The organism is Ruania suaedae (assembly GCF_021049265.1).
Taxonomy (GTDB): Bacteria; Actinomycetota; Actinomycetes; order Actinomycetales; family Beutenbergiaceae; genus Ruania; species Ruania suaedae.
On the sequence record NZ_CP088018.1, the window covers coordinates 797,617 to 912,959 of the forward strand.

The following is a 115,343-nucleotide window of genomic DNA, read 5'->3' on the forward strand; positions in this document are numbered from 1 at the left end:
CCTCGACGACATCCTCGGCCGGTGGGGCGTGCAGGTGGACTACGTGAACGCCCACCGGATCGAGGAGTGGGAGGCGGCGCTGGCCACCCCGGCCGACGTGGTGCTGTTCGAGACGCCCTCGAACCCGATGCAGGACATCGTGGACGTGCAGGCGGTGTGCGAGCTGGCCCATCGGGCGGGGGCCACCGTGATCCTCGACAACGTCTTCGCCACCCCGATCCTGCAGCGCCCGCACGAGCTGGGCGTGGACGTGGTGGTGTACTCGGCCACCAAGCACATCGACGGCCAGGGCCGGGTGCTGGGCGGGGCCATCCTCGGCAGCCGGGACTACATCGAGGGGCCCGTCAAGCAGATGATCCGCAACACCGGTCCGAGCCTGAGCCCGTTCAACGCCTGGGTGCTGCTCAAGGGACTGGAGACGCTTGCCGTACGGGTGCGGGCGCAGACCGCCGCGGCGCTGGAGATCGCGGGATGGCTGGAGTCCCAGCCGGGGGTGCGTGCGGTGCGCTACCCCTTCCTGGACTCCCATCCGCAGGCCGAGCTGGCGAGAGCCCAGATGAGCGGCGGAGGCACGGTGGTGACGATCGACCTGGACGTCGATGGCGAGCAGGAGCAGATCAAGGAGCGCACGTTCGCTTTCCTCGACGCCCTGCAGCTGGTGGACATCTCCAACAACCTCGGGGATGCCAAGTCGCTGATCACCCACCCGGCCACCACGACGCATTCGAAGATCGCGCGGGAGAAGCGCTACGCCGTCGGGATCACCGACTCCACGGTGCGGCTCTCGGTCGGGCTGGAGGATGTGGTGGACCTGCAGGCGGACCTGAGTCGGGCGCTGCGGGCGCTGTAGCAGCCGGGTCAGGTGGTCGGCAGCCACACCCGCATCGAGGACGGGCCACGGTTGCCCCAGGAGTGATAGGGCACCAAGCGGACCGGACGCACATCTGTCAGTTCGGGATGCTGAGGTGCCGACGTGTAGGGCCAGGCCACGTCCGGGTGCGTGGCGGTCCTGACATTGACCGTCACGTCTCCCGGCCCACCTTGCGGTGGACGTGAGGAATCGACCAGGACGTCGCCGATCTCTCCTGCCAGATCGATGCCCTCGAGGCAGTAGACCCGCGGTCCGCACTGCACCGCGACCTGCCCGCGCACCGCGTCGATCCGGTCATCCGGCCAGATCCAGCGGGGCGCGACGGGCAACGTGAGGACAACCTCGGCCCCTGCCGGCGGGGCTTCGACCTGTGCATACCCCGGCTCGACCTCCTGTACGTGGCCATCGATCTCGACGGTGGTACCCGCGGCCCACTGCGGCACCCGCAGGGAGAGGGTCCACTCGCCGTCGGGACTGCGCTCGACCCGAATCCGGATGGCCCCGGACTCGGGGTAGTCGGTTTCGACGTGCACCGCCACCGTGCCGGTTGCCAGCTCAGCGGTGACCGTTCCCGACGCGTATTGGTTCAGCTGCAGTCCGTTCTCGCTCGCTGTGGCGACGTAGGCATCCAGCGAGGCGATAGTGCGGGCGACGTTCGTGGGGCAGCAGGAGACGTCGTACCACGGGGCCCGCATGCTCGACTCCGCCCGTGGACTCGGCACGTCAACCGCAGGGGGCTCGCCGGCCTCACGGCGGTAGAGGGTGTTGGAGTAGAAGAAGCTACGCCCGTCCTCCGCCGGGGACGTGGCGACGACGTTGAACAGGATCCGCTCGATCTGGTCCGCCCATTCCGGGTCGCCGGTCGCGAGCAGCAGTCGCTGAAAGTACTGGATGGCGCCGATACCGGCGCAGGTCTCGGAGTAGGAGCGGTCCGGGGGCAGGGAGTAGTCCTCGCCGAAGGCCTCTCCGGTGTGCCGGGCTCCCATCCCGCCGGTCAGATAGGTGCGCCGCGCCAGTGTGGTGCGCGCCTGTTCGAGCAACGCCTCGAGCAGCTCGTCATCGCCGGTGTCCACGGCCACGTCGGTGGCGCCTGCGGCCAGGTACAACGCCCGCACGGCGTGACCGCGCGCGACCGTGGCCTCACGGACCGGCACGTCGTCCTGGTAGTAGGAACGCCCGAGCTCGATGTCGGCGAGAGTGCCACCTCCGCGGCGTTGCACGAACAGGGCCGCCTGGTCCAGGTACCGCTGCTCGCCGGTGGCGCGGGCGAGCTCGGCCAGCGCGGTCTCGACCTCGGGATGCCCACCGACCTGGGCTCGGCCGTCCGGGCCGAACTCTGTGCACACGTGGTCGGCCGCGCGCAGTGCGAGCCGCACGAAGTCGTCCTCGCCGGTGGTCCGTAGCCGCGCGACCGCGGCCTGGAACAGGTGCCCGTAGCAGTACAGTTCGTGCCCCCACTCGAGGTTGGAATACCGGGGGCGCTGCCCGGGACGGCCGAACTTCGTGTTGAGGTAGCCGTCGCCGGTCTGAACCGGGGCGATCCGTGCAGTGAGCGCACGGAAGCGCTCGTCGAGGGTGGTGCTGCCGGTACGGCCGATCTCCCAGGCCATCGCTTCCATCAGCTTGTACACGTCGGAGTCGGAGAATTCCCGGCCTCGCCGGACCTCGGTGATCGTGCCCGCCACGGCAGCGTCAAAGTTGCCGATCCATCCCACCCGCTCCATCCAATCCTGGGCATGGTCGATGATCGTGGTGGCATTCAACTCCTGCAGGCGAGCCCAGAAGCCTCCTTCGATGGCGACTTGGGGCCCTCCGAGTGGCCGGACGGCGCCCTGAGCGGGCATCACGGGCAATCCAGCGGAGTGTGTGGTGGGTGTGACAGACATGGGCTTCCTTGGTCGAGGGGCCTACTTGACCGAGCCCGCGGCGAGACCGTCGCGGAGCTGGCCGTAGGCGAGCAGGTACACGATGAGGATGGGGATCGAGGTGAGCACCGAGAGTGCCATCAGTCCGGGCCAGTTGATGCCGAAGGCGGAAACCTGCTGCGCCAGTAGGGCACTGAGCGGGTACTGACCGGGCGAAAGGTAGAAGTTCACGGCGTAGAGAAACTCCCCCCAGGAGAGCAGGAACACCAGGGTGCCTACCGTGAACACCCCGTTCCGGGCGATCGGTAGCACCACGGTGGCGAAGATGCGCATCACCCCGGCACCGTCGATCGCGGCCGCCTCCTCCAGCTGGGGCGGGACGGCCCGGAAGAACGGCCGCAGCAGCATCACCGCGAACGGGGTCAGCAGTGCGGTATCGGCGACGATTACCCCTGCCGTGGAGTCGAGCATGCGCCACTCGCCGAAGATCTGGAACAGCGGGATCACGTTCGCCGTCTGCGGGCTCATCTGGAACACGATCAACAGTCCCAGCCCGATCATCGAGACCCATCCGCTCACGCGCGCCACGGCGTAGGCGGCGGGCACGGCGATGAGGAGTACGAAGGCGGTGGTTCCGACGGCGATCGCCACCGACTGCTGCAGGGAGCTCCACAGCTGTGGGCCGATCATGTCGCGGTAGGCGTCCAGGGTGGGGCTGAAGGAGAACGCAGGCCCGAACACCTCATCCGAGCCCTTGAAGGAGGTGAGCACGATCCAGAACAGGGGGACCCCGTACAAGAGTGTCATGAGCACTTTGATGAGGCCGGTCACGGGCCCTGTGCGCTCGTTCATCCTCGGGTCTCCTCTCGTCGGATCGAGCGGGCGTAGACCACCGCGAGCAGGAGCACCATCGCCACGGCGAGCACCGAGGTTGAGGCCCCGAGGCCGTAGTCGTAGCGGGTGAACGCCTGCAGATATCCGAGGAAGGGCAAGGTATTGGTGGCGGTGCCCGGGCCTCCGTAGGTCATCACGTAGATGAAGTCGAAGGACCGGAAGCCGTACACCACGGTCAGGATCAGCAGCACCAGGCTGGTGGGCCGCACCGCCGGGAGCATGATGTGCCGGACCTCCTGCCACCGGCTCGCTCCGTCCAGGGCGGCCGCCTCGAACTGCTCCCGGTCGATCTGCAGCAGCGCGGCCCGGAACACAAGTGTGTTGAACGGGATCACCGCCCATGCGTTCACCACGGCGACCGACCCGAGTGCCCAGTACTGGTCGTACAGGAACGGGCGCTCGGAGAACCCCAGACCGGTGACGATCGAGTTGGCCAGGCCGTCGCTCGCTAGCAGGAACTTCCACACCGATCCGTTCACCACCGGGGGCAGGGCCCAGGCGAAGACCATCAGGGAGAGCAGTACGGAGGACCACCAGCCCTTGGTGCGCAGTGCGGCTGCGGCAGCGAACCCCCCGATCATGCCAAGGATCGTCACCGCGAGGACGAAGATCGCCGTGCGTGCCAGGGCGTCCCCGGTCGCCCCGGAGGCGAAGCCATCGAGATAGTTCTGCAGACCGACGAATGCCCAGTCCTGGCCGAGGTTGCTGGTGGAGACGTCTGAGACGCTCATTCGCAGCAGCTGGATCAGCGGGTAGAGCGAGAACAGTCCCAGCACCACCACGGCGGGCAGGGCGAACGGCGCGTGCGGGGAGAGGCGCCGTCGGCGTTTCCTGGCCTGGCCTGGCCCTGGGCGCCGGGCGGGTGGTGTGGTGGTCGCCGTGGTCACGGCACGCCTCCCGCGCTCGCTGCGGTCACTGCTCGGCGAGTAGCGGCTCGAGGTCGGCGATCACCTGGGAGGCGGCCTCCTCGGGATCCTGCTGCCCGCCCAGGACGGCGCTCCAGGCCTGACCGACTGCGAGCTGCACGTCCGGCACGGACTCCGGCGGGATGGACTGCGCGGGATAGCTGGCTCCGTAGGCCGCCACGGTCTCGGTGAAGGCCGAGAGGAGCTCGTCGCTGGTGACCGCCTCGTCCTCGGCCGCATCGGAGCGGGACGGGATGTAGCCGACCGTCTCGGTGGCCGCCACCTGTCCTTCCACGGAGAGGTACGTCGTCGTGAGGTACTCCCAGGCGAGATCCGGGTCATCGGCATTGGCGGTGATGCCCTGGCCCTCGCCACCGAGGTAGACCTGGCCGGAGTCGTCGAGCGGGAGGGGGACGACTCCGTACTCGAAGGAGGCGTCCTCAGCGGCGCCCATCTGCCAGTTGCCGTTCTCGGCGAACGCGATGTCCCCCGCGGCGAACTCCTGGAAGGGCACGGTCTGATCCCAGTTGACGACCTCGGGGGAGAGGTAGCCGGACTCGACCCAGCCGCTGACGCGGCTGAACGCACTCTCGAGCGCGCCCGCATCCGGGGAGTCGTAGCTGAAACCGTCGTGGGAGAGCCACGGGTAGGCCTGCCACTCGCCCTGCCCCTGTGGGAGTCCGGTCATGGTGATGCCTTCGTAGCCGGCCTCGACTGCCGCCTGCATCGCCGCTTCCAGTTCGTCCATCGTCTGCGGTGGCTCGACGCCGATCTCGTCGAGAATGTCCTGGTTGTACCAAAGACCGAGCAGGTTCACGTACCCCTGAACGCCGTAGATCTGGTCGTTGACCGAGTGGAGGACTGACTCGGGAAGCTGGTCGGTGTCTTCCCAGTCGGCGAGGTAGTTGTCGAGTGGGACGAGAACATCGGCCAGGGCGAGCGTCGAGGTCTCGGCCCCGTTGAAGACCACGACGTCCGGACCCTCGCCGGCGCCCGTGGCCGAGACGACCTTCGACATGATCTGGTCGTACGGGACGTAGGCGTTCTCGACCGTGACGTCCGGATGGGCATCCTCGAACATCTCGGCGTAGGTGTCCATCACCTCCACCTGGTTCGGCTCTGAGAAGTAGTGCCAGACAGTGAGGGTCTGCTCGCCTTCGCCGGCAGCGCCGTCCGAGGCCTCCTCATCAGATCCGCCGAGTCCAGTGCCCGATCCACAGGCCGCGAGCCCGAGAGAGACGGCAAGGCCGCCTGAGGCGAGAAGCACCGCCCGACGCTGCCATGGGGTGTGAGTGCTGTAGGTCACGAGGATCTCCTTCGTTCCTGTGGGGCCGGCAACGCTCGAAAACGCTTTCGGCAGTTTCGAGCAGGTTAGCATCCGGTTCGTGTACGGTCAACGGGTGGACAAGTGCGCGGGGATGGCGAAGGCGGCTTAGATGACTGGAAATTCGGTGCGCGCGACCCTGCGCGACGTGGCGTCCGCTGCCGGTGTCTCCCTCGCCACAGCGTCGAAAGCGCTCAACGGACGGTCCGATGTGAAGGCCGACACCCGTGTCCGGGTGCTGGAGGCGGCCGAGGATTTGCAGTTCACCCCCAACTCGGTGGCCCAGCACCTGGTCTCGGGGCGCACGCGCTCGGTGGGACTGATCACCTCCGATCTGGTCGGGCGCTTCTCGCTCCCGATCCTGCGCGGTGTCGAGGGAGCGTTCGGGTCACAGCAGATGTCGGTTCTGCTGACCGATGCTCGCGAGGACTCGATCCGCGAGCAGCACCATGTGCGCACCCTGCTCGGACGTAAGGTGGACGGGCTGATCGTCGTCGGTTCCCGCACCGACCCGCGGCCCTCCCTCGGCCGCCATCTCCCGGTGCCAGTGGTCTACACCTACGCCCCCTCGGACGATCCCCAGGATCTCTCCTTGATCTGCGACAACGTCGGCGCCGGTGAGCTGGTGACGCGACACCTGCTCTCGTTGGGCAGGCGCCGTATCGCCCACATCCTCGGCGACGGGACGTATCAGGCGTCGCACGACCGGCTTGCTGGGATCACTGCGGCGTTGGCGGAGGCGGGTGTGGAGCTGGTGGGCGCTCACGACATGTTCGGGTCGTGGACCGAGTCATGGGGGCGCGCCGCGACCACGCAGATCATGGATGCCCATCCCCGAGTCGACGCCATCATCTGTTCCTCGGATCAGATCGCCCGCGGCTGCTTGGACTCGTTGCGAGAGCGTGGAGTCACGGTGCCAGGCGATGTGGCGGTGGCCAGTTTCGACAACTGGGAGATCCTGGCCACGGGATCCCGGCCGGAACTGACCTCGGTCGACATGAACTTTCAGGCGATGGGCAAGGCTGCGGCCGAACAGATTGTCGTAGCGCTCGACGGCGAGCCGCGAGCGGGTCTGCTCACCCAGGTGTGCCGACTCGCGATCCGCGGGTCGACGGTGGGTGAGTGAACCGGCGTAGTCGGCTCAGTCGACAACGCCGTACAGGCGGTCCCCGGCATCACCCAGCCCGGGGATGATGTACCCCTTCTCGTTCAGATGATCGTCGACGGCGGCCGTCACGATGGTCACGTCCGTGCGGTCGCCGATGGCCTCCTGCACCGTGCGCAGGCCCTCCGGGGCCGCGAGCAGGGTCACGCAGATGACATCGCGCGCGCCGCGCGCGAACAGGTACTCGATACTGGCCACGAGCGTACCGCCGGTGGCGAGCATGGGGTCGATCACGTAGCACTGCCGGCCGGTGAGATCGTCGGGGAGGCGGTTGGCGTAGGTGATCGCCTCGAGCGTCTCCTCGTTGCGCTGCAGGCCGAGGAAACCCACCTCGGCGGTGGGCAGCAGCCGCGTCATCCCCTCGAGCATGCCCAGTCCGGCACGCAGGATCGGCACCACGATCGGGCGCGGCTCGGCGATCCGCGTCCCGACGGTGCGCGCGACCGGGGTGTCGATCTCCTCGGTCTCGGTCCGGATGTCACGCGTGGCCTCGTAGGCCAGCAGCGTCACCAGCTCCTCGGTGAGCTGCCGGAAGATCGGGGAAGGGGTCCGCACATCCCGCAGCACGGTCAGCTTGTGGGCGATGAGCGGGTGATCGGCAACGTGCAGGCGCATGGGTGCCAATCTAACGCGGCGCGCTCGGCTGTGGACACAGGCTCCCGCGATCGACCTCGGCTCCCGGCGTCGACCGAGGTTGCACCCTCGGTCCGGTCCCGGAAGCTGTGTCGGACGCCAAGCAGGCACACTGGAGCCATGAACCCGCTCGGCACCGCCCGCCTCGAGGACGCGATGGGCCTGGCGCTCGAGGAGGCCCGGACGGCAGGGGAGGCGGGAGACGTGCCGGTGGGCGCCGTCGTGCTCTCGCCCGAAGGCCGGGTGCTCGGGGTGGGACGTAACCGCAGGGAGGCCGACGGCGACCCCACCGCCCATGCGGAGATCCTCGCCCTGCGGGCGGCGGGGGAGCAGCTGGGCGGGTGGCGCCTGACCGGTTGCACGCTCGTGGTGACGCTGGAGCCGTGCACGATGTGCGCCGGCGCGATCGTGCTGGCGCGGGTGCCGCACCTGGTGCTCGGGGCGTGGGATGAGAAAGCAGGCGCGTGCGGCTCCACCCGTGACGTCGTCCGGGACTCCCGGCTGAACCACCAGGTGCAGGTGACCGGTGGGGTGCGCGGTGAGGAGGCCGTGGTGATGCTGCGGGGGTTCTTCGACCAGCGGCGCTGACCGTCAGAGGGCGGCGTCGAGTGCCTGGAGCGTCTCGCTGGTGCCGGTGTGCAGATGCAGCGTGGCCAGCTCGTCACCGCGGGTGGTGCCACGATTGACGATCGCCACCGGCATCGCGCTCTTGTGGGCGCGCCGGACGAACCGCAGGCCCGACATCACCGCCAATGACGAGCCGGCCACCAGCAGTGCCTGGCCGGACTCGACCATCGCGAAGGCGCGCGCCACCCGCTCCTTGGGGACGTTCTCGCCGAAGTAGACGATGTTCGGCTTGAGCATGCCGCCGCAGACCGTGCAGGCGGGGACGCGGAAGTCGGCGGTGGAGTCGATGACGGCGTCGGCGTCCGGGGCGATTTCCACGTCGCCCACGTCGCGGCTGAAGTCGGGGTTGAGGGCCTGCAGGCGCTCGTGCATCTCGGTGCGGGTCACGACGGTGCCGCACTGCAGGCAGATCACCTCGTTGTAGTGCCCATGCAGGTCGATGACGTGCTGGGAGCCGGCCGCCTGGTGCAGCAGGTCCACGTTCTGGGTGATGACGCCGGTGACCAGCCCGCGCTGCTCCATCCGGGCAAGCGCGCGGTGACCGTCGTTGGGTTCGGTGCGGCGCATGTGGCTCCAGCCGACGTGGTTACGCGCCCAGTAGTGCCGGCGGAAGCCGTCGTCGCTCACGAACTGCTGATAGGTCATCGGGTTGCGCGGCGGGGAGTCGGGGCCGCGGTAGTCCGGGATGCCGGAGTCGGTGGAGACGCCGGCGCCGGTGAGAACCGTGAAGGTCCGGCCGCGGAGGAGATCGACGAGCTCGTCGATCCCGGACTCCGGGGAGGGTGCTGTGCTCACCGCACGAGCCTACGTCGGCTGCCGGTTTGGGCCTACCGGTGGTCTCCGGGTACTCTGGCTCGCCGAGGTAGCGTGTCCGAGCGGCCGAAGGTGCAGCACTCGAAATGCTGTGTGGTTCATAGCCACCGTGGGTTCAAATCCCACCGCTACCGCCATGTGATGTCGCAGGACATCGGAATAGCCCGAACCCACGGATTGTGGGTTCGGGCTAGTTCTTCGTGGGGGCTGGTCCTGGGGGGCGTCCGGTGGGTTGGTAGCGCTTGGTGGGGTCGAGGGTGAGCTCGCGCAGGATCTCGCCGGTGGCGGCATTGATGATGGTGATGTCGAGGTCGGCGATGAGGAGGATCACGGGGGTTCGGGCGTGGGTTCGTCCGATGCCGATGTGGTGGAGGGTGCCGCCGTGGCGGAGGGTGACTTTGCCGGCGGTATCGACGCGGTCGTGGCGCACGCGGTGGTGAGGTTCGCCGGGTGTGGTGGCGGGGGTGGCCTTGGGGCGGGTGGTGTAGGCGGTGGCCGGGGTTGCCCGGTGGGGTAGGGACCGGTGGGGGCGTCGGTGGTTGTACTCGGTGGTGAACTCATCGAGCAGCGCTTGCAGGGCGGTGATGGTGGTGGGCTGGTCGGGGCGGGCGCGTAGCCACTTCTTGAGGGTCTGCTGGAAGCGCTCGACTTTGCCCTGGGTGGTGGGGTGGCCAGGCTTGCCGTTCTTCTGGATGATGCCGCGGCGGTGCAGTTCGGTCTCCAGTGCGGTGCGTCCACCGCGGCGCTTCTTGCTGGCCAGGCGCACGGTGTAGACCAGGCCGTTGTCGGTCAGGGTGGAGGCGGGGTAGCCGTGTTCGCGGGCGGTCTGGGCGAAGGTGGCGGCCACGATGGTGGAGGTGATCGCTTTGTGGGCGCTCAGGTGCAGCACGGCGCGGGAGTGGTCATCGAGCCAGGTGATGATCTCGGTGTCGGCGCCGGCGCGTCCGCTGGGGCGGGTGAGGCGGTAGTGGGTGAAGTCCGATTGCCAGCACTCGTTCGGCTGCGCGGCTTCGAAACGCACGTAGGAGGACTTCGGTCGCTTCTTCGGCTCGGCGGTGATGAGCCCGGCGCGGGTCAGGATCCGGTGGATCGTGGCCCGGTGGACCTCGATGTGGTGGGTGTGGCCCAGGTGCCAGGCGATCGTTTCGGCGCCGCAGTCCAGGCCAGCACGCGACAGGCGGGCGCGGATGGCCACGATCAGCTCCACGACCTCGGCATCGGTGGCCCTCGGCGTGGTGTGGGGGCGCCGCGAGCGTGGGACGAATGCGGCCTCGCCCTCGAGCCGATAGCGGGCCATCAACTTGGAGATCCAACTCTGGGATACGCCGTAGCGGCGAGCGATGGCGGACTGAGACTGGCCCGAGTTCACCGCGGTCACCACCAGGCGTCGCTTGTTGTCCATAGACCACGAGCCTGGCCACAGCGGCTATACCGATCTCGTGCGACACCCCTATTCCCATGACCCGCGACACCCTATTCCGATGTCCTGCACCAGCACACCCCTAGCTCCACCCCGTGCTCAAGGCCCGGACCACTGTCGGCAGGATTGCCGGCGCAGGTCCGGGCCTTGTTGCTTTGCTGTGAGGACTTGACCTTGTCGCGACGACATGGTTTGGACTGCCGTCATGAAGACACTGAAGCAGCAGCCCTCGGGCGTGGAGTACCACCGGGTCCTGGCGGGGGAGGATCGACGCATCGGGCGCGGCATCCTCGCCATCGTCCTGCTCGTCGGAGGACTGTTCGCCGCCATCGCCGCGCTCTCCTACCTGGGGCAGTGGCTCGACGAGATGCTCTTCCCTGACGGCTGGGGCGAGGCGGTTGAGGCCTACAGCCCGGTGACCTTCGCCGCGGCTCTGATCGCCACGGCGCTGCTGATCCCGTGGAGCATGGTCATCCAACGCTGGTTGTACGGCGTGCCGGCCGCGTCCCTGCACTCGGTCGCCTCCCACTTCCGCTTCACCCTGTTCGGGCGGGCGCTGCTCGTCATCGTGCCGGCGTTCGTCGTCGCCCTCGCCACCACTGAGCTGCTGGCGCCCGGCGGGACCGCCATGTGGTCCCAGCGGGACACGGTCCTCATGCTCGTCGTGATGGTGCTGCTGGTGCCGCTGCAGTCGGCGGGTGAGGAGTACGGTCTGCGTGGCCTGGTCTTCCGCGTCGCCGGCAGCTGGGCGCGTGGCCGGTGGATCTCGCTGCTGCTGGGCGTCCTCGTCTCCTCCGCCGTGTTCGCCGTCATCCACACCGCGGCTGATCCGTGGTGGAACGTGTTCTACGTGGTGTTCTCCCTGACGACCTCGTTCGTCACCTGGCGCACGGGCGGGGTCGAGGTGGCGGTGGTCATGCATGCCGCCTACAACACGCTCACCTTCGTTTTCTGGATCGCTTTGAGCGCCGACCTCGCCGAGCGATTCGACCGCTCGGCCGGTGCCGTGACTGCCGCATTGATGGCCCCGACCAGTCTCGTGCTGATCGCCATCGCGGTGGTGGTGGGCCTGCGCACCCGACGCACCGGTCCGGTCAGGACGCCATGACGCCCCGCAGCGGGATGCGCTCCTCGCCGAGGTCACCACCATCGCGCTGGAGGCGCTGAACCGGGGCGGATGACCGGCTCCCGGCAGTCCCGATCAGAACGGCCGGTAGCGCGACGTCAGCGGGCACTCGAACGGGTCCGCCTCGCCGAGGCCGACCCGGTTGAGGTAGCGGATGACGATCCCGTAGGACTCCATCAGCCCGGCCTCGGTGTAGGGGATGTTCTTCTCGGCGCAGTACTCACGCACCATCGGCTGGACCAATCGCAGGTTCACGCTCGGCATCCGCGGGAACAGGTGGTGCTCGATCTGGTGGTTCAATCCGCCCATGGCCCAGAAGATCGGACGGCCCCCGCCGATGTTGCGCGAAGTCAGCACCTGCCGGCGCAGGAAGTCGATCGTGTCGCGCTCGGCCAGCAGCGGCATCCCCTTGTGGTTGGGGGCGAAGCTGGCCCCCATGTACACGCCGAAGACCATGACCTGGACGGCGAGGAACGCCAGACCCAGCCACGGGCCGAGTGTCGCGATCACCAGCACCGGCAGCCCGACCAGGCGGATGGTCAGCATTAGCGCCTCGATCCGCCGGTAGCTCAGGTCGCGGTCCTCGGCCAGCATGCGCACGGCGCTGACGTGCAGGTTCAGCCCCTCCAGGGTCAGCATCGGGAAGAACAGCCACCCCTGGCGCCGGGTGATCCATCCGATCACCCCGGTGCGTGCGGGAGCGTCCTGCGGATCGAAGACGAGTGCGCCGGTGGCGATGTCGCTGTCCTTGCCGACCGTGTTGGGGTTCGCGTGGTGCTTGCCGTGTTTGCGCGCCCACCATCCGTGGCTGAGCCCGACCACCAGGTTGGCGAGGATCCGGGAGAGCCACTCGTTGCGCGGGGCGGAATCGAAGACCTGCTGGTGCGCTGCGTCGTGGCCGAAGAAGGCGGCCTGGGTCAGCAGCACCCCGAAGAGCCCCGCCACGGCGAGCTGCCAGGGGCTCTGGCCCAGGGTGAGCAGCAACGCGATGGCCCCGGCGAAGGCGCACGCCAGCACCACGGCCCGGGCCAGATACCAGCCGGGACGGCGGCGCATCAGGCCGGCGGCCTTCACCCGGCGGGAGAGGACCAGGAAGTCCTTGGCGGGGTTCGGTCGAGCCGCCCGGGGCGGTGGCGTGACGTCCGCGGTGTGCTCGAGGGTGTTCGTCGTCATGGTCTGCACGCTAGGAACGTGGTCGGCCCCGGCGCGTCACCCGCACGAGCGATTCTCGCGCCTACTCAGGTAGGGGTGGGGCAGTCTGCTCGCCGCCGTCGATCGGGATCCGTGCGTACAGCCGGTACCCGCCCCCGGGCCGCGGGCCGGCCTCGACCGTGCCGCCCACTGTCGCGATGCGCTCGCGGACGCCGGCCAGGCCCAGACCGGAGCCCGGAGCGTGGTCGGCGTCGGAGACCGGCGCCGAGTTCAGCACCCGCACGGTGACGGCGTCGGCCTCGGCGACCACCGTCACTTCCACGGTGGACCCGGGGGAGTGACGCAAGGCGTTGCTCAGGCCCTCCTGGACCACGCGGAACGCCGTCAGGCCGACCGCCGGGGAGACGGTGGTGTCCGGGCCGGAGTACGTGATCTGGGCGCCGGAGGCGCGGGTGGCCTCGATCAGATCCGGGATGTCGGCCACGGTGGGCACCGGTGCGGTGGGAACCTCACCGGTGCGCAGCAGCGACAGCAGTGAGCGCATCTCGTTCAGCGCTTGGCGGGAGGATTCGGCGATGTCGTCGAATTCGTGCTGAATCTCTGGCGGGATGCCCGGTTTGCGGTACCGCGCTGTCGTGGACTGGACATTGATGACCGACATGCTGTGCGCGACCACGTCGTGCAGTTCGCGCGCGATCCGGTTGCGTTCCTCGAGATCACGGCGTCGCTGCAGTTCTTCGGCGCTGACACGTTCAGCCCGCTCGGCCCGGCCGAGGTTCTGCATCCACAAGCGGCCGAAAATCGCCAGCAGCCCCAGGCCCGCACTGATCGAGGCGAGCACGATGCCGTTGGCCAGTCCGCCGTCGGGTATCCGACCGGCGATCACCAGGTAGGCCCCGACCGTGATCATCGTCCCGGTGGACCACACCGCCGCAGCCCAAAGCCAGTGGTGACGCAGCGCGATCACGACGATCACCAGGCAATAGGCGACCAAGGTGGTCACCGGCCAGGGCCATGGGCCGTGCGGATCCGGATCCGATCCGGCGAGATTCGCAGCCGCGAGGATGGTCCCCAGTGTCGAGAGCAGGATCACCGCACCGCCGCCACCTGGCCAGCGCACCGCGAGCACGAGCGCGGCGCTCTGGGTGATCGCCAGCACCATCGCGATGGCCGGATTGATCTCGTACACACTCGCCAGGACGGGCCAGCCGACGGCGAGCAGGATCACGGCAGCGAAGCCGGCGCTCAACCACGTCCACCCGATCGCGGTCATTCTCAGCGCGGGTGTCGGGATTCTGGTGGTCCAGCCCGGTGCCGCTGGTGCGGGCCCCCTTCCCAGCAATGACCCGGTGACCAGGCCGTCCACCTGTGCAAGTCCGTGGACCACCCGTGGCAGGGTGATCAATGCGAGCGCGCCGACCACCAGATTGATCGCGGAATCGAGGACGTACATTCCGCGTGCGCTCTGCGGGGCGAGCTCGGGGGCGATGAGCTCCAGCAGTAGTGGCCAGCCGGTGCCAGCGCTCGATCCGGGGATGACAAGCTGCCAGAACCAGGAGGTGAGGCCGCCAAGAGCCAGCGCCGACCAGGTCACCGCGAGCACGAAGGTGACCAGGCGCAGCGGCAAGGCGATGATGGTGGCGAAGACCAGATCGAACCAGCGGCGCGGGTCTGTCATCACCCGCATCAGGCCCGTCACGGTCTTCTCGATCGGCCGGTAGTGGGGTGGCGGCACCGGCCGGCCCCAGGATCGCAGCCGGCTGCGCGCGAGGTCGGCCATGCTGGTGGCGAGCAGCAACGTCAAGGGCATGAGCAAGGCGCCCAGCCAGATCACGAAGGTGCCGATTGACAAGGCAGCCAGGGGTACCAGGAGGCCGAAGCTCACGGCGGCCAATGGCAGACCCAAGAGGATGTAGCGGTAATCGCGGGCAAGCCGTGCGAGCCGAGTCGAGGGTGCCTGCTCTTCCATATCCGGCACGCTATGGTCTCCCGCTCTCACGTCGCGTCCCTCCTGGGAGCCATCTCACCCTTACCCACGAGGGATATCTGCCTCTGCGCCGCGCGCGGTCGCCGAGCGCCGATAGTTTGGGTCCATGGTCCCTCATTCCACCCCTGTCACGCCGGCAGAGGAGCAGCGGGAGATCCGGGTGGCGATCGTCGACGACCAGTCGATGATCCGTGCCGGCTTCGCTGCGCTGCTCGACGCCCAGCCCGGAGTCACCGTGGTGGGCACCGCCGAGGACGGGCTCGGCGTGACCGACCTGGTGCGCCGTACCCAGCCCGATGTGGTGCTGATGGACATCCGGATGCCGAAGGTCAGCGGGCTCGACGCCACCCGTGCCATCGGTGCCATGCCGGGCACGCCGCCGCGTGTGGTCATCCTCACCACCTTCGATGCCGACGAGTACGTCTTCTCCGCGCTGCGCGCCGGGGCGAGCGGCTTCCTGCTCAAGGACTCCCCTCCCGAGGAGCTGATCCACGCCGTACGCGTGGTGGCGGCCGGCGAGGCGCTGCTCTCACCCCGGGTGACACGCTCGTTGATCGCCGACTACGCCGCCCGTCCGCACCGCCGGCCGGAGCCGGGCCCGGAGCTCAACGGCCTGACCGAACGCGAGCTCGACGTGATGGGCGCCGTGGCCCGCGGCTTCTCCAACGCCGAGATCTCCGGCGAGCTCTTCGTCTCGGAGCAGACCGTCAAGACCCATGTCAGCCGCATCCTGAGCAAGCTGGGGCTGCGCGATCGCACCCAGATGGTGATCGCCGCCTACGAGTCCGGTCTGGTCCGCCCGGAACGGTGACCTCCTGAGCCCCGCGTGCGCAACGGGGAGAGCTGGCGACCGTCGTCGTCGGCGTTGCCCGGGTCGAGCCACTCCTCGAAACCTGCGCGCACACCCGGCCACTCGCCGTCGGTGACGGCGAACCATGCCGTGTCCCGGTTACGTCCCTTCACCACGACCGCCTGCCGGAACGTGCCCTCGTGGACGAAGCCGAGGCGGGCGGCCGCCTGGCGCGAGGGAGCATTCAGGCTGTCGCACTTCCACTCGTAGCGGCGATAGCCGAGCTCGTCGAAGATGTACCGCATGAGGAGGTAGTGCGCCTCGGTGGACGCCCAGGTGCGCTGCAACGCACGGGAGAAGGTGACCCACCCCACCTCGATCACGCCGTGGGCGGGGTCCTGGCGCATCAGCGCCAGCGTGCCCACGGCACGCCTGGTGGCATTGACCACGACGGCGTAGTGCCGGGGGTCGGTGCCTCCCGCCGCGCCCTGCGCCCACTGGTGGTAGTCCTCCCGAGCGGTGAACGGGCCGACTCCGAGGTACGTCCAGTCCCGAGCGTCGGGGGCAGCGGCATAAGCGTCGTACAGATCGTCGGCGTGCCGGGCAGGCTCGAGGCGCTCCAGGGTGCAGTACCGGCCACGGAGGATCTCGGCCGCCGGGCGTGGCACCGGACTCCAGCCCCGGACCACCTCGCCGACCGGCTGGCCGAACTCGTTCACCTCGGTCACGCTGCTCCTCTCGTGCCTGCCGTGCGGGAGACCGATCATGTCAGAGTGGCGGCATGTACTCCGGGTCCTAGGCTGCAGGGATGGCCACCGTCATCCTCATCCGCCACGGCCGCTCGACTGCCAATGTCGACGGCGTCCTCGCCGGTCGCACGCCGGGCGTGCTGCTCGACGATCTCGGCCGGGAGCAGGCCGAGCGCACCGCGCAGCGACTCGCCGTCGTGCCCCTCGTGAGCGTGGTCTCGAGTCCGGTCGAGCGATGCGTGCAGACCGCCCGCCTCCTGCTCGAACAGCAGCCGGACGCCCCGCAGTTGCAGCTCGAGGAGGGAATCACCGAGTGCGACTACGGGCAGTGGCAGGGGCAGGCTCTGAGCGAGCTGGCGAAGGAGCCGCTGTGGTCGGTGGTCCAGAGCCAGCCCTCTGCCGTCACCTTCCCCGACGGTGAGTCGCTCGCGGGGATGCAGGCGCGCGCGGTGGCTGCCGTGCGCCGTCGCGATGCCGCCATCGAGGCCGAGCACGGCGCCGGAGCGGTGTGGGCCGCCGTCAGCCACGGGGACATCATCAAGTCCGTCCTGGCCGACGCGCTGGGCATGCACCTCGACCTGTTCCAGCGCATCAACGTCGGTCCGGCGTCCATCTCCCTGGTGCGCTACGGCGCCACCCGGCCGGACGTGGTCTCGACCAACACGGAGTTCGGCGACCTGACGTGGTTGGGCGCCGGCGGCGCGGTCGCCGACGCCCCGGTCGGCGGCGGACCCGGGAACGAGGGAGCCACCGCACGAGCCGAGCCGGGCCACGGCTCGTAGACTGGTTGCATGCCCACCCTCGTCCACGAGTACGACTGGCCCGACCGTGTCGTCGTCGGCACGGTCGGCCGCCCCGGAGAGCGCACCTTCTACCTGCAGGTGCGTGACGGCGCGCGCTGCATCAGCGTCGCGCTCGAGAAGGAGCAGTCGGTCCTGCTGGCCGAGAAGATGGACCAGCTCCTGGATGAGCTCTCCGCCGACGACGCCCACCCCGTGACCGCGCCGAAGGACGTCCCCGCCGAGCTGGTCGACGAGGATCCGCTCGAGCAGCCGGTGGAGGAGGAGTTCCGCTCCGGGGCGATGGGCCTGGGCTGGGATCCCCGGACCGCCCAGATCGTCATCGAGGCTTTTGCCCTCGACCTCTCCGGCGAGGACGAGGCCGCCGGCCCGGAGGACGATGCGGTCTACGAACCGAGTGAGGTGCTCCGGGTGCGGATCCCGGTCGGTGCTGCCCGTGCCTTCGCCCAGCGCACCCGGGAGGTCGCCTTCGCCGGGCGTCCCATCTGCCCGCTGTGCGCCCGCCCGATCGACCCCGACGGACACGTCTGCCAACTCACCGATGAGTGAGGGCCGGTGAGACCGCAGACCGGTCCCGGCGAGCTCGATCTCCACGAGGGTGAACTGGAGCTGAGGGGGCGGATCACCGTCGCCTCCAATGCGACGTTCCTCGGACAGATCGGCGACGTCGCCGTGGTCTACAAGCCCGTGGACGGCGAACGCCCGCTGTGGGACTTCCCGGATCGGACTCTCGCCTCCCGGGAGGTGGCCGCCTTCCTGGTCTCCGAAGCGCTCGGATGGCAGATCGTCCCGCGCACCTGGCTGCGGGACGGTCCGCTCGGGGCCGGCATGGTGCAGTGCTGGCAGGAGCCCGATCCTGAGCAGGACCCGGTGGACGTGGTCCCCACGGAGGCGGTCCCCACGGACGGGTGGCGCACCGTGCTCGAGGGCAGTGACGAGAGTGGGCGGCCACTGGCGGTTATCCACGAGGACTCGGCCGCGCTGCGGCGTATGGCCGTCTTCGATGTGCTCGTCAACAACGCCGATCGCAAGGGCAGCCACGTCCTGCCGGTGACCGGCGGCCACCGTTACGGCGTGGACCACGGAGTCACCTTCCACACCGAGCCGAAGCTGCGCACCGTGCTGTGGGGGTGGACCGGTGACGCCCTCGACCCGGACGAGATCGCCGGGGTGGACCGGGTGCGCTCGGGGTTGGGTGGTGAGGTGGGCGAGGCTCTCGCCGCGTTGCTGAGCGCGGCGGAGGTCGACGCCCTCACCGAGCGGTGCGAGCGGTTGCTCGCGACGGGTGTGTTCCCGCTGCCGGAGGGGGAGGCCCCGGCTGTTCCGTGGCCGTTGTTCTGAGGCGCTCCGGCATCGCCGGGCTATGACGGGAAGGTGATCCTCGCCAGCTCGGCCGAGACCTGCCAGATCCGGGCGGCGTCCTCCTCGCTGCGCAGCGGCGGGTAGAGCGGCTGCTGCGCCGGTGCGCCGCCGATGGTGCCGGGACCGTCGGGGCCGTAGAGCACCCCGCCCTCGGCCTCGGGGGAGGTGGCTGCGAGCAGTGCGGGCAGCCCCGCCGACGCCGGTGTGCCGGCCAGGATGCCGCGAGCCGACAGCCACCGGATCAGGCGCACCGCCGTGGTGTCGCTGCTGCGGCCGATCTCCGGCCGGGCGGCCAGCAGGTTCGTCGGCGCCACCCCCGGGTGCGAGAGAGTGCTCGTGATGCCCCACCCGCCGGCGAGGCTGCGACGGTGCAGCTCGAGGCCGAAGAGCCCGAACGCGATCTTCGACTGGCTGTAGGCCTTGTGACCGTCGTAGCCATGCGCGAACTGCAGATCGTCCCAGTTCACCCGCCCGCGCCGGGCCGCGATGCTCACCTGGGAGGTCACCCGGGCGCTGCCCGCCCGCAGCAGCGGAAGCAGGTGCGCGACCAGGGCGACGTGACCGAGGTGGTTGGTGCCGAACTGCAGCTCGAAGCCGTCGGCGGTGAGCTGGCGATCCGGAGGCGTCATCACACCGGCGTTGTTGATCAGCACGTGAATCGGCTCCCCCTCCGCGAGGAGGGCCCGGCCCAGTGCGGACACCGAGTCCAACGAAGACAGGTCCAGCGTGCGGAGCGAGACCGCGGCCCCCGGCACCTGCTCCCGGATCCGCGCGACGGCGGCCTCCCCCTTGCGGGGGTTGCGCACCGGCATGAGCACCTCCGCGCCCGCCGCGGCGAGCCGGGCGGCCATGATCAGGCCCATCCCGTCGCTCGCGCCGGTGATCAGGGCGCGCCGGCCGGTCAGGTCCGGGATCGTGATGTCGATGATTCGCCGTGCCATGGGGGTACTCCTCGTTAGTGGGTCGATGCCCTCGATCCTCGCTCGCCGGCGCGGCGGTAGCCACGGCCTGACAATCCCAGGCTCACCGGCCCTTCTCGCGGTAGAACAGAGGGATCCGCCCGAAGGAGACCCCATGATCGACCGCGCCGGACTCGCCGAGTTCCTCCGCCATCGCCGCGAGGCGCTGCAACCCGAGGACGTCGGACTGACGCGCGGCCCTCGACGGCGCACCGGCGGGCTCCGGCGCGAGGAGGTCGCGGCCCTGTGCCACATGTCCGCCGACTACTACTCGCGTCTGGAGCGGCAGCGCGGCCCGCACCCCTCACCGCAGATGCTGGCCTCGATCGCGCAGGGCCTGCACCTGTCGTTGACCGAACGCGACCACCTCTTCCGGCTCGCCGGCCAGCACGCGCCGGTGCGGGGCGCGGGCGAGCACGTGGCCCCGGGGATCCTGCGGATCCTCGATCGCCTCACCGACACCCCGGCCGAGGTGACCACCGAACTGGGGGAGACACTGCGCCAGACCCCGACCGGCGTCGCCCTCCTCGGCGACACCACCCGGTTCACCGGGCCGGAGCGGAGCCTGGGCTACCGGTGGTTCACCGATCTCACCTCGCGGGAGGTCTACGCCCCGGAGGATCATGAGTTCCTCACCCGGATGTACTGCTCGGGTCTGCGGGAGATCGCCACCCTGCGCGGGCCGGGCTCCCGGGCCGCGCACTTCGTGGATCTGCTCATGGCGGCGAGCGAGGAGTTCCGCAGCGTGTGGGACCGGCACGAGGTCGGCCTGCGCCCCCGCGAGGTCAAGCGATTCGTCCATCCGGAGGTCGGCCGTCTCGAGCTGACCTGTCAGCGGCTGCTAGATCCGGACCAGTCGCACGGGCTGCTCGTCTACACCGCCGTTCCCGGCAGCGAGAGCCAGGAGAAGCTGCGGCTGTTGTCGGTGATCGGGTCCCAGGCACTGCGCCCCTGAGGGCCTAGCGCAGGTACGGCTCCACCCAGGCTGCCGCGATGCGCGCCGCACGCTGGGCCTGGCCGGGCTCGGTGAGCAGATGGTCGGCGCCCTCCAGGGAGACGAAGCTGCGGGGGTGGCGAGCCATCCGGAAGATCTCGCTGGCGTTCTCGATGCCGACCGTCTGGTCGGTGGGGGAGTGCATGATCAGCAGCGGCCGGTCCAGGGAGCTGATCTTGTCCGTCAGATCCGCGCGCCGCACGTCCTCCACGAAGTCCCGCTTGAGGGTGAGCGCCCGCCCTCCGACCAGCCACTCGGCGCTGCCGTCCTGGCAGGCGCGGTCGACCACGGCGTCGTAGTGGCGTTCCACGTTGCTGGGGTCGGAAGGAGCCCCGATGCTGACGACGGCGCCGACGTCCGCGTCGCGGCCGGCGGCGATCGCTGCCGCACCGCCCCAGGAATGGCCGACCAGGATCGAGACCGGGGTGCCGCGTTCGGCCATGAAGTGCGTGGCGCTGACGGTGTCATGGACCTTCACGGTGAACGAACCGTCACCCCAGTCGCCGTCGGAGTCGGCCAGGCCCAGGGCGTCGAAGCGCAGCATGCCGATCCCCTCGGCCGCCAGCTGCTTGCAGATCCGCGCGGCGGCCGGGGAGTCCTTGCCGAGGGTGAAGCCGTGCACGAACACCCCCCACCCGCGCACCTCGCCCTCGGGCATGTCCAGCACCCCCGCGAGGTGGGGACCGGTCGAGCTGGGCACGTGCACCCGTTCGGGCATGGAGAGACCTTTCGTGGTGAGGACAGCCATCACGGTAGTTCGTTCTTGTGACAGCTGCGTATCGAGCAGCTCATTCCGCGTGCCCTCAGTCGTGCGGCCACTGCGCGAGTGCGGCATCGATGCGCGCCCGGGTGCGCGTGTCGACCTCCTCTACAAGCTCCAGGACGGCGCCGCCGGGCGTGCGGGGGCGTCGCCACGTCCCCACCACCACGCCGTCGACGAGCACTGCCGGCCGGAACACCCCGTTGCCTCCCGGGACGAGCGCCCGCAGCGCCTGTGAGCTCGCCACCAACGAGCGGTCGGCGTACCCCAGGATCCACTCGTCGAAGCCCGGGACCAGGTCGACCGGCGGGTCGTCGCCGTCGGGCACCTCCGTGACCGGATCGTCGGCGAGGTCCCAGCACCGGGTGCCCTCCACGCGCAGGTCGACCAGGTCCTCCATCGTGGCGGCTGCGCTGCGCAGCGGCGTCTTGGGCAGCTTGGTCCACCAGGCCAGGTCCTCCGGCGTCACCGGCCCGCGGGCGGCGACGAAACCACGGATGACCTGGGCGAGCGCCGCGTCCGGGTCCTCCGGCGCCGGGGCGGTGGACAGCTCGAGGAGCTGGCCGCCGGCCGATCCGAACCGGCCCCAGTGCATCAGCCCGCCTACGGCCAGGTGCATCAGCAGGTGGTAGCCGCGCCCGTTCGCCGTCGCCAGGCCCGCGGCCTCCCACAGCGCGAGGGCCTCGGCGCGCGAGCGGGGCCGTTCCTGCAGCGCCTCGGCGAGGACTTCGCGTGCCCGCCCGATCCCCCGATCGTCCAAGCCGAGCTGCTCCCGACGGCGGGTGGTCGCCCGGTGGGTGCGTTCCGCCGTCAGGGAGAGCAGGGTGGCGAGGTGACCCGGCGTGGTGGCGAACAGGGTGCCCCGCATCGGCCAGGACCGGACGAGGTGACCGGAGTCGAAAGCCTGCCGGACGTCGTCGACGGTGGTTCCCGGCCGGGAGCGGATCGCGATCGCCCGGAGCACGGCGGGCAGATCCTGGCCTTGCAGCGCGACCGCGCGCTGGACCACCTCGGTGGGGGAGAGGTGGGAGCCCGCGAGCAGCTGCCGGACCCGCCGCCGGTGGCGGGCCTGCGCCGGTGGGATCTCCTGGCTCATCGTCTGCCGCCTCCCTACTCGGCGTTCTGGCGCCGCACCATCTCGGCGATCCACGCGGGTGCGTACGGGGAGGTGCAGCCGCGCGGGGTCGGGTAGTCCTCCAGCACCCGCAGCCGCTCCCCGATGGCGATGGCGCGCTCCCGGTGGTCGGGGTCGGAGATTCCGATCTGCGCCAGGCAGGTGTTCATCGGCCACTGCAGGCGGTCCGGTGCGTGGCCCATCCCCGCCTCGATCGCGTCGAGCAAGCTGTCCAGATCTAGTCCATCGGGATCCTTCACCACGCGATCGGCGGTGAGCGACCACCCGGCACCGGCCACCACGGGATCGGTGTCGGTCAGCCAGGCCTGTCGCAGCCCCTCCGCGTGCGAGCTCTTCTTCACCACGTGGTTCACGAGCCAGTCCTGCACCTTGGGGGCACGGGCCTCCCGGAGCATCGCATCCAGCTGCTCAGGTGCGAAGGTTTTCGGACGGCAGGTCAGGAGTGCGAGCAACCGCGCGGCGGTGTCGCCGGTGGCCCACAGTGCGAGTGCGAGATCGTGCTGGGTCCGGAGCCGCTTGGCGAGGACCCGCAAGGCGCCGAGGTTGACCCCGTGGTCGTCCCCGCGGGCCTCGTTGGCTGCGCGGACCCGGGGGTCCTCGAGCGCGGTCAACTCGGCGAGAATCGAATCGAGGTGCTCGTGGCGCCGTGTGGTGGCGGGCTCTGTCATCTGTTCACCTCCGGGGTCGCTGCTCAGCCTAGGACGAATCCGGTGGCTCCGGCCCGGGATCTAGACTCCCGGGTATGAGCTCACGCCTCGCCGTCCACTCCTGGGGGCCGGCCGACCGTCCGCCGCTCGTGCTCCTGCACGGAATCACCGACTCGGGCCGGTGCTGGGCCGACGCCGTCACCCGGTGGGAGCAGCACTACCGGGTGATCGCCCCGGACGCTCTCGGGCACGGCGACTCCGATCGGTTCAGCGCCGAGGAACTCGACGGCACGCAGGTGGACCTCATGGTGGAGGAGATCATCGGCGTGCTCGAGGACCTGGCAGATCCGGCCGTGCTCCTCGGGCACTCGATGGGCGGGGCCACCGCCGCGGCCGTGGCCGTTCGCCGTCCGGACCTCGTGCGTGCCCTCGTGCTGGAGGACCCGGCCTGGCGCGACCTGACCGAGGAGCAGGAGCGCGAGCGTGCGCAGGCCTTCCTCGGCGGGCGCGGTGAGCCCGGCGCGTCCTGGCCGGCATCGGAGATCGCGCCCTGGCGTGCCTCCTACGAGCAGGTCGACCGTGACTTCCTGACCCTCGGGCGCGCCACGCCGTCGGAGCCGTGGCGAGAGATCGTGACGAGGCTGACGATGCCCACGCTGATCGTGACGGGCACCGAGGGCGTCATCATCGATCCGGCGCAGATCGCCGAGATCGAGGGTCTCGGCAACGACCTCGTCCACGTGGAGGTGGTCGAGGGTGCCGGGCACTGCGTGCGGCGGGACCGCACCGAGGCCTACCACGCGGTGGTCGACCCCTGGATCGCCGAGCGGCTCACCCCAGCTCGGCCCTGACCTCGGCGATCACCTGACCCAGGTAGGCGACGATCTCCGGATCGACGTCCTGACCGGGAAGATCCACCGCGATCTGCTCCCACACCTCGAGCGCCTCCGGCTGCCGGCCGTGCGCACGCAGCAGGCGAGCGACGTCGTCGCGGGCGTCGATCGTGCGCGGATCCACGGTGCCCCACAACGTGGTGGCGATCTGCGCACAGCCGCGCAACTCCTCCTCGGCACCGCCCGGATCGGCGTCGGCCCGGAGCCGCCCCAGGAGCTGGCGCGTGTGGAACATCGGCTCCGAGCAGGGATCGACGACCTCGCTCAGACCGGCGGCGGCGTCCTCGAGCAGCGCACGCGCCTCACCGGCTCGATCGGTGTGGGTGAGCGCAGCCGCCAGCTGTACCTGCGCCGTCCGGAACGGTAGCGAGTGAGCCCCGAAGATCCGCCCACAATCCCGCACGTGCCGCTCCAGCAGGCGCACCGCGGTCTCGGCGTCCCCGAGGCGGAGTGCGACCTCCGCCACCGATCGCCGGGTGGACTGGACGTCGGGGTGGTCCCAGCCGAGCACGTCCACCTCCCGGGCATGCACCGCCGTCAGCAGGTCGATGCCCTCCTGCGGGTCGGCGCCCTCGGTCAGAGCCAGGCCGAGCAGCCGACGTACCCGGAAGGTGTCCGGGTGGTCCGCCCCGAGTGCCCGGTCGTGGACGGCGAGCAGCGCACGCAGCATCTCGGCCGCCTCCTCGTGGCGTCCGGCCGCGTGCAGCCCGGCGCCACGGTTGCGTTGCACCGCCAGGGTCCGTGGGTGCTCCGGGCCCAGCCGCTGCAGGCACACCCGTTCCAGGTCGCCGAGCAGGACGAGCGCCTCATCGCCGTGTCCGTGGTTGCCCAGGAGCGCAGCGAGGTTGCCGCGCAGGCCGAGCAGCAGGACGTCGTCGGCTTCCAGGTGGCGCTCGGCACGGGCGAGCGTGCTCCGGATCAGGTCCAGCGCCGCCTCGCCCCGCCCGGCTTGCGACAGCACCCCGGCCAGGGTTGCCCGTGCGCCGAGGGTGTCCGGATGCTCGGCGCCACGTTCGGCCCGCATCCGGGTGGCCAGCTCCTGGTGCGCCTCGACCGCCTGCTCGGTGCGTTGCAGCGCGGTCAGCACGTGGGCGCGCAGGTTCAGCACCTCCAGCGCGAACAGCTCGGGAGCCTCCGACGCTTGGCCGGCGGCGTCCGCGTCCGCCAGCGCCTCGGTCAGGTGGCCGGCGAGCTGGAGGGCGTGCCCCCGCATCAGCAGGGCCCGGACCAGCCGGTCCGGTGAGGGCCGGCTCTCGATCACCCGGGTCAGATGTCGCAGGTACCGGGGCAGATCGCGCTGGTCGTCCCACAGGTACTCGGCGGCGGGCCGGATCGCGTCGGCGAGCACGTCCGGATCTCTCAGAAACCCCTCGGCGTGCAGCACCGCTGCGAGATCGGCCAGGTGGTGGCGCTCGGTTGCGTCCAGGCTGGGGAGACGATCGTGCAGGAAGGCGCCCAGCGCGGCGCCGATCGCGGTACGCACCTCGATGCGGTCCTCACCGACGAGGAAGGTGTCGTCATCGGCGGCGATCTCCCGCTGGTCGCGCTCGGTGAAGGTGCGCAGCATGGCGCTCACTGACCGGGCCCAGGAATAGGCGTCGCTGCCGGTGTGCAGCGCCTCGGTGATCTCCGGTAGCGATGGCCAGTCCAGGTCCCGCAGCGCCGACAGCAGCAGGTCGGTGTTCCACTCGGCGGCAGCCGTCGCCGGGTCGAGCACGGCCGGGATGCCCAGGGCAGCCAGGCTCAGCGCCTCCCGCACCGCCTCCGGCAACTCACGCCAGAGTTCGGCGTAGAGCCCGCGGATCTGGGCGGGAGCCTCGGCGATCGTCGCGGCGTCCAGGCGCAGCTCGCCCGAACGGGCTCGGCGCCGCACGCGGGGCAGCTGGCAGAACAACTCCAGCGCAAGCGGGTTCGGGTAACGCCTCGCGATCAGCGCGGCGGTCCCGTCGGCCACCTGCGGGTAGTGGCTGCGCACGATCGCCTCGAGCGACGCCTGCTCCAGCGCCCCGAGCGAGGCGTTGGGTCCGAACGGGTCCGGCGCTCGCGTGGTCCGGTGGTCCAGGCGCACCACCCGGTCGCCGGCCGTGGCCAGGGCGCGCCGGACCTCCTCGTTGTCCTCGGTGCGCCCGGGCCAGGAAGTGGAGATCACCAGCACCGACGCCGTGCCGCACACCAGCGACCCGAGCAGATCGGCCAGACCCTGGTCGGCATCGTGCAGGTCCTCGACGGCGATCACCACCGGCAGGCCAGGCACCGCCAGCCGGTTGAGCATGGCTGTGGTCTCGGCCACGAGGTCCGGCGCGGCGATCCGGTCGGTGGAGTCCAGTCGATCGCGACGCTCGGCCGCAGCCCGCGCCCCTGCCACCCCGCGTTCACCGAGCCAGCGCACCAGACCCAGGCCCGGGATCGCAGCGCCGACCACCGCCTCGACCGCCGTCCCCGCCACTTCCATCGCTGCCTCGTCCGCCGCCGCGATCCCGAGGTCTCGCAGCCCCGAGCGCCACCGTCCCTGCGAGGGGGCGACCTCGCGCCAGGCGTCCTCGAGATAGTCCGCGTGGGCCTGCACCTGCGCCAGGTCCTGGCGCAGCGAGGCGGAGGAGACCCCGCCGCGCAGGGAGCAGGCGATCCCCCACCAGAGGAAGCCGGGCAGGCTGCCGGGAGTGTGCTCGACCTCGGGGGCAACTCGCTTGCGCCGCGCACCCACCTCCTCGGGAACCTCCCCACCGAACAGGTCCGGCGGCCAGTACCGCGGCTCGGGCTGCCGCCCTGCCGCCAGCTGCCGGTAGAGCTCGCGCAGCAGGCGTGTCTTGCCCCAGCCCGAGGGTGCCTCCAGTGCGATCCACTGCGCCGGTCCGCCCGCCCGTATCCGGTCATAGGCCTCCAGCAGGCCCGTCACGACGGCGGAGCGTCCTTCCCCCACGAACGCCGGCTCGGCCACGGCTCACCTCTCGTCTCGCGCGGGCATGGTGGAGACCATCCTGGCCGGAACCGGCGTCGCTGTCACCGCTCGGCCTGGGCCAGGTCACCGATCAGATCAGCGCCTGCAACGCCAGGCTCGCCCCCGTCACCACCAGCCACAGCGCGCCGCCCAGGAGCAAGGGCGCCGGTCCGGTCCGGCGCAGTGCGGGCAGGTCGGTGGCGAGCCCGATCGCGGCGAGCGCGGCGGTGATGAGAAGGGTGGACACGTGCGCGCCCGCGCTCTGGGCCCCGGCGGGGATCAGGTCGAGCGTGTTCAGTGCCGCCACCGCCACGAATCCGACCAGGAACCACGGCACCAGCCGCCAGACTGGGCTCCGGGCTGCGTCGGCATCGCGGCGGGCGACCACCGCCGCCAGCACCAGGCAGATCGGGATGATCGCCAGCGTCCGACTGAGCTTGACCACCACCGCGGTGTGCGCGGCCTCGGGCGAGTAGCTGTCCGCGGCGGCCACCACCGAGGACATGTCGTTCACGGCGGTGCCCGCCAGCACCCCGAACGCCTCATCGCTCAGCCCCAGCGCGTGACCGAGCGCCGGGAACGCCAGCACGGCGGCGATGTTGAATACGAACACCGTGCTCAGCGCGTAGGCCACCGTGGTGCCGGCCGGGCGCAGTACGGGGGTGACCGCCGCGATCGCCGACGCTCCGCACACCGCTGTGCCCACGCCGATCAGCGTGCGCAGGTCACGCTCGACGCCCAGCAGGCGCCCCAGCCCGACGACGGCCCCCAGGCAGATCAGCAAGGTCCCGATGGTCACGGGCAGTGCCCCACCCCCGACGGCGGCCACCTCGCCCAGGGAGAGGTGCACCCCGAGCAGGACCACGGCGAGTTGCAACCCCCATCGGCTGGCGATCGGCAGCGCGGGAGCCCAGGCGTGGCGACGGCGGGAGCCGGCCACGGTGGCGACGACGGCGCCGGCGACCACGGCGATCACGGGCGGGCCGATCAGCGGGAGGGCGCGGCCGGTCAGGGTGGCAGCAGCGGTGAGTGCGGCGCAGAGAAGGAGGGCGGTGAGCGTCGGCCGCCACCCCGCCCGGGCCGCTCTCCCAGCGCTAGATGGTGGAGTGGGTGGTGCCATGCCCACGATGATGCCGGGCACGCCGCGCATCCACTACCTACCGGTTACCTGGATGGCTATAGGCTCTGGCTATGCCCGCGACCCGTGAAGTCACCCTCGACATGCTGCGTCTGCTCGTCGCGGTGGCCGACCGGGGCAGCATCTCGGCGGCGGCGCGGACCGCCGGCGTGAGCCAGCCCTCGGCCAGTGCCCGGATCAAGGACTTGGAGCGGCGGCTCGGACTGGAGCTGGTGGATCGTCGCAGCCGCGGAGCCGAACTCACCGCGGACGGGCGGGCCGTGACGGACTGGGCCAGGGCCGTCGTCGAGGCGGCGGACGTGCTCGTGACCGGGGCGCGCGCACTGGCCTCCCAGCACGACGCCCAACTGGTGGTGGCCGCCAGCCAGACGGTCGGGGAGTACCTCATGCCCGCCTGGCTCGCCGCATACCGGCGTCGCAGCGAGGGGCAGCCGGTGCGGCTGCGGGTGATGAACTCGGCGGACGTGGTGGCGGCGCTGCGGTCCCGGGAGGTCGACCTCGGGTTCATCGAGTCGCCCTCGGTGCCCTCGGACCTGGCCCGCCGGCGGGTGGGGACCGACAGGCTGGCGCTGGTGGTCGGCCCGGACCACCCGCTGGCCAGGCGCCGGCGCCCCCTCACCCGCCGGCAGCTCGTCGGGATGGCGCTGGCCTCGCGCGAGGACGGCTCGGGGACGCGGGATGCGCTCACCCGGGCCCTGGGGGAGCCGGTCCAGCCGGTACTCGAGCTCGACTCGAACGCCGCGGTGAAGGTGGAAGTCGCCTCGGGCGGGTATCCCGCGGTGCTCTCGGCGCTCGCGGTGGGGGCTGAGCTCAGCGACGGGCGACTGGTGGAGATCGACGTGCCCGAGGTGGATCTACGCCGGCAGCTCCACGTCGTCTGGCGGCGCAGCGCCCGCTTGCCTGCCGCGGCCGAGGACTTCCTGCGGAGCGTGCTCGGACGTTGAGTCAGCGAGCCATGCCGAGGAAAGCCATCAGGGCTCGTTCGATCTCGACCAGGCGTTCGGTGCACACGCTGCCCACGCGTGTACGGCAGAACGTGCAAGAACCATTGCGAAAGAGTTATTGCGCGTCTATCGTGGTCCCATGCGGATCGACGACCCCGGCGCCATGCGCGCGCTCGCCCACCCCCTGCGGATCGAGCTGTTCGAGCGTCTGGCCATCGAGGGCACCGCGACGGCGAGCGAACTCGCCGCGCTGGTCGGCTCGACTCCGGCGAACTGCTCCTTCCACTTGCGCACCCTCGCCAAGCACGGCTACATCGAGCGGGTCGAGGGCGCCACCGGTAGGGACCGCCCGTGGCGCGTGGTCGACATCGAGCAGTCCTGGTCGGCGGGGGAGCGGGACGGTTCCGAGCGCGACCTCGCCGCCCGGGCGCTGGAGTCCTCGTTCCTGGAGTGGGAGACCGAACGGCTGCGCCGGGCGGCCGGGCGAGCGGCGCCGTCGGGGTGGAAGAACGTGCTGAGCACCACCGGTGCCACCCTCCACCTGACCGCCGAGGAGGCCGCGAGTCTCTCCGAGCGGATCGGTGAGATCGTGCGCGAGTACGTGCCCCGCTGGGATCAGCCCGAACTGCGCCCCGAGGGCGGGCGTCCGGTCCGCCTGTTCGCCGCCACCTACCTGGTGGAACCGGCCGCGCCCGAGGCCGGCGGTGCCGGGGAGAAGAACCGATGAGGACGCTGCTGCGGCACCGCCTCTTCTGCCGCCTGCTCGGCGGCTGGACGGTCGGCAACCTGGCCGACAGCGCCCTGTTCCTGACCTTGGCGGTCTGGGCCAAGGACCTCACCGGCTCCTCCAGCGCGGCCGGACTGGTCTTCCTCGCCCTGGCGATCCCCTCGTTGCTGGCCCCGCTGCTCGGGCTGCTCGTGGATCGGGTCCGGCGCAAACCGCTCATCGTCACCGCGAACCTCGTGGCGGCCGGCGCCGCCGCCTCGCTGCTGCTCATCGACGGCGCCGGGATGCTGTGGCTGCTGTACACCGTCACGGTCCTCTACGGCGCGCTCGGGGTCCTCAACGGCGCCGCCCAGTCGGGGCTGCTGCGGGACCTGCTGCCCGACGACCAGCTCGACTCGGCGAACGCGATGCTCTCCACGGTCGACAACGGCCTGCGCATCCTCACTCCGGCCATCGGGGCCGGGCTCTACGTGCTCTGGGGCGGCCCGGCGCTCGGGCTCGGCGTGGCCGGCCTGCTGGTGGTGACCGCGGCGCTGATCGCGTCGGTGCCGGTGGTCGAGTCCGACCCCGACGGGGAGAGAAGCTCCTTCTGGACCGACGCCGTCGCGGGCTTCGCGCACCTGCGCTCGGTGCCGCTGCTGCTGCGGATGGTGGTCGTGGTCGCCGCCGCGTTCGGGGTGATCGGGCTGTTCGACACCGTGCTCTTCGAAGTGGTCGAGCACGGGCTCGGGATGGATCCGGCGTTCTTCGGGGTGCTGATGAGCCTGCAGGGTGCCGGAGCGATCGTTGGCGGACTGACCTCGGCGCTGGTGCTGCGCCGGTGGGGTCCGGCACGGACGGTGGGGACCTCGCTGGCCGTCATCGGCGTGGCTGCGCTCGCGTTCACCGTCGACGTGGTCGGCCTGCCCCTGCTCCCGGTGGCGATCGTCGCGATCTTCGTGGCGGGCGCGGTGATCCCGTGGATGATGGTCGCGATGATCACCACCCGGCAGCGCCTCACCCCGCCCCGGCTGCAGGGCCGCACGGCGGCGGCGACGAACATCTCGATGACGCTGCCCCAGATCCTGTCCATCGCGGCCGGCGCGTTGCTGGTGGCGGTGGTCGACTACCGGGTGCTGCTGGTGGTGGCAGCGCTGGTGCTCGGTGGCTGCGCGATGGTGTTGCTGATCTCGCGGTCGCAGGAACCCGCCGCCGAGGTACCCGCGGCCGATGCGATCGTCGAGTTGCCCTGATCCGTTGCCATCGCGACCGACGAAGCGACAGATCGAGGCAACGCGTGAGCGGAACCAGCCCCGCCTATCCCGCGATCCGCTCCGCCCCCGTGTAGACGGTCAGCCGGTCCCCGCGGGAGAAGCCGATCAGCGTCATCTGCGACTCCTCGGCCAGCTCCACGGCCAGGGCGCTCGGCGCGCTCACCGCCGCCAGCGTCCCGATCCCCGCCAGGTGCGCCTTCTGCACCAGTTCGAAGGAGGCGCGCCCGGAGACCTGCAGCACGGTGCCCAGCAGCGGCAACCGGCCCTCCATCAGGGCCCATCCCACGAGCTTGTCGACGGCGTTGTGCCGGCCCACGTCCTCGCGCAGGCACAGCAGCTCGCCGTCGGCGCTGAAAAGGCCCGCGGCGTGCGTGCCGCCGGTGCGCGCGAACTGCGCCTGCCCGGCGCGCAACCTCTCCGGCAGGGCGAGCAGCACCTCGGGTGAGAGCTGGGCGGGGGCGGGGCCGCCGTCGAGGGTGGGGAAGGCCGAGACCTTGGTGACGGCCTCGATCGAGGAGGTCCCGCAGATCCCGCACGAGGAGGAGGTGTAGACCGACCGCTCGGCGCTCGCCGGTGGCGGCGCCACCCCCGGGGCGAGCGTGACGTCGACGATGTTGTAGGTGGCGCGGCCCTGCTCGTCCACGCCCGGCCCGTACGAGAGCTGGGCGATCTGGCCGGGCTCGTGCACCACCGATTCGCTCACGCAGAACCCGGCCGCCAGCTCGAAGTCGTGACCCGGGGTGCGCATCGTCACCGCCAGCGAGCGCCCGCCCACCCGGACCTCCAGCGGTTCCTCGCCGGCGAGGTGCTCACTGCGTTCCCGACGGCGTCCGCCCGCCTCGATCCGCAGCGTCCGGCGCCGTGTGCTCACCCGTGGCACGACTACCTCCCTGTCCGGCCCTGAAGTTAGGCTCACGCCAACGGTACGGGAGGCACCATGGCACGAGCGCCCGAGCACGGGATCGACGAGTCCGAGCTCCAGGTCGGCACACCCCGGCGAGCTGCAGCCGGTGTGCCCGGGGTGCTGCATGCGATGGAGTCGGCGCTGGAGCAGATGGGTCCGGTCCGGACCGCGCGCACGTTGCTGGCCGTCAACCAGCGTGACGGCTTCGACTGCCCCGGCTGCGCCTGGCCCGAGCACGACAAGCGGCATGCGGCCGAGTTCTGTGAGAACGGCGCCAAGGCGGTGGCCGAGGAGGCCACGAGGCGACGGGTGCCGCCGTCGTTCTTCGCCGAGCACTCCCTCGCGGAGCTGGCCACCAGGGACGACTACTGGCTCGGTCAGCAGGGCCGCCTCACCCACCCGATGGTGCGCGAGGACGACGCCACCCACTACCGCCCGATCTCCTGGGAGGACGCCTTCGACCTCATCGCCTCCGAGTTGGGTGCCGCGGCGCCGGATGAGGCCATCTTCTACACCTCCGGCCGGACCTCCAACGAGGCGGCGTTCCTGTACCAGCTGATGGTGCGTGGCCTGGGCACGAACAACCTGCCCGACTGCTCGAACATGTGCCACGAGTCCTCCGGAGCGGCGCTGAACCAGACGATCGGCATCGGTAAGGGATCGGTGAGCCTGGCCGACGTCGAGACTGCCGAGCTGATCCTGGTGGCCGGGCAGAACCCCGGGACGAACCACCCGCGGATGCTCTCGGCACTGGAGAAGGCGAAGGCCCGCGGCGCGCAGATCGTCGCCATCAACCCGCTACCCGAGGCAGGTCTGGGCACCTTCCACAACCCGCAGACCATCCGGGGCCTGGTCGCCGGCACGCAGCTGGCCGATGACTTCCTGCAGATCCGCCTGGGCGGGGACCAGGCGCTCTTCCAGGCGCTCGGGGCGCTGCTCCTCGAGGCCGAGGGCCACCGCGGTGGCGTGCTCGACCACGATTTCCTCGCCTCCTCGGTCTCCGGCCTCGAGCAGTACGCCGCGCACGTGGCCGCACTCGACTGGGACGAGGTGGCCACGGCCACCGGGCTCGAGCGCCGGCAGATCGAGTCGCTCGCCGACCGCCTCATCGGCTCCTCGGCGACGGTGGTCTGCTGGGCGATGGGCCTCACCCAGCACCCGCATGCCGTGGCCACCCTGCGCGACCTGGTCAACGTGCTGCTCCTGCAGGGCAACATCGGCAGGCCGGGGGCCGGGGTGTGCCCGGTGCGCGGTCACTCGAACGTCCAGGGTGATCGCACCATGGGAATCTTCGAGCAGATGCCCGAGCCGTTCCTCGCGGCTCTGGATGCGGAGTTCGCCTTCACCGCTCCGCGCGAGCACGGCTACGACACGGTCGCCGCGATCGAGGCCATGCGTGATGGCCGGGCGAGGACCTTCATGGCGATGGGAGGGAACTTCCTGCGTGCCACCCCGGACACCGAGCTGACCGAGGCCGCCATGCAACGGATGGCGCTGACTGTGCAGGTCTCGACGAAGCTGAACCGCTCCCACGTGATCACCGGCCGCCGGGCGCTGATCCTGCCCGCCCTGGGACGCACCGACCGTGACCTGCAGGCCGGCGGTCCCCAGCGGGTCACCGTGGAGGACTCGATGAGTGCGGTGCACGCCTCCCAGGGCAGGCTGGAGCCGCCGTCGGAGCACGTGCTCTCCGAGGTGAGCATCGTGTGCCGGCTCGCCGAGCGGGTGTTCGCCGACGGCGAGGGTCCCGCGGGCAGTGGGCGCTTCCCGGGCGGGGCTCCGCAGGTGGACTGGCGGGCGCTCGAGGGCGACTACCGGCTGATCCGTGACCACATCTCCCGGGTGGTGCCCGGATTCGAGGACTACGAGCGGCGCATCGGCGACCCCGGAGGTTTCGTGCTGCCGCACCCGCCGCGGGACACCCGCTCGTTCGCGCTCCCCGGTGGCCGGGCGGTCATGACGGCCAACGAGCTGGAGTATCCGCGGGTGCCCGAGGGGCGGTTGCTCCTGCAGACCATCCGCTCCCACGATCAGTTCAACACCACCATCTACGGCAAGGACGACAGGTACCGGGGCGTGCGAGGAGGCCGGCGAGTGGTCTTCGTCCACGACGACGACCTGGCCGACCTGGGCCTGGCGGACGGGAACATGGTCGACCTGATCTCGGAGTTCAACGGCACCGAGCGCCGCGCGCAGGCGTTCCGGGCGGTTGCCTACCCGACCGCGCGCGGGTGCATCGCCGCGTACTTCCCGGAGACGAATGTGCTCGTACCTGTGGACTCCTACGCGAGGACGTCGCGGACACCGGCGTCGAAGTCGGTGGTGGTGCGGGTGGAGCGGGCCCAGACCAGCGTGTGAGGTTGTTCCGCGCACCAGTTCGCTGCCTCGTCTGCTCCACGCAGCGCCCTGATCGGCCCCGTTCGAGCGCCCTGGACATGCCGGTGTCCCCGTCGACGGTGGGTGTCGGCGGGGTCCGGGGCGGGGTGATCAGAAGGGTGGCGGGTCGGTGCTACCGGTGCTGCCGGGACCGCGCGCTGCTGGCGGCTGCCCGCGGGGAGGACGGGACGGCATCGCCTTGGCGGCGGTGCGCATCGAGTCCAAGGCTCGTTGGCGCACCCGTGCGGTCGAAGTCGCTGCGGTCCCCGGTGAGCCGGGCAGGTCGAAGGTGCCGGCGGGGGTGACCAGATAGGCCGCGCCGTCGGGACTGGCCCAGTGGTAAGTGCCGGGGGTGATCACCTGGTAGGTCCAGCCCGCATGCGTCTTGGCGCGGTGGTGGCGCCGGCACAGGGCGGCGAGGTTGGTGGAGTCGGTGGGCCCGCCGTGCTCGTACCGTTCGATGTGGTCCAGGTCGCCGGCCCGAGCGCTGCGGTGGCAGAACGGGAACCGGCACGTGCCATCGCGCAGGATCACCTGCTCACGCAGCCTGGGACTCGCCTCATACGTGCTCGCCGCGTACTCGGCGTTGAGGTCGACCACCGGCCGCACCAGCACCCGCCCGGCGGTGGCGCACCAGGTGCGGACCTGCTCGGGGGTGATCGGGGAGCGGGTGTTCTCACACCGCCCCACACCAAAAGACTGCTCGTCGAGGTCGGCGGCGGACAGGTGCAGATACAGCAATACCGTGCGCCCGTGGGGGTCGCCGGAGTCACTGGCGCTGTCATCCTCGCCGGTGGCCCGGGCCAGGGTGGCTTGGCCGCGGGCGAGGTCGCCGAGGGCGACCGAGCGGCGCACGTCCTCGCTGGCACCGGGCATGAGGGCTTTCAACGCTGCTGCGCGGGCGGAGATGGCTGTTTCCAGGTCCAGTGCATCGGCCACGTCGAGGCCGCCGTCGATGCCGATCACGCTCATCGACCCCGGGTCTTGACCGTCACCGGCGCGGCCGAGGTGGATGTTCACCCGCCGCCGCTCCAACGCCGCCTCGCGGTCCCGTTCTGCCTGGTCGGGGTCGAAGGTCGCCACCGCCGCAGCCACGGTGCGTTCGATCTGAGCCACCGAGCAGGTCCCGATCGTCCAGGCGACCTGGGCATCGACCCAGGCGGCACCAGCGGCGGGGAGCTTCTTGCTCAACCGGGCCACCGTCCTGGCCCGATGGACACTGACCTGCCCGGCCCTGACCCGGGACCACAGCACCGGCAGGCGGTAGGCCAGCTCGACCACCGCCCCGACGTAGTTCATGGCGGCCTCGTTGGATTGTCCCAGTGCCGTGGCCAGGCGAGTGAACCCCAGATCGGCCACCCACGGGGCCCCCTCCCCAGCCAGGCGCATCGGCTGCTCAGTCCCCGGCACCCCGACATGAACATCCGGGTCGAAGACCGCGTCCTGGGTCGTCTCCTCCGGGTCGATCGCCGACTCGCCCACCCACGCCAGCACCAGCTCAGCCCGCTCGACCTCCACCGCCCGAGCCGCCACCCCGTTGGCCCGCACCGCAGCCAACAGTTCCTTCTCGGCCGGAGCCGAGAACGAGGAAACAGTGGCTGTCGATGTCATGAAAGAAGCCTCCCACCGACCACCGACACCGCCCCATCACCCCAGGTCAGCGCCCACATCGCATCTGAATTGCGGACTCCCCATGGCGGTGCCGCTACGGTGGGGCTATCGTCACCTCACACGCAGCCGAGGGAGCCACGATGAAGCTCACGTTCCTCTTCCAGCCGGTCACCGACCTGGCGCTCGCTGTCGACCACTACACGCTTCTCGGCTGGGACGAGGCGTGGCGCGAGGGTGAGCACACCGTCGCCTTCCAGATGCCCGGCGCCGACGTCCAGCTGATGCTGGACGGCGCGCCGGACTGGGGCGGCCCGGGGCCGATGTATCTCGTGGACGATCTGACTGCCTGGCTCGAGGCGCACCCGGATGTGGCGGCGGGTCCGTTGAGTCAGATCCCGGGCGGGCACGTGGCCGAGATCACGGCACCGGGTCACTCCTACTACGTTTTCTCGATGGACTCGGTCGTGGTCTGAGCCTGCTCATCCCGCCGGACGGAACCTCGCTCCGGCCACCCCGAGGAACGCGATGACCACCGCCGACCCCGCCAGCGCGGCGTACATCGTGGCATCCACACCCAGGCCCGCGGCTCCGGAGATCGCCGACGAGGCCACGACCAGGCCCGGCAGCGCCGTCAGCGTGCCGATGGTCACCGCACCGAGGCCGACGAACGCCGCCTCGACGGCAAGCATCGCGCGCAGCTGGCGGCGGGTGGTCCCCAACCGACCCAGCAGGGCGAACTCACCCGAGCGAAAGCGGGTGGCGATCACGAGGGCGTTCGCAGCAGCGATCCCGATGAAGGCCAGCAGCACCATGAGCAACGTGGTCGACAGGCGGGTGTCCGCGTCGCTCGCCGCGGTTACCTCGCTGGCGAACTCCTCGGTCGGCACCAGCGCGAGACCGGCAGCGTCAGCACCAAGACGCACCTCCTCCTGCCGGCCGGGCTCGGGCTGCGCCAGCAGGCTCGGTGCCCCCGAGGCCTGGGCCATCGCGGCGAAGGCGTCCGGCCCCATCACCATGTCGCCGATCCCCAGGCCCCGGTCGTAGACCGCCACGACCGTGGCGGTGACGCTCTCGCCGCCGGGGCTGCGGACCTCGACCTGATCTCCCATCCCCTTGCCGAGCAGGGCATCCGAGCTCACGGCGATCGTGCCGGGGCGCTCGAGGGCGTCGAGGTCGCCCTCGACGACCCCGGGGTCGATGAGGCCCGAGGCGTCGTCCAGCATGCGCACCGGCAGGTGTTCCCAGGCCAGGACGTCGAGGAAGGGAAGGTCCTCGTCCTGCTCGTCGACCCTCACCTGCGCCACACCGGCATCAGTGGTGGCGACCGCCTGCACACCGGGCAGTGCGGCCAGCGACTCCCGCGCTCCGGCGAGCTCGCCGGCCGGCCCCTGCCAGACCAGGTCGCCCCCGCCGAGGGCATCGGTGAGCTGCTGCGTCCCGGCGTCGCTGACGATGCGGTCGACCCCGGTCTGCACCGCGCCGAGCGAGACGAGCAGTGCGAGCGGAACCACCGCGGCGGTCATCCGGCGGGAGAAGCCGCGCGTGTTCGCTGTGGCCAGTGCGCGGGCGCCGCCGCGGCCCAGCACCGCACGGGAGGCCATGAACGCGGTGGCTCGCCGCACCAGTGCCGGCCCGGCGAGGGCGACAGCGGTGATGAACAGGAACGCCGACGAGGCCCCGGTGGCACCGCCCAGGGATCCCGGCACGAACACCGGGGTGGCGGTGGCCGCGAGCCCTGCGGCCACACACACCCAGGCGCCGACGACGCGACCCTGGCCGAGTGGCCGCGCCTCGACCGCTGAGCTGCTCACCGCGGCGGCGGGCCCGAGCTCGGCCATCTCCCGTGCCGCCAACCGGCCGGCGATCCACGCCGCAGGCAGCAACACGGCCACCGCGGACAGGAACGGCCACGGTGAGAGCACCGGCGCGAAGCCCGCGTCGGCCATGCCGCTCGCGATGAGCAAGGGCACCAGCGCCCGGGCGCCGGCGAAGCCCGCGACGCTGCCGAGGAGCAGAGCGCCGATGGAGATCACCATCACCTCCGCCGAGATCAGGGTCCGCACCTGCCTGCTGGTGGCGCCCACCGCGCGGAGCAGCGCGAACTCGCGGCGGCGGTCCCGCAGCGCGGCCGCGAAGGCCGAGGAGACCACCAGGATCGCGAGCATCAGGGCTACGCCGGCGAACGATCCCATCACCGTCGGCAGCATGGTGGCGGTGGGGGAGAACGGGTCGCCGGCACGCAGACCGGACTCGATGAGCACGAACGATCCGGAGACCAGCGCGGCGGCCAGCAGCATGGTGAAGAAGACGCCGAGGGCGGAGGGCCAGTGGGCGCGCAGTGCGCGTACGCCGATCTGGGTGAGTGCGGCCCTCATGACAGGTCCAGGATGCGCTGGGAGATCTGCGTGGCCGACGCACCGGTCTCCCGGCCGACGACCGTTCCGTCAGCGAGGAAGACCACCTCGTCGGCCGTGGCGGCGACCTGCGGATCGTGGGTCACCATCACCACCGTCTGCCGGTAGGTCGTGACCGCCTCGCGCAGCACGTGGAGCACCCGCGCGCCGGTGTGGGCGTCGAGTGCGCCGGTGGGCTCGTCGGCGAAGATCACGTCGGGGCGCAGCACCAGCGCGCGGGCGATGGCCACGCGCTGGCGCTGGCCGCCGGACAGTTCCGAGGGCAGCCGGCCGGCCATCTCGCTCAGACCCACCAGGGCCAGCAGTTCCGCTTCGCGCGCGGCCTCCGGCGCGCTGGCGTCCAGCCACCAGGGCAGGCGCATGTTCTCGGACACGCTCAGGTGCTCCAGCAGGTTGTAGGCCTGGAAGACGAACCCCACGTGGCGGCGCCGGAACGTCGTCAGGGCATCTGCTCTCATCCTGCTGATGTCGGTGTCACCGACGACGACGCGGCCCGACGTGGCGGCATCGAGTCCTGCCGCGACGTTCAGCAGCGTCGACTTCCCGGAGCCGGAGGGCCCCATGATCGCCGTGAACGAGCCCGCGGGGACGGCCAGGCGCACGGCTCGCAGCGCGTGGACCGGCTGCGGGCCGGGGGTATAGGTCTTGTGCACGTCGGTGAGCGTCACCGCCGTGCGTGGGGGTGCTGCCAGGGCCGGTGGGAAGGTCATGAAGGTCTCCGTCGCTCGTCCCGGCGCTGGGTGCGCCGGCTACGGCCACGGTAGGAATCGGCGAGGCTGCGCCTCTAGCGGCGAAAGTAGCCATCGCGAGGGTTCCACCTTTGGATGGCAGGGCCGGTGGCGCGACCGGTCAGTGCTGGTCTCGCTCGATCTCGACCACCCCGTGCTGGTAGGACCAGACGACGGCCTGGAGCCGGGAGCGGACGCCGATCTTGGGCAGCATCCGGGAGATGTGGGACTTCACGGTGGAGATCTCCAGCACCAGCTCGCGCGCGATCTCGTCGTTGGACATGCCGCGCGCCAGCAGCAGCAGGATGTCGAGCTCACGCGGGGAGAGCAGGTCGGAGCCGCCGGCCACCGTGACCGGCCGGGACTGCCGGCGGCGGGAGAACTCCTGGATGACCGAGCGGGTGAGGGAGGTGTCGAGGGTCCCGTTCCCGGCCGCCACCGAGCGCACCGCAGCGACGATGTCCTCCGGGTCGGAGTCCTTGAGCATGAAGCCCGAGGCGCCGGCTTCGAGGGCGGCGAACAGATAGTCGTCGATCGCGAACGTCGTCAGGATCAGCACCGGGACGGGGGTGGCGGCGTCGGGGCGGCACAGCTCCCGGGTGACGCTGATGCCGTCGCGGCCGGGCATACGCACATCCACGCAGGCGACGTCGGGCGCCAGCTCGCGCGCCATCGCGAGCGCCTCGTCACCGTCGGCGGCCGCCCCGACCACCTCGATGTCCGGTGCAGCGCCGAGCAGCGCGGTGAGACTGGCCCGGACCAGGGCCTGGTCGTCGGCCACGAGAACGCGGATCATGCCTCCCCCTCCGGAGGGGGGAGGTGCCCGCTCTCGCGCGGTACCCGCAGGCGTACACGCCAGCCCCCGTCGTCGGTCGGACCGTAGGTGAGCCTGGATCGGGTCAACGTCGCGCGCTCCTGCATGCCCCGCAGGCCGAACCCGCTCTCACCGCTCCAGCGGTGGGCCTCACCGGAGCCGCGACCATTCGTGACGACGATCTCCAGGGCCTCACCGGCATCCGCCAGCTCCACCGTGCACCGGCCGCCCGGTGCGTGCCGCGCCGCATTGGCCAGAGCCTCCTGCACCGTGCGGTAGGCGGCGAACTGGCCCAGCGGTCCGATGCCCCGGGCGAGCTCACGCATGCTCGTACCGGCGATCAGTTGCACGTCCAGACCCCGCTCCGCGGCGGCCGGGATCAGGGTCTCCAGCCCGGAGAGGGACTCGACGTCCGTGCTGGCCACGCCGTCCTGGCGCAGCAGCGCGACCAGGCCGCGCAGCTCCTCCAGCAGCTCGCGGGTCTGCGCCCGGACATCCGCCAGGCCCGCCTTCGCCGTGGTGGGGTCGGTGTCGATCTGCTGGGAGATGGCCGAGGACATCAGGGCGATCCCGGAGAGGTGATGGGCGGCGATGTCATGCAGTTCGCGTGCGATGGCGGTCCGCTCCGCCGCGAGCGCCGCCTCGGTCCGCGCCTCCGCCTCGTTCGAGCGGGCGAGGGCCTCGCGGTCGCGGGAGGCACGCATCTGCGCGCGGACCGAAACGGCCGCTGCGACCGCTGCGGGCACACCGACGACGACGATCGCCTGGCCGATCGCCGCGGTGACGGACAGGAGCAGGGACTCCTCGAGTCGCAGGGTGGCCACCGTGCTCGCGGCGGCGACCAGCGCGGCCGTGAGGATCCACGCCGACCAGGACTGCTCCGGTTCGCGCCGTCGGGCGCTCGCGTAGGCGGCCACGATCACGGCGATGAGGGGGATGTTGGCGGCATCCCCCAGCGGGACGAGGGCAACGGCGAAGGCGAGGGCCGCGACGGCCACCAGGGCGCGGCGTGGCGCCGCGGACAGCCATGTCACCCACGCGCCCTGGGCGAGGATCGCTGCCAGGGCGGCCCACCACGGCCACGTGAACACCCGCGGCATCGCGACCTCGAGCTCGGGATCGAGGCGGCCGACCGCAGGGAGGAGGACCACCATCGCCAGCGACGCGATGGCCACGGCCGCACCGCGCACCAGGTCGCCGCGGGTGACGCGGGCCGCGGTGGTCATGGCCCTAGGTTCTCACGCGCTGTGGCGTCCCGAGGTGGGCGTCTGCTCGGCAGCAGGTTCCTCCCCGGCCTCGAGGCGTCGGCGCTCGCCCCGCCGCTGCGCGATCAGGCACAGCACCGGCACCAGCAGCAGGGTCAGGACCGTGGAGGTCACCAGGCCACCGATCACCACCAGCGCCAGCGGCTGGGAGATGAAGGCGCTGCCGCCGGTCAGGCCCAGTGCCATCGGGATCAGCGCGCCGATGGTGGCGGCGGCCGTCATCAGGATGGGCCGCAACCGGTGCCGGCCGCCCTCGGCGATCGCCTCGGCGAGCGGCATGCCCTGCCTGCGGTACTGGTTGATGAGGTCGATCAGCACGATGGCGTTGGTGACGACCACGCCGACCAGCATCAGCGCCCCGATCATCGCCGCCACCCCGAGCGGGGTGCCGGTGATGAGCAGCATTGCGACCGCGCCGGTGGCGGCGAAGGGTACTGAGACCAGCAGGATCAGCGGCTGCACGAGCGAGTTGAACGTCGCCACCATCACCAGGTAGACGATGAGGATCGAGGCCGCCAGGGCCAGCCCCAGCTGGCCGAAGGCCTCCTCCTGGTCGGCACTGACGCCGCCGATCTCGGCGCTGACCCCCTCGGGCAGGTCCACCTCGTCCAGGGCGGCCTGCAGGTCTGCCGTCACCGCGCCCAGGTCCTCGGCGGTCGCGGTGGCGCTGACGGTGATGCTGCGCAGACCGTTCGCGCGGGTGATCTCCACCCGCTGCTCGACCACCGAGACCTCGGCCACCTGCTCCAGTGGGACCGGCCCGGCGGGTCCGGTGACCTCGAGCGCCTCGAGCGCGGCCATGTCCTCGGGCGCCTGCCGCAGGTGCATCACGATGTCCTGACGGCCGGTCTCGGTGTTCAGCGAGCCGACCGTGGAGCCCTGCAGCGCGGCCGAGACGGCCTGGCCGATCTGTGCCTCGGTCAGGCCCAGCGCGGCCGCGGCCTCCCGGTCCACCGAGACGTTCACGGTCGGTAGGTCGGCAGCCAGGTTGGAGGTGACATCGGTGGTGCCGTCGATGCTGCGGACCGCCTCGAGCACCTCCTGGGAGGCGGCGTCGACCGCTCCACCGTCGGCGCCGGAGACGATCACCTCGAGTCCGCTCAGGAAGCCGGCCGACATCCCGGCCGAGACGGTCAGCGTGCCGGCGCCCTCGAGCCGGTCGAGCTCCTCGCGCAGCTCTGCCTCTGCGGCCTCGGCGTCGGCCTCCAGGTCCAGCGTGAGGGAGAAGGTCGTGCCGTCGCCCCCGAAGAGGGCGGCTGCGCCGTCTCCGGAGCCGCCGGTGACCTGATAGGTCTCGACGGCGGGCAGATCGGCGATGACCTCCTCGACCACGGCGGCCGCCTCGTCGGCGGCGGCCAGCGAGGTCCCGGCAGGCAGCTCCTGGCTCACGCTGAGGGTGTTCTCGCCGGTGTTGCCGATGAAGTCCGTCTTCAGCTGGGTGGCCATGCCTGCGGTGCCGGCGAGGATGACGACGGCAGCGAGGATCGCCAGCCAGGGCCGGGTCAGGGCGCCACGCAGCACGCGCAGGTAGGAGCGCTGCACGGGTGTGCGTCGCTCGGCCAGCTCTACCGCCTCGCGGGCCTCCTCGGTGAGCTCGCCGGCCGGTGGGCGGACGAACCAGTAGGCCAGCGCGGGCACGATCGTCAGGGACACCAGTAGCGAGGCCAGCAGGGCGAGCGCGATCGTGAACGCGAAGGGCCGGAAGAGCTCGCCGACCATCCCGCCCACCAGGCCCATGGGGACGAACACGGCGGCGGTGGCCACGGTGGAGGAGGTGATCGCGCCGGCCACCTCGCGGACGGCGTCGATGATCGCCTGCACGCGGGACTTGCCGTAGCTGAGGTGCCTGCTGATGTTCTCGATGACCACGATCGAGTCGTCCACCACGCGCCCGATCGAGACCGTCAGCGCTGCCAGGGTGAACAGGTTGAGGGAGAAGCCCACCACCTTCAGCCCGACGAGCGCGATGAGCAGGGAGAGGGGGATGGACAGGGCGGTGACCGCCGTCGGGCGGATCTTGCGCAGGAACAGCAGGATGATGACGATCGCGAAGACCAGGCCCAGCAGGCCCTCCACGGTGAGGTCCTCCACCGACTGCTCGATGAAGGGCGCCTGGTCGAAGACGACCACCACGGAGCCCTGCTCTCCGAGCGAGGCCTCGAAGTCGGCGAGGTGCTCGGCGACGGCCTCGGAGATCTCGACCGTGTTGCCGTCGGGGGTCTTGGTGACGGCGATCCCGAAGGACTGCTCGCCGTCGGTGCGGGAGAAGGAGGAGGCCTCGGCCTGCTCGGCCGCGACCTCGGCGATCTCCTCGAGACGCACCGGGCCGTCCTCGCTCGGGATCGGCACCGCGGCGACGTCCTCGGCGGAGGTCAGTTCGGCGCCGGTCTGCACCGACATGGTGCGGTCGTCGGAGGTGATCTCACCACCGGGGATCACCACGCCGCTGGCCTGCAGCGCGCCCTGCACGGCGTCGGGCGTCAGGCCGGCGGCGGCCATGGCGGCCGCGTCGATGTCGATGCGGACCTGCTCGTCCTGGACGCCGCTGAGCTGGACGTCACGCACGCCGTCGATCCTTTCGATCTCGGGGATGATGGCCGTGCGCAGCACCTCCACCGCGGCGTCGGGATCATCGGTGGCGGCGACCGAGAGCTGGATCACCGGCAGATCGTCCAGGCTGCCGGCGATCACCTGGGTGTCGGCGTCCTCCGGCAGGGCGTTGCTCAGCCGGCTCACCGCTGCCTGCAGCTCCTGCTGGGCGTTGGTGACGTCCGTGCCGTACTCGAGCTCGAGCAGGACCGCGGAGACGTTGGCCGAGGAGGTGGAGCTGGTCTGCTCCAGCCCGGTCACCGCCCCCGCCGCCTGCTCGATGGTGTCGGTGACCTGGTTCTCGACCACCTCCGGGGAGGCACCCGGGTAGGTGGTGATCGCGGCGACCACCGGGAGGTTCAGCGGCGGCATCAACTCCTGCTTCAGCGCCGTCGTCGACCACAGCCCGGCGGCGACGGCGATCAGGGTCGCGAGCGCCACGAGCGCGCGGTTGGCCAGGCTGAAGCGGGCGAGAGCGGACATCGGGGCTCCGGATGTGAGAGTCTGGGAGAGACATCGTTAGCCAGAGGCTAATCATTAGCGTCAAGCGAAGGTATCACGTGGACAGCCGCCATCAGCTCGTGCACCAGGTGCTCACAGCGCACGAGGAGACCTCGCGGCTGCTGCTCAAGGAGGACCTGTCGACGCTGTTCGACGCCACCCTCACCGTGCCGCAGATCCAGCTGCTGGCACTGCTCTACCGGGATGGTCCGACGAGCGGGCACGCGGTGGCTGAGCACCTGGGCGTCTCCACCCCGACCGTCTCGGGGATGGTGGACCGGCTCGAGGGGCAGGGGATGGTCGAGCGCCGCGCCGACCCTGCCGACCGCCGGGTGCGCCTGATCGCGCTGACCGGTGCGGGGGAGCAGCGGGTGGCCTCGGTGCACGAGGCGGGCTGGCGGATCGGACGCGAGCTGATGGAACGGATGGAACTCGACGACCTCCGGGCGCTCGCCCGCGGGATGGACGCCCTGGCGCGGGCCGCTCGTTCCTAGCCCGGCCTCAGCGGCAGGCGATCGTCTCCGCCGGTACCTCGAGCTCGAACTCGATGCTCACCGTCTCGGTCTGGGTGAGGCTGTCCATCAATGTGGCCGTGCCCCGCACGCTCGTGGCGTCGAGCTCCACGACGGCGTCCTGCGGGCCGCCGTAGACGCCTTCCGGGCCCGACCAGGAGACGTCGTCATAGGGCGTGCCGGCCAGTTCCTGCACGTAGACGTCGACCTGGGTGCGCTCGCCCTCGTGCTCGCCGAAGCCCTGCAGCTCGAGCTCGCGGTCCACGGCCCCGTCCTGCAGCGGTTCGCAGTTGCGCAGCTCGGTGATCTCGTACTCGACGCCGTCGACGCTCACCGTTCCTGCCGCGGAGCCGACGGCCGGCTCCTCCTCGACCGTCGGCTCCTCGGCGGCGTCGGTCTCTGCTGTCTCCTCGGTGGCGGCGTCCTCGGTGGCGTCCTCGGCAGGGACCTCGGTGGCGGCCCCTGCCTGGTCGCCGGCGCCGGGCTCCGCGTCCGGCGAGGTGCAGGCGGCCAGGCCCAGCAGCAGGACGATTCCGGCTGCGGCCGGCGCGTGGCGCAGGGTCGATCGCATCGTGTGTCTCCTCAGCATGGTCACGGGCAGGTGACGGCGGCGACGAAGTCGCCCAGCAGGGGGTCCTCCGCGCCAGGTAGCGGGTCGAGTGATCCGGTCGCGCTCGCCTCGGTGCCGGCTAACCGGATGAGCGGAGTGCTCCCGCTGCCCTCGAGCCATTCGACCTCCTCGCCCTCCTCGCGCTGGGCGGTCGCGGTGGAGATGTCGTTCAGCTCGCGCTGCTCGGTACCCCCGATGAGGGTGAGGCGCACGTACTCGTCCTCCCAGGCCCAGCCGATCCCGGAGCCGATGGTGCGACTCCACGCGAGCTCGGTGGGCCCGTGCGCGGTCTCGCCCCGTGCCACCACCTCGAACACACCGGCGTCCGGAGCGTCCTCGATACGGCAGCTCACCTCGTCGAAGTCCAACCGCTCACCGGCCACCTCGATGTAGGCCCGCCCGGCCTCAGCGGGATGGACGTCCCCGTGCAGGCTCTCGGCGAACAGCACGTCAAGATAGTCGGCCGTCGCAGCGTCCTGCTGCTCCTGCTGCTCCGACGCCTCGGCCTCGGTCACGTCGGCGTCATCGGCCTCGGACCCCTCGGCGACGTTCCCCGCCTGCGTATCCGGTGCGGGAGCGGCCTCGGAGCAGGCGGCCAGACCACCTGCCAGGGCGAGGACCGCGACGGCACGGCTCGCGTGACGGCGCGCGCCCGTCATCGCAGGCTCCTTCGCATGCCTCGCTGGGCGAGCAGCACGACCAGGGACCCGAGGCTCACCAGCGTGACCATCGCAACGAGCAGGTGCCCGTCGGTACCGGTCTCGGCGAGCGTCCCGGTGGTCGCGGTGGGTGGGCCTTCGGGGACTCCGGGGGTGGCCGGCTCGACCGTAGGCTCGGTGGGCTGGGGTCCGGTCGCGGCCGGGATCACCTCGATGACGACGGCGTCGCTCACCCCCGACGCATGAGTGCCCGTGATCGTGTGGTCGCTGGCCGTCGGGAACGTGACCTGATCCGCGTCGACCTCATCGGTGGCGACGTCGGAGGTGAAGACAGTCTCGGCGGTGACATCGCCTAGGGAGACGCCCTCGTCGTCGAAGCCCTCTGCGGTGAGGGTCACGGTCTCGCCTTCGTCGACCGTCGTGGCCGAGGCGCGTACCTCGATGCTCGCCAAGGAAGCCGGGGGAAGCGCCCAGAGGGCGGTCAGGGTGGTGTCCCCGAACAGCAGATCGCCGGGTGCCCACGGGGTGGGTCCGCCCGGGGTGGCCGCATCATCGGCCGACCAACCGGCGAACTCCCGCTCGGGGTGCACGGGATCGGGCAGCACATCCGCCGGCACCGTGGCAGCAGGTCCACCATCGGTGACCTGGTCCAGCGCCAGGGAGAACGGCGCGGGCATCGGCACGACTCCGGTCGGGTCGACCGTCACGACCTCGATGACGGGAACCGTGCGGTGACCGAACCAGGTGGGGCTCGGGAAGCCGCCCTCGCCGGCCTGCTCGGCGCCGTACCGCCACGGGAACTCGACCGTCACCTCGGACTGCTCCTGCGGGCCGCTGAACGGGTCGGTGCCGGCCAGGGGCGCCGGCCCCGCAAAGACGACCGTCCGTAGCTGCGGGTTCTCGGCGAAGACTGCCGCTCCGAGCTCGGTGACGGAGGCGGGGATGGTGACCTCGCTGAGCGAGTTCGTGGCGAACGCCTCCTCCTCGATGACCGTGACGCCGCCGGGGATGACCACCTCGGTGAGCTCGTTGAACCAGAACGCCCCGGCCTCGATCGTGGTCAGCGAGTCCGGCAGCGACAGTGTGGCGATCTCGTTGGCGGAGAATGCGCTGATGGCGACGTGGGTCAGCCCGCTCAGGTGACCCAGATCGAGGCCGGTCAGATCGTTCCGCGTGAAGGCATAGGAACCGATGCTGGTCAGCGCGGCGGGCAGGTCCACCGAGGTGAGCCTGTTGTGGGCGAATGCCGAGGTCTCGATGCTGGTCAGGGTCTGCGGCATCTCCACGGACTCCAGCCCCACGGCGCGGAACGCCTGGAAGCCGACGGAGGTGACCGGCACGTCCTGGCCGTCGATGGTGACCTGGTCGGCGATGGTCAGGTGGGGGTGGTCGGCATTGTCCGCCTCGGTGTAACCGACGGCGATCGCACCGAGGGTGGCATCGGCCGGATCGGCGAGCTCATAGGTCACGCCGTCGACATCGGTGTCGGCTGCGTGTGCCGGGGCAACACCCAGCAGCGCGGCGAGGGGCAGGAGCAGGGCCGTGACGGCCAGGCGGAGGCGCAGGCTTCCGCGGCGACGAGCAGACATGGGACCCTTCCGGGTGGATCGACTGTACGAGCGTCGAACACGATAGGTTGGCTGCAGGCTGAGGGCGATGGTCAAAGAATGACCATCGCGGGTGGAGGGCGGGAGGGTATCCGTGCCGGACGATCGGACGGTCACGTCGAACGACGCCGAACGGCTCGGGGAGGTGCTGGCCGAGCGTCGAGCGCTGCTGCTCACCGGTCCAGCAGGAGTGGGGAAGTCCCACCTCCTGCGAGCCCTGGCCGGCCGGCTCGAGGAGGCGGGACGCGCGGCGCCGCTGCTGATGCCGAACAGCCTGGGCCGGGGCATCCCGCTGGGCGTCTTCGCCGGCATGCTCGATCTGCCCCCGACGGCGCTGAGCTCGCCGATCGCGGTGATCGATGCCTTCTCCCGGCACCGGTCCTCGAGTGTGCTGCTGGTCGATGACGTCGAGCACCTCGACGAGGCATCCGCCTGGGTCGTGGCGCATCTCGCCGGGACAGCCCGGATGCAGGTGGTCCTCGCGGCGCGGTCGATGGACCAGGTGCCGCCCGTCGTCCACGAGCTCTACGACCGCGGCGAGCTGGCCTCGGCGGGAGTCGAGGAGCTCGGCACCGCGGAAGCGAGCGAACTGGCTGTCCGGATCGCCGGCGGGAGGCTCACGCCCACTGCGGCGGCCGCGATCCTCGCCGCCGCGGGCGGGAACCCGCTGCACCTGCGCGAGCTCGTGCGCGGCACGCTCGCCGACGGGCGGCTGGTGGCGACCGAGCACGGCTGGGACCTGCAGGGCGAACCGGCTCTGACGCCTCGCCTGGCCCAGCTGATCGGCACACGGTTCGACCCTCTCGACGAGGCAGCCCTGGACGCGGCTGCCGTGATCGCCATCGCGGGGGAGTGCCCGGCCGGGGCCGTCGACGCCGATGACCGCCGGCGACTGGCCCGGGCCGGCGTGATCGAGACCGACGGCGAGGGGTGGCTGCGGATGAGCCACGCCCTGGACGGTGAGTACCTGCGCTCGCGCTGTTCAGCGGCGCTCTGGCGCGACCTGACCGTCGAGGCGGTCGCTGCCCTGCGCTCGGCGGATGCGACCTCGCGCCCGGCTGCGGCGAGGCGGGCAGATCTGCTGGCCCTCGACCACGGCCTCCCGGTCGACGGCGAGGCCGTGCTTGCCCTGGCGGCGCACGCCTTGGCCGCTTCCGAGGAACCCTTGGCACTGCGCGCGGCCGAAGCCGTGCTCCGGGACGCCCCGGATGAGCCCGAGGCGCTGAGGATCGCCGGTCAGGCGTGCTCGGCTCTCGGCCGCACCGACGAGGCGGACGCCTTCCTCGACGACGCCCAGCGCCGAGCGAGGACGCAGACCGAGCGTGCCGCCGCCGCGCTCGCCTGCGCCAACCATCGCGGCCTGGCCCACCACGACGCCCCCGCGGCGCTCGCGGTGCTCGAACGCGCGCTCGCCGAGGTCGAGCACGCCGGGTCGGCGTTGCCGCTCCGGCTGGCTGCCGGGCGCTGGGCGGCAGTGGCCGGGCTGGCCGCGGCCCCCGTACCCGGGCCTGGTCCGGAGGCACGCGGCGTGACGGAGGTCCTGGGTCTGGTCACCCTCACCCTCGGCGGGGTGATCTCCGGACCGCTGCAGGAGACCGGTCAGCTGCTGACCCAGCTGCGCCGGGTCCCTGCCGAGGTGCTCCAGGCGGCGCCGGGCGCGGCGATGCTGACCGAGCTGGCCGCCGTCATGACCCTTTCGTTCACCGGGGATGTGGTGGCGACCCGGGCGCGGTTGGAGCGTCTGCTCTCCGGCTCCGGCGAGATGCCCGCCGAGGCTGTGGGCACGTGGGAGTACGCGCTGGGTTTCGTGGAACTGCTCTCGGCCGACGCCGAACGCGCGCATGCCCTCGCCGAGGCCGCGACCGAGCATCTGCGATGGCGCGACCCGGCCGGGCTGCTTCCCGCGGCCCAGGCGCTCGCCGGGGCTGCCGCGCTCGCCACCGGTCGTCAGGCCGAGGCGGTCCGCGCCCTCGAGGCCGTTCCGGCGGCCGCGCGCACCGATCCGAAGGTGGTGATGCTGACGGCGTGGGCCGACGCCTGGCAGGCCCGGACGGACCGCCGGCCCGATCAGGCGGCCGACCTCCTGCTGGAGGGCGCCGAGACACTGCTGAGCGTGCAGCACACCTACTTTGCCGGAATGCTCGCGCACTGCGCGGTGCGCTGCGGCCGCCGCGTCGAGGACGCCGTCGGACTGCTACGCAGCGTCCGCGCTGCGGCCGGCGGTGGGCTCCTGGAGCTGCTCACCCGGCACGCCCAGGCAGTCCTCGCCGAGGACGCCCAGGCACTGGCGACCACTGCCGAGGAAGCGCTCGAGCTCGGCCTGGTGGTCACCGCGATCGACACCCGGCTCTGGCTGGCCGACGAGTGCGGCGTCGCCGGTGAGCTCCGGGCCCGCCGGTCCCGGGCGGTGGCCGAGCAGCTGCGCGCCGAGCACCCGGGCGCGGCGCTGTGGCGCGCCGGCCCGGATCGCTCGGCCAGGCTCAGTGCGCGCGAGCTGCAGGTGGCGCAGCTGGCGGCGCAGCGCCTGACCTCCAAGGAGATCGCCGCCGCGAACGGGGTATCGGTGAACACCGTCTCGAACCAGTTGGCGTCGGCCTTCCGCAAGCTCGGGGTCTCGACCCGCGCGGAGCTGCGCGAGGTGCTGGGCGCTGGGAGCGACGGTCCCGCGCCGGGCTCGCTGACGGGACGATCGGAGCCCTGAGCTCGCTCGCTCAGGATCGCCGCGGGGTCCACGGCGGTCAGCGCACCTACCCCGAGTCAGCAGGGAGCACCTCCGGCTGATCCAGCCGTTCTTCGCCGCCGGTCTGGCCAGGCGCACCATCGTGCAGCGATTGCCCTGCCTGTGCGAGCCCGCGAGCCCGCCTGACCAGGCGCTCGCCACCGCGTCGTCCGGACGTCAGCCGAGCCGGCGGCGCTGTGCTGGGCGGTGGTCAGGCCTCGGTGAGCGCTCCGCCGACCAGGTGCCACCGCCGGGTGGAGCGCACCGTGGCGAGCATCCGGCGGTCGTGCGTCACCAGTAGTACCGTGCCGGCGAAGGTCTCGATCGCCTGCTCCACCTGCTCGATCGCCGGCAGGTCCAGATGGTTCGTCGGTTCGTCCAGCACCAGCAGGTTCACCCCGCGGGCCTGCAGCAGAGCCAGCGCCGCCCGGGTGCGTTCGCCGGGGGACAGGTCGCCGGCGGGCCGACGGGCGGCATCGCCGCCGAGAGCGAACTTCGCCAGCAGCGTGCGCACCTCCGCATCCGGCCAGTCCGGGACCTGCGCGCCGAAGGCCTCCGCGAGTGAGGCCGGACCCTCGAACAGCGAGCGCGCCTGGTCCACCTCGCCCACCGCCACCGAGGCTCCCAGTGAGGCTCGCCCTGCCTCCGGTGCCAGCCGGCCCAGCAGCAGGGCCAGCAGGGTGGTCTTCCCCGAGCCGTTCGCCCCGGTGATCACGATCCGGTCCCCGGCGCTGACCTGGGCGCTGATGGGCCCGAGGGTGAAGTCACCGCGCCGCACCATCGCCTCGTCCAGCGTCGCCACCACCGAACCGGACCGGGCAGCGGCGGCGATCGACATCTGCAGCACCCACTCCTTACGTGGCTCGGGCACCTCCTCCAGTCGCTCCAGCGCCCGCTCGGACTGACCGACCTTCGCTGCCTGCTTCTCCGTCCGGGCGACGGCGCGGGTCACGATGTGCTTGTCACCGTCCCTGGCCTTCTTGCGGGCGTTGCGCACGCCCTTGTCGGTCCAGAGCTTCTGGGTCTGGATCCGCGCCTGGAGGCCGGCGGCGGTGTCGGCGTAGTCCTCGTAGGCCTCGCGGGCACGATGCCGGGCGAGCTCCCGCTCGGCCAGGTAGGCCTCGTAGCCGCCCCGGTAGACGCTGACCTGCTGCTGGGCCCGATCCAGCTCGACGATGTCGGTGACCGTGCGCGCCAGGAACTCCCGGTCGTGGCTGACCACCACCAGGGCGGCACGGGTCTCGGCCACGAACCGCTCGAGCCGGGCCAGACCGTCCAGATCGAGGTCGTTGGTGGGCTCGTCCAGCAGCAGCACGTCGTAGCGCTGCAGCAGCAGGACGGCCAGGCCCACCCGGGCCGCCTGCCCACCGGAGAGCGTGGTCATCGGGGCGTCCAGGCTCGCCGTGAGCCCCAGGTCATGCGCGACGGCGGGGGTCCGGTCCTCGAGATCCGCCCCGCCCAGGGCCAGCCACCTCTCCAGGGCGAGGGCGTAGACCTCGGCCACTGCGCCGTCGTCGGGGTTCGTAGCCATCGCCTCGGCAGCGGCGTCCATCTCGGTGGCCGCCCGGGCCACCCCGGTGCGCCGGTCCAGGAACTGCCGCACCGTCTCACCCGGCAGCCGCTCGGTCTCCTGCGCGAGGAGGCCCACCCCGGCGTGCGGTGGGGCGAGGGTGATGGTCCCGGAGGTCTCCGCCGACGGTGTGGGCCCGGACGACCCCGCCAGCAGGGAGAGCAGGGTGGACTTGCCGGCCCCGTTCGCCCCGACCAGGCCCCAGACGTCACCCGGGGCGATCGTCAGGGTGAGATCGTCGAAGAGCTGGCGAGCGCCGAAGGCCGCCCCCAGCCGGGAGACGTGCAGGGTGGCGGACATGGGCACCACCGTACGAGGTCAGCCGGACCCTCCCCAGCTGATTTCCTCGGCGCCGGTTGGTCAGCGCAGCGGCGTGGCGTGCTCGGGGACGCGCTCGCCCTCGCGCACCGGCCCGGGCGGGGTTCCGTCGCCGAAGGGGCGCCCGCCGAGCTGCTCGCGGTGGTGCGGCTCCAGCCAGTTCGCCAGGTCCGGGCCCTTGGGCACGATGCCGTTCGGGTTCACGTCGGTGTGCACCACGTAGTAGTGCTCCTTGATCTGGGCGAAGTCGATCGTGTCGCCGAATCCCGGCGTGGTGAACAGATCGCGTGCGTAGGCCCACAGCACCGGCATCTCGCTGAGCTTGGACCGGTTGCACTTGAAGTGGCCGTGATAGACGGCGTCGAACCGCGCCAGCGTGGTGAACAGCCGCACGTCGGCCTCGGTGATGGTGTCCCCGACCAGGTAGCGCTGGGTGGCGAGGCGCTCCTCGAGCCAGTCCAGCCGGGAGAACAGCTGGTCGTAGGCCTTCTCGTACGCCTCCTGCGACCCGGCGAAACCGCACCGGTAGACGCCGTTGTTGACGTCTCGGTAGACCAGCTCGGCCACTTCGTCGATCTCGGCGCGCAGGTGCTCGGGGTAGAGGTCGGGGGCGCCGTCGCGGTGGTGCGCGGTCCACTCGGTGCCCAGGTCGAGCGTCATCTGCGGGTAGTTGTTGGTGACAACGGCTCCGCTGGGGACGTCCACGATCGCCGGCACCGTGATCCCGCGGGGGTAGTCCGGGGTACGGGCGAAGTAGGCCTGCTGCAGCCGCTCGATCCCCAGCACGGGGTCCACGCCGCCGGGGTCGAGGTCGAAGGTCCACGAGCGCGCGTCGTGCGTGGGCCCGCACAGCCCCATCGAGATCGCGTCCTCCAGCCCGAGCAGCCGGCGCACGATGATCGCGCGGTTGGCCCACGGGCAGGCGCGGGCGGCGATCAGCCGGTACCGGCCCGCCTCGACGGGGTAGCCGTCCCGGCCGTCGGCGGTGATCCGGGTCTCGATGTAGTGGGTGTCCCGGGTGTACTCGCGGCCCGGCTCGACGTAGGTGCCCTGCTGCTCAGCCATGACTCCAGCCTACGCGCGAAATGCGAGCGGGGAGAGGGCGGCCGAGAGGCTATGGTTAGCCTTGCCTAACCTGCTGACGAATGAGAGTGCGATGAGCAACATCACCGTGACCCACGCCGACTCCGGGCTCGTACCGGTGGAGGTGGCACGCACCGCTCGGATCACCCCGCACATGACCCGCGTGACCTTCACCGGACCGGCGCTGGCCGGTTTCGAGTTCCGCGGGTTCGACCAGTGGTTCCGGCTGGCGATCGGGGTTCACGACGACGACCGGTTCGACAACCTGCCCGACCGGTTCGGCATCGGTGGCTACCTCAAGTACCTCGCGCTGCCGAAGGGGACCCGGCCGGTGATCCGCAGCTACACGGTGCGCGCGTTCCGTCCGGAAACGCTGGAGATGGACGTCGACTTCCTCGTGCACGGCAGCGAGGGCATCGCCGGCCCGTGGGCAGCGGCGGTGGAACCGGGCGCGCAGGCGGCCTTCATCGACCAGGGCTGCGGGTGGAAGCCGGTGCCGGCCGATGGGCATCTACTGGTGGCCGACGAGAGCGGGTTGCCCGGGGTGGCCGGCATCCTGCGGGACATGCCGCGCGACGCCGTCGGCCATGCGCTGATCGAGCTCTACGACGCCGCGGACCAGCAGGAGCTGCAGGGCCCGGAGGGGGTGGAGGTGCACTGGCTGGAGCGCGACCCCGGGACGGCGCCCGGCACGGTGGTGCTCCCGGTGCTGGCCGGGCTGGACCTGCCCGTCGAGAGCCTCTATGCGTTCGCGGTGGGGGAGTCGGCCGTGGCCACCGGGGCCCGGCGTCACCTGGTGCGCGAGCGCGGGATTCCGAAGCAGAACGTCACCTTCGCCGGGTACTGGAAGCTCGGCCGCACCGCAGGCTGAGGGGTGCACTGAGCGGTGTGCGATCGATCCCACCCGACGGGTAGCGTGAGCGGTGCCGATTCCCCTCCCCGTGCACAGGAGCACCCGCGTGAGCCTTCCGCTCGTCCCCGTTCCGACCGAGATGACGCCGACCGACGGCGCCCCCACCGTCCTGAGCAGCGCCACCCTCCTGACGGCGCCCGCTGAGCTCGCGGCGCACGCGTCCGCTGTGCTGGGGGTGCCCGTACAGACCGAGGGCGGTACGCCCGAGGCGAGCTCCGCCGTCGTGCTCCTCGATGACGGACGCACCGGCGGCGGCTACAGTCTCAGCGCTGCGGCGGGCCGGGTGGAGATCACCGGCGGACGGGCGGGCCTGCACCGCGGCCTGGGCACGCTGGCGCAGCTGCGTGACCTCGACCTGCCGCAGGCGCCGGTGGGCACCGTGCCGGCCGTGAGGATCGCCGACGAGCCGCGCTTCGGTCACCGCGGGCTGATGATCGACATCGCCCGGCACTTCTTCGGCGTGGCCTCCCTCGAGCGCGTGATCGACCTGATGGCGCTATACGGGCTGAACGTGCTGCACCTGCACCTGACCGACGACCAGGGCTGGCGGATCGAAAGCCCCAGCCGGCCCGAGCTCACCGAGATCTCCGGGCGCACGGAGGCAGGCGGGGGTGAGGGCGGGTTCCTCACCACGGCCGACTTCACCGGCCTCGTCGGCTACGCCGCGGACCGTGGGATCGAGGTGATCCCGGAGATCGACATGCCCGGGCACTGCAACGCCGCCCTGCACGCGATCCCGGCGCTGAACGAGTCGGGCGAGGCCGCGCCGGAGAACACGGGCACCGACGTGGGCTTCTCGATGCTGCGCCTGGACAACCCCGCGACGGCGCCGTTCCTGGACGACGTGTTCACCGACCTGGCCGCCCTCACCCCGGGGCAGTACCTGCACGTGGGCGGCGATGAGGTGTGGAAGATGGGCGAGGAGGAGTACTCCGGCTTCATCGAGCTGCTCACCCGGGTGGTGGCCGAGACCGGGAAGTCGCCGATGCTGTGGGGTGAGGCCGCCGTGGCGGGTCTGCCGGGTGATGCGCTCATCCAGCTGTGGGACTCCAACAAGGATCCGGGCCCGATCGTGGCCGCCGCCGAGCAGGGGGCGAAGGTGGTGCTCAGCCCCGGCAAGCGGGTCTACCTCGACATGCAGTACCACGAGGGCTACCCCCTCGGTCAGCACTGGGCCGGCTACGTCGAGACCCGCGACTCCTACGAGTGGGACCCGCTGGAGTACGCCCCGGCGCTGCCGGCCGAGTCCGTGGTGGGCGTGGAAGCAGCCCTCTGGACCGAGACCATCGCCACCGACGACGACCTGTCCACCATGCTGTTGCCGCGCCTGGCCGCCGTGGCCGAGGTGGCATGGAGTGCGCAGGAGCAGCGCGACTTCGACGACTTCGCCGCGCGGGTGCGCGCGCATGCCGGGCTGTGGAGGGATCGCGGATACGCCTTCCACGAAAGCCCGCAGGTGTTCGGCTGAGGGGCCCGCTGCGCGCTTGGCCCGATGTTGTTAGCGTTGCCACGTGACTTCCATCGAGATCCCGAACCTGTCCCTGCGTGACGGCACCACCATTCCCCAGCTGGGATTCGGTGTCTGGCAGGTGCCCGACGACGAGGCGCAGACCGCCACCGCCGAGGCCCTGCGGGTGGGCTACCGCCTCATCGACACCGCCGAGGGGTACCAGAACGAGGCCGGCGTGGGCCGTGCGATCGCTGCCAGTGACCTGCCGCGCGACGACATCTACGTCACGACGAAGCTGGCGAACGGCAACCAGGGCTATGACAGCACCATGCGCGCCTTCGACGGCTCGATGGAGCGGCTCGGCGTCGACGTGCTCGACCTCTACCTCATCCACTGGCCGTGCCCGAAGGCCGACCTCTACACCGAGACCTGGAAGGCGTTCGTCGAGCTGAAGAAGTCCGGCCGGGTGCGCTCGATCGGCGTCTCCAACTTCCACGCCCCGCACCTGACCAGGATCATCGATGCCACCGGTGAGGTGCCGGTCCTCAACCAGGTCGAGCTGCACCCCTACCTGCAGCAGTCGGCGCTGCGGGAGGTCAACGCCTCGCACCAGATCCTCACCGAGGCCTGGTCCCCGCTCGGCTCCGGCCACGGCCTGCTCGAGGACGAGACCCTCGTGAGCATCGCCCGGGCGCACGACGCGACGCCCGCGCAGGTGGTGCTCGCCTGGCACATGCAGCTCGGCAACGTGGTGATCCCGAAGTCGGTGACGCCCTCGCGCATCGCGGAGAACTTCGCCGCGGCCGCGCTGACGCTGAGCGCGGAGGAGCTCTCGGCGATCGCCGGGCTCGACGCCGGGCACCGCTACGGCGGCGACCCGGACACCGCCAACTTCGGCCTGGAGTGAGCCTGCCGTAGATCACCCCCGGCGCCGTCGCAGCTCGTCTGCGGCGGCGCCGTCGTGTGCGGGCCGGCTGACTGCCGCTTGGGCCGGGGATTATCCGTGGTCCCGGCCGGCGGGATCCCTGTGCGCCGGGGGTGAAGTGAGGGTGAATTTCCAGGCGAAGCCTGGATAGGAAGTCAGGCTTGGATAACCTCCCGAGAAGCACACCTGTGCTTCAGGATCGGGGGAGTTTGATGAGCAACAACGCTCTGCTGGGTCGTTCGCGACGCCGTTCATTCCGCACTGTCTCGGCTGCGGTGACCGCACTGCTCGTCGGATTTGCGACGCTCTTCGTCGCCGCTCCGGCAACGGCGGCGCCGGTGTATGAGATCACCGCGCGTTGGGTGGAGGACACCCCGCCGACCCTGGCCAGTGGGGACGTGGTGGCGGCGGAGTGGCGGGTCAACGTCAACGATGATGCTGCCGCACCCTCGAACGAGCCCGTCGACGACATGACGTTCACCCTGATGCTGGAGAACGGTGTCTTCACGACCCTGCCCGATGCGTGCCTTGCTGATGGAGACCCCGCGTCCTCCATCTCCGATGACGGCCGAACCCTGGTCTGCAACATCGGTACCCAGCCCCAGGGGTCCGCGCATGTGATTCAGACTGCGATCCGAGCGGACGGCGAGACGGGCTCACAGGTGAGCGCGTCGGGCACCATCGACGGACAGACGGCGGAGCTGCCTCCGATCGAAATCCTCAACGAGTTCGGCATGGACATCCGCTGGGAGTCGGCCGTGACGGGCGTGACGTACGGCGACTCCTACGTCGACGCTTCCTTCCAGTGGACTCTCTCCCTCGACGACGGTAGCGACCCGGGTCCGGACACGGTGACCTACACCCTCGACATCGGCACGTCCGACGGCGCCGCCGTCTCCGTGGCACCTGCGGCGTGTTCGGCGTTCACCAGCGGCGTGGCCAGTGGCCACCCATGGTCCGGAGGCGACCATCCAGCCGAGCAGATGGTGCCCTTCGTCGACTCGTGCGTCTTGACGCCGACGGCCACACCTGGGGTCTTCACGCTGACGCTCAGCGGCATCGACTACAGCGCCCTCGATGCACCGACCACCGATTCGGCCGGCCAGCCGCTGCCCGCTGACCGGATGGCGATCGCGTCGGGTTCCGTGCACTTCCGGGTAGCAGGCGCAGGCAACAACTCGATGACGCTCGAGTCGGATGCTCCGACCTACACCTCGCCCCTTGGAGGGAGCGCGACCGACGACCCGGCGAACAACAGTTCCGCGCGCACCTGGGTGACCGGTGGCTGGAGCAGCGCCTGGCGGCCCGAGGCCACGGGCTATGCGACGCCGTCGTGGTGGAGTGACCAGTTCCGGGTCTCGCCTGGTGCTGCAGTCGAGTCCGTGGTGTCGGGCCAATGGGCGTCCGCCGATCCGGATGCGGTCTTCGGCCAGTGCGTGGTCATGGACACGCAGTATGTGACCTACGAGAGCGCTTCTTTGCTGCTCAACTGGGCAGGCGATCCGGTACCGGGTGCCAGCATCGAGTACTACGCCGGCGACGACGCGGTGGTCGATCCCACCAGCGGTTCCTACGACCCGAACGTGTTCGAGTGTGGTGACGACCCGGGCGGATGGACGACCACGGAACCCACCGACCCGGACACCGTCAAAGCCGTTCGTGTGACCTACCCGTATTCGGCCATGGCCGGGGCCGCGCGCACGACCCTGAATGTGCGCCAGCAGATCAACGACGACACCCCTATCGGCCAGGACGTCTGGCAGTGGGGCGCGGCGTACGTCAACGGCGCATGGCAGCACCCCAGCCGCAGTATGGATCCGGCCGACAGCGGTTCCGGGCCGCTCACTCCGGACGCTCGGTACCCGTTCCTGGGCAACGGTCGAGACATCGTGCGCATCATCGGTGTCACCCCGGCCGTCGAGAAGAGCGTCGATCGGTCGGTGGTACGTGCCGGGGAGCCTGCGACGTACACGCTGACTTTCTCGGCGAACGGGGCCGGCGCGGTGCCGGAAACGGTGGACGACTTCGAGTTGATCGACACCCTTCCCGAAGGCATGACGTATGTTCCAGGCTCCGCCTCTCCCGAGCCGGCCGTGGCGACCGATGCCGAGGATCGGCAGGTGTTGACATGGTCCCTGGATGGCGTGCCCACGAACACGCAGGTTCCGCTGAGCTATCAGGCCGTCGCTGATCCATCGGTTGAGCCCGGTGAGATCCTGCCGAACACTGTGACCGGCTCGGTTGCGGGCGAGACCTCCACCCCGGCCAGCGCTCAGGTGACGGTCTCGACGTCCGGCTACACCACGATCGGGAAGTCCGCGGACTCCGCCTTCATCCCGAACCTTCAGGGCGATGGCGTGGGCGAGGGCTCATGGACCGTGACACTGCGCTCGTTCGACCCGCTTGCGCAGGACTACACCGATACCATCGACATCCTGCCGTTCAACGGGGACGAGCGCGGCACTGAGTTCACCGGCTCCTACGAGCTGACGGGCGTGGACGCCGTCGCCGGTGCGACGGTCTACTACTCGACGGCGGACCCTGCCTCGCTGAGTGACGACCCCGCCGACCCCTCGAACGGTGACGTGAACGACGTCACCGGGAACACCGTCGGCTGGTCCACGACGTTCACCGCCGAGGCCACCGCGGTACGCGTGATCGGCCCGGAGCTGGCTCCGGGCGCAACGCAGCAGTTCACGGTCAACGTCGCCACCGAGGGTGTGGAAGGCGGGGACGTGCTGGTGAACCGCGCTCAGGCCCGGGACGGGCACACCGAACTGGTGATGCGCACCTCTGCGCCGATCACCGTGGCGAACTACTACTCGGTGTCGCTGAAGAAGTACGTGCAGGACGCCGACGGTGAGTGGGTCGACGCGAACACCGTCGAGGAGTACCCGACGTACCGTCCTGGCGACACCGTCCCGTACCGGATCGTCGTGGAGAACACCGGGCAGGGGGCTGTGACGAACCTCGAGATCACGGATGACCTCTTCCCGGAGGGTTCCTTCACCGTCGAGGAACTCGCGCCCGGCGGCGAGGAGGCCCACGAGTTCGAGATCGTGCTCGAGGAGGGCGGGCCGGACACCGTGGTGAACACGGCCTGTGCCACCGCGGACACCCCGGAGGATTCCGAGGTTCCGCCGACGATCAACTGTGACCCGGCCGGCATCGAGATCGAGGGTGACCCCACGCACACGAAGGAGATCACCTCGGCCACGCCGATCGGCGAAGGGCAGTGGGAGATCGTCTACGAGCTCGAGGTGTCGAACACGTCGACGGCGTCGGCGTCGTACTCCCTCGAGGACGAACTCCACTTCACCGACCAGGTGAGCATCGTCTCCGCTGAGCTCACGTCCGCTCCGGATGGTGTGACCCCGGCCGATCCCGCGTGGGACGGGCAGGGCAACACCACGGTGGCGACGGCGGTGCCGTTGCTGGGCACGGATGACGAGGGCTATGCGCCGCACACCTACGTGCTGACCGTGGTGGCCGATGTGCCGTTGCAGTTCGAGCCTGTGGCCGGCGGCCCCGCGGCGACCGAGTGCGCGGAGGACGAGACCGACACCGCGTTCAACAACACCTCGCAGCTGACAACGCCCGACGGAGAGACCGAGGTCGATCAGGCGTGTGCGGCTCCGCCGGAGATCGATGTCGACAAGTCCGTCGCCTCCGGGCCGACGCCGAACGGCGACGGCACGTGGACGGTCACCTATGACCTGGTCGCGACGAACACCGGTGGTGTCGCAGGTGAGTACGACATCTCCGACCAGATGACCGCCTCCGGCGACCTCGAGGTCGTCTCCGGTTCGGTCACGGGAGCTCCCGAGGGGGTCACCCCGTCCGCCGACTGGACAGGTCTGGGCGATGCCGGTGCCGAAGAGAACGTGATCGCCACCGGTGTCGAGCTGGCGGCGGGTGGCACCCACACCTACCAGGTGGAGGTCGTGATCGGCCTGGCCGAGGGCGCTGAGGGTGCTCCGGTGGTCACCGAGTGCTCCGAGGTCCCGAGCGAGGGCGGCGGATTGTCGAACACGGCAGAGATCGAGCACAACGATCTCACCGCCGACGACGCTGCCTGCGTGGATGTCGGCATCGTCATCGTCGACAAGTCCGTCTCCGCCGGGCCGACCCCGAACGGGGACGGCACCTGGACCGTCGTCTACGACATCGTCGCCACGCACGCCGGCGGTGCGGAGGCCGACTACGACGTGACCGACCGCCTCCACTTCGGCGAGGGGATCGAGATCGTCGACCACGAGCTGCGCTCCCTCGACGGTGTCGAGGTGAACGGCGACTGGACCGGTCTGGGTGAGGAGGACGGCTCCCCGGAGAACCTGGTGGCGGCCGATGTCAGCCTGGCCCAGGGCGGGTCGCACACCTACCAGGTCGAGGTCGTCGTCCAGATGGACGAGGCCACGATCGACCCGAGCGTGCTGGAGTGCCCGCCGCCGGGCAGCGGCGACGCCGGTGGGCTCGCCAACTCGACCACGCTGACCAGCAACGGCATCGTCGGTCAGGATGAGGTGTGCCCCACCATCACGGTGATCGAGTTGGACAAGCAGCTCGTCGAGGGCAGTCCGGTCGAGAACGGTGACGGCACCTGGACCATCGAGTACGACGTGAGCGCCGCCAACATCGGCCAGGAGACCGGCGACTACGAGCTCAGCGACCGGCTGATGTACGGGGAGGGTCTCGAGGTGGAGTCCGCCTCCATCCTCACCGCCCCGGACGGCGTCGAGCCGAACGAGGACTGGACCGGTCAGGGCGAGGAGGGCGCGCAGGAGAACGTCATCGTCTCGGGTCAGCCGCTCGAGGTCGACGAGACGCACACCTTCCGGGTGCAGATCGTCGCCTCGATGGATCGCGACATCGTCACACCGGGTGACCTGGAGTGCCCGGAGCCGGGCGAGACGGGCGGGTTCGCGAACTCCGCCGCTCTGACCCACAACGGTGAGGACCAGGACGCCGAGGTCTGCGTACCTCCGCCGCTGATCGACGTCGTCAAGTCGCTCTCGGGTGCAGTGGTGCCGGTGGACGGTGAGCCGGGTGTGTACGACGCGACCTACGAGATCACGGTCACCAACAGTGGTGCCGGTGACGGCGTCTATGACCTGGACGACCAGCTGGCGCCGGGTGAGGGCGTGAACGTGATCGGTATCGAGAGCGTGGCCTCCGATGTCGAGGAGGCGGTCGAGTTCAACGACGACTTCAACGGCGTCGATGACCTGCGGATCGTGACCGATCAGCCCATCAACGGCGCTGAGGAGGCACCGGTGGTGCACACCTACACCGTGGTGGTGCGCTACTCCGCTGATCTGACCGGTATCGAGACTCCAGCAGAGTCGGTCTGCACCACCGCCGGTGGTGAGCCGGAGCCGGGCACGCTGGGCAACACCGCGACCGTGGACTGGAACGGTCTCCAGGACGTGGCCGACGAGTGCTTGATCCCCGGCAGGCCGACCCTGGACAAGTCCATCGTCTCGGCCGCGCCGATCGGCGACGGCCAGTGGGAGGTCGTCTACGACCTCACCGTGGCCAACACCGGTGAGGAGGCGACGACCTACGACCTGGACGACGAGTTCCTGTTCGCGCCGCAGATCAGCGCCGAGACCGTGTCGGTGACCGGTCCCGAGGGCATCACCCTCAACGATGCCTTCGACGGCAGCGATGACCAGCGCATCGCGACCGGGATCGAGATCATCGGCCTGGACGACGAGGGCTATGCGCCGCACGTGTACACGGTGACGGTGACGGCGAACGTGCCGCTGCAGTTCGAGGAGGCCGATCTCGCACAGGACGGCACCGGTTCGCCGGTCTGCACGCTGCCCGCGGGCGGGAACTTCATCGAGCAGGGTCTGAACAACGCAGCCACCCTGACCGATGAGAACGGTGGCACCGTCGTGGACACCGACTGTGCAGCAGTCCCCTCGATCCACATCACCAAGGCCATGGACGGCGACCCGGTCCACAGCGCTGACGGGCTCTGGACCATCAGCTACACGATCGGTGTGGCGAACGAGAGCACGGCCGGCGGGGACTACACCCTGACCGACCAGCTGCGCTACGGCCTGGGTATCGACGTCGTCTCCGCCGAGGTCGTCGCCCCCGACGGCATCACCCCGGCCGCGACGTGGACCGGCCTCGGCGAGGAGGAGGAAGCGCAGGAGAACGTGCTCGCAGCGGACATCGCTCTGGGTGGCGGGGACGTCCACACCTACGAGGTCGTGGTGCAGGCCCAGGTCGACACCGACGCAGCCGACCAGACCACGACCACCTGCCCCGAACCGGGGTCGGGCGATCGCGGTGGCTTCACCAACGTCGCCGGTGTCGAGCACAACGACCTCACCGCCGACGCCGCCGCCTGCGCCGTGCCGCAGTGGCCCGGCGAGGTCCCCCCGGACCTGCCGTCCACCGGCGCACAGCCGAACCCCGCCGTGCTCGGGGCAGGTCTGCTGCTCCTGCTGACTGGCGCGGTGCTGGTCCAGGTGCGCCGACGCGCTGTGACGCGCTGACCGGGACACCGCCCTGCTCGCCGTCGCCTGCCCCCGGGACGACAGGCGAGCAGGGCGGCCCTGGTTCGACGGGCGGGCGATGGCGCCCTAGGGTCATCGATGTGACAGGCAGCGGCGCACGACGGGCCGACCACGAGGCCCCCGAAGCACCCCCGCAGGCCGAGGATGCACAGGCGGCCGTGCAGGCGGTGCAGGCTGCGTGCCGCGAGGGGGACACGGAGCGAGCCGTCGCCCTCATCGATCAACATTGGTCCATCCTGCTGGAGCAGCGCCGGGACGACCTCGACGAGGTGTTCCGTCAGGTGCCGCTCGCCGCGTTCCGGGCTCATCCGCGGGCGGCGGCGCTGCGGGACATCCGGATGCACACCTCGGCCGATGCCGTGGAGCGCATGCTCGGCCCGCGCATCAGCGTCCCGGACCCGGCCGAAGTGGCTGCGATCGAGGCGCTGGCCCGCTCCAAGGATGCGCTGACGATCCTCGGGGTGGCGAGCGCACGGATGATCGCCTACCGCGTGCGCGGTCACTTCCGACGGGCGCGCGAACTGGCCGTCCTGGTCGAGCGGCTGGCGCGGATCGCCGGTGTCCACCAGCCTGCGCTCGTGCACGACCGGGTGCCGAACGCCCTCCTGCAAGCTGCGATCTCGCGGGGTATCGCCGGGGATCTCGACGGCGCTCTCGGCACGCTGCGTGAGTCCTACGAACGCGGCCCGGATGCACGCTCGGAACACATCGCGCGGGACGCGGCCGGCAAGGCAGCACTATTCTCGGCGCTGACAGGGGACATCGACGACGCCCGGCGATGGCTGCGCCGCTACGACCGCACCCGCGAGGTCGATGGATGGATCCGTTCACGACTGGAGCTGAGCGCAGACCTGGCCCGGGCCCTGGTCGCGATCGAGTCACTGGATCGAGGCAGCGCTGAGGACGTCCTGGACCGGGTGGAACAGCCCACCAACTCCGAGCAGGGGTGGGGGCCCCTGGTCACCTACGTCATCGCCCGCCACGCCCTGATCTGGGGTGACCGGCTCCGTGCACTGGAGCGGGTCCGGCGCGACCGTGCCCGGTTCGCCGACTGGTTGCATGCCGGAGCCGGCCTGCGACCGTTCCTGGATCACGCCGAGGCCGATCTGCATCTGGCGCTGCGGCAGGGCCATCGCGCGAGATCGGTCGGTGCCGAACTTCCGGATCATCCGCTCGCGCAGGTCTCCCGCGCTCGCCTCGCGCTGTTGACCGGTGACTTCGACATCGCTGCCCGCCTCGCCTCCCGTGGCGCCAGGGATGCGACCGACTCGCGGTCCCGGCTGGATGCGCTCACCATCCAGACCTCGGCCCACCTGCGCCGGGAGCAGGTCGCCGCCGCACGCGCCGCCTTCGACCTGCTGGTGGCCTCGGTGGCCTCGACCGGCGCTCGAGCCTTCCTGCTCTATCTCTCCGAGGAGGATCGCGCAGCGCTCGTTCCCGGCCACGCCGCCCCGATCGCGGAGGAGCCCGATCGGGCGCTCTTTCCGGTGCTCGCCGAGGGCATCAGACTCACCCGGCAGCAACGGCTGGTGCTCGACGGCATCGCGGCCGGCCGGTCCCCGCGGGAGATCAGCAGGGACGAGCACCTCTCCTACAACACCGTGAAGACGCACGTGCGCGCGCTGTACGCCAAGCTGGGAGCGTCCTCGCGCGACCAGGCCATCGCGCGAGCGCAGGAGGAGGGCCTGCTCTGAGCAGGGCCCGAGGCGCGGCCGGCGGGCTCACTGCTCAGCAGCGCCGCCGTGCCGGTCCGGCACCCCGGTGAGCAGGATCCCGACCACGCTCATCACCACCAGGGCACCGAGCACGATGGCGACAGGCACCGCCCACGATCCGGATGCCGTGTGGACCGCGCCCACCAGGGTGGGCGCCACCGCCGCCATCGAGTACCCCATCGACTGCACCGTGGCCGAAGCCTTGCGGGCCCGGCTCACCTGCGTGAACCGCCGGGCGATCAGGGTGAAGACCATCACGAAGTTCGCGCCCTGCGCGGCACCGGCCAGGCTGACTCCCACCATCCACGCGCCGGGCGCCAGCAGCAGCGACAGGGGCAGGCACAGCCACGCCACCGCGATGGCCACGAAGCTCGGACGCAGCCCGGCATAGCGGATCCCCACCGAGGCCCCCAGGCTCCCCAGCACAGCGAATCCCTGGAACAGCGAGGCCGCGGCACCGGAGGAGCCGCTCGCCACCCCTGCCAGCTCGGACAGGATCAGCGGCAGCCACGCCGTCATCCCGTAGTAGCTCGAGGCCTGCATCCCGAACATCAGGCACAGCGCCCAGGTGTACTTCTCCCTCAGCACGCTCCGATTCCCGACGGCGCCCGCTGTGTCTCCCGGTGCGGGCGGGCTCGCGTTGCCGCGTTCTGTCGCCTGGCCGGCGGACGAGGCGACAGATCGGGGCAACGCGTCGGGGCCTCCACCCTCCGGCGGGACCGCCCGCCACCACCAGCCGATCGCGACGATCGCCAGCAGCCCCCAGGCGAGCAGCGCCCACCGCCACCCGAGCGAGAGGGCGAGGGACGCCGTCAGGGCGGTGGAGACCATGGTGCCGGCGTTGATCGTGGCCGTGTAGATGCCGGTGACGGTGCTGACGCGACTGCGGAAGGACCGCTGGGTGATGGCCGGGACCGCCACATTCGCCGTCGTGATCCCGAGGCCGATCAGCACGGTCCCGGCGAACGCGGCCGCGGCACCGCCCAGGTCCGCCGAGCGCAGGCCCGTGCCGGCGAGGATGAGCACCAGGGCCAGCAGCACCCCCGAACGCAGCGAGATCCGGCCCAGCAGCGCCGCGGCGGCCGGGGTGGTCAGCGCGAAGCAGAGCACCGGGATCCCGGTGAGCAGCCCCGCCGCCGCGGCGCTGAGCTGCAGCTCGTCGGAGACCTGCGTGACCACCGGGGGCAGCGCCGTCAGCGGGGTGCGCAGGTTCAGCGCGGCGAGCAGGATGGCCACGAGCAGGATCCCGCTGCCGCCGACGGTGGTGTGGAGACGTCGCATCAGACCCAGTGATCGCCGAGGAGGATGTGCAGGCGCCAGAACCAGTACGGCACCCACTGGTTGGACCAGATCGGCCAGTAGAACGCCCCCACCAGCACCGTGAGGATCACGATCGCCGCGGCGGTCCAGATCCCCGGCCGGCGGTCACGCAGACTCAGCTCGCGGGGACCGAGCAGGGCGCCGATCGCGAACGTCAGGGCCAGGGCCACGAACGGGGCCAGGGCCACGGTGTAGAAGGTGAAGATCGTGCGGTGGGAGTAGGCGAACCAGGGCAGGTAGGTGGCGGCGTAGCCGGCGAGGATCGCCCAGGCGCGCCAGTCCCCGCGCCGCAGCGCCGCCCACAGCACCAGCAGCAGCGCCAGCGCCGCCCCCCACCAGAGCACCGGATTGCCCACCGAGGTGATCGCGCCCACGCAGCGCTCGGCGCCGCACAGGTCCATCGAGGTGGTGTCCTCGACGTCGCGCCAGGCGAAGGAGGTCGGCCGCAGCTGGATGAGCCAGCCGGCGGGGTGGGACATGTAGGTGTGCTCGGAGGTCAGGCCGTTGTGGAAGTCCCACATCCGCAGGTGGTACTCCCACCAGGAGTTGAGCCAGTCCGGCATCCAGGTGCGTTGCGGGACCTCGGCCACGGCGTTGACCTCGGCGGCCCACTGCCGCTGGTAGGACGCCGGGTTGAGCCACCACGGCAACCATGTCATCGCGTAGACCGCGGCGGCGGTGGGCACCAGGGTGAAGAACGCCGGGACGCCGTCGCGCAGCGCGCCACCGCCGAACCACAACGGCACCCCGACGGCGCGACGGGCCGTGATGGACCAGGCCACCACCGCGATCCCCACCACGGCGACGGCGTAGATACCCGACCACTTCACCCCGCACGCCAGGCCCAGGCAGAGGGCTGCCACCAGCAGCCACCAGCGCATGCCGGTGCGCGGACCCCACGGATCCCGGTAGCGGCCGTGTGCCGCGAGGCCGGCGGCGGCCCGTGCGGCGAGACGTCGCCGGAACTGCTCCCGGTCGAGCAGCACCGCCCCGAAGGCGGCCAGGATCCAGAACTGCAGGAAGACGTCGAGGATCGATACACGCGACATGGTGATGTGGACACCGTCGACGGCCAGCAGCAGGGCCGCCGTGCACCCCAGCAGCGAGGAGGAGAACAGTCGCCGGCCGATGCGGGCCAGCAGCAGCACCGAGAGCGTGCCGATCACGGCCGCACTGATGCGCCAGCCCCAGGGGGTCTCCGCCCCGAGCATGCGCATCCCGATCGCGATCATCCACTTGCCCACGCTGGGGTGGACGACGTAGTCCGCCTCGGTCTGTAGGTCGGAGAAGTCACCGGCGGCGAAGCGCTCGTCCGGTTCCTCGTTCCAGTCGCCCTCGTATCCGAGGGTGAGCAGGGAGTAGGCCTGTTTGACGTAGTAGGTCTCGTCGAAGACGAGCCGGGCGGGGCGGTCCAGGTGCGCCATGCGCAGGACCCCGGCGACGACGGTGACCAGCAGCGCCCCGATCCATCCCCACGCCCGGGAGCCGGCCACGGGGGACAGGAGCCGGTCGGTGAGAGTCTGCTCGATCTCGCCGGCGGTGCGGCCGGCGACTGCCACCTCGCGGGGATGCCACCAGCGACGACGGGCTGCGGGCGCGGCATCCGGCTGCAGGGTCCGGTCGAGCTCGACGGGTGCCACGGGCTTGCCCGGGTCAGCGGTCTGGCTCACCTGGCGAGTCTAGAACCTGACCGATTCTGTCTGAGGCCGTCGTGGATGCGGCACACTGGCAGGCGTGCCGACCGAGATCCGCCCCGGAACGATCGTCCTCGCCGCGACCCCGATCGGTGACCCCGAGGACGCCTCCCCGCGGTTGCGGACCCTCCTCGCGCAGGCGGATCTCATCGCCGCCGAGGACACCCGGCGACTGCGGGCGCTCGCGGGCCGGCTCGAGGTGGCGATCGGCGGCCGCGTGGTCAGCTATCACGAGCACAACGAAGCCGGCCGTGGCGACGACCTGGTCCGCGCCGCGCAGGACGGGCAGATCGTGCTCGTGGTGACCGACGCCGGGATGCCGGCCGTGTCCGACCCCGGGTACCGGGTGGTCAGCGCCGCCGCTGCCGCGGGCGTGCCGGTGACGGCGGCCCCCGGCCCGAGCGCGGTGCTCACCGCGATCGCGCTCTCCGGCCTGCCCAGCGACCGGTTCTGCTTCGAGGGGTTCGTCCCCCGCAAGGCCGGCGACCGGGAACGCGCGCTCACCGCCCTGGCCACCGAGCAGCGCACGATGGTCTTCTTCGAGTCCCCGCACCGGATCGAGGCCACCCTGACGGCGATGGCTGAGGTCCTCGGGCACGCGCGTCAGGCCGCGGCGTGCCGGGAACTCACCAAGACCTATGAGGAGGTCCGCCGCGGCACGCTCGCCGAGCTGGCGCAGTGGGCCGGGGGTGACATGCGTGGCGAGCTCACTGTCGTGGTGGCGGGAGCCGAGCCCGAGGTGAGCCGGCCCGAGGACTACGTGGCCGCCGTCCTGGAGCGGGTGGCGAGCGGGGAACGGCTGAAGGACGCCGCGGCCGCGGTGGCCTCCGCCGTCGGGGTCGGTAAGCGGGACCTGTACGAGGCGGCCTTGCGGGCGCGGTGAGCAGATGGGTCCGGATCGGCGAGTACACAGGCGGGCCGAACCGTGCCACGATGATTCGATGCGCGAATCAACTGACCAGCGCCCCCTGAACGTCACGGTCTGGGGCGAGAACCTGCACGAGTTCCACGATGAGCACATGGCCGAGATGTACCCGGGCGGCATGCACACCACGATCGCGGAGGCGATCTCGTCGCTGCTGGGGGAGCGGGTGGTGGTCCGCACCGCCACGCTCGACCAGCCCGAGCACGGCCTGACCGAGGAGGTGCTGGCGAGCACCGACGTGCTCACCTGGTGGGGCCACATGGGCCACGACCAGGTCGATGACGCGATCGTGGCCAAGGTGCACCAGCGGGTGCTGGGCGGGATGGGCCTGCTCGTGCTGCACTCGGCCCACTTCTCGAAGATCTTCAAGTCGCTGATGGGGACCACCTGCTCACTGCAGTGGCGCGACAGCAACGACACCGAGCTGGTGTGGACCGTCAAGGCGGACCATCCGATCGCCGACGGCGTCCCGCACCCCATCCGGATCGAGGGGCAGGAGATGTACGGCGAGCTGTTCGACATCCCCGACCCCGACGAGCTGGTCTTCATCTCCTCCTTCACCGGCGGTGAGGTGTTCCGGTCCGGCTGCACCTGGCGGCGCGGCAAGGGCAAGGTCTTCTACTTCTCACCCGGTGACCAGGCCTATCCCGTGTATCACCACCCCGACATCCAGCGCGTGATCGCCAACGGAGTGCTGTGGGCCGCGCCGGCTCCCGAGGCCACGTTCACGGCGCCGGACGTGGTGAACCAGCCCGAGCCGCGATTCACCGCCGAGGACTTCGCGCGGATTGCGCCCGGGATGCAGGCGGGGAAGGAAGGGCTGCGATGAGCGCGAGGAGCCCGTTGCGCGCCGGCGTGGTCGGCCTCGGCTGGGCCGGGCAGCAGCACATCGCGGGCTATCACGACCTCGCCGACGTCGAGCTGGTGGCGCTGGCCGGGATGGAGGAGCACCTGCTGGCCGAGCTCGGAGACCGCTACGACGTCCCGGGCCGTTTCACCACCCTTGAGGCGATGCTCGGCGAGGCCGACCTCGACGTCCTGAGCATCGCCACCCCCACCGCGCTGCACGCCCCGATGGCGATTGCCGCCCTCGGCGCCGGCGTGCACGTGCTGTGCGAGAAGCCGATGGCCCCCACCGCCGCCGATGCGGAGCGGATGGCCGAGGCGGCGACGGCGGCCGAGCGGGTCCTGGAGATCACGTTCAACAAGCGCAACCGGGCGCCGGTGCGCACGCTGCGCCGGCTCGTGGCCGACGGCGTGCTCGGGCGGGTCTACTACGCCAAGGCCGGCTGGGTGCGTCGCAAGGGCATCCCGGGGCTGGGCACCTGGTTCACCCAGAAGGAGTCCGCCGGCGGCGGCCCGATGATGGACATCGGGATCCACGCCCTGGACCTGGCGCTGCACGTGCTGGGCGAGCCGGGGGTGCGCACCGTCTCGGCCTCGACCTATGCCGAGTTCGGTCCGCGAGGCCTGGGCGGGGGCAGCTACGGCGCCGGCGCCCGCACGGCCGGGGACAGCCCCGTCTACGAGGTGGAGGACCTGGGCGCGGCGATGCTGCGTCTGAACGACGACGCCACGCTCATGCTGGAGGCGAGCTGGGCGCAGTTCGTCGACCACGACCGCCTCTACCTCGAGGTCTACGGCACCGAGGGTGGGGCGGTGATCGAGGTCGAGGGGCCGGATGCGCCGAAGATCTTCGTGACCACCGATGTGGACGGCATCCCGGCGAACCTGACGCCGGACATGCTCGCCGACGCCGGGCACGAGGCCAATGTGGCCGACTTCGTCACCCAGGTCCGCAGCGGAGCCTCGACCGAGCGTGGCCAGGTCGGCCTGCTGCGCACGCATGTGATCGACGCCTGCTATGCCTCGGCCGAGCAGGGTGGTGAGGTGCTGCTGTAGGGAGTGCGCGATGAAAGAGATCAGGGTTGACCAAATGAGGGGAACCCGGTTGACTGCGTAGTCATGAAGGTGACTGCGCAGTCAGCCGGGGGCGAGGACGCCCCCGGCCCGGCCCGCCCGGTCATGACCGACGTCGCCCGTCTCGCCGGTGTCTCGCAGAAGACGGTCTCGCGGGTGGTGCGGGGAGAGGCGAACGTGAGCCCCGCCGTCCGTGATCGAGTTCACGCGGCAATCGCCGAGCTCGGTTTCCGCCCGAATACCGCAGCGCGCGCCCTGGCCAGCGGGCGCCATCGCACGCTGGGGATCGTCACCGATGGCTCGGCGCTGTACGGGCCCTCGGCCCAGCTGGTCAATCTCGAGCACGCCGCCTGGAAGGCGGGGTATGCCGTGATGATCGCCGCAGCGCCCGGCGGGGACCGGGACGCCTTCTCCCGGGCCATCCAGCGACTGGTCGACGGCGGTGTGGACGGGGTGCTCGTCGGCCGCTCCGTGCTGGCCGACGCCGTGACAGCGGCGGACCTGCAGGGACTGGTGACGATCGCCGTCGGCGATCCGCCCCCGCCGGGGGCACGCATCCCCGCGGTGGTCACCGACCAGCAGACGGGAGCGCGACTAGCGGTCGAGCACCTCCTCGGGCTGGGGCACGCGACCGTGCACCATCTGTCCGGGCCTATGAGCTGGCACTCCGCTCAGGGCCGGGCGCAGGGCTGGGCCGAGGCGCTCGAGGGCGCGGGCGCCGACGTGCCCGCGCCGGTCGCCGGGGACTGGACCTCCCGCTCGGGCTATGAGCGTGGCCGCGAGCTCGCGGCCACGGACGCCACGGCGATCTTCGCCGCCAACGACCAGATGGCGATCGGCCTCACGCGTGCACTGACCGAGGCCGGGCGCCGGGTGCCCGAGGACGTCTCGGTGGTCGGCTTCGACGACATCCCCGACGCCGCCTATCTGCCCGTACCGCTGACGACGGTGCGCCAGGAGTTCGCCGAGCTCGCGGCCCTCGCCGTCGACCTGTTCGCGCGGGAGAGCGCCACCGCTGCCCGCAGCAGCGACGCGCAAGTGACCGTCACCCCGGAGCTGATCGTGCGGGACAGCACAGCGCCACCACCCGACTCACCCTGAGACCCCGACCGAGGAGAACCCGTGCCCGACCAGACCGCCGACGTCCACGACCGCGTGCGCTTCGGTGCCGCCTACTACTACGAGTACCACTCCTCCCACACGGGCCGGGACCTGGAGCGAGACCTGGACCTGATGGCCGAGGCCGGCTTCAGCGTGATCCGGGTGGGGGAGTCCACCTGGTCCACCTGGGAGCCGGAGGACGGCCGCTTCGAGCTGGACTGGCTCCAGCCGGTGCTCGACGGTGCTCACGCCCGGGGCATCGACGTCATCCTCGGCACCCCCACCTACGCGGTGCCGCCGTGGCTGGCCCGGACGTACCCGGAGATCGCCGGCGAGAGGCGCACGGGGCAGCGCAACCACTGGGGTGCGCGCCAGGAGATGGATCTCACCCACGCCGCGTACAAGTTCTACAGCGAACGGGTGATCCGGGCCGTCGTCGGGCGCTATGCCGAGCACCCCGCCGTGATCGGGTTCCAGGTGGACAACGAGCCGGGCCTGCAGCTGCTGCACAACGAGAACGTCTTCCAGGCGTTCGTCGATCACCTCCGCCGTGAGTACGGGGACGTGAAGACCCTCAATCGTGAGTGGGGGCTGGTGTACTGGTCCCACCGGCTCAGCACCTGGGCGGACCTGTGGCGGCCCGACGGCAACGCCCAGCCGCAGTACGACCTGGCGTGGCGCCGCTTCCAGACGCAGCTGGTGACCGACTTCATCGCCTGGCAGGCCGGCATCGTGCGTGAGATCGCCCCGGCCGGGACGTTCGTGACGACGTGTATCGCCTACGCCCGCCCGGGCGTGGACGATCCGGAGCTGACGGCGGCGCTGGACGTGACGGCCGGAAATCCGTACTACACGATGCAGGACGGCCTCGCGCTGCCCTCGGCCGAGAACGTCACGCAGAGCTGGACCACCACGGGCACCTGGACGATCTTCCACTCCGCCGACCGGATGTACTCCTCCAAGCAGGCGCCGTTCCTGGTGACGGAGACCAATGCTGGAGCCATCGGGGGGCCCGCCACGAACGTGCCTGCCTTCGACGGGCAGTGGCGGCAGGTGGCGTGGGCGATGATCGCCCGGGGCGCGCGGATGATCGAGTACTGGCACTGGCACACGCTGCACTACGGCACCGAGACGTATTGGATCGGGGTGCTCCCGCACGATGAGCAGCCGGGCCGGGTGTACGCCCAGCTGGCCGAGCTGGGGGCGGAGATCAAGGCGGCCGAGCCGCACCTACGCGGGGTGGTGCCCGACGCCGAGGTAGCCCTGCTGTGGTCGAACGAGTCCAAGCGTGGCCTGATGGGGCAGCCCTCGCTCGCGCGAGCGGACGGATCCGGTGATCCGGGTTCCTACGAGAAGATCGTGCACGCCTTCTACCGGGGGGCGTTCGAGGCGGGGGCGCCCGTGCGGATCGTGCACGACAGCCAGGTGGCCGCGCGCGAGCCGGGCGAGGTGGCGAGTGAGCTGCCGGTGCTGCTCGTGCCGGCGCTGTACGTCGCCTCGGACGAGATGCTCGACTGGCTGCGCGCCTATGCCGAGGCCGGTGGCCACCTTGTGCTCGGGCCGCGCACCGGATACGCCGACGCCGAGGCTCGGGCCCGGCTCGAGGTGAAGCCCGGCCGGCTGGCCGAGGTGGCCGGGGTCGACTACCAGGAGTTCGCCAACCTGTCCGCGCCGGTGGGCGTGCGGGGGAGCGGGCTGGAGGTTCCTGAGGGCGCCACCGCGACGGCGTGGGCCGACTACCTGCGCGTGTCCGGATCCGCTGAGGTGCTGGCCGAGTACGACCACCGGGCGCTCGGTGCCTACCCGGCGGTGACCACTGCGGTCGCCGGGGCGGGGCGCGTGACGATGGTGGGGACCGTGCCCGACCCGGCGCTCGCGGTCGCGCTGATGCGGTGGGTGGCACCGGGGGAGGGTGATGCCTGGCGGGGGCTCACCGGTGGCTCGGTCACGATGACCTCGGCGACGAACAGCGAGGGTCGCCGTCTGCGGGTGCTGCACAACTGGTCGTGGGAGCCGGCGGCGGTCACGTTGCCGGCGGCGGTGACGGACGTGCTGGGTGAGGAGCGGCTCGCCGGGGGGGCCACGCTCGAGCTGGGGGCGTGGGACGTGCGGGTGCTGGTCGAGGACTGAACGCAACAGACGGCCCTCAGCGCATCCGTGCCACTGTGGCGCGGAGTAGCTGAGGGCCGTCGGTTGTGTTCGCCCCTACTGCTGATCCCAGGTCCCGCACCGCGAGGACTCGAAGTCCTGCCCCTCGCGCAGCGTGACGGTCGGGCGACCACCGGAGACGATGTCGTTCTGGATGATGTCGTCCTTGTTGGTCCCGGAGCGGAAGATCCCCCAGTAGCAGGTGCCACTCACCGCGTCGGTCGTGCGGTAGGTCCCCGGTGCGATATCCACCCCGACGGTCCAGGTGCCGTTGGTGATGCGGGTCTCGGCCTGGCGCCGCTCGGCCCCCGCCAGCTCCTCCTCCCGCTCGTCGAGCGCGCTCGCCCGTTCGTCGAGCTCGATCTCGCGCTCGTCCAGCCCGGCCAGCCGGTCCTCGGCGGCAGACTCGACGTCCTCAGCGCGCCGCTGGGCTCGGGCCACCTGGGACTCGGCGGTGTCCGCGCGATCGGCGGCCGTGTCGCGTTCATCGGTCCGGTCCGCCAGGTCCGCGGACAACGACTCGATCTCGGACTCGAGGCCGGCCGAGTGCTCGACCCAGAGGCTGTTGGCATAGGCGACGCTGATGCCGTAGGCGAGCGCTGCGACCAGGCAGGCGCTGAGACCGAGCGTGAGGCGATGCCGGCGCAGCCAGGCCGTCGGCTGCTGGATGGATCCGGGCTTGTCGCTGAGTCCGTCACCGGATTCGCCGTCGGGGTCGTCGATGGGCTCGGGCCGCGGAAGGGACATCGGAGTACCTATCATGAGTCGGAGTTGCCGGCTGCCGGCTACTGCACGGTGACAGTGACGCCGCCGGAGAAGGCGGAGTCGTGCAGCTCGAGCGCGGCGGGGGTGGCATCGGCCGGGATGTCGAAGACGAGCGCGCCCTCGAGCGTGTTGCCGGGGTTGATCTCGCTGATGAATGTCTCGTTGTCCTCCAGGTAGATCCCTGCTTCGGTATCGGCGGAGTGTTCGCGGCCCTCGGTGTCGAACAAGGACTGCTCGCTGTCGAATAGGAACTGCGGGTCGTCACCGATGTTGGTCACGCTCATGTGGACCAGCACGAACTGGCCCTGCGGCTCGGTGCTGAGGAACTCGTTGCCGATGCCCTCGACGCCGGTCTCGATCTCGCTGACCACGAACTCGAACTGCCCGTCGCGGGCGGCGTCGCCGAGCCCTGGCGCATCCGGCTCCGGCTCCGGCTCGCTCGTCTCCGCCGGAGCCTCCTCATCCGCCGGGGCCCCCTCTCCTGCTGCACCCTCCTCGGCCTGGTCCGCGCTACCGCCGCCTGCCTCCGGATCTTCGGATCCGCCGCCACCGAGGACGTTGGCCAGGATCACCACCAGCACGATGGCACCGAGCACGGTGAGGATCTTGTGCCGGGCGAACCAGCTCTTCTTCTTCACCGGCGCCGCCGGCGGCTGCGGGGGGTACCCGCCGGGCTGGGCTGGATACCCGCTCGGCTGGGGCGGGTATCCGCCGGCCGGGCTCTGGTAGGCGCCGGGGCCCTGCGGGACGTACGGCTGGTTCGGGTACTGGCCATCGGGGCCGGGCTGCTGGGACATGGTGCCTCCTCGGATCGGGAATGCCCCCAGCACACCGCCACGGCCACCCTCGTGACTTCCCCCGATCGGCTGGACCTGCCCACCCGATCGGGGGAGGGAGCGCGACCCGTTCGGGCGGTACTGCCCGTCGGTGCCTGGCCCTACGGTGCTCTGTATGACCGCAGCCGACACCGCTCCCCGCCGCCCGCCGTGGTGGCGCACCGTGCTGCTGGTGCCCGCCTGCATGTTCTTCACCGTCTCCAGTGGTGTCTTCTCGGAGGTGGGTCAGAACACCGAGGGGCCCGGGGCGGTCCTGTTGCTCCCGTTGCTGCTGGGGATGGTCGCCGTTCCGCTGGCGCTGCTGTGGCGCCATCGCGCGCCGCTGGTGATCACCTGGGTGGCGGTCGCTGCCGGGGTGGTGCTGCCGTTGGGCCCCTCGACCGCCCTGGTGGCCCTGGCATGCCTCATCGTCCGACGGCGCGGCCCGGCCGTGTGGTGGGCCGCCGCCGGCGTCGCCGTGACGACCGCGCTCGCCATGGTGCGTGATGTGCTCGCCCCCTCGGCGGCGGCCTCGCTGCTGCAGTTCTTCGCCTTGCCACCGGGGACGTCCTCGGAGGCCTCGGTGGAGCTGGGGTGGCGGCTGCCGACGATCCTGGCTCTCGTGCTCATGGGCCTGTCGGTCGGTACCGGGTTGCTGATGCGAGCCAGGCGCAGCAGCAGGTCGGCCGAGACCGTCGCCCGGGCCGCCGGCCGTGAGCAGGACCGGCTCGGGGAGGCCCTGGCCCGGCAGATCGAGCGCGAACGCATCGCCCGGGAGGTGCACGACTCACTCGGTCACCGGCTGTCGTTGCTGTCGCTGCACGCAGGAGCCCTGCAGGCGAACACCCCCGCGGGCACGGAGCTGCGGGAGAGCGCCGAGCTGGTGCGCGAGGGAGCCGGCAAGGCGATGGACGATCTGCGCTCGCTGCTCTCGGTGCTGCGGCAGCACCCGGACGACGCCGCACCAGAGCTCTCGCTGGCCGACCTGCGCGCGGTCCTCGACGACGAGGTCGCCACCGGTGAGCCGGTGAGCTCGACGGTCTATCTGGAGCAGGCCGAGTCGGCGGATCCGGCGCTGGCACGTGCGGTCTACCGCATCGTGCAGGAGATGTTGACCAACGCGCGCAAGCACGCCCCGGGCGCGCCGGTCCGGCTCAGCGTCACCGGCGGACCGGCCGAGGGGATCTGTATCGATGCCAGGAACCCCTACCTCGGCAGCAGTGCCTCGTCAGGCTCGCGCAGCGGACTGCAGGGCGTGGCCGAGCGGGCCGAGCTGCTCGGCGGGCGCATCGCCTACGGCCTCGATGACCACGACCGTACCTTCCGGGTCACCGTCACGCTGCCGTGGCGCTGACCTCCCGGACACGGCCATGGCCTGCCGATGACGCACCCGGTTCCAGGCTGTGTCGCCCGCCCCCTCTACGATCGCGGGTATGACCAGACCGCACCGCGTGCTCCTCGTCGATGACGACCCCCTGGCGCGCTCGGGACTGCGGCTGCTGCTGCGCAGCGCCGGGGACATCGAGGTCGTCGCCGAGGCTGCGGACGGCGACGAGGTCGTCCCAGCCGTGCAGGCGCACCACCCGGACGTGATCCTGATGGACCTGGGCATGGCACGGATGAACGGGATCGAGGCCACCGCGCAGGTGCGGGCACTGCCGAACCCACCACACGTCGTCGCCCTGACCACCTGGGACGTCAGCGACGCGGTCATGCGCTGCATCGACGCCGGGGCGGCCGGCTACCTGCTCAAGTCCGACGGCCCGGATGTGATCGTCAAGGCGGTGCGGGACGTGGTGGCCGGTGATGCGGTGCTGTCCCCGCGCAGCACTCGCCAGCTGCTCGAACGGTTCCGCAACCAGCCCGGCGACGCCGAGCGGGTGCGGGCCCGGGAGCTGGTGGCCACGCTCTCCGAGCGTGAGCTCGAGGTGGCACGGCGGGTCGGGCGCGGGCTGTCGAATGCGACAGTCGCCGGTCAGTTGTACGTCTCGGAGGCGACCGTGAAGACCCACCTCAGTGCCGTGCAGGCGAAGTTGGGAGCCCGCAACCGCGTCGAGGTGGCCGTGGTGGCCGAGCGGGCGGGACTGCTCGCCCAGTGATCCGGCGAGGTCAGTCCCCGGACTGCTCCAGCCGTACCCCCGCTGCGGCCATCGCCTCGCGCGCCGCCGCGCCCAGCTCCTCGCTCACCGGTGCTGTCAGATCCATCAGCACGCGGGCGCCCAGGCCGTGCCGGACCGCGTCCAGTGCGGTGTCCTTCACGCAGTGCGACTCGGCCAGGCCGACGACATCGACGGAGTCGATCTGCGCCTCGGCGAGGATCGTGGCCAGCGGGTGGCCGTCGTCGTCGTGGCCCTCGAAGCCGGAGTAGGCCGCCGCGTAGGCGCCCTTCTTCACCGACGCCTCAGGAGTGAGATCGGCCAGTGCCGGGTGCAGCTCGGCCTCGGAGGTCCCGGCCACCCCGTGCGGGGGCCAGGTGTCCACGAAGTCGGGATTCTCGGAGAAGTGATCGCCGGGATCGATGTGCCAGTCCTGGGTGGTCACCACCAGGTCGTAGTCGTCGCGGTGGCCCGCGGCATATGCCGCAACGCGCTCGGCGACGACGTTGCCCCCCTCGACGGCGAGGGCGCCGCCCTCGCAGAAGGTCGGTTGCACGTCGACCACGAGCAGTGCGCGGTGGGTGGCCATGGGTTGCTCCCTTCTCGGCGGTCCTGATCCCACTGTGCACCGTGCGCCGGCGTCGTGGCGAGACCCTCGCCGCGAGGTGGATATACAGTCACTGATGAATCTCGACGAAGGAGTCCCGTGTCCCGCACCGCTGCACGCCACCGTGCCCTCATCAACACCGATGCCAAGAACGAGGCGGACGATCAGTTCGCGATCGTGCACGCCCTGCTCTCGCCCACCATCGACATCCGCGGCCTGATCGCCGCGCACTTCGGTACCCGTCGCTCGCAGCAGAGCATGCTGGACTCCCGGGCGGAGATCGACCTCCTGCTGGAGATGCTCGGACGTGAGGCGCCCGTGACCAATGGTGCGCCGCACGCGATCGGTGAGCCGGGTACACGCGTCGATCAGGCACAGCCCGTGGACTCCGAGGGGGCCCGGATGATCATCGAGGAGGCCCACCGCGGCGGTGACGGCGAGGGCACACTGTACGTGGCCTTCCTCGGACCGCTGACCGACATGGCGAGTGCCTTGCTCCTCGATCCGAGCATCCAGGACACCGACACGGTGGTGATCTGGATCGGCGGCCACCACTACTACGACCCCATCTACCCCGTACGGCCCAAGGTCGAGTTCAACCTCGCCAACGACATCGCGGCGGCGAACGTCGTCATGGCCTCCCGGCTGCCGGTATGGCAGGTTCCCAGCTCCGTCTACACCCAGGTCTCGGTCGGCTATGCCGAGCTGGAGGCCCGCGTCGCACCCCACGGCAGGCTCGGCCGCTACCTGGTCGACCAGCTCCACGCCTGGAACGAGCGATACCACGACGGTCCGATCGAGCACCGCTCCCTCGGGGACTCCCCGGCGGTCGGATTGATCATGAACCCGCAGAGCGCCCACTTCTCCACCCGGCCCGCGCCCGTCTTCGCCGCGGACGGCACGACCTCCCCGGTGGGCGAGGGCACGCGTGAGGTGCTGGTCGCGGAGTCCTACGACACCCGGTGGCTGCTCGAGGACATGTTCCACAAGCTCGCGGCGCACGGCCGCGGCGCCGCACGGTAGACACAGCACCCGGGCGATCCACGCGCGATCGACGCAGTCTGCCCGTCGATCAAGAATCTTTGCGGTCATGAATGCTCATTCGCAAGTGCCGGTTTCTGTTGCGATAGCAACGTTTATGGCTCAACAGGCCGCTGGACACCCTGCGCGGAGTGCGCAGTATGAGGGGTCAATATTGCGTGTTTCGCTAGACATAGGCCACGCGCCGCCCTACAGTGGCGGCACGACGCATCGCTCAACGACGAGGGCCTTGCGACCGGGCGGCAGATCGACGTCGCGCGGCCGGGGGAGTCTCGGCGGACAGCCGATGACGGTCCGCACCTGTCCCCCATGCGCACAACCAGGGAGTGTCATGTTTCGACGCAGGATCACCGCGACGGTCGCCGGAGCCGTCGCGCTAGGACTGTTCGCCACGGCGTGCAGCGGTCCGGAGGAATCGACCGGTGGTGACGGCGACGGCGAGGCCGGCGCGTTCACCTACCGGATGCCCGGTCGCTTCGCCGACTGGCTCAACGACCTGAACCAGTTCCCCGTGCTCCAGGAGGAAGCGGGCGTGGAGGTCGAGCTGGTCGACGGGGGTGGCTCGGAGAACTACTACCAGCAGATCGACCTCGACCTCACCAGCGAGGGCCTCGGTGACGCGGCCATCGTCAACCTCGCGCAGATGCAGGTCTACGGTCCCCAGGGCGCACTGGTCGACCTCGCGCCGCTGCTGGAGGAGCAGGCGCCGAACGTCGCCGCCTACCTCGCCGAGAACGAGGAGTTCCGTCAGCTCGTCACCAATGAGGACGGGCAGATCTTCGGCCTCATCGCCGAACGTCCGAGCATCGGGACGCTGCCCTTCTACCGTGCCGACATGTTCGCCGAGGCCGGCATCGACGAGCCCCCGAACACCGTCGAGGAGTTCGCCGACGCGCTGCGTGCGCTGAAGGAGACCTATGGCGAGGACTCGAACTACTACCCGATGACCGGCCGGGACTTCTTCATCAACATGTTCTACGCCTTCGAGGCGGGCTTCTCGATCGACGACCAGGGCACGCTGCACGGGGCCTACGACGAGTCCACCGGGCTCTCGTTCGACCTCCACGCCCCCCGCTTCGAGGAGATGATCGCCTGGTACAAGGACCTCTACGACGAGGGCCTGATCGACCCCATCTGGGTGCAGGGCAGTGCGAGCGAGGAGGACTGGCAGGCTCAGCTCCTCAACGGGCAGGCGTCGGTCTCGCGCGACTTCTTCACCCGGCCGTCCTGGTTCATGCAGAACGGTGGCCCGGAGAACGACCCGGACTTCCAGATGGATGTGCTCCCGGCCTTCGAGACCCCCGACGGCGAGCAGCTCACCATGACCTCCAACGCCCTCTTCGACTCCTCCCGGGTCTTCGCCATCGATGCGCGGTCGGAGAACGTCGAGGAGGTGCTCGGCTTCCTCGATTACCTCTACAGCGACGAGGGCCAGCGCCTGCTGCACTACGGCGTCGAGGGGGAGTCCTACGAGATGGCCGACGGCGAACCGCAGTACCTCGTCGAGTTCGAGGACGTCGCCGCCTCCCCGGTGGGCACGCCCGTCTGGGCCTTCCACCAGGACCGCCTCACGTTCCCGGCACCGGTCGACAACGCCGCGTACTACGACTTCCTCGACGACTTCACCAGCTCCTTCGCCCAGGAGCACTTCTCCGAGAACGCCGAGCCGCACCCGGTCATCAAGTACTCCCCGGACCAGCTCGAGGAGCGGCTCGAGCTCAAGGCCTCGATGCAGCCGGCGATGGTGGCAGGGCTGACGGCCTTCGTCACCGGAGACCGCCCGCTGTCGGAGTGGTCGGCCTTCGTGACCGAGATGGATGAGATCGGCCGCGAGCGGATGGCCGAGATCGACCAGGAGGCCTACGACGCCATGCAGAACCTCTGAGTCCACTGAAGTCGAGGGCCCCGGCCGGCCACCGCCGGCCGGGGCCCCATCCGAGGAAGGGGCGTTCGTGGCCACGATCACCAGCCAGCCGCAGCAGACGCGGGCCGCCGGGCCGCCGTCGCGGCGGCCGACCTCGCGCGGAGCGCGCATCCGTCGCCAGTTCCACCGCAACTGGCTGCTCTACGTGATGCTCATCCCGGGCATCGTGCACCTGGCGATCTTCAAGATCGGCCCCATCGGTGCCCTGGTCATCGCCTTCCAGGACTACAGCACCTTCCTCGGCATCACCGGCAGCGAGTGGGTGGGACTGGACAACTTCGCCCGCTTCCTCAGCGACCCGTTGCTGTTCCGATTGCTGCGCAACACCGTGGTGCTGGCGATCGCCTCGCTGGCGGTCGGCTTCCCGGTGCCGATCCTGTTCGCGCTCTTCCTCAACGAGGTCCGCAACCAGGTGATGCGACGCAGCATCCAGACGGCCTCGTTCCTGCCCTACTTCATCTCGACCGCCGTCATCGTCTCGATCATGTTCACGATGCTGAACCCGCGCACGGGTCTGGTGAACACGATCATCGAGGCGCTCGGCGGGGACGCGATCTTCTTCTTCGCCGAGTCCGAGTGGTTCCGGCCGCTGTACGTGTTCATGAACACGTGGCAGGGCTTCGGGTACTCGACGGTGATCTACCTCGCGGCCATGGCCGCGATCGACCCCACGCTCTACGAGGCCGCGCACATCGACGGCGCCAACCGGTGGCGCCGGATGTGGCACGTCACGCTGCCCTCCATCGCGCCGATGATCATCGTGATGCTGATCCTCAACATCGGGCAGATCCTCGCGGTCGACATGGACCGGATCCTGCTGATGTACCGGCCGGCGACCTATGAGACGGCGGACGTGATCCAGACCTATGTCTATCGCCTGGCCTTCTCGCCCGAAGGCTTCCCGAACTACAGCTACGGCGCCGCCGTCGGGCTCGTCCAGGGCGTGCTCGCCCTCGTGCTCATCGTGCTCGCCAACCGCGCCGCGAAGAAGTTCTCCGACTCGAGGGTGTTCTGATGGCCCGCCGTTCCTCCTCCACCGCCGAGAAGTCCCGGGCCTTCGTGGCCGTCAACACCGCGGTGCTGCTGCTGATCGCCGTCGGGTGCCTGTACCCGTTCGTGTACGTGCTGGCCGTCTCGCTCTCCGACGCCGACGCCGTCAACACGGGCGGGATCTGGCTCTGGCCCGAGGGCTTCAACTTCTACACCTACCAGCACGTGTTCACCACGCCGCGCCTGGGGGTCCTGCGCGCGCTGATGAACTCGATCCTGTACACCTTCGTCTCCACCGTGGTCTCGGTGGCACTGACGTACCTGACGGGATACGCGCTCTCGCGGCGCAAGCTGCCCAGCCGGCACGCGATCATGTTCGTCTTCATCGCGACCTGGATCTTCGACGCCGGCATCGTCCCGGCGTACCTGGTCAACGAGCGGCTCGGGTTCGTCAACAACTGGCTCGTCATGGTGATCCCGCCCGCCGTCAGCACGTTCCTGCTCATCATCACCCGCTCCTTCCTGCAGGCGATTCCGAATGAGCTCGAGGAGGCGGCCGGTATCGACGGGGCCAACGACTGGCAGATCATGTCGCGGGTGTTCTTCCCGCTCTCCAAGCCCGTGCTGGCCACGATCGGCATCTTCTATGCGGTGCAGACCTGGAACTCGTTCCTGCTCCCCCTGATCTACCTGCGGGACGAGGCATTGCGGCCGATCCAGCTCGTGCTCTACGAGTTGCTGGTCGCCGACGACCCCAGCTCGACCAACTTCGAGCAGATCGTGATCAACGGCGTGGAGCTCGCTCCGGAGAGCATCCGGGCAGCGATCATGGTGCTCGCGATGGTGCCCATCGTCGCGATGTATCCCTACGCCCAGCGCTACTTCGCCAAGGGCATGCTGATCGGATCGGTCAAGGGATGACCTCCCTGCAGGCAGCGCTCGTCCGGTTCCTCGAGGGCGCCTACCGGATCGTCACGCTGCACCTGCTCTGGCTGGCCGGGGTGCTGCTGGGGGCGGTCGTGCTCGGTGCCGGGCCGGCCACCGCCGCCGCCTACGCCACCCTGCGAACGCTCCAGCGGGAGCCGGACTTCTCCGCCCGCCGCGCGGCAGTGCGGTTCGCCCATCACTACCGCCGGAGCTTCTGGCGCGCGAACGCCTACACCTGGGTGGTCGCCGTCGTCGGTGCGGTGCTCCTGGCCTCCCAGCTGCTCGCAGCGCAGCTCCCCGGACCGGCGGGCGCGGTGAGCCGCGCCGCCTCCATCAGTGGACTGCTGGCATGGGTCATCATGCTCGTCCACCTGCCGGCGGTGACCACCGCTCGCGCTCCGCGTGGGCTCGTCGAGGACCTGCGGGCGGCCCTGCTCTACGGGATCGCAGCGTTCCCGGTCACGCTGATGCTGCTCGTGGCGGTCGGGGCGATGGTGCTCGCCGTCGCGACCATGCCTGCGCTCGTGCTCGTCCTCGGCCCGGCCCTGACGGCGGAGGCCAGCATCCGTGGCGAGCGGGTGCTGCGCCGTCGCCGGGCCGTGACGAGCCGCCGGCTCGCCGTCCGCTGAGGCGCCTCACCGCACTCCGGTGGGCCCCGTCAACCTCAGGCAGAGGCGGCCTCGGCCGCGATCCGCCCCCGGTCGGCGAGCTGAGCGGCCTGGCGCAACGCCTCGGACATGCTCTCGGTGGTGACCGCGCCGGTGCCGGCGATGTCGAAGGCCGTCCCGTGGTCCACCGAGGTGCGGATGACCGGCAGCCCCACGGTGATGTTGACGCCGTCGTCGATACCGAGGACCTTGACGGGCCCGTGGCCCTGGTCGTGGTACATCGCCACAATCAGGTCGAAATCGCCGCGGCTGGCGAGGAAGAACGCCGTGTCGGCGGGGAGGGGACCGTGCACGTCATGGCCTGCTGCGGTCAGCCGCGCCAGGGCCGGTTCGATCTTCTCCGCTTCCTCGCCCCGGCCGAACAGTCCGTTCTCGCCCGCGTGGGGGTTGATGCCGCAGACACCGATCCGCGGCCGCTCGATCCCCGCGCGCCGCAGGGCATCGATGCCGCGTTCGATCGTGCGCTGCACCAGCGGGGGATCGATCATCGCGATGGCGTCGATGAGCCCGATGTGGGTGGTCACGTGGATGACCTTCAGCTTGGGGGTGCTGAGCATCATCGAGACCTCGGGCACGCCGGTCAGGTGGGCGAGCAGCTCGGTGTGCCCGGGGTAGGGGTGGCCGGCGGCGTGCAGGGCCGCCTTGTTGATCGGGGCGGTGGCGATGGCGGCCACCTCGTGCGCGCGCGCATGGTGGGCGGCGCGCTCGATGTAGCGGTACGCGGCCTCGCCTGCCGCAGGGGCGACCTGCCCGAACGGCAGATCCGCCTCAAGGGTGCCGACCTGGATCACGGAAATCCGGTGAGGTCCGGGCACGGCATCGGAGGGCTGCTCGATCGGGTCGATCACGGCGTCCACGCCCATGATTCGGGCGGCGTGACGCATCCGCTCGACATCCCCGAGGAGCACCGGACGGCAGACCGCGAGCACCGAGGCGTCGATCAGCGCGCGGGCACAGACCTCGGGCCCGACGCCGGCCGGGTCGCCCATCGTCACCGCGACGATCGGCAGCGTGGAGGTGGCGGGGGTGGTATCCATGGGACTCCTTCGTCGGTCAGCGCAACGGGCTGGCTGAGGCGGTGGTGAGGACGAGGTCGTGCAGCAGGGCTCGTGCGCCGTAGCTGCCGGGCTTGGTGATGACGTCGCGGCCCGCCGGCGTGCGCAGATGCGCCAGGGCCTGGCTGGCGGCGCCGGTCGTGCTGAGGTGGTCGATCCCGGCGCGTTCGAGCACCCGCCGGGCCGTGTGCCCGCCGCTGAGAAGCAGCGTCGTCCGGGCCGGGGCCCGGTCGAGGGTGGCCTCAGCGATCGCCAGCAGCCGGTCCCACGCTGCCTCCAACTCACCAGGCGCGCCGACCTCGGCCGGCAGGTGCACCACCGCGTGGTCGCCGCGCTCGAGCGCGGCGAGCAGAGCGGCGATCGCGGAGGAGACGTCGGCCGTGGGGCCGGCGGTGAGCACCACGGTCTCGCCACCCTCGCGCAGCGCGTCCAGCTGACCCGCCGTGACGGCGTCGTGGGTGCCGAGGACGGCGAAGAGCTGGATGGGATCCGGCACGAGGTCGTCCGTCGCGGCCTCGGCAGGCTCGCTGCCGGCGAGGACCTCGGCGAGGAACTCGGCCGATCCGGCGGTGATGATGGCCGGATCACTCCGGCAGTACGTGGCCAGGCCCGCCAGGGCGGTCACCGAGGTGACGTCGGCGGTGATCAGCGCGGGCAGGCCGCGCGCCGACAGCTCGTTCACCCGCGCATGGTCCTCGCCGACATGGTGGTGGTCCAGGCCGGCGAACACGGCCCCGAGCGATCGCGGCCGGGCGCCGGGCACGCGCTGCACCCCGCCCTCGGTGATCCGGCCGAGCGCCGGATGCGCGGCGCACAGCACGACCGGCCGGCCACTGCCGAGCAGCGCCTCGGCATAGTCGCGCACCGGTCCGCGCAGCTGGGAGTCGAGTTTGAGAGCGAGCCGGGCAGAGCCCGCGCCGGCCATGAGGGTGGAGAGCCGGCGGGTGAGCGTTTCGCCGCGCAGGTGCCGGATGTCGAGATCCCAGACCGCACGCCCTGCCTCGGCCCCCGGCTCGGTCGCGGCTTCTGCGAGGCGCACGTCCACCAGGACCTGGGCGCGGCGACTCCAGGCCTGCGCCAGCTCCGCGGCCCCGCTGAGGTCGTCGGACCAGACCTGCGCCCAGCTCACGCGGGCCGGTCCACGACGACGGCCTCGCGCCCGCCGGAGCGGAACTGCGCGATGAAGTCGGGATCGGCGCCGTCGTCGGTGACGAGGGTCCAGGGCTTGTCGATACGCGCCCAGCTGTCGAAGGGGGCGCGGCCGAGCTTCGAGGAGTGGGCCAGCACGTAGACCGCACGCGAGCGGCGGGCCATCAGTTCCTTGAGGCGGGTCTGGTCGAGCTCGGCCTCGCAGATCGACCCGTCCGAGGCCACGCCATCGGTGCCGAGGAACAGTCGGTCGAAGGTGAGCCGCTCCAGATTCATCTCGGTCAGCGGGCCCACGAAGGCCGCCGAGAGCTCGCGCAGCCGTCCGCCCAGGCTGGTGAGGGAGATCTCGGGCCGCGAGCGCAGCAGGTTGACCACCGGCACGCTGGCCGTGGTCACCGCCAGACCCTCGACGGCGGGGATCCGCCGTGCCAGCAGCGCCACGGTCGAGCCGGCATCGAGCAGCAGGGACTCGCCGTCACCGATCTGCTCGGCGGCCCACCGGGCGATCACGGACTTGGCGTCGAAGCCTTCCTGCTCGCGCTGGAGGAGCGAGGTCTCGGTGTGCTCGCCCGGAGCAATGGCGCCGCCGTAGGTCCGCGCGAGCTGGCCGGTCCGGCTGAGCAGCGCGAGGTCGCGGCGGATCGTCGATGCGGTGACATTGAAGCGGGCGGCCAGATCCTCGACGCTGGCCAGGCCCATCTCGGATGCCCGCGCGACGATCTCCTCGCGCCGCCGCTCCGTCTTCCCTGCCATGGTCTGCCCCTTCACTCCGTCTCGGCCTCCATCATACGCACAGAATGCGCATTCTGTGCTACTTTGATCGCGCGTTTCGCGCGCTTTCGAGGAGGAAACTATGGATGATCTGCACTTCGACTCGGTCCTGGCACCGGATCCACGACCCGACCGCGGCGGTGTGCGTTCCGCCTATCTCGAGCCACCGGGCGCCGAGAACCACGCGTCCTTCCTGCACTGTCTACCCGACGGCGCGCTCGCCTGCGCGTGGTTCAGCGGGGTGCGCGAGGCACGCCCGGACGCGAGCATCCACGTGGCCCGCCTGGAACCGGGCGCGACCGTCTGGTCCCCCTCGGTCCAGGCCTCCGACGATCCGGAACGCTCGGAGCAGAACCCGGTCCTGACCGCCCTGCCCGACGGCCGGCTCTGGCTGCTCTACACGGCGCAGGAGTTCGGCGCCCAGGACACCGCCATCGTCCGTCAGCAGTTCTCCCACGACGGCGGCCGCAGCTGGTCGGCGGCCGAACCGTTCTCCGACGAGGAGGGGATGTTCATCCGGCAGCCGGTCGTGCTGCTCGACGAGCGCCGCTGGTTGCTGCCCGTCTTCTACTGCCGCGCCCTGCCCGGGCGCGTCTGGCACGGGGACGCCGACCACAGCGCGGTGCTGCTCACCGACGACGCCGGCGCGACCTGGCGGCGCGTGGACGTGCCCGCCAGCATCGGTGCCGTCCACATGCACGTGGTGGCCATGGCCGACGGCGAGCTCGTCGCCTTCTACCGCAGCAGGTGGGGCGACCACGTCTACCGGTCGGTCTCCACCGACTCCGGCGAGAGCTGGACCGAGCCCGCACCGCTGGAGATCCCCAACGGCAACTCCTCCATCCAGGTCGCTCGCACCGAGCACGACGGCGAGGAGGTGCTGCTCCTGGCCTCCAACCCGGTCCGGGGGGAGGAGGGCAGCCACCTCGGTGACCGCGAGGAGATGGAGGATCCGCACAAGCGCCGGGCGCCGGGCGAGCCGCAGCCCCTGACCCGCCACTCCAGCGGGGCGAAGGAGCGGCTGCCGCTGACGGTGGCGGTCTCCACCGATCGCGGCCTGACGTGGCGCCACGTCTACACGCTCGAGGACGAGGAGAGCATCCACCCCTCGCTCGAGCACACCCCCGGGCGCAAGAAGCGGGAGTTCTCCTACCCGAGCATCGTCGTCGACTCCGGCCTCGTGCACGTGAGCTACTCCTACGCCCGCCGCACGATCAAGCACGTCGCGCTGCCGCTCGAACTGGTCCTGGGCACCTGATGGCTGCCTCCGGACCCAGCCTGATCCTGGGCACCATGCCCTTCGGCGACACGGTCGGCGAGAGCGCGGCGCGCGCGATCGTCGAGGAGGCCCTCGAGCTCGGAGTCGCCGAGCTGGACACCGCGAACACCTACGCCGGCGGTGCGAGCGAGGAGATCCTCGGCCGCGTCGCGCCGGTCGGGATCCCGATCTCGTCCAAGGTGGGGATGCAGCCGGCAGCGGAAGGCCGCGGGCCGCTCGCGCCCGAGGCGATCCTGGCTCAGGCGCGCCTGAGCACCGATCGGCTCGGACGCGGCCTGGACACCCTCTACCTCCACCAGCCCGACCGGAGCACCCCGATCGCCGACACCCTGGCGGGAGTCCTCGAGGTGCTTGACCAAGGCTTGGCCTCGCGACTGGGCCTGTCGAACTACTCGGCCTGGGAGACGGTCGAGATCACCCACGCGTGCGAGCGGCTCGGCCTCAGCCCACCGCTGCGGGCCCAGCAGCTCTACAACCCGCTGGCGCGGCGTCTGGAGCTGGAGTTCCTGCCCTTCGCCCGGGCCCGAGGCGTGGAGACCGTGGCCTACAACCCGCTCGCGGGCGGTCTGCTCACCGGACGCCACCGGTTCGAGAGTCTGCCCACCGACGGTCGCTACGGGGACTCACGGCTGGCGGTGATGTACCGGGACCGGTACTGGACCCGCGAGCGGTTCGCCGTCATCGACCAGCTGCGCGAGGTTGCGGACGGGGCCGGGATGCCGCTGGTGGAGATGTGCCTGCGCTGGACCTGCGGCCACGAGGGTGTCACAGCGATGCTCGTCGGCGGTTCGCGACCGGAGCAGATCCGCGAGAACATCGCTGCCGCCGGCCGCGGACCGCTCCCGGACGCGGTGCACCGGCGCATCGATGACCTGACCAGCCCACTCATCGGCGACGCACCGCACTACGCGCGCTGACCATGAAGGAGACACCATGGATCTGAAACAACGACTGCGATCGGGCGAGCAGGTGCTCGGCTACTGGGTCGTGATGGACGCCCCCGTGGCGACCGAGCGGGTGGCGCGGGCGGGCTACGACTACGTCTGCATGGACGCCCAGCACGGCCTCATGGACCACATGGGCATCATCCGCGCGCTCACGGCGGTGGACGCCGGGGGCGTCTGGGCCCGCCGCGCCGACCGGCCCGCTCCGGCGGGGATGGTCCGGGTGCGGGAGAACTCCCCGGGCGCGATCTCCCAGGCGCTGGACGCAGGAGCATCGGGCGTCATCGTGCCGATGATCGAGACCGCCGAGCAGGCCGCCCGAGCCGTCGCGGCGGTGCGCTACCCGCCACAGGGCGAGCGCTCCTACGGGCCGATGCGGGCGATCCTGCGGGTGGGCACCGACATCGCCGAGATCAACGACGGGCTGCTCTGTCTGGTGATGATCGAGACCGCCGAGGGGCTGGCGAACGTGGACGAGATCGCCCGCACACCCGGGATCGACGGTCTCTACATCGGACCCTCGGACCTGACGCTCGCCCTGGGCGGCCGCTCGAGCTCGGACACCGGCGTGCTGGCCGAGTTCGACGAGGCGCTGACCCGCGTGCGCGCCGCTGCCGCCGCGGCAGGGATCTGGACGGGCATCCACACCCCGGACGGCGGTACGGCCCGGACCCGGCTGAGCCAGGGCTTCGACCTGGTCACGGTGGCCTCGGACCTGAACCATCTGGACGCCGCCGCCGCCGGCCATCTCAGCGCTGCCCGGGCCACTGACGAGCCCGCTTCCTGACCTGCTCCCACCTGATATGGACATCGACGCCGCCCTCATCGGACCCCTCCGCGGGCTGCGGACCCGCCCGGGCACGCTGCTGCTCGGTCCGGTGGGCCGGCGGCTGTGGGTGGACTATCTCGAGGACCGGCCCGGGTTCAGCGGCCGGATCGACTACATCCACAAATTGAACGTCCCGCTGCTGTTCACCGTGGGCCCCGACGACGATCCGGCCCCCGCCCGCAGCACCGGCGAGTGGCTGCCCTCGCACCTGCGCACCCGGCAGCGCCTGGGCGACCTGAGCCTCGCCGAGACCCGGTTCCTCACCGACGACGACCGCGCCGTCTCGATCCAGCACTGGCGGAACGAGGGCGAGGAGCCGCTGCGGATCGCCGCGCGGTACGACGAGGAGTGGCTCCGTGCCGGGCCGGATGGCCCGGCGGGTGCGCGCCCGGTCGAGCACGGGTTCACCCTGCACCTGCGCCTGGACTCCAGCGACCCCCGGATCTGGGATGGGGTCCGGCTCGACCCGGGGGAGGCCTACGACCTGACCATCGTGGCCACGGCCCGCCATGACGAGCAGGCCCCCGCGGCCGACCTCACCGATCCGGCCGGTCTGCTGCGCGAGCACCGACGCACCTACGCTGCCTGGTTCGAGAGCGTCCCCGAGCTGCGCTGCGACGACGACCTGGTCGAACGGCTGTGGGCCTACCGCTGGTACATCCTGCGCACCGCGATGGCCGAACCCGGCCTAGGCGCCCTGCCCGGCCGGGTGATGTACGAGGGCCGTTCGCACAAGATGCGCAAGGACCCCTGGCGCCCCACCGGCTGGGAGTTCAGCAAGGTGATCCCGCTGTCCACGCCGCTGCACCTGATGGATCTGCGCTGGCGCGCCGATCCGGACGAGGCCGAGGCGGTGATGCGCTCCATCCCGCCGCTGCAGGGCGAGGACGGCCAGCTGCACGCGCACACCATCGGGCGGCGGATGAACCCCTACGCCAACTGCTTCGGCTGGTCCCTGGCGCAGGTGGCGCAGGTGCACGGCCCGTGGACGGTCCCCGCCGAGGCGCTCGCGGCGGCCAAGGCGCAGGTGCGCGGGGAGGCGCGCTGGCTGGCGGGCCCGGACGGCCTGCCGGTGCAGCACGATCACCGGCTCACCGGCAAGGAGTACCAGCCCAGCTACTGGTACTTCCACGACTACCCCGCCGATCCCAAGGACCCGGCCACCTACACCCCGCTGAAGCGGGTCGACCGGGCGGTCTACCAGCACCTCAACGCGGCCGGGGTCGCGCGCCTGTGCGCCCAGCGCGAGGACCCGGACGAGGCCGAGTTCGCGGCCCTCGCCGCCGATGTCGCCCGGTCGGTGCTGTCCAAGCAGTGGGACCCCGACTCGGCGTTCTTCTACGACCTGCACCACCGCACCGACGAGCGCGCGCTGGTGCGCAACGTCGTCGGCTTCTACCCGTGGTGGGCCGGGATCACCGGCCCCGCTCACGCCCACGGCCTGGTCCGCGCCCTCGGCGGGGACCACTTCGGCACCGAGCACCCCTACCCGTCGGTCGCCCGGGACTGCCCGGCCTTCCGCGCCGAGGGCGGATGGCTGGGCCAGTTCCTCAAGGGCCGCAACGGGTGCATGTGGAACGGCCCGAGCTGGCCGTACACGAGCGCGATCGCCCTGGACGCGATCGGCCGCCACTGCGAGGGCAGCGCGGAGCTGCGGCGCGAGTTCGCACGAGGTCTGCGAGCGCTGGCCCGGATGCACTTCCGGGACGCCGACCCCGCGCAGCCGGCGCTGGTCGAGCACTACGACTCCCTCACCGGCGAACCGCTCAGCGACGAGATGGACTACAACCACTCCTACGTCATCGATCTCCTGGTCCGCTACGTCGCGGGGTTGCAGGTGAGGGGCGACTCCCTCGCCCTACGGCCCATCGACGTGGGCCTGGGCCGGCTCGACCTCGGCGAGGTGAGCGTGGCCGGTCACCGCCTGAGCATCAGTCTCATCGGCCGTGGCGGGCGTCGCCACGCGCTCGTGCGCTGCCAGGGGCAGGTGGTGTTCGAGGGGCCGATCTGCGAGGGCGGCGAGGGCGTCATCCTGCCCGCGTGCACGCACCCCTGAGCCGCACTCAGTCCTGGGTGTCCGACCGCCCGGGCACGTCACCGGTGGGGTCGCGCCCGAACTCGGGATCCTTCGCCGGGCCCCACCACCGATCGTAGCTGTGGTCGGCCTCCACCACGGACTTCGGGTCGCCATCGACGATCCGCCCCAGGTTGTACAACGACTCGCTGTCGTGGTCGTAGTAGGTGCTGTGCTGCCCGAAGTCGTAGGTCCAGCCGCGGCCACTGGACTCCGCCTCGAACCGGGTGGCGCCGAAGTCGTCGGAGGAGGGGTCGATCCCCAGCCCGCCCGGGTTGTGATACCAGCCCTCGTCGCCGAAGAGGGCCACCGGATCGCGGCTGTTGCGCCCCACGTAGACGTTCTCGGCGCCCACGCTGAAGTCGTCCGCCGTCGTAGCCGGGCCCGCGCCCGGGCTGCCGACCAGTGCGACGCCGTCGGCGGCGAGGTCGTGCTCGGTCGCGGCGTAGGAGGTGGTGGTCGAGCCGTAGCTGTGCCCGATCACCGTCAGGTGCGCGGTGTCCTCACGGGAGGCACGCAGACCGTCGATGGCATCGGCCAGGCGGGCCCCGCCGTCCTCGGCCCGCCCCCGGGTGATGGTGTCGATGTCGAGGGCTCCCTCCGGGGTGTCGTACCCGAGCCAGAACATGCTCGCCACGCTCGAGCCGTCGCCGCCGTAGCGCGCCGACTCGTACAGGGCCTCCGCCTTCGTGGCGTACCCGGGCACGTCGCTCATCTCGGTGGTGATGCCGGGCACCTGCACCGCCACGTCCGCGGCCGTGTCGAGATCCCCCACCGCGACGGCGACCCTCCCGTCTCCCGAGAAGGCGTCCGGATCGTAGAGCCACAGGGTGCCACCGGGCTTGTCCCCGGAGAGGGGGTCGGTGAAGTCGTCCAGCTGGGCCAGGGCCTGGAGGGTCGCGCGGGCATTGGCGAGCGTCGTCGCCTCGGCGCCGGTCAGGGTCCCCTGCCGCTCCTTCGCCGAGAGTGCCTCCAGGTCGCGCTCGAGCAGGAGGCGGTTGGCGGCGTCGCGGGCCGCGGCGGGGAGCCCGTCGCCACTGCCGACCAGCTCCGGCATCGCCTCGATCGCGGCCTGCCGCTCGGCGGGGGAGAGGTCGCGCCACCAGTCCGCCCTGGCCTGCGGGGACACCGGCTCCGGTAGCGCCAGATCGACCAGTCGCGCGAGGAAGCTCAGCTCCTGCCCGCGCTCGTCGTCGAAGTCGGCGGCCTCCAGCGCGGCAGCGAGATCCGCCTCGCTCTCGGCCACCCGCTGCTCGAACGCGGCCTGCGCCGCGGCGAGCCCGGCGTAACCGGCCCCGAGGGTGGTGGCCCGGACCCGCAGGTCGTCCAGCTCGTCGTCGCCGGCCTGATCCGATACGGCCACGTCCTCCATCAGTTGCGCGCGCAGGGCGTCGAGGCTGGCGCCGGACTCGGCCAGCTCCTGCCATTCGGCCAGGTGGGCGCGGCGCTGACCGGCGAAGGCCTCGACGGCGTCGGCCACCCCGCGCAGCACCTGCGCCGCCCCGGCATGGGCGTGGGCGGCGTCGGTGATGCGCTGCCGGTAGGTCAGGAAGGCCAGCCCGATCCACGAGCCGCCCAGGTCGGAGAGGCGAGTGGCCGTCTCGGCCGCGGACTCGCACCGGTCCGCCTGGTGACCCAGGTCGGCGGCGACCTGCTCGCACCGGCCGGGGTCGCCGTCCGGCTCGGGCAGGAGGGGCGCCGGCCCGGGCACCTGCGGTCCCGCCGCCCTCATCCGGAGCCCTCGGCGCTGCGTAGGCGCATCACCAGCCGGTGATCGGTCGCGGCGTACACGAGCGCCACCGTGGCGCCGTCCCGGTCGGCCAGCACGCGTGCCAGGCCCGTCCGGGGGACCAGCACGTGCCACCCGGTGCTGCGCAACGTCGCAGCCGCGGCGTGCAGGATCTGCTGCGGATCGGGAGTCTGCGCGGTCAGCGCCAGTGTGCTCTCCCGCCGCCGGGTCGTACCCTCGCCGACCCAGCGGTGCGCCTTCTCAGGAGAGGTTCCCGGAACGAGGCTCGTCCAGAGGTCGAGGGGATCCGGGCCGGCCTCGAGATCCTCGCCCCGCTCACGATCGCCGCCCCGGTGGTGATCCTCGCCCAGCAGGACGATGTCGAGGTCGCGGTGCCGTGCTCGCACCTGCGCCCAGAACGGATCGCCGGACAGGTGCGGGTCCGGCTCGGGCTGCGGCGTGCTCATGAACTCTCCCGGGTCGACCTCTCCAGGCTCGCAGAGCATGGGCGCAGCAGGCATGGTGCGAACCCCCCATCCAGCGCCGGGTTCCCCACGGCGGCGGGTGCTGCCCGGCGCACATGAGAGCACTCTCACGCTCCCGTCACCTGCGGCTCACCAGCCGGGACCAGCGTGGTCACCTGCCGGACATCACCGTCCGCGCCGACCGAGGAGGGGGACCCATATGGGCACGCAGCGCAGCGGGAGACGGGTGGCGCTCTACTCCCACGACACCCAGGGCCTGGGACACATCCGCCGCAACATCGAGATCGCGGCGGCGCTCGCGACCGCCGAACCCGACACCGACGTGCTCCTGCTCACCGGCGCCCCGGAGGCGACCGCCCTCGCGCTGCCGCCGCGCACCGAGGTGCTTACCCTGCCCGCCGTCGGCAAGGACGCCGAGGGCAGGTACGCGGCCAGGACCTTCGCCCTCGACCTGCCGGAGCTGTTGCACATGCGCAGCAAGGTGATCTGGGCCGCGGTGCGGACCTTTGCCCCGGACCTGCTCGTGGTGGACAAGGTCCCACGCGGGCTCGGCGGTGAGCTCGAACGCACGCTGCGCAAGCTCGCCACGAACCCTCGCCGCCGCACGCGCACGGTGCTCGGCCTGCGGGACGTGCTCGACACCCCGGCGATCGCTCGGCGCGAGTGGCACGAGCAGGAGTCCACAGCCGCGGTGACCGGCTGGTACGACCAGGTCTGGATCTACGGTGACCCGCGCATCTACGATCCCGTCCTCGAGTACGGCCTCCCACCCGGCGTCGCTCGTCGCAGCCGGTTCACCGGCTACCTGGCGCAGGGCCGCGGCAGCGGCCTGCAGGCGCCGGACAACAGCCGCACGACCCGGCCCCGGATCCCGGACGCCTCGGTGCTGTGCCTGGTCGGCGGCGGGCAGGACGGCGCGGACCTTGCCCGGGCATTCGTGCGTGCACCGATGCCCGAGGGGTACCGCGGTGTGCTCGTGACCGGCCCCTATCTGCCGGCGCCGGCGCGTGCCGAGATCGAGCGACTGGCCGCCAACCGGCCCGTCACCGTCCACTCGTTCGTCGCCAACCTCGCGGACCTGATCGCCCACGCGGGCGCGATCGTGTCCATGGGCGGATACAACACCGTCTGCGAGCTGCTCTCCTCCCGGCGTCCGACGCTGCTGGTGCCGCGGGAACGGCCCCGCGCCGAGCAGGCCGTCCGCGCGCAGCGGCTGCGCCGTGCCGGAGCGGTGGACGTGCTCGCCCCCGCCGCTGCCGACCCGCTCGCCCTCGGGGACTGGCTCGCCGGCGCGGTCCGCGACGATGCGCGGCCGCGGGGCGCATCGATCGACCTGGACGGCCTGGCGCGGATCCCCGACCTGGCCCACGACCTCCTCATCACACCGGAGCTGACCGATGTCTCTGCCTGATGCCCGCGACGCCCAGCTGCCGCCGCGGACCGGGCCGGCCCCGCGGATCGGCTACGTGCTGAAGATGTATCCGCGCTTCTCCGAGACCTTCATCCTCAGCGAGATGCTCGCCCTGGAGGCCCAGGGCGCCGATCTCGAGATCTTCTCGCTGCGCCCTCCCGCCGACGGGCGCTTCCACGACGCGCTCGCCCGGGTCCGGGCCCCGGTCACCTACCTTCCGCACCACCTGCGCACCACCGAGTTGTGGCGCGTCCTCGCTCAGGCGAGCACGGCGGTGCCCGACCTGTGCTGGCACCTGGACGATCTGCTGGAGGTCAGCCCCGACGAGGCAGCGGCCGCGGTCGAGATCGCAGTGGCCGTGCGCCGCAGCGGGATCACCCATCTGCACGCTCACTTCGGCTCCGTCGCGGCCACGGTGGCTCGCCTGGCCGCGCGGATCAGTGGCACCGGCTACAGCTTCACCGCCCACGCCAAGGACATCTTCCACGACGACGTCGACCAGGCGGACCTGCGCCGCAAGCTCGCCGATGCCCGTTTCGTGGTGACGGTCTCGGACTACAACCTGCGCTACCTGCGCGATCGTTTCGGCACCGCCGCGGACCGCGTCGTCCGGGTCTACAACGGTCTCGACCTGGACGCCTTCGGGTACCGGCCACGTCAGGATCCGCCCCCGACGGTCACGGCGGTGGGACGGCTGGTGGAGAAGAAAGGCTTCGTCCATCTCATCGACGCGATGGCGCTGCTGGCCGGGCGAGGGCGTCGTGCCCGCCTGGAGATCGTCGGTGCGGGGCCACAGGAGGAGGAGCTGCGCCGCCGGGTCGACGGGCACGGGCTTGCCGCATCGGTGACCTTCCACGGTCCGTTGCCTCAGCGGCAGATGGCGGAGGTGCTCGCCCGTTCGGCGGTCTTCGCGGCCCCCTGCGTGATCGGCGCCGATGGCAACCGCGACGGTCTGCCGACCGTGGTGCTGGAGGCGCTCGCGCTCGGCACCCCGTGTGTGGCCACACCCGTCACCGGGATGGCCGAGGCGGTCAAGCACGAGCAGACCGGTCTGCTGGTCCCCGAGGCGGATCCGGTGGCGCTGGCGGCCGCGATCGAACAACTGCTGACCGACCGTGCCACTGCCCGCCGGCTCAGCGACGCAGGCCGGGAGCTGGTGGAGTCCACCTTCGACATCCGGCGCAACGCCACTCGGCTGCACCGGCTGCTGACCGAGGCCGCCCGGGATGCGCACGCCGCCATCGACAGCCCCACGACTGTCGCCGAGGCCGCTGACCCGGTGCCCGGCACGGCGGAGGTCGCGCGATGAGGCGGGTGGCCTACGTCTGCACGGACCCCGGGATACCGGTGTTCGGCCGCAAAGGCGCGTCGGCACACGTGCGTGCCGTGCTGCGGCGGTTGGTCGCAGCCGGGTGGGAGGTGCATCTGCTCGCCCCGCGCACCGGTGGCCCGGCGCCCTCGGATCTGGCCGGGGTGCGGTGGCACCGGCTCCCGGAGGTCGTGGGGGCTCGGGGCGTCGAGCGCGAGCGCTCCGCCCAGGCCAGTGACGGCGCCGTCCCGGCGCTGCTGGACCGGATCGCCGCCGAGGCACCGCTCGACCTCGTCTACGAGCGGTACGCCCTCTGGGGGCGCAGCGCCACCAGCTGGGCCCTCGCCCGCGGTGTACCCAGCCTGCTCGAGGTGAACGCCCCGCTCGTGGACGAACACGACGAGCACCGCGGTCTCGTCGATCGCCGGCAGGCCGAGAGCACGGCCCGGCTGGCCCTCGGCCGGGCACGCGCCGTCGTCTGCGTGAGTGAATCCGTCGCCCGATGGGCCCGCACGCACGCGGGGCACATCGGACACATCCATGTGATCGGCAACGGCGTGGACACCACCCGCATCACCCCCGCCACCCACCCGCCGGTGGCCCCGGACGCCGCCCGGTTCACCGTGGGCTTCGTGGGCACGCTCAAGCCCTGGCACGGGGTCGAGGTGCTGGTGGACGCGATGGCCCGGCTCGTGCCCGCCGACCCGAGCTACCGGCTACGGCTGATCGGGGACGGCCCGCTGGCGGACGATCTGCACGCGCGGGCACAGGAGCACGGCATCGACGGATCGGTCGAGCTCGTCGGTGCGGTCGACCCCGACGAGATCGGTGCCCAGCTGCGCGAGCTGGACCTGGCCGCCGCTCCCTACCCCCCGATGCGGGACTGCTACTTCTCCCCGTTGAAAGTGCGCGAATACCTCGCGGCCGGCCTGCCGGTGGTGGCCAGCAGGATCGGCGTGCTGCCCGCGCTGCTCGAGCACGGACGCCTCGGTGAGCTGGTCACCCCCGGCGACCCGACCGAGCTCGCCGCCGCGATCGCCGCGCTGCGCGCCGACCGGCTGCGCCGCACCCGGCTGCGCGAGGCGGGGGTCCGGGCCGCGGCCCGGCACGACTGGGCCCGGGTGGTCACCGAGTCGCTGGAACTCGTGGGCCTGCGGCTGCCGCAGCCGGAGGTCAGCCGTGGGATCGGCTGAGCGCCGGAGCCTGCGCCGGTCACTGCCAGGCCTGCGCCGCACCGGCCGGCACCTCGCCCCGCACCTGCGTCAGGAGCGCCGGCTGCTGCTGGCCGGGTCGGCGGCGCTGTTCGCCGAGGTCGGGATGCGATTGCTCGAGCCGTGGCCACTGAAGTTCGTGCTCGACGGCGTCATCGCCGCCAGCGGTGGGCGCATCGGTGTGGACGCCCCGGAGAACCTCACCACCGTGCTGCTGCTGGCCGCCGTCGGGCTGCTGGTGGTCGTGGTCCTGCGCGCCGTGTGTGCCTATCTGATGACGCTGTGCTTCGCGCTCGCCGGGACCCGCCTGCTGACGGCGGTGCGCGCGCGTGCCTACGCGCACCTGCAGTCGTTGTCGATGTCCTTCCACGACAACGCCCGCACCGGGGACCTGGTCACCCGGGTGACCTCCGACGTCGGCAGGCTCAAGGAGGTCGCCGTCACCGCCGCCCTGCCGCTGATCGGCAACGTGATCACGATGGTCGCGATGCTGGCGGTGGTGGCCGTGCTCGACTGGCAGCTGGCACTGGTGATGGTGGTGGTGCTGCCGTTGTTCGTCCTCCTCGGAACCCGCCTCTCCCGCAAGATCAACGGTGTCTCACGCGAGCAGCGCAAGGCCGAGGGGGCGCTGGCCTCGCTCGCCACCGAGGCGCTCTCGGCGATGCGCGTGGTGCAGTCGTACTCGCTCGAGAGCCGCATGCAGGACACCTTCGCCGGCAGCAACGACAAGACGATGAAGGACAGCGTCAAGGCCAAGAAGCTCTCCGCCGGGCTGGAGCGCCGCACCGACGTGCTCGTGGGTCTGGCCACCGCCGGCGTGCTCTACCTCGGTGCCACGCGCGTGCTGGCCGGTGCCCTGACCCCCGGGGAGCTCGTCGTCTTCATCACCTACCTCAAGGCCGCGTTGAAGCCGATGCGCGACCTCGCCAAGTACACCGGCCGGATCGCGCAGGCGGCGGCCTCCGGCGAGCGGCTGGTGGACCTGCTCGAGGAGCGGCCCCAGGTGGTCAACGACTCGATGGCGCGCCCGGCACGCCGGTTCCACGGTGATGTGCGGATGAGCGACGTCTGGCTGTCCTACACCCCGGGCCATCACGTGCTGCGCGGGCTGAACCTCAGCGTGCGGCCCGGGGAGCGGGTCGCGGTGGTGGGCCCCTCCGGGGCGGGCAAGTCCAGCGTGGCGATGCTCATCTCGCGGCTGCGCGATCCCGACTCCGGGCACGTCCGCATCGACGGGCACGATCTGCGCGATCTGACCCTGGAGTCGGTGCGCCCCCAGGTCGCGATCGTGCTGCAGGAGAGCCTGCTGTTCGCCACCTCCATCCGGGAGAACATCGCCTACGGCAACCCGGATGCGGGGGAGGCCGAGATCGAGTCCGCGGCCCGCCTCGCCGGGGCCCACGAGTTCATCACCGCGTTGCCCGAGGGCTACGACACCGTGGTCGGCGAGCGGGGCACCACGCTCTCCGGCGGGCAACGCCAACGCATCGCGATCGCCCGCGCGGCCGTGCGCGACGCGCCAATCATCATCCTCGACGAGGCCATGACGGGGCTGGACAAGGCCACCGAGGAGGAGGTGCTCGCCGCTCTGGACCGGCTCACCCGCGCACGCACCACCATCATCATCACCCACGACCTGGTCGCGGCCCGGGCGGCTGACCGGGTCATCTGGGTCGAGCGTGGCGTGGTCACCGACACCGGCAGACCCGAGGAGGTGCTCGCCCGGCACGCCGACGCCGACGGTGTGGTGGGGGCGGCTCGGGAGGAGGAGGGCCATCGTGCTGGGCGAGGCTGACCGCGCGCTGGCCGAGCGCGACCCGGCCCTGCCGGCGCTGCCGGTGCTGCTCGATGACCACGCCCTGCAGCAATGGCTGGCCGAGCATCTCTCGACGCCGCTGATCGCCCGGACCCGGTACCTGCGCTACAAGCCCGGCACCAGCTGCGTGCTCGGGGTCGAGGTCTGCATCGGTGAGGAGCAGTCCGCGCGAACGATCGTGGTGACGGCCCTGACGCCCGGGGAGGTCGGCAAGCTCGTCAAGACGGCCGAGCGTGCGCCGTCGGCCTCCGTGCTGGCCATGGACCACTCCGGCGCGATGTTGGTGACCACCCCTGCCGCCGATCGTGATCTGCCGGCGCTGGCTTCGCTGGCCGTGCCGCGCCGCCGCGAGGCGATGCTGCAGCGCGCCCTGCCGCTCGCCTGGGGCGATCGAGGGGGACCCGTGCGAGAGCTCGCCTACAAGCCCCAGCGCCGCTGGGTCGGCCGGGCGGACCTGAGGTCGGGGACGGTGCTGCTGCGTGCTTACCGGCCCGCCGACCTCGCCGCGGCGGCTGCGCGGATCCGCGCCCTGCGGGCGGAGGGCCCGCGGACCCCGGTGCTGCTCGGCATCGACCGGCGTCGCGGCCTCGCCGCCGTCGAGTTCCTACCCGGCTCCGCGCTGACGGCGCCGGGAGCCGCTGAACTCAGGTCGCTCGGCGTGGCGCTGTCCACACTGCACCGCAGCGGCGCCGCGCTGCCGACGGCGCAGCCAGGGGACCACCGCGAGGCGGTCCTCGCCGCGGCGGACCAGCTCGCCCTGCTGCTGCCGGCGGTGGGGCCGGTGGCGCGCCGCATCGCCGCCGCGGCCACGGCGGCCGGCGGTGGCCAGGGGTGGGCGCAGGTCCCCGTGCACGGCGACCTCTCGCTCGACCAAGCGATCCTGGGACCCGACGGCGAGATCGCGCTGATCGACCTCGACCGTGCGGCTCGCGGGCCGGCGGAGACCGATCTCGCGAGCTTCACCGCCGAGGCGCATCTGCGGGGTAAGGACGCCGCCGCCATGCTGGCCGACGTGCGCGCCGGCTACCGGCTCCCGGTGGACCGCGAGCGGCTGCGGCTGCTCACCGCCGGGCAGCTGCTGCTGCGCGCGGCCGAGCCGTTCCGGTGCCGGCGCCCGGACTGGGCCGAGTCGACCGCGGCACTCGTGGCGGCGGCCGACCGGGTCCTCACCGGTGGGCTCGAGCGACTGGAGCCGATCGGGTGAGCGGCCGGATCGAGACGTCCCGGCTGTGGCCGGTCCTGTCCGACCTCCCGTCCGGTGCCAGGTTGCTGCGGGTGATGCCGCGTGACGGTGACCATGCGCTGCTGGAGGTGCGCGACCGTGACGGCCGGCGTGTCGCGGGGCAGGCCTTCACCGACCCGGCCCGTGCTGCGCACGTCCGCCGCCGCACCGCCTCGATCGGCACGGTCCACGCCGACGGCGCCCACGTGGTGCTACAGCGCGAGGGTGCCGACCGCCGCCTGCCCGCGCTGGCCGAGCTCGTCCGGCGCCCGGGTGTGCGGCTCGTGGCGCATCGGCCCGAGCGTCGTGGGGTGGTGGAGCAGACCCAGTCCGGCGGCGTGGTGTTCACCAAGGTGCTCCGCCCTGGTCGCTCCGCCGGTGCCGCGCAGCTCTCGCAGGAGCTACGAGCCGCCGGGGTGCGCCTACCGCGGGTGCTCGCGCAGGAGGCCGGAGCCGTCACCACCGCGGCCCTGCCCGGCCGCACGCTGCACCAACGACTCGGTGAGAGCTCGCAGGAGACCACGGGTGAGGCCTACCGCGCCGGGGTCGGCGTCGGGCGGGCCGTGCGGATCCTGCACGAGGCGCCCCGGCTGGGCGGCGTGCCGGCCACGGGCCACGACGGCGCTGCCGAGCTCGCGCTGACCCGCCGCTGGCTGGGCCTGGCCCAGGCCTACGGCGTGCTCGCCGAGGCGCCGGTGGCGTCCCGCATGCTGGAGCGCGCGACGATGCTGCTGGAGCCCTGTCGGGCGCCGGCCCTGATTCACCGGGACCTGCATGACAAGCAGATGCTGGTCGACGGTGACCGGGTCGGGCTGCTCGACCTGGACCTACTGGCCACCGGTGATCCTGCACTGGATCTGGCGAACTTGCTCGTGCACCTGGAGCTGCGTGTGCGGCAGGGCCACACCGGTGCCGCTCACGCGCGCAGCTGCGCCGCCGGTGTGCTGGACGGGTACCGCCCGACGCGGGCGGTGCAGCACGCTCTGCCCGGGTACGGGCTGCTCACCCAGTTGCGCCTCCTCGCCGTCTACGCCTTCCGGCCGCCCGGCGCGGCTGCCGCCCGCACCTTCCTCACCGACCCCTGGGAGATCTCGGTAGCACCCCACCCCCACTGATCTGCGGTCATCCGCAGTAGCGTAGCGCCATGGACTTCCGCCGCATCGAGGGACTGCCCCCGTACGTCTTCACGATCATCGACTCCCTCAAACTCGAGGCACGTCGGGCCGGTCGGGACGTGGTGGACCTCGGCTTCGGCAACCCGGATCTGCCCAGCCCCCAGGTCGCCGTCGAGAAGCTGGCCGAGGCGGCCCAGAACACGCGTAACCACCGCTACTCCTCCTCCCGCGGTATCCCGAACCTGCGGCTGGCGGTGGCGAATCACTACACGCGGCGATTCGGCGTCACGCTCGACCCGGAGACCGAGGTGCTGACCACGATCGGCGCCAAGGAGGGGTTCAGCCACCTGATGTGGGTGCTGCTGCAGCCCGGTGATGCCGCGATCGTGCCCACCCCCAGCTACCCCATCCACATCTGGGGCCCCTACTTCGCGGGGGCCGATGCCCGGCAGGTGCCGATCGGGGACGGCAGCGACGGCGCCGGCTATATCGACCGGGTGATGGAGGCCTGGGAACTCGGCTGGCCCAAGCCCCGGGTGATCGTGCTCTCCTTCCCGCACAACCCCACCACCTCCACCGTCGAGCTGGCGGATCTGCAGCGGCTGGTGGACTGGGCGCGGGAGCGGGACGTGGTGCTCGTGCACGATCTCGCCTACGCCGACATGTGCTTCGACGGGTGGCAACCGCCCTCGCTGATGCAGTGTGAGGGCGGCAAGGAGGTGGGCGTCGAGCTGTACTCGATGACGAAGTCGTATTCGATGGCCGGCTGGCGGGTGGCGTTCCTGGTGGGCCGCCCCGATGTGATCAAGGCGCTCGTGCAGCTCAAGAGCTACCTCGACTACGGCACCTTCCAGCCGATCCAGATCGCGGCGACCGTCACCCTGAACGAGGCCACCGAGTATCCGGCCGAGCTGAGCGGGATCTACCAGTCCCGCCGCGACTGCCTCTACGACGGGCTGCAGCGGGTGGGTTGGGACATCCTCAAGCCGAAGGGCACGATGTTCGCCTGGGCGCGCATCCCCGAGCCCTACCGGGAGATGGACTCCATCGAGTTCGCCCGCCACCTGGTCACCGAGTGCGATGTGGCGGTCTCACCCGGGGTCGGGTTCGGCCCGGGTGGGGAGGGGTACGTGCGGTTCGCGCTCATCGAGAACGAGCAGCGGATCGGGCAGGCGGTGCGCAACATCCGGCGCGGGCTGACGAGGCTGACCACCGGGTAGGTGCCGCGTACGCTCGTGCCATGCCTACCGCGCTCGTCACCGGAGCCTCCTCCGGTATCGGACTGACCTTCGCCCGCCACCTCGCCCAGCGCCGCCTGCGGCTCGTGCTCGTGGCCCGTAGCGCCGGCCGGCTGGAGGAGGTCGCCTCGGAGTGCCGCGCGCTCGGCGCACCCGAGGTGGAGGTGCTGGCGGCCGACCTGGGCACCGAGGCCGGGATCGCCGCCGTGTCCGAGCGCCTGCGCGCCGAGGACGTGCACACCCTGGTCAACAACGCCGGGCTCTCGGTCGGGGCGCCGTTCGCCGAGGCGACCGAGGACGCACTGGTCCACCAGCTGACCGTCAACGTCGAGGCTGTGCTGCGCCTGACCCGCGCCGCCACCCCCGGCCTGATCGAGCGCGGCGCGGGCGCGATCATCAACGTCGCCTCCATCGCCGCGCTGCTGCCGGGCCGCGGCAGTACCTACTCGGCGTCGAAGTCGTGGGTGCTGCAGTTCACCGAGGGCCTGGCGATGAACCTCGCCGGCACCGGGGTGCGGGTCCAGGCGCTCTGCCCGGGCTTCGTGCGCACCGAGTTCCACGACGCCGCCGGCATCGACATGAGCCGCACCCCCGACTGGATGTACGTCGACGCCGACCACCTGGTGGCCGTCTCGCTGCGCGACCTCGCCCGGGGCAAGGTCGTCAGCGTCCCCGGCGCCCTCTACGCCGGCCTCGCCGCCGTCACCAAGCTCGCACCCCGCTCGCTCGTGCGCCGGCTCGCGGCCGGTATCAAGTCCCGCGGGCGGGACTGATGGCCGACGGCGCAGCCCCGGCGGGCGTCGACCTCACCGAGGCCCCAGGCCTGCGCCAGGCGCGCGGGGCCCGCCACGCACGGGACGCCGTCGGGACTCTCTTGCCGCGCCGGATCGGGGCGCGCACCTTCGACTTCGCCCGCCGCACCGCGGTGATGGCGATCGTGAACCGCACCCCGGACTCCTTCTACGACGGCGGCCGCACGTTCGCACTGCAGGCGGCGGTGGACTCCTGCCTGCGCGCCGTCGCCGAGGGTGCGGACTGGGTGGACATCGGCGGGATGGCCTTCTCCCCGGACACCCCCGAGGTGAGCCCGGCCGAGGAGCTGGACCGCGTGCTCGGGGTGATCGAGGCGGTCCGCGCGGCCAGCGATGTGGTGATCTCGATCGACACCCAGCGCCCCGAGGTGGCCCGCGCCTGCGTGCGCGCCGGGGCCGACGTGGTCAACGACACCACCGGGCTGCGGGCCGAGGGCATGGCAGCGGCGGTGGCCGAGAGCGGGGCGAGCGTGGTGATCGCGCACTCGATCGCCCCGCCGCACCGGCATCTGCGGCGGCCGGAGTACGGCGATGTGGTCGCCGAGGTGGCCGACTTCCTCGCCGCCCAGGTGCAGCTGGCACTCGATGCGGGCGTGCCGGGTGACCGGATCGTCATCGACCCTGGGCACGACCTGAACAAGAACACCCGCCACTCCCTGGAGCTGGTGCGCCGGCTCGGCGAGATCACCGCGCTCGGGTATCCCACCCTGGTGGCCCTCTCCAACAAGGACTTCGTGGGGGAGACGCTCGACCGCGATCGCCCCGACCGGCTGTGGGGGACCCTCGCGGCGACCGTCATGTGCCTCGAGCGCGGTGCCCGGATCGTCCGTGCGCACGAGGTGGCCGCCACGGTGGATGCGGTGCGGATGGCCGAGTCGGTGCTGGGTCTGCGGGAGCCGGCGTACCTGCGGCACAACATGTCATGAGCGTCTTCATCGAGGACGAGCTGCTGGCCGCCTACGCGCTGGCTGATCGGGGCGAGGCGTACCTGCGGGCCAACATGATCACCAGTATCGACGGCGCCGCCACCCACGCGGGGGTGTCCTCCGGGCTGAACAGTCCCGCGGACAAGCAGGTGTTCGATCTGCTGCGGCGCCTGGCCGACGTGGTGATCGTCGGGGCCGGGACACTGCGCGCCGAGGGGTACGGCGGGCTGCGGCTCGGTGAGGCGGACGTGGCCTGGCGCCGTGGGCACGGGCTCGCCGATCACCCGGTGCTGGCGATCGTCTCGTCCCGGATCGCGCTGGAGCCCGGCGCGGCGCTCTTCGCCGACGCACCGCGCCGGCCGCTGCTGCTCACCCATGCCCGCAGCCCGCAGCGGCAGCGCGAGGCGCTCGCGGAGGTCGCGGAGGTGGTGGTGTGCGGGCAGGACGCCGTGGACCCGGAGCTGCTGCGGTCGGAGCTGATCGCCCGTGGGCTGGCGCAGATGCTGTGCGAGGGCGGTCCGCACCTGCTCGGGACGCTCGCAGCGGCGGACGTGCTGGACGAGCTGTGCCTGACGGTGAGCCCGCTGCTGGAGGGCGGGGACGGCCTGCGGATCACCCGGGACACCCCGCTCGTGCACCGGCCGATGCGGCTGGCCGGGCTGTTGCGAGCCCAGGACATGCTGTTCCTGCGGTACCGGCGCTGAGCCGCGGTGAGCTCACGACACCGAGCCTGACGGCGGTCTCGGTGCCGCCGGATTGAACACCGAAGCCGCGCTCATGTCGGATCCGCCTGCCATCCTGGGTGTCATGACCTTTTGCATCACGGATCCGGAGACCGAACGGCTGGCTCGCGAGCTCGCCGGGCGCATGGGCGTGTCCGTGACTGCTGCGCTCACGGCGGCGCTCACCGATTGCTTGGGGCGCACGGACCGCGAGCGTGACGTGGCCTATGGGGACGTGATCGCCGTGGGACTGCGGGGACGCTCCCGGCCCATGCTGGATCAGAGGTCGTCCGAGCAGATCGCCGGCTACGGAGATCACGGCCTCCCGGTCTGATCTCTCGTCGCCGGCGCTGCTCACGCCAGCGGTGACCCGCTCCCCACTCCGGCGCGCTCGTCGTGCAGCTGCACGATCTGCCGCTCGATCCCGGTCGCGCCCGGACCTGTCTCGGAGACGAGCTCACACGCGGCGTGGCCGCGGCAGGCCGAGGCGTAGGCGCGCAACCACGGATCGACGATGTGGGAGAAGCGGTCGTAGGGGTAGTCCACGATCAGCGCGCGGTGGCCCACCCGCCATGGCTTGGGGGTGAGCCGGGCGCGGTAGGTCTCGTGCGTGGCGCACAGCCGCACGTAGAGCGGGTCCGAGTCCAGTTCGCGCAGCAGATACTCGGCCTCGGCGCTGCCCGGCGCCAGTCCTGAGCCTGTGACGATCACCCGCAGGCCCGCAGCCGTGCGGTAGACGCGGAACCCCCAGCGGGTGTTCGCACCCGCGACGGCCGCGATCCGGGAGAGGTGAGCTGCGCCGTCGCCGGAGGTGGGTGCCTGCGGCGGCATGTCCACGCCTGAGGGCGGGGGAGCGAGGAGGTCGCTGGTGCTGCGGCGGCCGACCAGGCGGCGGAACAGGCCGGCGAGCGGCCCGGATCCGGAGCGCCGCGGCGATCGGCGGGTGCGCGCCGGCTGCGGCAGGTCGACGTCGGCGATCAGTACCGCATCGGTGTTGAGCACCTCCGCGCCGTAGCGGTTGCGGGTGATCGCCGCCGTCAGGGTGCCGTCGGGAGCGTGGATCTCCTGCAGGACCTCCTCGCGCAACGGGATCCGGGGGTAGTACCACTGCGTGTGCAGCTCCCGGCCCGCGCGCACCGCGGCCGCCACCTGGGCCCAGCGCTGCTGGGCGACCTGGGCGGCGTGCGCCAGCGACGTCGTGGACCAGCCGTAGAGGGTGAGCGAGAACTCCTTGCCCTCGGGGGAGTGGGCGTCACCGACCGCATCGGTCCAGAACCGGGGCAGCGGCTTCATGAGTGCGGCTCCCGCTCGCGGGTGCGGCCCAGCCTTCGATCGGCGAACCAGACCGCCACGAACAACGCCGCGAAGAGGACCAGAATCCCCAGGCAGGTGACCACCACCGCGGGCCACCCCTCCTCACGGAAGTTGACGAAGGGATAGGGGAACCAGTCCGTGGCCCCGCCCACGGCCAGCGTCGCCGCCAGCCACAGCACCGGCCAGAGGGTGGCGCCGGCGATCGCCGTGGCGTCGATCCGGGAGCGCGGGCCCGCCACCAGCCACCCGGTCACGCACAGCACCGGCACCACCACGTGCAACAGCGTGTCGACCACCGCCGACCAGCCGGTCAGGTCCAGCAGCGGCCGGAGCAGGAAAAAGTGCACCAGCCCGGTCACGGTGATGCCCACGAGCCCCGCCAGCCGCACGATGCGGAACACCTGCCCGTCCCGCTGGGGATCCCGCGCGAGCATCACGGTGGAGACGGCCACGAGGATGTTGCTCTGGATGGTGAAGTAGGAGACCAGCCGCCACAGCCGGGTGCCCAGCGAGGGCATCTCCTCGGTGAGCAGCACCGCCGCCCCCGAGACCGAGAGCACCAGCTGCAGCAGCAGGGCCGCCAGGGTCACCACAGCGGTGATCAGATGGAACGCACGGGCAGGCGTCATGGGTGGATTCTCCTCGCCGGAGCGTGGTCTGCGTGCCCCGTGCACGGCCGGGATCGGAGTGCTGGGCGACCACTAGGATCGATCCTATGACCCACATCCTCTCGGCCGTGGCGTGGCCCTACGCCAACGGCCCCCGGCACATCGGTCACGTCGCAGGGTTCGGCGTCCCCTCGGACGTCTTCAGCCGGCACATGCGGATGGCGGGTCACGACGTGCTGATGATCTCCGGCACCGACGAGCACGGCACCCCGATCCTGGTGCAGGCCGAGCAGGAGGGCGTCTCCCCGCAGGAGCTCGCCGACCGCTACAACCGGGTGATCGTGCAGGACCTGGCGAACCTGGGCCTGTCCTACGACCTGTTCACCCGCACCACCACGCGTAACCACTACGCCGTCGTGCAGGAGATGTTCCGCACGGTGCACAAGAACGGGTACATGGTGGAGAAGACCACCATGGGCGCGATCTCGCCGTCGACCGGGCGGACGCTGCCGGACCGCTTCATCGAGGGCACCTGCCCCATCTGCGGCTACGACGGCGCCCGCGGGGACCAGTGCGACAACTGCGGGAACCAGCTCGACCCGATCGACCTGAAGAACCCCCGCAGCCGCATCAACGGCGAGGCCCCGAAGTTCGTCGAGTCCAACCACTTCTTCCTCGACCTGCCCGCGCTGGTGGACACCCTCGCCTCCTGGCTGGAGACCCGCAGCGGGTGGCGCCCGAACGTGCTGAACTTCAGCCGCAACCTGCTCGATGACGTGCGCCCCCGGGCCATGACGCGCGACATCGACTGGGGCATTCCGGTGCCGCTGCCGGGCTGGGAGGACAACCCCAGCAAGCGGCTGTACGTGTGGTTCGACGCCGTCATCGGTTACCTGTCCTCCTCCATCGAGTGGGCCCGCCGCCAGGGCACCCCGGAGGCCTGGCGCGACTGGTGGACCGACCCCGACGCCCGCTCGTACTACTTCATGGGCAAGGACAACATCACCTTCCACTCCCAGATCTGGCCGGCCGAGCTGCTGGCCTACGACGGCGGAGGCTCGCGCGGGGGAGCCCCCGGTGCGTTCGGGTCGCTGCAGCTGCCGACCGAGGTGGTCAGCTCGGAGTTCCTCAACGTGGAGGGGCAGAAGTTCTCCTCCTCCCGCGGGGTGGTCATCTACGTGCGCGACATGCTCGCCCGTTACCAGCCCGACGCGTTCCGCTACTACGTGGCGGCCGCCGGGCCGGAGAACCAGGACGTCGACTTCACGTGGGAGTCCTTCCTGAGCCGCACCAACGACGAGCTGGTGGCCGGCTGGGGGAACCTGGTCAACCGCACCGCGTCCATGGTGGCGAAGAACTTCGGCGAGATCCCCGCGGCGGGTGAGCTCGCCGACGTGGACAGGGACATCCTCGCCATCACGAACACGGCGTTCTCGACGGTCGGCTCCGCGATCGAGGCCAACCGGCAGCGGCATGCGATCTCCGAGGCGATGCGTGCCGTGAGCGAGGTGAATCGCTACGTCTCCGAGACCCAGCCGTGGAAGCTGAAGACCGACCCGGAACGGCTCGCCACGGTGCTGCACACCACCACTCAGGCCGTCAGCGACTGCAACACCATCCTCGCGCCGTTCCTGCCGCACTCGGCACAGGACGTGCACACCACCTTCGGCGGGACGGGCACCTTCGCCCCGCAGCCGCGGATCGAGGAGGTCACCGACCTCGACGACGACACCCGCCACTACCCGGTCATCACCGGCGACTACAGCCAGGTCCCGTCCTGGCAGTCGCGCCCGGTCACCCCCGGCACCCCGATCGGCAAGCCCACCCCGGTGTTCACCAAGCTCGACGACTCCATCGTCACCGAGGAGCTGGAGCGGCTGCGCGAGAAGGCCGATGGCGCGTAAGCGCGAGCAGGGGTTCCCCCCTGCGCCCGAGCCGCTGCCGGTCGCGATCGTCGACAACCACACCCACCTGGAGTCGATCGCCGAGGTGCTGGCCGACGGCGTGGCCGACCCCGGTCTGACCGGCCACCTCGAGCAGGCGCGCGCCGTGGGCGTGGAGGCGATGGTCCAGATCGGCTGCGACCTGGACTCGGCCCGATGGAGCGTGCAGGCGGCGCAGGACCACCCCGAGCTGGTGGCCGGGGTGGCCATCCACCCGAACGAGGCGGTCCTGCATGCCGGCGTGCGCGAGATCGCACCCGACGGGTTGGAGCCGGACCCACGGCCGCGCCACGAGGTCGGCCTGGACGAGGCCATCGCCCAGATCGCCGCGCTGGCGCGCTCGCCGCGGGTGCGCACCGTGGGGGAGAGCGGCTTGGACCACTTCCGGGCTGGGGAGCAGGGCCGGATCGCCCAGCGCGAGGCGTTCCGTGCCCACATCGCCCTGGCCAAGGAGCTGGACCTGCCGCTGCAGATCCACGACCGGGAGGCGCACGCCGAGGTGCTCGAGGTGCTTGCCCAGGACGGCGCCCCCGAGCGCACGGTCTTCCACTGCTTCTCCGGTGACGCCGCGATGGCGGCCGAGTGCGTCCGCCGCGGCTACTACCTCTCCTTCGCCGGGACCGTCACCTTCAAGGCGGCCGAGGAGTCACGCCGGGCCGCGCTGCTGGTGCCGGCCGGGCAGCTGCTGGTCGAGACCGATGCGCCCTACCTGACCCCCCATCCCTACCGCGGTCGCCCCAACGCTCCCTATCTGGCAGCCCACACCGCCGGGGTCCTCGCGCAGGTCCGTGGGGACGACCTCGCCGAGTTGTGCACCGCGATCCGGGCCACGTCCGAGCGGCTCTACGGGCCCTGGTGAGCCGCTGGCAGGGCGCGTGAGAGCGCCCACCAGGACAGCACCGCACACGTGTGGCCTGGCGCATCAGGTCACAGATCGGTTACGGTCGTACGGCGTCCCATCCCTCCTGGGCCGCTGAAGCAAGAACAGGAATCCCCCGTGCCCCATCCCAGTACGCCGTCACGCCACCGTGCGGACGCCCCCGTCACCACCTCCCTGCCGCGACCCGTGCGCCGTGCCCTCGGCGCCGCGGGCCTGGCCGTCGTCCTCGGCGGTTCGCTGGCGTTCGGCGCCAGCCAGCGCACCGACGGCGCTCCCGATCAGCAGGCCGATCTCGCCGGTGCCAGTGCGTACAGCGTCGAGCGCACCGACTACTGGAACCAGGTCTCCCGTGGCGGCGACAGTGCCCGCGAGGCACTCGACGAGGCGGGCGAGCCCGTCACCTTCTCCGTGACCGTGGACGACCGCGAGGTCGAGATCACCTCGAACGCGGCCCGGCTGGCCGATGCGCTCATCGAGAACGGGATCGTGGTCGGACTCGACGACAACGTCTCCGCTCCCATGAACAGCCGGCCGAGCGAGGGCATGGACGTCCGGATCGAGCGCGTGGGAACCGTCTTCGGCACCGAGAGCGAGACGCTCGAGTACGAGACGATCGAGCGGGAGACCGCGGACCTGGTACGCGGCGAGACCCGCGTGGAGACCGAGGGGCAGGAAGGCTCCCGGGTGCTTGCCTACACGGCGGTGCACGAGGGCGGCGAGGAGGTCTCGCGCACCACGACGGCCGAGATCCTCGTCTCGGAGCCGGTGGACGAAGTGGTCCTCGTGGGCACGGCCGAGCCGCAGCCCGCTGCGAGCCCCTCCGGTTCCTCGAGCTCCTCCGGTTCCTCGGGCTCTTCGAGCTCTGGTTCCTCGTCGTCGCAGCCCTCGGCCCCGACCGAGAGCTACTCGGGCAGCGACCCGCGCTCGATCGCCCGCCAGATGGTCCAGGCACGTGGCTGGGGCGCCGACCAGTGGAGCTGCCTCGACTCGCTGTGGCAGCGCGAGAGCAACTGGAACCCCCACGCCCAGAACCCGAGCTCGGGCGCCTACGGCATCCCGCAGTCGCTGCCCGGGAACAAGATGGCCTCGGTCGCCTCGGACTGGCGCACCAACCCGGTCACCCAGATCACGTGGGGCCTGAACTACATCTCCGGGCGCTATGGCAGCCCGTGCGGCGCCTGGGGTCACTCGGAGTCGGTCGGCTGGTACTGAGTCGCTGAACCGGTGAGCGATTGACCCACTGGGCCGCTGACCCAGTGAGCCAGCGCGGCCGGCAGCCTGCCGGCCGCACGTGCGCAGCCTCACAGCCGTTCGTCTCGACGCTTCGGTAACGATCGGGTTACATTCGACGGGTCGAGGCCGGTGAGGCGCTGTTCTGCGCTCGTTCCGCTGCTGCCCGGCACATCCCCCTCCCCCGCTTCCGAGGATGACTCTTGCCTGTGTTCCGTCGCTCCGCCCCGGCCGCTCCCACCGACGAGTCCGCCCAGCCGGCCCAGTCGCCACCCCGCAACCGTCGTCGCACGGTGATCGGCGTCGTGGCCGCTACCGCTCTCGTCCTCGCGGGTTCGGGTACGGCGATCGCCGCCGCCCACAAGTCCGTCGAGGTCGACCTCGACGGACAGACCACCAGCTACGGCACCTTCTCCGGTGACGTCGAGGGTCTGCTGGCCGAGGCCGGCATCGACCTCGGCCCGCACGATGAGGTCGTGCCCGGTGTCGAGGAGGCGCTCACGGACGACACCGAGGTGGTGGTCCGCACCGCACAGCAGCTGACGATCACCCAGGACGGCGAGGAGCGCACGGTGTGGACCACCGCGCTCTCGGCCGCCGGCGCGCTCGAGGCGCTCTCGGCCGGTGGACGCGAGGCCTCCGTGGTCACCTCGCGCTCGTCCGGCGAGCGCGCCGAGCTGGACATGCCGCTGGCGCTGGACGGCGAGGTCGTCGTCGCCGTGGACGGTGAGGAGCGTACGGTCCCCGCCGACGGGGGCGTGACGCTGGCCGAGGTGCTCCTGCGCGCCGAGGTCGAGCTCGGTGAGCGTGACGACGCCACCGTGACCAGTGAGGACGGCGAGATCCTCGTCACCGTGACCCGCCGCTCGAGCGAGACCGAGACCCGCACGGAGGTCGTCGAGCACGAGTCCACCGAGCGCGGCACCGAGGACCTGTACGAGGGCCAGTCCCGGGTGGCGCGCGAGGGCCAGGACGGCGAACGCACCCTCGAGATCGTCCACCAGCTCGTCAACGGCGAGATCGTCAGCTCCGAGACCACCTCCGACGAGGTGACCACCGAGCCGGTCACCGAGATCGTCGAGGTCGGTACGGCCGAGCGCCCCGCCCCCGAGCCGGAGCCCGAGCCGCAGCCCGAGCCCTCCAGCAGCAGGTCCGGCGGGAGCTCCGGCGGCTCCGGGGAGTCCTCGGGCTCCTCGGCAGGCAGCGGCGTGTGGGCCGCGCTGGCCCAGTGCGAGTCCGGCGGCAACCCCCAGGCCGTCAACCCTGCCGGTCCGTACTACGGGCTGTACCAGTTCACGCAGGGCACCTGGCAGTCCGTCGGCGGCTCCGGCCTGCCGACGGAGGCCTCGGCCGCGGAGCAGACCCAGCGCGCACAGGCGCTCCAGGCGCGTTCCGGCTGGGGCCAGTGGCCGCACTGCTCGGCTCAGCTGGGCCTGCGCTGAGGACAGCACCAGCCCGCGTGGACCCGGTTTCCGGGCGCTGACCCGAGCTCCCGCTTCGGTCGGTGCCTGGAAGCCGGGTCCGTCAGGGCCTGGGCCGGGTGGGCCCGGTCGGCCCGCTCGGCCCGCTCGCCTAGGCTCTGAGGGTGAGCACCCCCGACACCGCCGATGAGACCGTCCGGCTGCTGACCGCCACCGACGTCCGGCGGCTCGCCACCGGGCTCGGGATCCGGCCGACCAAGACCCTCGGTCAGAACTTCGTGATCGACGGTGGCACGGTGCGCCGGATCGTGCGGACCTCCGGTGTGAGCGACTCGGACACGGTGCTCGAGGTCGGACCCGGCCTCGGCTCGCTCACCCTGGGCCTGCTGGAGACCGGGGCGCACGTGATCGCCGTCGAGATCGACCCCACGCTCGCCCGCGCGCTGCCGGGCACGGTGGCCGAACACGCTCCCGCCGCTGTTGACCGGCTCACGGTGGTGCCGGCCGACGCGATGCGGGTGGAGGAGCTGCCCACACCGCCCACCCGGCTGGTCGCCAACCTGCCCTACAACGTCGCCGTGCCGGTGCTGCTGCACCTGCTCGAGCGGTTCGACTCGATCGCCGAGGTGCTGGTGATGGTGCAGGCCGAGGTGGCCGACCGTCTCGCCGCCGGCCCCGGGTCACGCACCTACGGGGTGCCCTCGGCCAAGGCCGCCTGGTACGCGAGCGCCACCCGCGCCGGCTCGATCGGCCGCAACGTCTTCTGGCCGGCCCCGAACGTGGACTCCGCGCTGGTGCGCCTGGTCCGCCGGGACGCCCCGGCGGTCGAGGTCAGCCGGGAGGCCACCTTCGCGTGCATCGACGCCGCCTTCTCCCAGCGGCGCAAGACGCTACGCTCGGCGCTGTCAGGGTGGGCGGGGTCGGCAACGCTCGCCGAGCAGACATTGCGGGAGGCAGGCGTGGATCCGAGCACGCGAGGCGAACGCCTCGACATCACGCAGTTCGCCGCGGTCGCGGCCGCGCGCGCAGCCCTGCGCGGGGCCGAGCAGTGAGCGAACCCGTCGGCGAGAGCGCGGCAGCGGGAGCGGTGCACGTGCGGGCACCGGGCAAGATCAACCTCGTGCTCAAGGTCGGGCCGGTCTCCGAGGACGGCTACCACCCGCTCGCCACCGTCTTCCAGGCCGTCTCGCTGTACGAGGACGTCATCGCCACTCCGGCCGAGGAGATCGAGATCTCGGTCACCGGCCGGCAGGCGCGGCAGGTACCGACGGATGAGTCCAACCTCGCCCACCGGGCCGCGGCGCTGCTGGCCGAGGCCACCGGCATCTCCCGCGGCGTGCACCTGCAGATCACCAAGAACGTCCCCACCGCCGGGGGTATGGGCGGCGGGTCGGCCGATGCCGCGGCGGCACTGCTCGCATGCGATCTGCTGTGGGAGACCGGGCTGGCGCGAGAGGAGCTCGGTCACCTGGCAGCCGAGCTCGGCGCCGACGTTCCGTTCGCACTCACCGGCCAGACGGCGCTCGGGCGCGGCCGCGGGGACGAGCTCACCCCGGCGCTGGCCAGGGGCCGGTTCCACTGGGTGCTGGCCCTGTCGGAGGAGGGTCTGTCCACCCCGGAGGTGTTCGCCGCGTGGGACGCGTTGCCGGCCGCCGGGCCCGAGGACGTCCCCGCCCCGCTGGAGGTGGGGGAGGACGTCATGCAGGCCCTCGTCTCCGGCGATCCACACCGGCTGGCCGGCGTGCTGGTCAACGATCTCGCCGCCGCGGCGGAGCAGCTGCGGCCGGCGGTGGGGACCATGCTGGCGGACGCCGTCGACGTCGGGGCGCTCGCCGCCGTGGTCTCCGGATCCGGTCCGACCGTGGCGGCACTGGCGCCCGACCACGCCGCCGCCCTGGAGATCGCCGGCGCGCTGCGCGCCAAGCAGTGCGCCGACGAGGTGCTCGTGGTCACCAGCCCGGCACCGGGGGCCAGGCTCGTGGAACCGGTGCGCGAGAGCAGCTGAGAGTCCCGCCGTGCCGCCCGTCCGGCGCGTCAGACCTGCTCGCTGAGCTCCAGCCATTCCTCCTCGAGCGCCGTCTGCTCGGCCTGCAGCGCGCGGATTCCCGCCATCGCCGCGGCCAGGCCCTCGAAATCGGACTGGTCGTGGTCGGCGAGCGCGGTCTGGCGCCGTTCGATCTCCCCGCCGGTCTTCTCCATCCGCCGCTCGAGCGAGGTCAGCT

At 71.3% G+C, this 115,343-nt stretch carries 96 protein-coding genes and 1 tRNA gene (2 of these 97 only partly in view); 56 read left to right on the top strand and 41 right to left on the bottom strand.

What is annotated here, in order from left to right:
- Positions 1–850 carry the 3' portion of an O-succinylhomoserine sulfhydrylase gene (locus tag LQF12_RS03635; RefSeq protein WP_231054640.1) on the top strand. 374 nt of this gene lie to the left of the window's left edge, so the window shows 850 of its 1,224 coding nt (coding positions 375–1,224); its start codon lies off the left edge, out of view; its stop codon occupies positions 848–850.
- Positions 851–858: 8 nt separating this feature from the next.
- Here the strand turns inward: LQF12_RS03635 and LQF12_RS03640 are convergent, their stop codons facing one another.
- Genes LQF12_RS03640 through LQF12_RS03655 form a run of 4 tightly spaced genes read right to left on the bottom strand, consistent with a single transcriptional unit; the run spans position 859 to position 5,841 of the window.
- The gene (locus LQF12_RS03640; RefSeq protein WP_231054641.1) at positions 859–2,757 is read right to left on the bottom strand and encodes a glycoside hydrolase family 127 protein; all 1,899 of its coding nucleotides are present in this window, start codon (positions 2,755–2,757) and stop codon (positions 859–861) included.
- A 21-nt stretch (positions 2,758–2,778) separates the two neighbouring features.
- On the bottom strand, positions 2,779–3,543 hold the full coding sequence (locus tag LQF12_RS03645; RefSeq protein ID WP_231054642.1) for a carbohydrate ABC transporter permease: 765 nt from the start codon (positions 3,541–3,543) through the stop codon (positions 2,779–2,781).
- A gap of 41 nt (positions 3,544–3,584) precedes the next feature.
- Positions 3,585–4,517 carry a carbohydrate ABC transporter permease gene (locus tag LQF12_RS03650; protein ID WP_231054643.1) on the bottom strand — a complete coding sequence of 311 codons (933 nt, stop codon included), beginning with the start codon at positions 4,515–4,517 and terminating at the stop codon, positions 3,585–3,587.
- A gap of 25 nt (positions 4,518–4,542) precedes the next feature.
- Positions 4,543–5,841 (bottom strand): sugar ABC transporter substrate-binding protein, encoded by a 1,299-nt coding sequence (locus LQF12_RS03655; RefSeq protein ID WP_231054644.1) that lies wholly within the window; start codon positions 5,839–5,841, stop codon positions 4,543–4,545.
- Between the two features lie 130 nt (positions 5,842–5,971).
- Here LQF12_RS03655 and LQF12_RS03660 point away from each other — a divergent pair, with 130 nt between their 5' ends.
- The gene (locus LQF12_RS03660; RefSeq protein ID WP_231054645.1) at positions 5,972–6,985 is read left to right on the top strand and encodes a LacI family DNA-binding transcriptional regulator; all 1,014 of its coding nucleotides are present in this window, start codon (positions 5,972–5,974) and stop codon (positions 6,983–6,985) included.
- 15 nt (positions 6,986–7,000) lie between these two features.
- On the opposite strand, the gene upp is transcribed toward LQF12_RS03660, so the two are convergent.
- The gene (gene upp / locus LQF12_RS03665; protein WP_231054646.1) at positions 7,001–7,639 is read right to left on the bottom strand and encodes a uracil phosphoribosyltransferase; all 639 of its coding nucleotides are present in this window, start codon (positions 7,637–7,639) and stop codon (positions 7,001–7,003) included.
- A 138-nt stretch (positions 7,640–7,777) separates the two neighbouring features.
- Between upp and LQF12_RS03670 the strand changes: the two genes are divergently transcribed.
- Positions 7,778–8,245 carry a nucleoside deaminase gene (locus tag LQF12_RS03670; protein WP_231054647.1) on the top strand — a complete coding sequence of 156 codons (468 nt, stop codon included), beginning with the start codon at positions 7,778–7,780 and terminating at the stop codon, positions 8,243–8,245.
- Positions 8,246–8,248: 3 nt separating this feature from the next.
- Here LQF12_RS03670 and LQF12_RS03675 read toward each other — a convergent pair whose 3' ends face one another.
- Entirely contained in the window at positions 8,249–9,079 is an 831-nt protein-coding gene (locus LQF12_RS03675; RefSeq protein WP_231054648.1) for an NAD-dependent protein deacetylase, read from the bottom strand.
- Positions 9,080–9,145: 66 nt separating this feature from the next.
- Between LQF12_RS03675 and LQF12_RS03680 the strand changes: the two genes are divergently transcribed.
- A tRNA-Ser gene (locus tag LQF12_RS03680) sits at positions 9,146–9,234 on the top strand.
- Between the two features lie 53 nt (positions 9,235–9,287).
- Here LQF12_RS03680 and LQF12_RS03685 read toward each other — a convergent pair.
- A complete protein-coding gene (locus LQF12_RS03685; protein ID WP_231052881.1) occupies positions 9,288–10,499 on the bottom strand; it encodes an IS481 family transposase in 1,212 nt (403 codons plus the stop codon).
- Positions 10,500–10,722: 223 nt separating this feature from the next.
- Here LQF12_RS03685 and LQF12_RS03690 point away from each other — a divergent pair, with 223 nt between their 5' ends.
- Positions 10,723–11,625 (top strand): CPBP family intramembrane glutamic endopeptidase, encoded by a 903-nt coding sequence (locus tag LQF12_RS03690; RefSeq protein WP_231054649.1) that lies wholly within the window; start codon positions 10,723–10,725, stop codon positions 11,623–11,625.
- A 93-nt stretch (positions 11,626–11,718) separates the two neighbouring features.
- Here LQF12_RS03690 and LQF12_RS03695 read toward each other — a convergent pair whose 3' ends face one another.
- Complete coding sequence (locus LQF12_RS03695; protein ID WP_231054650.1) at positions 11,719–12,816, bottom strand: fatty acid desaturase family protein; 1,098 nt, start codon at positions 12,814–12,816, stop codon at positions 11,719–11,721.
- A 61-nt stretch (positions 12,817–12,877) separates the two neighbouring features.
- Entirely contained in the window at positions 12,878–14,764 is a 1,887-nt protein-coding gene (locus LQF12_RS03700) for a sensor histidine kinase (RefSeq protein WP_231054651.1), read from the bottom strand.
- A gap of 124 nt (positions 14,765–14,888) precedes the next feature.
- Between LQF12_RS03700 and LQF12_RS03705 the strand changes: the two genes are divergently transcribed.
- Positions 14,889–15,593: a response regulator gene (locus LQF12_RS03705; protein ID WP_231054652.1), complete on the top strand. Its 705-nt coding sequence runs from the start codon at positions 14,889–14,891 to the stop codon at positions 15,591–15,593.
- Here the strand turns inward: LQF12_RS03705 and LQF12_RS03710 are convergent.
- A complete protein-coding gene (locus LQF12_RS03710; RefSeq protein WP_231054653.1) occupies positions 15,560–16,300 on the bottom strand; it encodes a GNAT family N-acetyltransferase in 741 nt (246 codons plus the stop codon). The two genes, LQF12_RS03705 and LQF12_RS03710, sit on opposite strands and share 34 nt — an antisense overlap.
- A gap of 80 nt (positions 16,301–16,380) precedes the next feature.
- On the opposite strand from LQF12_RS03710, the gene LQF12_RS03715 reads away from it, so the two are divergent.
- From LQF12_RS03715 to LQF12_RS03725, 3 genes are read left to right on the top strand one after another with little or no spacing between them, the layout of a single operon-like run.
- Positions 16,381–17,103, top strand: coding sequence for an MSMEG_4193 family putative phosphomutase (locus tag LQF12_RS03715; RefSeq protein ID WP_231054654.1), 723 nt, complete (start codon positions 16,381–16,383; stop codon positions 17,101–17,103).
- Positions 17,104–17,112: 9 nt separating this feature from the next.
- Positions 17,113–17,670 (top strand): DUF3090 domain-containing protein, encoded by a 558-nt coding sequence (locus LQF12_RS03720; RefSeq protein WP_231054655.1) that lies wholly within the window; start codon positions 17,113–17,115, stop codon positions 17,668–17,670.
- Positions 17,671–17,676: 6 nt separating this feature from the next.
- The gene (locus tag LQF12_RS03725; protein WP_231054656.1) at positions 17,677–18,462 is read left to right on the top strand and encodes an SCO1664 family protein; all 786 of its coding nucleotides are present in this window, start codon (positions 17,677–17,679) and stop codon (positions 18,460–18,462) included.
- Between the two features lie 20 nt (positions 18,463–18,482).
- Here the strand turns inward: LQF12_RS03725 and LQF12_RS03730 are convergent, their stop codons facing one another.
- Positions 18,483–19,424, bottom strand: coding sequence for an SDR family oxidoreductase (locus LQF12_RS03730; RefSeq protein ID WP_231054657.1), 942 nt, complete (start codon positions 19,422–19,424; stop codon positions 18,483–18,485).
- 133 nt (positions 19,425–19,557) lie between these two features.
- On the opposite strand from LQF12_RS03730, the gene LQF12_RS03735 reads away from it, so the two are divergent.
- Positions 19,558–20,397, top strand: a complete 840-nt coding sequence (locus LQF12_RS03735; protein ID WP_231054658.1) for a helix-turn-helix transcriptional regulator — start codon at positions 19,558–19,560, stop codon at positions 20,395–20,397.
- Positions 20,398–20,401: 4 nt separating this feature from the next.
- On the opposite strand, the gene LQF12_RS03740 is transcribed toward LQF12_RS03735, so the two are convergent.
- The 3 genes from LQF12_RS03740 to LQF12_RS03750 form a co-directional block, all read right to left on the bottom strand.
- Positions 20,402–21,154 (bottom strand): alpha/beta hydrolase family protein, encoded by a 753-nt coding sequence (locus tag LQF12_RS03740; protein ID WP_231054659.1) that lies wholly within the window; start codon positions 21,152–21,154, stop codon positions 20,402–20,404.
- Between the two features lie 85 nt (positions 21,155–21,239).
- Positions 21,240–22,292, bottom strand: a complete 1,053-nt coding sequence (locus tag LQF12_RS03745) for a winged helix DNA-binding domain-containing protein (protein ID WP_231054660.1) — start codon at positions 22,290–22,292, stop codon at positions 21,240–21,242.
- Positions 22,293–22,306: 14 nt separating this feature from the next.
- Entirely contained in the window at positions 22,307–22,999 is a 693-nt protein-coding gene (locus LQF12_RS03750; protein WP_231054661.1) for a DNA alkylation repair protein, read from the bottom strand.
- Positions 23,000–23,073: 74 nt separating this feature from the next.
- On the opposite strand from LQF12_RS03750, the gene LQF12_RS03755 reads away from it, so the two are divergent.
- Positions 23,074–23,829: an alpha/beta fold hydrolase gene (locus tag LQF12_RS03755; protein WP_231054662.1), complete on the top strand. Its 756-nt coding sequence runs from the start codon at positions 23,074–23,076 to the stop codon at positions 23,827–23,829.
- Here the strand turns inward: LQF12_RS03755 and LQF12_RS03760 are convergent.
- Together LQF12_RS03760 and LQF12_RS03765 are read right to left on the bottom strand one after the other, a co-directional pair.
- Entirely contained in the window at positions 23,810–26,809 is a 3,000-nt protein-coding gene (locus LQF12_RS03760) for a tetratricopeptide repeat protein (RefSeq protein ID WP_231054663.1), read from the bottom strand. The genes LQF12_RS03755 and LQF12_RS03760 overlap by 20 nt on opposite strands.
- Before the next feature lie 91 nt (positions 26,810–26,900).
- Positions 26,901–27,929 (bottom strand): YeiH family protein, encoded by a 1,029-nt coding sequence (locus tag LQF12_RS03765; protein ID WP_231054664.1) that lies wholly within the window; start codon positions 27,927–27,929, stop codon positions 26,901–26,903.
- Positions 27,930–28,000: 71 nt separating this feature from the next.
- Here LQF12_RS03765 and LQF12_RS03770 point away from each other — a divergent pair, with 71 nt between their 5' ends.
- The 3 genes from LQF12_RS03770 (at position 28,001) to LQF12_RS03780 (ending at position 30,850) form a co-directional block, all read left to right on the top strand.
- A complete protein-coding gene (locus LQF12_RS03770; RefSeq protein WP_231054665.1) occupies positions 28,001–28,891 on the top strand; it encodes a LysR family transcriptional regulator in 891 nt (296 codons plus the stop codon).
- 139 nt (positions 28,892–29,030) lie between these two features.
- Complete coding sequence (locus LQF12_RS03775; RefSeq protein ID WP_231054666.1) at positions 29,031–29,618, top strand: winged helix-turn-helix domain-containing protein; 588 nt, start codon at positions 29,031–29,033, stop codon at positions 29,616–29,618.
- Positions 29,615–30,850, top strand: coding sequence for an MFS transporter (locus LQF12_RS03780; protein ID WP_231054667.1), 1,236 nt, complete (start codon positions 29,615–29,617; stop codon positions 30,848–30,850). The genes LQF12_RS03775 and LQF12_RS03780 overlap by 4 nt, the downstream gene beginning before the upstream one ends.
- 64 nt (positions 30,851–30,914) lie before the next feature.
- On the opposite strand, the gene fdhD is transcribed toward LQF12_RS03780, so the two are convergent.
- Complete coding sequence (gene fdhD, locus LQF12_RS03785) at positions 30,915–31,742, bottom strand: formate dehydrogenase accessory sulfurtransferase FdhD (protein ID WP_231054668.1); 828 nt, start codon at positions 31,740–31,742, stop codon at positions 30,915–30,917.
- A 66-nt stretch (positions 31,743–31,808) separates the two neighbouring features.
- On the opposite strand from fdhD, the gene LQF12_RS03790 reads away from it, so the two are divergent.
- Positions 31,809–34,133 carry an FdhF/YdeP family oxidoreductase gene (locus tag LQF12_RS03790; protein ID WP_231054669.1) on the top strand — a complete coding sequence of 775 codons (2,325 nt, stop codon included), beginning with the start codon at positions 31,809–31,811 and terminating at the stop codon, positions 34,131–34,133.
- Between the two features lie 129 nt (positions 34,134–34,262).
- Here the strand turns inward: LQF12_RS03790 and LQF12_RS03795 are convergent, their stop codons facing one another.
- On the bottom strand, positions 34,263–35,762 hold the full coding sequence (locus LQF12_RS03795; RefSeq protein WP_231054670.1) for an HNH endonuclease: 1,500 nt from the start codon (positions 35,760–35,762) through the stop codon (positions 34,263–34,265).
- Between the two features lie 140 nt (positions 35,763–35,902).
- On the opposite strand from LQF12_RS03795, the gene LQF12_RS03800 reads away from it, so the two are divergent.
- Entirely contained in the window at positions 35,903–36,235 is a 333-nt protein-coding gene (locus LQF12_RS03800) for a hypothetical protein (protein WP_231054671.1), read from the top strand.
- A 6-nt stretch (positions 36,236–36,241) separates the two neighbouring features.
- On the opposite strand, the gene LQF12_RS03805 is transcribed toward LQF12_RS03800, so the two are convergent.
- From LQF12_RS03805 to LQF12_RS03825, 5 genes are all read right to left on the bottom strand, one after another.
- Positions 36,242–38,137 (bottom strand): FtsX-like permease family protein, encoded by a 1,896-nt coding sequence (locus LQF12_RS03805; RefSeq protein ID WP_231054672.1) that lies wholly within the window; start codon positions 38,135–38,137, stop codon positions 36,242–36,244.
- Positions 38,134–38,886, bottom strand: a complete 753-nt coding sequence (locus tag LQF12_RS03810; RefSeq protein WP_231054673.1) for an ABC transporter ATP-binding protein — start codon at positions 38,884–38,886, stop codon at positions 38,134–38,136. Before LQF12_RS03810 ends, LQF12_RS03805 begins: the two co-directional genes overlap by 4 nt.
- Before the next feature lie 139 nt (positions 38,887–39,025).
- Entirely contained in the window at positions 39,026–39,700 is a 675-nt protein-coding gene (locus tag LQF12_RS03815) for a response regulator (RefSeq protein WP_231054674.1), read from the bottom strand.
- The gene (locus tag LQF12_RS03820; RefSeq protein WP_231054675.1) at positions 39,697–40,944 is read right to left on the bottom strand and encodes a sensor histidine kinase; all 1,248 of its coding nucleotides are present in this window, start codon (positions 40,942–40,944) and stop codon (positions 39,697–39,699) included. The genes LQF12_RS03815 and LQF12_RS03820 overlap by 4 nt, the downstream gene beginning before the upstream one ends.
- Before the next feature lie 12 nt (positions 40,945–40,956).
- A complete protein-coding gene (locus tag LQF12_RS03825; protein WP_231054676.1) occupies positions 40,957–44,055 on the bottom strand; it encodes an efflux RND transporter permease subunit in 3,099 nt (1,032 codons plus the stop codon).
- A 77-nt stretch (positions 44,056–44,132) separates the two neighbouring features.
- Here LQF12_RS03825 and LQF12_RS03830 point away from each other — a divergent pair, with 77 nt between their 5' ends.
- Positions 44,133–44,567 carry a MarR family winged helix-turn-helix transcriptional regulator gene (locus LQF12_RS03830; RefSeq protein ID WP_231054677.1) on the top strand — a complete coding sequence of 145 codons (435 nt, stop codon included), beginning with the start codon at positions 44,133–44,135 and terminating at the stop codon, positions 44,565–44,567.
- A gap of 7 nt (positions 44,568–44,574) precedes the next feature.
- On the opposite strand, the gene LQF12_RS03835 is transcribed toward LQF12_RS03830, so the two are convergent.
- Genes LQF12_RS03835 through LQF12_RS03845 form a run of 3 tightly spaced genes read right to left on the bottom strand, consistent with a single transcriptional unit; the run spans position 44,575 to position 47,443 of the window.
- Entirely contained in the window at positions 44,575–45,156 is a 582-nt protein-coding gene (locus LQF12_RS03835; RefSeq protein ID WP_231054678.1) for a hypothetical protein, read from the bottom strand.
- A 20-nt stretch (positions 45,157–45,176) separates the two neighbouring features.
- A complete protein-coding gene (locus tag LQF12_RS03840) occupies positions 45,177–45,854 on the bottom strand; it encodes a hypothetical protein (protein WP_231054679.1) in 678 nt (225 codons plus the stop codon).
- Positions 45,851–47,443, bottom strand: a complete 1,593-nt coding sequence (locus tag LQF12_RS03845) for a leucine-rich repeat domain-containing protein (RefSeq protein WP_231054680.1) — start codon at positions 47,441–47,443, stop codon at positions 45,851–45,853. Before LQF12_RS03845 ends, LQF12_RS03840 begins: the two co-directional genes overlap by 4 nt.
- Positions 47,444–47,555: 112 nt before the next feature.
- Between LQF12_RS03845 and LQF12_RS03850 the strand changes: the two genes are divergently transcribed.
- Entirely contained in the window at positions 47,556–50,162 is a 2,607-nt protein-coding gene (locus LQF12_RS03850; RefSeq protein WP_231054681.1) for a LuxR C-terminal-related transcriptional regulator, read from the top strand.
- Between the two features lie 229 nt (positions 50,163–50,391).
- Here LQF12_RS03850 and LQF12_RS03855 read toward each other — a convergent pair whose 3' ends face one another.
- Positions 50,392–52,050, bottom strand: coding sequence for an ABC-F family ATP-binding cassette domain-containing protein (locus LQF12_RS03855; protein WP_231054682.1), 1,659 nt, complete (start codon positions 52,048–52,050; stop codon positions 50,392–50,394).
- A gap of 60 nt (positions 52,051–52,110) precedes the next feature.
- Positions 52,111–53,133, bottom strand: a complete 1,023-nt coding sequence (locus LQF12_RS03860; protein ID WP_231054683.1) for a glutathione S-transferase family protein — start codon at positions 53,131–53,133, stop codon at positions 52,111–52,113.
- A gap of 91 nt (positions 53,134–53,224) precedes the next feature.
- On the opposite strand from LQF12_RS03860, the gene LQF12_RS03865 reads away from it, so the two are divergent.
- The 5 genes from LQF12_RS03865 to LQF12_RS03885 all read left to right on the top strand — a co-directional run bounded on the left by LQF12_RS03865 (position 53,225) and on the right by LQF12_RS03885 (position 64,666).
- Complete coding sequence (locus LQF12_RS03865) at positions 53,225–54,022, top strand: siderophore-interacting protein (RefSeq protein ID WP_231054684.1); 798 nt, start codon at positions 53,225–53,227, stop codon at positions 54,020–54,022.
- An 88-nt stretch (positions 54,023–54,110) separates the two neighbouring features.
- Positions 54,111–55,532, top strand: a complete 1,422-nt coding sequence (locus LQF12_RS03870) for a beta-N-acetylhexosaminidase (protein WP_231054685.1) — start codon at positions 54,111–54,113, stop codon at positions 55,530–55,532.
- A 43-nt stretch (positions 55,533–55,575) separates the two neighbouring features.
- A complete protein-coding gene (locus LQF12_RS03875; protein ID WP_231054686.1) occupies positions 55,576–56,421 on the top strand; it encodes an aldo/keto reductase in 846 nt (281 codons plus the stop codon).
- Between the two features lie 230 nt (positions 56,422–56,651).
- On the top strand, positions 56,652–62,951 hold the full coding sequence (locus LQF12_RS03880; protein ID WP_231054687.1) for a DUF11 domain-containing protein: 6,300 nt from the start codon (positions 56,652–56,654) through the stop codon (positions 62,949–62,951).
- 101 nt (positions 62,952–63,052) lie between these two features.
- Positions 63,053–64,666 carry a LuxR C-terminal-related transcriptional regulator gene (locus tag LQF12_RS03885; RefSeq protein WP_231054688.1) on the top strand — a complete coding sequence of 538 codons (1,614 nt, stop codon included), beginning with the start codon at positions 63,053–63,055 and terminating at the stop codon, positions 64,664–64,666.
- Between the two features lie 27 nt (positions 64,667–64,693).
- Here LQF12_RS03885 and LQF12_RS03890 read toward each other — a convergent pair whose 3' ends face one another.
- Both LQF12_RS03890 and LQF12_RS03895 read right to left on the bottom strand, forming a co-directional pair.
- Positions 64,694–65,968, bottom strand: coding sequence for an MFS transporter (locus LQF12_RS03890; RefSeq protein ID WP_231054689.1), 1,275 nt, complete (start codon positions 65,966–65,968; stop codon positions 64,694–64,696).
- Positions 65,968–67,677: a dolichyl-phosphate-mannose--protein mannosyltransferase gene (locus LQF12_RS03895; protein ID WP_231054690.1), complete on the bottom strand. Its 1,710-nt coding sequence runs from the start codon at positions 67,675–67,677 to the stop codon at positions 65,968–65,970. The genes LQF12_RS03890 and LQF12_RS03895 overlap by 1 nt, the downstream gene beginning before the upstream one ends.
- Positions 67,678–67,741: 64 nt before the next feature.
- Here LQF12_RS03895 and rsmI point away from each other — a divergent pair, with 64 nt between their 5' ends.
- The 5 genes from rsmI (at position 67,742) to LQF12_RS03920 (ending at position 73,777) form a co-directional block, all read left to right on the top strand.
- The gene (gene rsmI / locus LQF12_RS03900; protein WP_231054691.1) at positions 67,742–68,584 is read left to right on the top strand and encodes a 16S rRNA (cytidine(1402)-2'-O)-methyltransferase; all 843 of its coding nucleotides are present in this window, start codon (positions 67,742–67,744) and stop codon (positions 68,582–68,584) included.
- Between the two features lie 58 nt (positions 68,585–68,642).
- Positions 68,643–69,455, top strand: a complete 813-nt coding sequence (locus LQF12_RS03905) for a ThuA domain-containing protein (RefSeq protein WP_231054692.1) — start codon at positions 68,643–68,645, stop codon at positions 69,453–69,455.
- Complete coding sequence (locus LQF12_RS03910) at positions 69,452–70,528, top strand: Gfo/Idh/MocA family protein (protein WP_231054693.1); 1,077 nt, start codon at positions 69,452–69,454, stop codon at positions 70,526–70,528. The genes LQF12_RS03905 and LQF12_RS03910 overlap by 4 nt, the downstream gene beginning before the upstream one ends.
- Positions 70,529–70,591: 63 nt before the next feature.
- On the top strand, positions 70,592–71,647 hold the full coding sequence (locus LQF12_RS03915) for a LacI family DNA-binding transcriptional regulator (protein WP_231054694.1): 1,056 nt from the start codon (positions 70,592–70,594) through the stop codon (positions 71,645–71,647).
- 21 nt (positions 71,648–71,668) lie between these two features.
- Complete coding sequence (locus LQF12_RS03920; RefSeq protein WP_231054695.1) at positions 71,669–73,777, top strand: beta-galactosidase; 2,109 nt, start codon at positions 71,669–71,671, stop codon at positions 73,775–73,777.
- Between the two features lie 75 nt (positions 73,778–73,852).
- Here the strand turns inward: LQF12_RS03920 and LQF12_RS03925 are convergent, their stop codons facing one another.
- Positions 73,853–74,542: an Rv1352/Rv1906c domain-containing protein gene (locus tag LQF12_RS03925; protein WP_231054696.1), complete on the bottom strand. Its 690-nt coding sequence runs from the start codon at positions 74,540–74,542 to the stop codon at positions 73,853–73,855.
- Between the two features lie 38 nt (positions 74,543–74,580).
- Positions 74,581–75,357 (bottom strand): DUF4352 domain-containing protein, encoded by a 777-nt coding sequence (locus LQF12_RS03930; RefSeq protein WP_231054697.1) that lies wholly within the window; start codon positions 75,355–75,357, stop codon positions 74,581–74,583.
- Between the two features lie 154 nt (positions 75,358–75,511).
- Here LQF12_RS03930 and LQF12_RS03935 point away from each other — a divergent pair, with 154 nt between their 5' ends.
- Entirely contained in the window at positions 75,512–76,729 is a 1,218-nt protein-coding gene (locus LQF12_RS03935) for a sensor histidine kinase (RefSeq protein ID WP_231054698.1), read from the top strand.
- Positions 76,730–76,808: 79 nt separating this feature from the next.
- Entirely contained in the window at positions 76,809–77,474 is a 666-nt protein-coding gene (locus tag LQF12_RS03940; protein ID WP_231054699.1) for a response regulator, read from the top strand.
- Between the two features lie 10 nt (positions 77,475–77,484).
- Here the strand turns inward: LQF12_RS03940 and LQF12_RS03945 are convergent, their stop codons facing one another.
- Positions 77,485–78,060, bottom strand: coding sequence for an isochorismatase family protein (locus tag LQF12_RS03945; protein ID WP_231054700.1), 576 nt, complete (start codon positions 78,058–78,060; stop codon positions 77,485–77,487).
- A gap of 117 nt (positions 78,061–78,177) precedes the next feature.
- Here LQF12_RS03945 and LQF12_RS03950 point away from each other — a divergent pair, with 117 nt between their 5' ends.
- The 5 genes from LQF12_RS03950 to LQF12_RS03970 all read left to right on the top strand — a co-directional run bounded on the left by LQF12_RS03950 (position 78,178) and on the right by LQF12_RS03970 (position 83,589).
- Positions 78,178–79,101, top strand: a complete 924-nt coding sequence (locus LQF12_RS03950; protein ID WP_231054701.1) for a nucleoside hydrolase — start codon at positions 78,178–78,180, stop codon at positions 79,099–79,101.
- A 349-nt stretch (positions 79,102–79,450) separates the two neighbouring features.
- Complete coding sequence (locus tag LQF12_RS03955) at positions 79,451–81,004, top strand: extracellular solute-binding protein (RefSeq protein WP_231054702.1); 1,554 nt, start codon at positions 79,451–79,453, stop codon at positions 81,002–81,004.
- A gap of 67 nt (positions 81,005–81,071) precedes the next feature.
- A complete protein-coding gene (locus LQF12_RS03960; RefSeq protein ID WP_231054703.1) occupies positions 81,072–82,058 on the top strand; it encodes an ABC transporter permease in 987 nt (328 codons plus the stop codon).
- Complete coding sequence (locus LQF12_RS03965; protein ID WP_231054704.1) at positions 82,058–82,954, top strand: carbohydrate ABC transporter permease; 897 nt, start codon at positions 82,058–82,060, stop codon at positions 82,952–82,954. The genes LQF12_RS03960 and LQF12_RS03965 overlap by 1 nt, the downstream gene beginning before the upstream one ends.
- Entirely contained in the window at positions 82,951–83,589 is a 639-nt protein-coding gene (locus LQF12_RS03970; protein WP_231054705.1) for a DUF624 domain-containing protein, read from the top strand. Before LQF12_RS03965 ends, LQF12_RS03970 begins: the two co-directional genes overlap by 4 nt.
- 35 nt (positions 83,590–83,624) lie before the next feature.
- Here the strand turns inward: LQF12_RS03970 and pdxA are convergent, their stop codons facing one another.
- From pdxA to LQF12_RS03985, 3 genes are read right to left on the bottom strand one after another with little or no spacing between them, the layout of a single operon-like run.
- The gene (gene pdxA, locus LQF12_RS03975) at positions 83,625–84,665 is read right to left on the bottom strand and encodes a 4-hydroxythreonine-4-phosphate dehydrogenase PdxA (RefSeq protein ID WP_231054706.1); all 1,041 of its coding nucleotides are present in this window, start codon (positions 84,663–84,665) and stop codon (positions 83,625–83,627) included.
- A gap of 16 nt (positions 84,666–84,681) precedes the next feature.
- The gene (locus LQF12_RS03980) at positions 84,682–85,812 is read right to left on the bottom strand and encodes a four-carbon acid sugar kinase family protein (RefSeq protein WP_231054707.1); all 1,131 of its coding nucleotides are present in this window, start codon (positions 85,810–85,812) and stop codon (positions 84,682–84,684) included.
- Positions 85,809–86,585 carry a DeoR/GlpR family DNA-binding transcription regulator gene (locus LQF12_RS03985; RefSeq protein WP_231054708.1) on the bottom strand — a complete coding sequence of 259 codons (777 nt, stop codon included), beginning with the start codon at positions 86,583–86,585 and terminating at the stop codon, positions 85,809–85,811. Before LQF12_RS03985 ends, LQF12_RS03980 begins: the two co-directional genes overlap by 4 nt.
- A 100-nt stretch (positions 86,586–86,685) precedes the next feature.
- Here LQF12_RS03985 and LQF12_RS03990 point away from each other — a divergent pair, with 100 nt between their 5' ends.
- Genes LQF12_RS03990 through LQF12_RS04005 form a run of 4 tightly spaced genes read left to right on the top strand, consistent with a single transcriptional unit; the run spans position 86,686 to position 91,711 of the window.
- Complete coding sequence (locus LQF12_RS03990) at positions 86,686–87,861, top strand: sialidase family protein (RefSeq protein ID WP_231054709.1); 1,176 nt, start codon at positions 86,686–86,688, stop codon at positions 87,859–87,861.
- Positions 87,861–88,799 (top strand): aldo/keto reductase, encoded by a 939-nt coding sequence (locus LQF12_RS03995; RefSeq protein ID WP_231054710.1) that lies wholly within the window; start codon positions 87,861–87,863, stop codon positions 88,797–88,799. Before LQF12_RS03990 ends, LQF12_RS03995 begins: the two co-directional genes overlap by 1 nt.
- A 16-nt stretch (positions 88,800–88,815) precedes the next feature.
- Positions 88,816–89,613, top strand: a complete 798-nt coding sequence (locus tag LQF12_RS04000; RefSeq protein WP_231054711.1) for an HpcH/HpaI aldolase family protein — start codon at positions 88,816–88,818, stop codon at positions 89,611–89,613.
- A gap of 16 nt (positions 89,614–89,629) precedes the next feature.
- Positions 89,630–91,711 (top strand): MGH1-like glycoside hydrolase domain-containing protein, encoded by a 2,082-nt coding sequence (locus tag LQF12_RS04005; RefSeq protein ID WP_231054712.1) that lies wholly within the window; start codon positions 89,630–89,632, stop codon positions 91,709–91,711.
- 7 nt (positions 91,712–91,718) lie between these two features.
- On the opposite strand, the gene LQF12_RS04010 is transcribed toward LQF12_RS04005, so the two are convergent.
- Positions 91,719–93,461: an alpha/beta hydrolase gene (locus tag LQF12_RS04010; protein WP_231054713.1), complete on the bottom strand. Its 1,743-nt coding sequence runs from the start codon at positions 93,459–93,461 to the stop codon at positions 91,719–91,721.
- The gene (locus tag LQF12_RS04015) at positions 93,458–93,925 is read right to left on the bottom strand and encodes a hypothetical protein (protein WP_231054714.1); all 468 of its coding nucleotides are present in this window, start codon (positions 93,923–93,925) and stop codon (positions 93,458–93,460) included. Before LQF12_RS04015 ends, LQF12_RS04010 begins: the two co-directional genes overlap by 4 nt.
- Positions 93,926–94,142: 217 nt before the next feature.
- Between LQF12_RS04015 and LQF12_RS04020 the strand changes: the two genes are divergently transcribed.
- From LQF12_RS04020 to LQF12_RS04070, 11 genes are read left to right on the top strand one after another with little or no spacing between them, the layout of a single operon-like run.
- On the top strand, positions 94,143–95,354 hold the full coding sequence (locus LQF12_RS04020) for a glycosyltransferase family protein (protein ID WP_231054715.1): 1,212 nt from the start codon (positions 94,143–94,145) through the stop codon (positions 95,352–95,354).
- Positions 95,341–96,663 carry a glycosyltransferase family 4 protein gene (locus LQF12_RS04025; protein ID WP_231054716.1) on the top strand — a complete coding sequence of 441 codons (1,323 nt, stop codon included), beginning with the start codon at positions 95,341–95,343 and terminating at the stop codon, positions 96,661–96,663. The genes LQF12_RS04020 and LQF12_RS04025 overlap by 14 nt, the downstream gene beginning before the upstream one ends.
- Positions 96,660–97,856: a glycosyltransferase family 4 protein gene (locus LQF12_RS04030; RefSeq protein ID WP_231054717.1), complete on the top strand. Its 1,197-nt coding sequence runs from the start codon at positions 96,660–96,662 to the stop codon at positions 97,854–97,856. The genes LQF12_RS04025 and LQF12_RS04030 overlap by 4 nt, the downstream gene beginning before the upstream one ends.
- Positions 97,843–99,669, top strand: coding sequence for an ABC transporter ATP-binding protein (locus tag LQF12_RS04035; protein ID WP_231054718.1), 1,827 nt, complete (start codon positions 97,843–97,845; stop codon positions 99,667–99,669). The genes LQF12_RS04030 and LQF12_RS04035 overlap by 14 nt, the downstream gene beginning before the upstream one ends.
- A complete protein-coding gene (locus tag LQF12_RS04040; RefSeq protein ID WP_231054719.1) occupies positions 99,653–100,894 on the top strand; it encodes a protein kinase family protein in 1,242 nt (413 codons plus the stop codon). The genes LQF12_RS04035 and LQF12_RS04040 overlap by 17 nt, the downstream gene beginning before the upstream one ends.
- Positions 100,891–102,027 carry a phosphotransferase family protein gene (locus LQF12_RS04045; protein WP_231054720.1) on the top strand — a complete coding sequence of 379 codons (1,137 nt, stop codon included), beginning with the start codon at positions 100,891–100,893 and terminating at the stop codon, positions 102,025–102,027. Before LQF12_RS04040 ends, LQF12_RS04045 begins: the two co-directional genes overlap by 4 nt.
- Before the next feature lie 29 nt (positions 102,028–102,056).
- Positions 102,057–103,247 (top strand): aminotransferase class I/II-fold pyridoxal phosphate-dependent enzyme, encoded by a 1,191-nt coding sequence (locus tag LQF12_RS04050; RefSeq protein ID WP_231054721.1) that lies wholly within the window; start codon positions 102,057–102,059, stop codon positions 103,245–103,247.
- A 20-nt stretch (positions 103,248–103,267) separates the two neighbouring features.
- Positions 103,268–104,038 (top strand): SDR family NAD(P)-dependent oxidoreductase, encoded by a 771-nt coding sequence (locus LQF12_RS04055; RefSeq protein WP_231054722.1) that lies wholly within the window; start codon positions 103,268–103,270, stop codon positions 104,036–104,038.
- Positions 104,038–105,003: a dihydropteroate synthase gene (folP, locus tag LQF12_RS04060; RefSeq protein ID WP_354004695.1), complete on the top strand. Its 966-nt coding sequence runs from the start codon at positions 104,038–104,040 to the stop codon at positions 105,001–105,003. Before LQF12_RS04055 ends, folP begins: the two co-directional genes overlap by 1 nt.
- Positions 105,000–105,707, top strand: a complete 708-nt coding sequence (locus tag LQF12_RS04065; protein WP_231054723.1) for a pyrimidine reductase family protein — start codon at positions 105,000–105,002, stop codon at positions 105,705–105,707. The genes folP and LQF12_RS04065 overlap by 4 nt, the downstream gene beginning before the upstream one ends.
- Positions 105,708–105,759: 52 nt before the next feature.
- Positions 105,760–106,059 carry a type II toxin-antitoxin system VapB family antitoxin gene (locus LQF12_RS04070; protein WP_231054724.1) on the top strand — a complete coding sequence of 100 codons (300 nt, stop codon included), beginning with the start codon at positions 105,760–105,762 and terminating at the stop codon, positions 106,057–106,059.
- A 20-nt stretch (positions 106,060–106,079) separates the two neighbouring features.
- Here the strand turns inward: LQF12_RS04070 and LQF12_RS04075 are convergent, their stop codons facing one another.
- On the bottom strand, positions 106,080–107,018 hold the full coding sequence (locus tag LQF12_RS04075; protein WP_231054725.1) for a hypothetical protein: 939 nt from the start codon (positions 107,016–107,018) through the stop codon (positions 106,080–106,082).
- On the bottom strand, positions 107,015–107,668 hold the full coding sequence (locus LQF12_RS04080) for a Pr6Pr family membrane protein (protein ID WP_231054726.1): 654 nt from the start codon (positions 107,666–107,668) through the stop codon (positions 107,015–107,017). The genes LQF12_RS04075 and LQF12_RS04080 overlap by 4 nt, the downstream gene beginning before the upstream one ends.
- Positions 107,669–107,754: 86 nt before the next feature.
- On the opposite strand from LQF12_RS04080, the gene metG reads away from it, so the two are divergent.
- The 6 genes from metG to LQF12_RS04110 all read left to right on the top strand — a co-directional run bounded on the left by metG (position 107,755) and on the right by LQF12_RS04110 (position 115,126).
- A complete protein-coding gene (gene metG, locus LQF12_RS04085; RefSeq protein WP_231054727.1) occupies positions 107,755–109,551 on the top strand; it encodes a methionine--tRNA ligase in 1,797 nt (598 codons plus the stop codon).
- Positions 109,541–110,449: a TatD family hydrolase gene (locus tag LQF12_RS04090; RefSeq protein WP_231054728.1), complete on the top strand. Its 909-nt coding sequence runs from the start codon at positions 109,541–109,543 to the stop codon at positions 110,447–110,449. The genes metG and LQF12_RS04090 overlap by 11 nt, the downstream gene beginning before the upstream one ends.
- Positions 110,450–110,587: 138 nt before the next feature.
- A complete protein-coding gene (locus tag LQF12_RS04095) occupies positions 110,588–111,682 on the top strand; it encodes a resuscitation-promoting factor (RefSeq protein ID WP_231054729.1) in 1,095 nt (364 codons plus the stop codon).
- 227 nt (positions 111,683–111,909) lie between these two features.
- Positions 111,910–113,142, top strand: coding sequence for a resuscitation-promoting factor (locus LQF12_RS04100; RefSeq protein WP_231055500.1), 1,233 nt, complete (start codon positions 111,910–111,912; stop codon positions 113,140–113,142).
- 143 nt (positions 113,143–113,285) lie between these two features.
- Positions 113,286–114,173 (top strand): 16S rRNA (adenine(1518)-N(6)/adenine(1519)-N(6))-dimethyltransferase RsmA, encoded by an 888-nt coding sequence (gene rsmA, locus LQF12_RS04105; protein WP_231054730.1) that lies wholly within the window; start codon positions 113,286–113,288, stop codon positions 114,171–114,173.
- Positions 114,170–115,126 (top strand): 4-(cytidine 5'-diphospho)-2-C-methyl-D-erythritol kinase, encoded by a 957-nt coding sequence (locus LQF12_RS04110; protein ID WP_231054731.1) that lies wholly within the window; start codon positions 114,170–114,172, stop codon positions 115,124–115,126. The genes rsmA and LQF12_RS04110 overlap by 4 nt, the downstream gene beginning before the upstream one ends.
- 29 nt (positions 115,127–115,155) lie before the next feature.
- Here LQF12_RS04110 and LQF12_RS04115 read toward each other — a convergent pair whose 3' ends face one another.
- Positions 115,156–115,343, bottom strand: the final stretch of a protein-coding gene (locus LQF12_RS04115; RefSeq protein WP_231054732.1) for an ABC-F family ATP-binding cassette domain-containing protein. The gene runs 1,609 nt beyond the window's last position; only the last 188 of its 1,797 coding nucleotides appear in the window; its start codon lies off the right edge, out of view; it ends in the stop codon at positions 115,156–115,158.

What these genes read in the sequence shown, in the direction of transcription:
- LQF12_RS03720 (WP_231054655.1), top strand. Translation starts at nt 17,113, where the DNA reads ATGCCCACCCTCGTCCACGAGTACGACTGGCCCGACCGTGTCGTCGTC.
- LQF12_RS03825 (WP_231054676.1), bottom strand. Translation starts at nt 44,055, where the DNA reads ATGTCCGCTCTCGCCCGCTTCAGCCTGGCCAACCGCGCGCTCGTGGCG.
- LQF12_RS03695 (WP_231054650.1), bottom strand. Translation starts at nt 12,816, where the DNA reads ATGACGACGAACACCCTCGAGCACACCGCGGACGTCACGCCACCGCCC.
- LQF12_RS04050 (WP_231054721.1), top strand. Translation starts at nt 102,057, where the DNA reads ATGGACTTCCGCCGCATCGAGGGACTGCCCCCGTACGTCTTCACGATC.
- LQF12_RS04030 (WP_231054717.1), top strand. Translation starts at nt 96,660, where the DNA reads ATGAGGCGGGTGGCCTACGTCTGCACGGACCCCGGGATACCGGTGTTC.
- LQF12_RS03805 (WP_231054672.1), bottom strand. Translation starts at nt 38,137, where the DNA reads ATGAGGGCCGCACTCACCCAGATCGGCGTACGCGCACTGCGCGCCCAC.
- LQF12_RS04080 (WP_231054726.1), bottom strand. Translation starts at nt 107,668, where the DNA reads ATGACGCCTGCCCGTGCGTTCCATCTGATCACCGCTGTGGTGACCCTG.
- LQF12_RS03755 (WP_231054662.1), top strand. Translation starts at nt 23,074, where the DNA reads ATGAGCTCACGCCTCGCCGTCCACTCCTGGGGGCCGGCCGACCGTCCG.
- LQF12_RS03795 (WP_231054670.1), bottom strand. Translation starts at nt 35,762, where the DNA reads ATGACATCGACAGCCACTGTTTCCTCGTTCTCGGCTCCGGCCGAGAAG.
- LQF12_RS03770 (WP_231054665.1), top strand. Translation starts at nt 28,001, where the DNA reads ATGCCCGCGACCCGTGAAGTCACCCTCGACATGCTGCGTCTGCTCGTC.
- LQF12_RS03820 (WP_231054675.1), bottom strand. Translation starts at nt 40,944, where the DNA reads ATGACCACCGCGGCCCGCGTCACCCGCGGCGACCTGGTGCGCGGTGCG.
- LQF12_RS03780 (WP_231054667.1), top strand. Translation starts at nt 29,615, where the DNA reads ATGAGGACGCTGCTGCGGCACCGCCTCTTCTGCCGCCTGCTCGGCGGC.
- LQF12_RS03835 (WP_231054678.1), bottom strand. Translation starts at nt 45,156, where the DNA reads ATGCGATCGACCCTGCGCCACGCGCCGGCCGCAGCCGGAATCGTCCTG.
- LQF12_RS03855 (WP_231054682.1), bottom strand. Translation starts at nt 52,050, where the DNA reads ATGTCCGCCACCCTGCACGTCTCCCGGCTGGGGGCGGCCTTCGGCGCT.
- LQF12_RS04000 (WP_231054711.1), top strand. Translation starts at nt 88,816, where the DNA reads ATGGATCTGAAACAACGACTGCGATCGGGCGAGCAGGTGCTCGGCTAC.
- LQF12_RS03730 (WP_231054657.1), bottom strand. Translation starts at nt 19,424, where the DNA reads ATGGCACGGCGAATCATCGACATCACGATCCCGGACCTGACCGGCCGG.
- LQF12_RS03640 (WP_231054641.1), bottom strand. Translation starts at nt 2,757, where the DNA reads ATGTCTGTCACACCCACCACACACTCCGCTGGATTGCCCGTGATGCCC.
- LQF12_RS03815 (WP_231054674.1), bottom strand. Translation starts at nt 39,700, where the DNA reads ATGATCCGCGTTCTCGTGGCCGACGACCAGGCCCTGGTCCGGGCCAGT.
- LQF12_RS03935 (WP_231054698.1), top strand. Translation starts at nt 75,512, where the DNA reads ATGACCGCAGCCGACACCGCTCCCCGCCGCCCGCCGTGGTGGCGCACC.
- LQF12_RS03840 (WP_231054679.1), bottom strand. Translation starts at nt 45,854, where the DNA reads ATGACGGGCGCGCGCCGTCACGCGAGCCGTGCCGTCGCGGTCCTCGCC.
- LQF12_RS03905 (WP_231054692.1), top strand. Translation starts at nt 68,643, where the DNA reads ATGCGCGAATCAACTGACCAGCGCCCCCTGAACGTCACGGTCTGGGGC.
- upp (WP_231054646.1), bottom strand. Translation starts at nt 7,639, where the DNA reads ATGCGCCTGCACGTTGCCGATCACCCGCTCATCGCCCACAAGCTGACC.
- LQF12_RS03845 (WP_231054680.1), bottom strand. Translation starts at nt 47,443, where the DNA reads ATGTCTGCTCGTCGCCGCGGAAGCCTGCGCCTCCGCCTGGCCGTCACG.
- LQF12_RS03990 (WP_231054709.1), top strand. Translation starts at nt 86,686, where the DNA reads ATGGATGATCTGCACTTCGACTCGGTCCTGGCACCGGATCCACGACCC.
- LQF12_RS03945 (WP_231054700.1), bottom strand. Translation starts at nt 78,060, where the DNA reads ATGGCCACCCACCGCGCACTGCTCGTGGTCGACGTGCAACCGACCTTC.
- LQF12_RS03735 (WP_231054658.1), top strand. Translation starts at nt 19,558, where the DNA reads ATGATCGACCGCGCCGGACTCGCCGAGTTCCTCCGCCATCGCCGCGAG.
- LQF12_RS04005 (WP_231054712.1), top strand. Translation starts at nt 89,630, where the DNA reads ATGGACATCGACGCCGCCCTCATCGGACCCCTCCGCGGGCTGCGGACC.
- LQF12_RS03740 (WP_231054659.1), bottom strand. Translation starts at nt 21,154, where the DNA reads ATGCCCGAACGGGTGCACGTGCCCAGCTCGACCGGTCCCCACCTCGCG.
- LQF12_RS03690 (WP_231054649.1), top strand. Translation starts at nt 10,723, where the DNA reads ATGAAGACACTGAAGCAGCAGCCCTCGGGCGTGGAGTACCACCGGGTC.
- LQF12_RS04020 (WP_231054715.1), top strand. Translation starts at nt 94,143, where the DNA reads ATGGGCACGCAGCGCAGCGGGAGACGGGTGGCGCTCTACTCCCACGAC.
- LQF12_RS03970 (WP_231054705.1), top strand. Translation starts at nt 82,951, where the DNA reads ATGACCTCCCTGCAGGCAGCGCTCGTCCGGTTCCTCGAGGGCGCCTAC.
- LQF12_RS03800 (WP_231054671.1), top strand. Translation starts at nt 35,903, where the DNA reads ATGAAGCTCACGTTCCTCTTCCAGCCGGTCACCGACCTGGCGCTCGCT.
- LQF12_RS03910 (WP_231054693.1), top strand. Translation starts at nt 69,452, where the DNA reads ATGAGCGCGAGGAGCCCGTTGCGCGCCGGCGTGGTCGGCCTCGGCTGG.
- LQF12_RS03745 (WP_231054660.1), bottom strand. Translation starts at nt 22,292, where the DNA reads ATGAGCCAGGAGATCCCACCGGCGCAGGCCCGCCACCGGCGGCGGGTC.
- LQF12_RS03880 (WP_231054687.1), top strand. Translation starts at nt 56,652, where the DNA reads ATGAGCAACAACGCTCTGCTGGGTCGTTCGCGACGCCGTTCATTCCGC.
- LQF12_RS04055 (WP_231054722.1), top strand. Translation starts at nt 103,268, where the DNA reads ATGCCTACCGCGCTCGTCACCGGAGCCTCCTCCGGTATCGGACTGACC.
- LQF12_RS03765 (WP_231054664.1), bottom strand. Translation starts at nt 27,929, where the DNA reads ATGGCACCACCCACTCCACCATCTAGCGCTGGGAGAGCGGCCCGGGCG.
- pdxA (WP_231054706.1), bottom strand. Translation starts at nt 84,665, where the DNA reads ATGGATACCACCCCCGCCACCTCCACGCTGCCGATCGTCGCGGTGACG.
- LQF12_RS03670 (WP_231054647.1), top strand. Translation starts at nt 7,778, where the DNA reads ATGAACCCGCTCGGCACCGCCCGCCTCGAGGACGCGATGGGCCTGGCG.
- LQF12_RS03860 (WP_231054683.1), bottom strand. Translation starts at nt 53,133, where the DNA reads ATGGCTGAGCAGCAGGGCACCTACGTCGAGCCGGGCCGCGAGTACACC.
- LQF12_RS03915 (WP_231054694.1), top strand. Translation starts at nt 70,592, where the DNA reads ATGAAGGTGACTGCGCAGTCAGCCGGGGGCGAGGACGCCCCCGGCCCG.
- LQF12_RS03985 (WP_231054708.1), bottom strand. Translation starts at nt 86,585, where the DNA reads ATGGCAGGGAAGACGGAGCGGCGGCGCGAGGAGATCGTCGCGCGGGCA.
- LQF12_RS03955 (WP_231054702.1), top strand. Translation starts at nt 79,451, where the DNA reads ATGTTTCGACGCAGGATCACCGCGACGGTCGCCGGAGCCGTCGCGCTA.
- LQF12_RS03890 (WP_231054689.1), bottom strand. Translation starts at nt 65,968, where the DNA reads ATGCGACGTCTCCACACCACCGTCGGCGGCAGCGGGATCCTGCTCGTG.
- LQF12_RS03865 (WP_231054684.1), top strand. Translation starts at nt 53,225, where the DNA reads ATGAGCAACATCACCGTGACCCACGCCGACTCCGGGCTCGTACCGGTG.
- LQF12_RS03925 (WP_231054696.1), bottom strand. Translation starts at nt 74,542, where the DNA reads ATGTCCCTTCCGCGGCCCGAGCCCATCGACGACCCCGACGGCGAATCC.
- LQF12_RS03705 (WP_231054652.1), top strand. Translation starts at nt 14,889, where the DNA reads ATGGTCCCTCATTCCACCCCTGTCACGCCGGCAGAGGAGCAGCGGGAG.
- LQF12_RS04025 (WP_231054716.1), top strand. Translation starts at nt 95,341, where the DNA reads ATGTCTCTGCCTGATGCCCGCGACGCCCAGCTGCCGCCGCGGACCGGG.
- LQF12_RS03940 (WP_231054699.1), top strand. Translation starts at nt 76,809, where the DNA reads ATGACCAGACCGCACCGCGTGCTCCTCGTCGATGACGACCCCCTGGCG.
- LQF12_RS03790 (WP_231054669.1), top strand. Translation starts at nt 31,809, where the DNA reads ATGGCACGAGCGCCCGAGCACGGGATCGACGAGTCCGAGCTCCAGGTC.
- LQF12_RS03930 (WP_231054697.1), bottom strand. Translation starts at nt 75,357, where the DNA reads ATGTCCCAGCAGCCCGGCCCCGATGGCCAGTACCCGAACCAGCCGTAC.
- LQF12_RS03700 (WP_231054651.1), bottom strand. Translation starts at nt 14,764, where the DNA reads ATGGAAGAGCAGGCACCCTCGACTCGGCTCGCACGGCTTGCCCGCGAT.
- LQF12_RS04090 (WP_231054728.1), top strand. Translation starts at nt 109,541, where the DNA reads ATGGCGCGTAAGCGCGAGCAGGGGTTCCCCCCTGCGCCCGAGCCGCTG.
- LQF12_RS04015 (WP_231054714.1), bottom strand. Translation starts at nt 93,925, where the DNA reads ATGAGCACGCCGCAGCCCGAGCCGGACCCGCACCTGTCCGGCGATCCG.
- LQF12_RS03660 (WP_231054645.1), top strand. Translation starts at nt 5,972, where the DNA reads ATGACTGGAAATTCGGTGCGCGCGACCCTGCGCGACGTGGCGTCCGCT.
- folP (WP_354004695.1), top strand. Translation starts at nt 104,038, where the DNA reads ATGGCCGACGGCGCAGCCCCGGCGGGCGTCGACCTCACCGAGGCCCCA.
- LQF12_RS03715 (WP_231054654.1), top strand. Translation starts at nt 16,381, where the DNA reads ATGGCCACCGTCATCCTCATCCGCCACGGCCGCTCGACTGCCAATGTC.
- LQF12_RS03685 (WP_231052881.1), bottom strand. Translation starts at nt 10,499, where the DNA reads ATGGACAACAAGCGACGCCTGGTGGTGACCGCGGTGAACTCGGGCCAG.
- LQF12_RS04065 (WP_231054723.1), top strand. Translation starts at nt 105,000, where the DNA reads ATGAGCGTCTTCATCGAGGACGAGCTGCTGGCCGCCTACGCGCTGGCT.
- LQF12_RS03965 (WP_231054704.1), top strand. Translation starts at nt 82,058, where the DNA reads ATGGCCCGCCGTTCCTCCTCCACCGCCGAGAAGTCCCGGGCCTTCGTG.
- LQF12_RS04010 (WP_231054713.1), bottom strand. Translation starts at nt 93,461, where the DNA reads ATGAGGGCGGCGGGACCGCAGGTGCCCGGGCCGGCGCCCCTCCTGCCC.
- LQF12_RS03810 (WP_231054673.1), bottom strand. Translation starts at nt 38,886, where the DNA reads ATGACCTTCCCACCGGCCCTGGCAGCACCCCCACGCACGGCGGTGACG.
- LQF12_RS03645 (WP_231054642.1), bottom strand. Translation starts at nt 3,543, where the DNA reads ATGACACTCTTGTACGGGGTCCCCCTGTTCTGGATCGTGCTCACCTCC.
- LQF12_RS03775 (WP_231054666.1), top strand. Translation starts at nt 29,031, where the DNA reads ATGCGGATCGACGACCCCGGCGCCATGCGCGCGCTCGCCCACCCCCTG.
- LQF12_RS03750 (WP_231054661.1), bottom strand. Translation starts at nt 22,999, where the DNA reads ATGACAGAGCCCGCCACCACACGGCGCCACGAGCACCTCGATTCGATT.
- LQF12_RS03995 (WP_231054710.1), top strand. Translation starts at nt 87,861, where the DNA reads ATGGCTGCCTCCGGACCCAGCCTGATCCTGGGCACCATGCCCTTCGGC.
- metG (WP_231054727.1), top strand. Translation starts at nt 107,755, where the DNA reads ATGACCCACATCCTCTCGGCCGTGGCGTGGCCCTACGCCAACGGCCCC.
- LQF12_RS04075 (WP_231054725.1), bottom strand. Translation starts at nt 107,018, where the DNA reads ATGAAGCCGCTGCCCCGGTTCTGGACCGATGCGGTCGGTGACGCCCAC.